This window comes from Ruegeria sp. BHSA163 (assembly GCF_059613365.1).
The window spans coordinates 56310-171652 of record NZ_JBXWSJ010000001.1 but is presented as its reverse complement, the minus strand read 5'-3'; the positions used below and the strand labels follow the sequence as shown (position 1 = coordinate 171652).

Annotated in this window: 108 protein-coding genes and 1 pseudogene (1 of these 109 only partly in view); 63 read left to right on the top strand and 46 right to left on the bottom strand. The window is 53.2% G+C overall.

The annotated features are described in order from the left end of the window. Positions 1 to 234: 234 nt before the first annotated feature. The 6 genes from rpsA (at position 235) to trpB (ending at position 5186) form a co-directional block, all read left to right on the top strand. The gene (rpsA, locus tag AC2FNV_RS00830; RefSeq protein WP_170604601.1) at positions 235 to 1911 is read left to right on the top strand and encodes a 30S ribosomal protein S1; all 1677 of its coding nucleotides are present in this window, start codon (positions 235 to 237) and stop codon (positions 1909 to 1911) included. Between the two features lie 271 nt (positions 1912 to 2182). After that, complete coding sequence (ihfB, locus tag AC2FNV_RS00825) at positions 2183 to 2467, top strand: integration host factor subunit beta (protein ID WP_008758048.1); 285 nt, start codon at positions 2183 to 2185, stop codon at positions 2465 to 2467. Positions 2468 to 2474: 7 nt separating this feature from the next. Continuing rightward, positions 2475 to 2825 (top strand): lipopolysaccharide assembly protein LapA domain-containing protein, encoded by a 351-nt coding sequence (locus tag AC2FNV_RS00820; RefSeq protein ID WP_170604872.1) that lies wholly within the window; start codon positions 2475 to 2477, stop codon positions 2823 to 2825. A 9-nt stretch (positions 2826 to 2834) separates the two neighbouring features. After that, complete coding sequence (locus AC2FNV_RS00815; protein WP_170604603.1) at positions 2835 to 3479, top strand: phosphoribosylanthranilate isomerase; 645 nt, start codon at positions 2835 to 2837, stop codon at positions 3477 to 3479. A gap of 56 nt (positions 3480 to 3535) precedes the next feature. Then, positions 3536 to 3871, top strand: a complete 336-nt coding sequence (locus AC2FNV_RS00810; RefSeq protein WP_170604605.1) for a hypothetical protein — start codon at positions 3536 to 3538, stop codon at positions 3869 to 3871. A gap of 67 nt (positions 3872 to 3938) precedes the next feature. Then, entirely contained in the window at positions 3939 to 5186 is a 1248-nt protein-coding gene (gene trpB / locus AC2FNV_RS00805; RefSeq protein WP_170473832.1) for a tryptophan synthase subunit beta, read from the top strand. Between the two features lie 107 nt (positions 5187 to 5293). On the opposite strand, the gene AC2FNV_RS00800 is transcribed toward trpB, so the two are convergent. From AC2FNV_RS00800 to trpA, 7 genes are all read right to left on the bottom strand, one after another. Continuing rightward, positions 5294 to 5668 (bottom strand): DUF2237 family protein, encoded by a 375-nt coding sequence (locus AC2FNV_RS00800; protein ID WP_170604606.1) that lies wholly within the window; start codon positions 5666 to 5668, stop codon positions 5294 to 5296. A 9-nt stretch (positions 5669 to 5677) separates the two neighbouring features. Next, a complete protein-coding gene (locus AC2FNV_RS00795; protein WP_496772140.1) occupies positions 5678 to 6841 on the bottom strand; it encodes a serine hydrolase domain-containing protein in 1164 nt (387 codons plus the stop codon). A gap of 77 nt (positions 6842 to 6918) precedes the next feature. After that, on the bottom strand, positions 6919 to 7602 hold the full coding sequence (pth, locus tag AC2FNV_RS00790) for an aminoacyl-tRNA hydrolase (RefSeq protein ID WP_170604874.1): 684 nt from the start codon (positions 7600 to 7602) through the stop codon (positions 6919 to 6921). 138 nt (positions 7603 to 7740) lie between these two features. Continuing rightward, positions 7741 to 8400 carry a 50S ribosomal protein L25/general stress protein Ctc gene (locus AC2FNV_RS00785; RefSeq protein WP_170473820.1) on the bottom strand — a complete coding sequence of 220 codons (660 nt, stop codon included), beginning with the start codon at positions 8398 to 8400 and terminating at the stop codon, positions 7741 to 7743. 145 nt (positions 8401 to 8545) lie between these two features. Then, positions 8546 to 8950: a GFA family protein gene (locus tag AC2FNV_RS00780; protein WP_170604610.1), complete on the bottom strand. Its 405-nt coding sequence runs from the start codon at positions 8948 to 8950 to the stop codon at positions 8546 to 8548. A gap of 59 nt (positions 8951 to 9009) precedes the next feature. After that, positions 9010 to 10176, bottom strand: coding sequence for an alpha-hydroxy acid oxidase (locus tag AC2FNV_RS00775; RefSeq protein WP_170604613.1), 1167 nt, complete (start codon positions 10174 to 10176; stop codon positions 9010 to 9012). Positions 10177 to 10335: 159 nt separating this feature from the next. After that, on the bottom strand, positions 10336 to 11127 hold the full coding sequence (gene trpA / locus AC2FNV_RS00770; protein ID WP_170604615.1) for a tryptophan synthase subunit alpha: 792 nt from the start codon (positions 11125 to 11127) through the stop codon (positions 10336 to 10338). Positions 11128 to 11478: 351 nt separating this feature from the next. Here trpA and ychF point away from each other — a divergent pair, with 351 nt between their 5' ends. The 5 genes from ychF (at position 11479) to AC2FNV_RS00745 (ending at position 19630) form a co-directional block, all read left to right on the top strand. Then, a complete protein-coding gene (gene ychF, locus AC2FNV_RS00765) occupies positions 11479 to 12576 on the top strand; it encodes a redox-regulated ATPase YchF (RefSeq protein WP_170604617.1) in 1098 nt (365 codons plus the stop codon). A 67-nt stretch (positions 12577 to 12643) separates the two neighbouring features. Next, a complete protein-coding gene (locus tag AC2FNV_RS00760; protein ID WP_170610405.1) occupies positions 12644 to 13525 on the top strand; it encodes a LysR family transcriptional regulator in 882 nt (293 codons plus the stop codon). 85 nt (positions 13526 to 13610) lie between these two features. Further along, positions 13611 to 15314 (top strand): NAD(P)H-dependent oxidoreductase subunit E, encoded by a 1704-nt coding sequence (locus AC2FNV_RS00755; RefSeq protein ID WP_170604621.1) that lies wholly within the window; start codon positions 13611 to 13613, stop codon positions 15312 to 15314. A gap of 11 nt (positions 15315 to 15325) precedes the next feature. Next, the gene (gene fdhF, locus AC2FNV_RS00750; protein ID WP_170604623.1) at positions 15326 to 18109 is read left to right on the top strand and encodes a formate dehydrogenase subunit alpha; all 2784 of its coding nucleotides are present in this window, start codon (positions 15326 to 15328) and stop codon (positions 18107 to 18109) included. Positions 18110 to 18676: 567 nt separating this feature from the next. Then, on the top strand, positions 18677 to 19630 hold the full coding sequence (locus tag AC2FNV_RS00745) for a porin (RefSeq protein ID WP_170604625.1): 954 nt from the start codon (positions 18677 to 18679) through the stop codon (positions 19628 to 19630). A gap of 69 nt (positions 19631 to 19699) precedes the next feature. Here the strand turns inward: AC2FNV_RS00745 and AC2FNV_RS00740 are convergent, their stop codons facing one another. From AC2FNV_RS00740 to AC2FNV_RS00730, 3 genes are all read right to left on the bottom strand, one after another. Further along, positions 19700 to 24115 carry a translocation/assembly module TamB domain-containing protein gene (locus tag AC2FNV_RS00740; protein ID WP_254442477.1) on the bottom strand — a complete coding sequence of 1472 codons (4416 nt, stop codon included), beginning with the start codon at positions 24113 to 24115 and terminating at the stop codon, positions 19700 to 19702. After that, complete coding sequence (locus tag AC2FNV_RS00735) at positions 24115 to 25923, bottom strand: autotransporter assembly complex protein TamA (RefSeq protein WP_496772133.1); 1809 nt, start codon at positions 25921 to 25923, stop codon at positions 24115 to 24117. The genes AC2FNV_RS00740 and AC2FNV_RS00735 overlap by 1 nt, the downstream gene beginning before the upstream one ends. 159 nt (positions 25924 to 26082) lie before the next feature. Next, on the bottom strand, positions 26083 to 27306 hold the full coding sequence (locus AC2FNV_RS00730) for a urate hydroxylase PuuD (protein WP_170604627.1): 1224 nt from the start codon (positions 27304 to 27306) through the stop codon (positions 26083 to 26085). A 97-nt stretch (positions 27307 to 27403) separates the two neighbouring features. On the opposite strand from AC2FNV_RS00730, the gene AC2FNV_RS00725 reads away from it, so the two are divergent. Next, a complete protein-coding gene (locus tag AC2FNV_RS00725) occupies positions 27404 to 28318 on the top strand; it encodes a LysR family transcriptional regulator (RefSeq protein ID WP_170604629.1) in 915 nt (304 codons plus the stop codon). 4 nt (positions 28319 to 28322) lie between these two features. On the opposite strand, the gene uraH is transcribed toward AC2FNV_RS00725, so the two are convergent. After that, positions 28323 to 28679, bottom strand: coding sequence for a hydroxyisourate hydrolase (uraH, locus tag AC2FNV_RS00720; protein WP_170473788.1), 357 nt, complete (start codon positions 28677 to 28679; stop codon positions 28323 to 28325). 169 nt (positions 28680 to 28848) lie between these two features. On the opposite strand from uraH, the gene puuE reads away from it, so the two are divergent. Together puuE and AC2FNV_RS00710 are read left to right on the top strand one after the other, a co-directional pair. Then, on the top strand, positions 28849 to 30270 hold the full coding sequence (gene puuE, locus AC2FNV_RS00715) for an allantoinase PuuE (RefSeq protein WP_170604879.1): 1422 nt from the start codon (positions 28849 to 28851) through the stop codon (positions 30268 to 30270). Then, positions 30267 to 30755 carry an ureidoglycolate lyase gene (locus tag AC2FNV_RS00710; RefSeq protein ID WP_170604631.1) on the top strand — a complete coding sequence of 163 codons (489 nt, stop codon included), beginning with the start codon at positions 30267 to 30269 and terminating at the stop codon, positions 30753 to 30755. The genes puuE and AC2FNV_RS00710 overlap by 4 nt, the downstream gene beginning before the upstream one ends. A gap of 64 nt (positions 30756 to 30819) precedes the next feature. Here AC2FNV_RS00710 and AC2FNV_RS00705 read toward each other — a convergent pair whose 3' ends face one another. The 3 genes from AC2FNV_RS00705 to AC2FNV_RS00695 all read right to left on the bottom strand — a co-directional run bounded on the left by AC2FNV_RS00705 (position 30820) and on the right by AC2FNV_RS00695 (position 33106). After that, positions 30820 to 31806, bottom strand: coding sequence for a type I glyceraldehyde-3-phosphate dehydrogenase (locus AC2FNV_RS00705; RefSeq protein WP_170604633.1), 987 nt, complete (start codon positions 31804 to 31806; stop codon positions 30820 to 30822). A 53-nt stretch (positions 31807 to 31859) separates the two neighbouring features. After that, positions 31860 to 32183: a hypothetical protein gene (locus AC2FNV_RS00700; RefSeq protein ID WP_170604635.1), complete on the bottom strand. Its 324-nt coding sequence runs from the start codon at positions 32181 to 32183 to the stop codon at positions 31860 to 31862. Between the two features lie 89 nt (positions 32184 to 32272). Continuing rightward, positions 32273 to 33106, bottom strand: a complete 834-nt coding sequence (locus AC2FNV_RS00695; RefSeq protein WP_170604637.1) for a bifunctional allantoicase/(S)-ureidoglycine aminohydrolase — start codon at positions 33104 to 33106, stop codon at positions 32273 to 32275. Between the two features lie 174 nt (positions 33107 to 33280). Between AC2FNV_RS00695 and AC2FNV_RS00690 the strand changes: the two genes are divergently transcribed. Beyond that, a complete protein-coding gene (locus tag AC2FNV_RS00690; protein WP_170604639.1) occupies positions 33281 to 33637 on the top strand; it encodes a hypothetical protein in 357 nt (118 codons plus the stop codon). Between the two features lie 12 nt (positions 33638 to 33649). On the opposite strand, the gene AC2FNV_RS00685 is transcribed toward AC2FNV_RS00690, so the two are convergent. Continuing rightward, on the bottom strand, positions 33650 to 34585 hold the full coding sequence (locus AC2FNV_RS00685; RefSeq protein ID WP_170604641.1) for a 2-hydroxyacid dehydrogenase: 936 nt from the start codon (positions 34583 to 34585) through the stop codon (positions 33650 to 33652). Between the two features lie 125 nt (positions 34586 to 34710). Here AC2FNV_RS00685 and AC2FNV_RS00680 point away from each other — a divergent pair, with 125 nt between their 5' ends. The 4 genes from AC2FNV_RS00680 (at position 34711) to AC2FNV_RS00665 (ending at position 38397) form a co-directional block, all read left to right on the top strand. Further along, positions 34711 to 35946: an acyl-CoA dehydrogenase family protein gene (locus tag AC2FNV_RS00680; protein WP_170604643.1), complete on the top strand. Its 1236-nt coding sequence runs from the start codon at positions 34711 to 34713 to the stop codon at positions 35944 to 35946. Positions 35947 to 35956: 10 nt separating this feature from the next. Next, the gene (locus AC2FNV_RS00675; RefSeq protein WP_170604645.1) at positions 35957 to 36754 is read left to right on the top strand and encodes a thioesterase family protein; all 798 of its coding nucleotides are present in this window, start codon (positions 35957 to 35959) and stop codon (positions 36752 to 36754) included. Between the two features lie 123 nt (positions 36755 to 36877). Continuing rightward, positions 36878 to 37477 (top strand): DUF1007 family protein, encoded by a 600-nt coding sequence (locus AC2FNV_RS00670; RefSeq protein WP_254442478.1) that lies wholly within the window; start codon positions 36878 to 36880, stop codon positions 37475 to 37477. Beyond that, on the top strand, positions 37462 to 38397 hold the full coding sequence (locus tag AC2FNV_RS00665; RefSeq protein ID WP_170473758.1) for a nickel/cobalt transporter: 936 nt from the start codon (positions 37462 to 37464) through the stop codon (positions 38395 to 38397). The genes AC2FNV_RS00670 and AC2FNV_RS00665 overlap by 16 nt, the downstream gene beginning before the upstream one ends. Position 38398: 1 nt before the next feature. Here the strand turns inward: AC2FNV_RS00665 and truA are convergent, their stop codons facing one another. Then, on the bottom strand, positions 38399 to 39166 hold the full coding sequence (truA, locus tag AC2FNV_RS00660; protein ID WP_170604649.1) for a tRNA pseudouridine(38-40) synthase TruA: 768 nt from the start codon (positions 39164 to 39166) through the stop codon (positions 38399 to 38401). Between the two features lie 109 nt (positions 39167 to 39275). Between truA and AC2FNV_RS00655 the strand changes: the two genes are divergently transcribed. The 8 genes from AC2FNV_RS00655 to AC2FNV_RS00620 all read left to right on the top strand — a co-directional run bounded on the left by AC2FNV_RS00655 (position 39276) and on the right by AC2FNV_RS00620 (position 49879). Beyond that, the gene (locus tag AC2FNV_RS00655) at positions 39276 to 40691 is read left to right on the top strand and encodes a YcjX family GTP-binding protein (RefSeq protein ID WP_170604881.1); all 1416 of its coding nucleotides are present in this window, start codon (positions 39276 to 39278) and stop codon (positions 40689 to 40691) included. Then, on the top strand, positions 40688 to 41143 hold the full coding sequence (locus tag AC2FNV_RS00650; RefSeq protein WP_170604651.1) for a GNAT family N-acetyltransferase: 456 nt from the start codon (positions 40688 to 40690) through the stop codon (positions 41141 to 41143). Before AC2FNV_RS00655 ends, AC2FNV_RS00650 begins: the two co-directional genes overlap by 4 nt. After that, positions 41136 to 42125, top strand: coding sequence for a YcjF family protein (locus AC2FNV_RS00645; protein WP_170604653.1), 990 nt, complete (start codon positions 41136 to 41138; stop codon positions 42123 to 42125). Before AC2FNV_RS00650 ends, AC2FNV_RS00645 begins: the two co-directional genes overlap by 8 nt. A 54-nt stretch (positions 42126 to 42179) precedes the next feature. Further along, a complete protein-coding gene (locus AC2FNV_RS00640) occupies positions 42180 to 42890 on the top strand; it encodes a VIT1/CCC1 transporter family protein (protein WP_170473747.1) in 711 nt (236 codons plus the stop codon). A gap of 126 nt (positions 42891 to 43016) precedes the next feature. Next, positions 43017 to 45713 (top strand): DUF2339 domain-containing protein, encoded by a 2697-nt coding sequence (locus AC2FNV_RS00635; protein ID WP_496772125.1) that lies wholly within the window; start codon positions 43017 to 43019, stop codon positions 45711 to 45713. 163 nt (positions 45714 to 45876) lie between these two features. Further along, positions 45877 to 48795: an isoleucine--tRNA ligase gene (gene ileS / locus AC2FNV_RS00630; RefSeq protein ID WP_170604657.1), complete on the top strand. Its 2919-nt coding sequence runs from the start codon at positions 45877 to 45879 to the stop codon at positions 48793 to 48795. Positions 48796 to 48879: 84 nt separating this feature from the next. Then, the gene (locus AC2FNV_RS00625; RefSeq protein WP_170604659.1) at positions 48880 to 49335 is read left to right on the top strand and encodes a methylated-DNA--[protein]-cysteine S-methyltransferase; all 456 of its coding nucleotides are present in this window, start codon (positions 48880 to 48882) and stop codon (positions 49333 to 49335) included. A 76-nt stretch (positions 49336 to 49411) separates the two neighbouring features. Then, positions 49412 to 49879 (top strand): hypothetical protein, encoded by a 468-nt coding sequence (locus AC2FNV_RS00620; RefSeq protein ID WP_170473736.1) that lies wholly within the window; start codon positions 49412 to 49414, stop codon positions 49877 to 49879. 7 nt (positions 49880 to 49886) lie between these two features. On the opposite strand, the gene AC2FNV_RS00615 is transcribed toward AC2FNV_RS00620, so the two are convergent. The 4 genes from AC2FNV_RS00615 to fsa all read right to left on the bottom strand — a co-directional run bounded on the left by AC2FNV_RS00615 (position 49887) and on the right by fsa (position 53150). Then, entirely contained in the window at positions 49887 to 50591 is a 705-nt protein-coding gene (locus AC2FNV_RS00615; RefSeq protein WP_170604661.1) for a CDP-alcohol phosphatidyltransferase family protein, read from the bottom strand. Positions 50592 to 50676: 85 nt separating this feature from the next. Next, complete coding sequence (locus AC2FNV_RS00610; RefSeq protein WP_170604663.1) at positions 50677 to 51597, bottom strand: tyrosine recombinase XerC; 921 nt, start codon at positions 51595 to 51597, stop codon at positions 50677 to 50679. Further along, entirely contained in the window at positions 51594 to 52301 is a 708-nt protein-coding gene (locus AC2FNV_RS00605; protein ID WP_170610407.1) for a DUF484 family protein, read from the bottom strand. The genes AC2FNV_RS00610 and AC2FNV_RS00605 overlap by 4 nt, the downstream gene beginning before the upstream one ends. Before the next feature lie 195 nt (positions 52302 to 52496). Beyond that, positions 52497 to 53150, bottom strand: a complete 654-nt coding sequence (gene fsa, locus AC2FNV_RS00600) for a fructose-6-phosphate aldolase (RefSeq protein WP_170473726.1) — start codon at positions 53148 to 53150, stop codon at positions 52497 to 52499. Between the two features lie 90 nt (positions 53151 to 53240). Here fsa and AC2FNV_RS00595 point away from each other — a divergent pair, with 90 nt between their 5' ends. The 4 genes from AC2FNV_RS00595 (at position 53241) to AC2FNV_RS00580 (ending at position 58134) form a co-directional block, all read left to right on the top strand. Beyond that, the gene (locus AC2FNV_RS00595) at positions 53241 to 55436 is read left to right on the top strand and encodes a primosomal protein N' (protein ID WP_170604666.1); all 2196 of its coding nucleotides are present in this window, start codon (positions 53241 to 53243) and stop codon (positions 55434 to 55436) included. A 79-nt stretch (positions 55437 to 55515) separates the two neighbouring features. Next, positions 55516 to 56748, top strand: coding sequence for an MFS transporter (locus AC2FNV_RS00590; protein WP_170473720.1), 1233 nt, complete (start codon positions 55516 to 55518; stop codon positions 56746 to 56748). 64 nt (positions 56749 to 56812) lie between these two features. Next, complete coding sequence (locus AC2FNV_RS00585) at positions 56813 to 57685, top strand: 50S ribosomal protein L11 methyltransferase (RefSeq protein WP_170473717.1); 873 nt, start codon at positions 56813 to 56815, stop codon at positions 57683 to 57685. Positions 57686 to 57789: 104 nt separating this feature from the next. After that, positions 57790 to 58134: a hypothetical protein gene (locus AC2FNV_RS00580; RefSeq protein WP_170473715.1), complete on the top strand. Its 345-nt coding sequence runs from the start codon at positions 57790 to 57792 to the stop codon at positions 58132 to 58134. 108 nt (positions 58135 to 58242) lie between these two features. On the opposite strand, the gene AC2FNV_RS00575 is transcribed toward AC2FNV_RS00580, so the two are convergent. After that, positions 58243 to 58455: a DUF1127 domain-containing protein gene (locus tag AC2FNV_RS00575; RefSeq protein WP_170473714.1), complete on the bottom strand. Its 213-nt coding sequence runs from the start codon at positions 58453 to 58455 to the stop codon at positions 58243 to 58245. Positions 58456 to 58787: 332 nt separating this feature from the next. Here AC2FNV_RS00575 and ruvC point away from each other — a divergent pair, with 332 nt between their 5' ends. The 17 genes and pseudogenes from ruvC to folD all read left to right on the top strand — a co-directional run bounded on the left by ruvC (position 58788) and on the right by folD (position 74234). After that, on the top strand, positions 58788 to 59285 hold the full coding sequence (gene ruvC, locus AC2FNV_RS00570; protein WP_170473713.1) for a crossover junction endodeoxyribonuclease RuvC: 498 nt from the start codon (positions 58788 to 58790) through the stop codon (positions 59283 to 59285). Then, on the top strand, positions 59282 to 59962 hold the full coding sequence (ruvA, locus tag AC2FNV_RS00565; RefSeq protein ID WP_170604668.1) for a Holliday junction branch migration protein RuvA: 681 nt from the start codon (positions 59282 to 59284) through the stop codon (positions 59960 to 59962). Before ruvC ends, ruvA begins: the two co-directional genes overlap by 4 nt. Positions 59963 to 59966: 4 nt before the next feature. Then, positions 59967 to 60986: a Holliday junction branch migration DNA helicase RuvB gene (gene ruvB / locus AC2FNV_RS00560; RefSeq protein WP_170604670.1), complete on the top strand. Its 1020-nt coding sequence runs from the start codon at positions 59967 to 59969 to the stop codon at positions 60984 to 60986. A gap of 60 nt (positions 60987 to 61046) precedes the next feature. Then, complete coding sequence (locus AC2FNV_RS00555) at positions 61047 to 61670, top strand: hypothetical protein (RefSeq protein WP_170604672.1); 624 nt, start codon at positions 61047 to 61049, stop codon at positions 61668 to 61670. Next, positions 61667 to 62050, top strand: a complete 384-nt coding sequence (gene ybgC / locus AC2FNV_RS00550; RefSeq protein ID WP_170473706.1) for a tol-pal system-associated acyl-CoA thioesterase — start codon at positions 61667 to 61669, stop codon at positions 62048 to 62050. Before AC2FNV_RS00555 ends, ybgC begins: the two co-directional genes overlap by 4 nt. 109 nt (positions 62051 to 62159) lie before the next feature. Next, on the top strand, positions 62160 to 62855 hold the full coding sequence (tolQ, locus tag AC2FNV_RS00545; protein WP_170604673.1) for a protein TolQ: 696 nt from the start codon (positions 62160 to 62162) through the stop codon (positions 62853 to 62855). A 1-nt stretch (position 62856) separates the two neighbouring features. After that, positions 62857 to 63327 carry a protein TolR gene (tolR, locus tag AC2FNV_RS00540; RefSeq protein ID WP_170473704.1) on the top strand — a complete coding sequence of 157 codons (471 nt, stop codon included), beginning with the start codon at positions 62857 to 62859 and terminating at the stop codon, positions 63325 to 63327. Between the two features lie 15 nt (positions 63328 to 63342). Continuing rightward, on the top strand, positions 63343 to 64446 hold the full coding sequence (tolA, locus tag AC2FNV_RS00535; protein WP_170604675.1) for a cell envelope integrity protein TolA: 1104 nt from the start codon (positions 63343 to 63345) through the stop codon (positions 64444 to 64446). Continuing rightward, the gene (gene tolB, locus AC2FNV_RS00530) at positions 64443 to 65762 is read left to right on the top strand and encodes a Tol-Pal system beta propeller repeat protein TolB (protein WP_170473698.1); all 1320 of its coding nucleotides are present in this window, start codon (positions 64443 to 64445) and stop codon (positions 65760 to 65762) included. Before tolA ends, tolB begins: the two co-directional genes overlap by 4 nt. An 87-nt stretch (positions 65763 to 65849) precedes the next feature. Beyond that, entirely contained in the window at positions 65850 to 66353 is a 504-nt protein-coding gene (gene pal / locus AC2FNV_RS00525; protein ID WP_170604677.1) for a peptidoglycan-associated lipoprotein Pal, read from the top strand. Between the two features lie 4 nt (positions 66354 to 66357). Beyond that, positions 66358 to 67182: a tol-pal system protein YbgF gene (gene ybgF / locus AC2FNV_RS00520; protein ID WP_170604882.1), complete on the top strand. Its 825-nt coding sequence runs from the start codon at positions 66358 to 66360 to the stop codon at positions 67180 to 67182. Beyond that, positions 67179 to 68432 carry a tRNA lysidine(34) synthetase TilS gene (gene tilS, locus AC2FNV_RS00515; RefSeq protein WP_170604679.1) on the top strand — a complete coding sequence of 418 codons (1254 nt, stop codon included), beginning with the start codon at positions 67179 to 67181 and terminating at the stop codon, positions 68430 to 68432. Before ybgF ends, tilS begins: the two co-directional genes overlap by 4 nt. A gap of 77 nt (positions 68433 to 68509) precedes the next feature. Further along, positions 68510 to 70426, top strand: a complete 1917-nt coding sequence (gene ftsH / locus AC2FNV_RS00510; RefSeq protein WP_170473690.1) for an ATP-dependent zinc metalloprotease FtsH — start codon at positions 68510 to 68512, stop codon at positions 70424 to 70426. 88 nt (positions 70427 to 70514) lie between these two features. After that, positions 70515 to 71090, top strand: coding sequence for an MOSC domain-containing protein (locus AC2FNV_RS00505; protein WP_170473687.1), 576 nt, complete (start codon positions 70515 to 70517; stop codon positions 71088 to 71090). 165 nt (positions 71091 to 71255) lie between these two features. After that, entirely contained in the window at positions 71256 to 72932 is a 1677-nt protein-coding gene (locus AC2FNV_RS00500) for a formate--tetrahydrofolate ligase (protein WP_170604682.1), read from the top strand. Between the two features lie 199 nt (positions 72933 to 73131). Beyond that, positions 73132 to 73350: pseudogene (locus tag AC2FNV_RS00495) on the top strand (hypothetical protein); the annotation flags it as partial. Next, positions 73344 to 74234 (top strand): bifunctional methylenetetrahydrofolate dehydrogenase/methenyltetrahydrofolate cyclohydrolase FolD, encoded by an 891-nt coding sequence (folD, locus tag AC2FNV_RS00490; protein ID WP_170604684.1) that lies wholly within the window; start codon positions 73344 to 73346, stop codon positions 74232 to 74234. The pseudogene AC2FNV_RS00495 and the gene folD, both read left to right, overlap by 7 nt. Positions 74235 to 74461: 227 nt before the next feature. Here the strand turns inward: folD and pdeM are convergent, their stop codons facing one another. The 15 genes from pdeM to AC2FNV_RS00415 form a co-directional block, all read right to left on the bottom strand. Then, positions 74462 to 75124: a ligase-associated DNA damage response endonuclease PdeM gene (gene pdeM, locus AC2FNV_RS00485; RefSeq protein WP_170473678.1), complete on the bottom strand. Its 663-nt coding sequence runs from the start codon at positions 75122 to 75124 to the stop codon at positions 74462 to 74464. Positions 75125 to 75168: 44 nt separating this feature from the next. Further along, entirely contained in the window at positions 75169 to 77580 is a 2412-nt protein-coding gene (locus AC2FNV_RS00480) for a ligase-associated DNA damage response DEXH box helicase (protein WP_170604686.1), read from the bottom strand. 48 nt (positions 77581 to 77628) lie between these two features. After that, positions 77629 to 78936: a DUF8689 domain-containing protein gene (locus AC2FNV_RS00475; RefSeq protein ID WP_170473673.1), complete on the bottom strand. Its 1308-nt coding sequence runs from the start codon at positions 78934 to 78936 to the stop codon at positions 77629 to 77631. 116 nt (positions 78937 to 79052) lie between these two features. After that, positions 79053 to 79598, bottom strand: a complete 546-nt coding sequence (locus AC2FNV_RS00470; protein ID WP_170604688.1) for a prepilin peptidase — start codon at positions 79596 to 79598, stop codon at positions 79053 to 79055. Positions 79599 to 79601: 3 nt separating this feature from the next. Next, entirely contained in the window at positions 79602 to 80453 is an 852-nt protein-coding gene (locus tag AC2FNV_RS00465; protein ID WP_170473667.1) for a tetratricopeptide repeat protein, read from the bottom strand. 30 nt (positions 80454 to 80483) lie between these two features. Next, positions 80484 to 81065 carry a tetratricopeptide repeat protein gene (locus AC2FNV_RS00460; protein WP_170473664.1) on the bottom strand — a complete coding sequence of 194 codons (582 nt, stop codon included), beginning with the start codon at positions 81063 to 81065 and terminating at the stop codon, positions 80484 to 80486. 4 nt (positions 81066 to 81069) lie between these two features. Further along, entirely contained in the window at positions 81070 to 82068 is a 999-nt protein-coding gene (locus tag AC2FNV_RS00455; RefSeq protein ID WP_170604690.1) for a type II secretion system F family protein, read from the bottom strand. Positions 82069 to 82078: 10 nt separating this feature from the next. After that, positions 82079 to 83047 carry a type II secretion system F family protein gene (locus tag AC2FNV_RS00450; RefSeq protein ID WP_170473658.1) on the bottom strand — a complete coding sequence of 323 codons (969 nt, stop codon included), beginning with the start codon at positions 83045 to 83047 and terminating at the stop codon, positions 82079 to 82081. 12 nt (positions 83048 to 83059) lie between these two features. Next, positions 83060 to 84499, bottom strand: a complete 1440-nt coding sequence (locus AC2FNV_RS00445; protein ID WP_170604692.1) for a TadA family conjugal transfer-associated ATPase — start codon at positions 84497 to 84499, stop codon at positions 83060 to 83062. A gap of 17 nt (positions 84500 to 84516) precedes the next feature. Beyond that, positions 84517 to 85749 carry a CpaE/TadZ family protein gene (locus AC2FNV_RS00440; protein ID WP_170604693.1) on the bottom strand — a complete coding sequence of 411 codons (1233 nt, stop codon included), beginning with the start codon at positions 85747 to 85749 and terminating at the stop codon, positions 84517 to 84519. A gap of 225 nt (positions 85750 to 85974) precedes the next feature. Then, positions 85975 to 86607, bottom strand: a complete 633-nt coding sequence (locus AC2FNV_RS00435) for an OmpA family protein (protein ID WP_170473649.1) — start codon at positions 86605 to 86607, stop codon at positions 85975 to 85977. 17 nt (positions 86608 to 86624) lie between these two features. Beyond that, positions 86625 to 88031: a type II and III secretion system protein family protein gene (locus AC2FNV_RS00430; RefSeq protein WP_170473646.1), complete on the bottom strand. Its 1407-nt coding sequence runs from the start codon at positions 88029 to 88031 to the stop codon at positions 86625 to 86627. A 216-nt stretch (positions 88032 to 88247) separates the two neighbouring features. Beyond that, entirely contained in the window at positions 88248 to 89129 is an 882-nt protein-coding gene (cpaB, locus tag AC2FNV_RS00425; RefSeq protein ID WP_170473644.1) for a Flp pilus assembly protein CpaB, read from the bottom strand. Between the two features lie 171 nt (positions 89130 to 89300). Further along, positions 89301 to 89480, bottom strand: coding sequence for a hypothetical protein (locus tag AC2FNV_RS00420; RefSeq protein WP_496772115.1), 180 nt, complete (start codon positions 89478 to 89480; stop codon positions 89301 to 89303). 107 nt (positions 89481 to 89587) lie between these two features. Further along, complete coding sequence (locus AC2FNV_RS00415) at positions 89588 to 89785, bottom strand: hypothetical protein (RefSeq protein ID WP_170473639.1); 198 nt, start codon at positions 89783 to 89785, stop codon at positions 89588 to 89590. Between the two features lie 351 nt (positions 89786 to 90136). On the opposite strand from AC2FNV_RS00415, the gene AC2FNV_RS00410 reads away from it, so the two are divergent. Then, positions 90137 to 91003, top strand: a complete 867-nt coding sequence (locus AC2FNV_RS00410) for a lytic transglycosylase domain-containing protein (protein ID WP_170473636.1) — start codon at positions 90137 to 90139, stop codon at positions 91001 to 91003. A 42-nt stretch (positions 91004 to 91045) separates the two neighbouring features. Here AC2FNV_RS00410 and AC2FNV_RS00405 read toward each other — a convergent pair whose 3' ends face one another. The 5 genes from AC2FNV_RS00405 to tldD all read right to left on the bottom strand — a co-directional run bounded on the left by AC2FNV_RS00405 (position 91046) and on the right by tldD (position 98056). Next, positions 91046 to 91672, bottom strand: a complete 627-nt coding sequence (locus tag AC2FNV_RS00405; RefSeq protein ID WP_170473633.1) for a 3-oxoacid CoA-transferase subunit B — start codon at positions 91670 to 91672, stop codon at positions 91046 to 91048. Continuing rightward, complete coding sequence (locus AC2FNV_RS00400; protein WP_170604697.1) at positions 91672 to 92376, bottom strand: CoA transferase subunit A; 705 nt, start codon at positions 92374 to 92376, stop codon at positions 91672 to 91674. Before AC2FNV_RS00400 ends, AC2FNV_RS00405 begins: the two co-directional genes overlap by 1 nt. Before the next feature lie 92 nt (positions 92377 to 92468). Continuing rightward, positions 92469 to 95096 (bottom strand): type I DNA topoisomerase, encoded by a 2628-nt coding sequence (gene topA, locus AC2FNV_RS00395; RefSeq protein ID WP_170604699.1) that lies wholly within the window; start codon positions 95094 to 95096, stop codon positions 92469 to 92471. 175 nt (positions 95097 to 95271) lie between these two features. Beyond that, a complete protein-coding gene (gene dprA, locus AC2FNV_RS00390; RefSeq protein ID WP_496772114.1) occupies positions 95272 to 96402 on the bottom strand; it encodes a DNA-processing protein DprA in 1131 nt (376 codons plus the stop codon). Positions 96403 to 96634: 232 nt separating this feature from the next. After that, a complete protein-coding gene (gene tldD, locus AC2FNV_RS00385; RefSeq protein WP_170604884.1) occupies positions 96635 to 98056 on the bottom strand; it encodes a metalloprotease TldD in 1422 nt (473 codons plus the stop codon). Positions 98057 to 98232: 176 nt separating this feature from the next. Between tldD and coxB the strand changes: the two genes are divergently transcribed. From coxB to AC2FNV_RS00330, 11 genes are all read left to right on the top strand, one after another. Then, positions 98233 to 99144 (top strand): cytochrome c oxidase subunit II, encoded by a 912-nt coding sequence (gene coxB / locus AC2FNV_RS00380; protein ID WP_170604704.1) that lies wholly within the window; start codon positions 98233 to 98235, stop codon positions 99142 to 99144. Positions 99145 to 99228: 84 nt separating this feature from the next. Then, positions 99229 to 100185 (top strand): heme o synthase, encoded by a 957-nt coding sequence (gene cyoE, locus AC2FNV_RS00375; protein WP_170604705.1) that lies wholly within the window; start codon positions 99229 to 99231, stop codon positions 100183 to 100185. After that, positions 100182 to 100343: a cytochrome c oxidase system small membrane protein gene (locus AC2FNV_RS00370; RefSeq protein WP_170604707.1), complete on the top strand. Its 162-nt coding sequence runs from the start codon at positions 100182 to 100184 to the stop codon at positions 100341 to 100343. Before cyoE ends, AC2FNV_RS00370 begins: the two co-directional genes overlap by 4 nt. Beyond that, positions 100343 to 100918: a cytochrome c oxidase assembly protein gene (locus AC2FNV_RS00365; RefSeq protein WP_170610409.1), complete on the top strand. Its 576-nt coding sequence runs from the start codon at positions 100343 to 100345 to the stop codon at positions 100916 to 100918. The genes AC2FNV_RS00370 and AC2FNV_RS00365 overlap by 1 nt, the downstream gene beginning before the upstream one ends. A 22-nt stretch (positions 100919 to 100940) precedes the next feature. Next, positions 100941 to 101756, top strand: coding sequence for a cytochrome c oxidase subunit 3 (locus AC2FNV_RS00360; protein WP_170473611.1), 816 nt, complete (start codon positions 100941 to 100943; stop codon positions 101754 to 101756). A gap of 170 nt (positions 101757 to 101926) precedes the next feature. Further along, entirely contained in the window at positions 101927 to 102604 is a 678-nt protein-coding gene (locus AC2FNV_RS00355; RefSeq protein WP_170604711.1) for an SURF1 family protein, read from the top strand. Then, a complete protein-coding gene (gene thrC, locus AC2FNV_RS00350; protein ID WP_170604713.1) occupies positions 102601 to 103989 on the top strand; it encodes a threonine synthase in 1389 nt (462 codons plus the stop codon). Before AC2FNV_RS00355 ends, thrC begins: the two co-directional genes overlap by 4 nt. Then, a complete protein-coding gene (locus AC2FNV_RS00345; protein WP_170604715.1) occupies positions 103986 to 105248 on the top strand; it encodes a M16 family metallopeptidase in 1263 nt (420 codons plus the stop codon). Before thrC ends, AC2FNV_RS00345 begins: the two co-directional genes overlap by 4 nt. Continuing rightward, positions 105248 to 105832: a GNAT family N-acetyltransferase gene (locus AC2FNV_RS00340; RefSeq protein WP_170473600.1), complete on the top strand. Its 585-nt coding sequence runs from the start codon at positions 105248 to 105250 to the stop codon at positions 105830 to 105832. Before AC2FNV_RS00345 ends, AC2FNV_RS00340 begins: the two co-directional genes overlap by 1 nt. Positions 105833 to 105914: 82 nt before the next feature. Continuing rightward, positions 105915 to 106733, top strand: a complete 819-nt coding sequence (locus AC2FNV_RS00335; RefSeq protein ID WP_170604717.1) for an MBL fold metallo-hydrolase — start codon at positions 105915 to 105917, stop codon at positions 106731 to 106733. Positions 106734 to 106771: 38 nt separating this feature from the next. Continuing rightward, positions 106772 to 108187, top strand: coding sequence for an FAD-binding oxidoreductase (locus AC2FNV_RS00330; protein WP_170604719.1), 1416 nt, complete (start codon positions 106772 to 106774; stop codon positions 108185 to 108187). 41 nt (positions 108188 to 108228) lie between these two features. Here the strand turns inward: AC2FNV_RS00330 and AC2FNV_RS00325 are convergent, their stop codons facing one another. Together AC2FNV_RS00325 and AC2FNV_RS00320 are read right to left on the bottom strand one after the other, a co-directional pair. Next, a complete protein-coding gene (locus AC2FNV_RS00325; protein ID WP_170604721.1) occupies positions 108229 to 108711 on the bottom strand; it encodes a fasciclin domain-containing protein in 483 nt (160 codons plus the stop codon). Positions 108712 to 108882: 171 nt separating this feature from the next. Beyond that, a complete protein-coding gene (locus tag AC2FNV_RS00320; RefSeq protein ID WP_170473591.1) occupies positions 108883 to 109422 on the bottom strand; it encodes an adenine phosphoribosyltransferase in 540 nt (179 codons plus the stop codon). A 325-nt stretch (positions 109423 to 109747) separates the two neighbouring features. Here AC2FNV_RS00320 and AC2FNV_RS00315 point away from each other — a divergent pair, with 325 nt between their 5' ends. Continuing rightward, the gene (locus tag AC2FNV_RS00315) at positions 109748 to 109921 is read left to right on the top strand and encodes a hypothetical protein (protein ID WP_170604722.1); all 174 of its coding nucleotides are present in this window, start codon (positions 109748 to 109750) and stop codon (positions 109919 to 109921) included. Between the two features lie 5 nt (positions 109922 to 109926). Here AC2FNV_RS00315 and AC2FNV_RS00310 read toward each other — a convergent pair whose 3' ends face one another. Next, a complete protein-coding gene (locus AC2FNV_RS00310; protein ID WP_170473587.1) occupies positions 109927 to 110556 on the bottom strand; it encodes a LysE family translocator in 630 nt (209 codons plus the stop codon). A gap of 35 nt (positions 110557 to 110591) precedes the next feature. Continuing rightward, a complete protein-coding gene (locus AC2FNV_RS00305; RefSeq protein WP_170604724.1) occupies positions 110592 to 111623 on the bottom strand; it encodes a DUF418 domain-containing protein in 1032 nt (343 codons plus the stop codon). Between the two features lie 236 nt (positions 111624 to 111859). On the opposite strand from AC2FNV_RS00305, the gene AC2FNV_RS00300 reads away from it, so the two are divergent. Beyond that, positions 111860 to 112726 (top strand): alpha/beta hydrolase, encoded by an 867-nt coding sequence (locus AC2FNV_RS00300; RefSeq protein WP_170604726.1) that lies wholly within the window; start codon positions 111860 to 111862, stop codon positions 112724 to 112726. An 11-nt stretch (positions 112727 to 112737) separates the two neighbouring features. Here the strand turns inward: AC2FNV_RS00300 and AC2FNV_RS00295 are convergent, their stop codons facing one another. Next, complete coding sequence (locus AC2FNV_RS00295; protein WP_170604728.1) at positions 112738 to 113610, bottom strand: S-methyl-5'-thioadenosine phosphorylase; 873 nt, start codon at positions 113608 to 113610, stop codon at positions 112738 to 112740. Positions 113611 to 113804: 194 nt separating this feature from the next. On the opposite strand from AC2FNV_RS00295, the gene AC2FNV_RS00290 reads away from it, so the two are divergent. Then, a protein-coding gene (locus tag AC2FNV_RS00290) for a SulP family inorganic anion transporter (RefSeq protein WP_170604730.1) crosses the window boundary here: on the top strand, positions 113805 to 115343 show its 5' portion. 96 nt of this gene lie beyond the right edge of the window; 1539 of the gene's 1635 nt are visible here — the first part of the coding sequence; it begins with the start codon at positions 113805 to 113807; its stop codon lies off the right edge, out of view.

Sequence of the window (115343 nt, the reverse complement as noted above, 5' to 3'; positions counted from 1 at the left end):
TGGAAATATGGGCTTGGCCCTTGCGCTAGAAGAAAAATCCGCCTATACGCGCGCTGTCGATACAAGGGCGGTTAACGTCCGGGTGACGTTTCTGAGCAGGGCCGGGTTACCTCGGCCCTTTGTGTTTGTTTGTTCAGAGGCGTTCCGGAACACGCTTTAAGGCATCATGAAACAAGACCGGCGGAGACAACCGCTCGGCCAGATAAAACGTATTGTAAAGGAAAACAACGCCACATGGCTAACGCATCCATGGAGGAATTCGAAGCCCTCCTGAATGAAAGCTTCGAAATGGACACGCCCGAAGAGGGTTCTGTTGTCAAAGGCAAGGTTCTGGCAATCGAAGCCGGCCAAGCCATCATCGACGTAGGCTATAAAATGGAAGGCCGCGTTGATCTTAAAGAATTCGCAAATCCCGGCGAAGCCCCTGAAATCGCAGTCGGTGACGAGGTCGAAGTTTACCTGCGCGCTGCTGAAAATGCCAAAGGCGAAGCTGTCATCTCGCGTGAGATGGCCCGCCGCGAAGAGGCATGGGACCGCCTTGAAAAAGCATATGCCGATGACCAGCGCGTCGAAGGTGCAATCTTTGGTCGGGTCAAGGGCGGCTTCACTGTCGATCTGGGCGGTGCCGTTGCATTCCTGCCGGGTTCGCAGGTTGACGTGCGCCCTGTTCGTGACGCGGGACCTTTGATGGGACTGAAACAGCCGTTCCAGATTCTTAAAATGGATCGCCGCCGCGGCAATATCGTTGTATCGCGCCGCGCAATCCTTGAAGAATCCCGTGCCGAACAGCGTGCCGAAGTTATTGGTAACCTGACAGAGGGTCAGACTGTAGAAGGTGTCGTCAAGAACATCACCGAATACGGCGCATTTGTTGACTTGGGCGGCGTTGATGGGTTGTTGCACGTAACCGACATGGCGTGGCGCCGTGTGAACCATCCTTCCGAAATCCTGACGATCGGCGAAACCATCAAGGTTCAGGTCATCAAGATTAACAAAGACACCCATCGCATCAGCCTTGGAATGAAGCAGCTTCAGGAAGATCCATGGGATTTGGTTGCTGCTAAATATCCGCTGGGATCGGTACATCAGGGTCGCGTGACCAACATCACAGACTACGGGGCGTTTGTTGAGCTGGAAGCTGGAGTTGAAGGTCTGGTTCACGTGTCTGAGATGTCTTGGACCAAGAAAAACGTGCACCCCGGCAAGATCGTTTCTACGAGCCAGGAAGTAGATGTCATGGTTCTGGAAATCGACGGTACAAAGCGTCGTGTTTCTCTGGGCCTCAAACAGACCCAGCGCAACCCGTGGGAAGTGTTTGCAGAAACACATCCCGAGGGAACTCAGGTCGAAGGCGAAGTCAAGAACATCACCGAATTCGGGCTGTTCATCGGCCTGGAAGGCGACATCGACGGTATGGTTCACCTTTCGGACTTGTCTTGGGACGAGCGTGGCGAGGATGCAATCCAGAATTACCGCAAAGGCGACGTAGTTCAGGCGGTTGTGTCTGAGGTGGACGTTGAGAAAGAACGCATCTCTCTGTCGATCAAAGCCCTTGGTGGTGACAAGTTTGCCGAAGCCGTGGGCGGCGTTAAGCGTGGCTCCATCGTGACCGTAGAAGTGACCGCAATCGAAGATGGCGGTATCGAGGTCGAATACGAAGGCATGAAGTCGTTCATCCGTCGTTCCGACCTGTCGCGTGACCGTGCCGAGCAGCGCCCCGAGCGTTTCTCGGTCGGTGACAAGGTCGACGTCCGCGTCACCAATGTTGACAGCAAAACCCGCCGACTGGGTCTTTCGATCAAAGCGCGCGAGATCGCAGAAGAGAAAGAGGCTGTGGAACAGTACGGTTCTTCCGACTCGGGCGCGTCTTTGGGCGACATTCTGGGAGCAGCTCTGAAGTCAGGCGACTGATCTCAGACCTCAGCTTGATAAAAATTTTCGGCCCCGTGCTACCGCGCGGGGTCGTTTTTGTTGCGAATCAATACTTTCTAATTTTCGTGCTTATCTTGCTTCTGGTTCACCCATTAAGTGTGCAAATCGACCTTGTGAGCCAAAAATAGCGTTAGAATAGCGGAATTTTCTAAAACTATGCCAAGAGTCTAAGTTCCCCCGAACAGGGTTTTTTCCTATACTGCCCAGAGCTATAGGCTTGGTAAACCAGTCGCCTGGGAGGGTAACACGCATGATCCGTTCAGAATTGATTCAAAAAATCGCCGACGAAAATCCGCATCTCTACCAACGCGACGTCGAACGGATTGTGAATACTGTGTTCGAAGAAGTGACGGATGCAATGTCACGTGGCGACCGTGTCGAACTGCGCGGTTTTGGCGCCTTTTCTGTCAAAAAGCGTGATGCTCGTGTGGGTCGAAATCCAAGAACTGGCGAGACTGTGCAGGTCGAAGAGAAATGTGTTCCGTTTTTTAAAACTGGCAAGTTGCTACGGGATCGATTGAACGGTAAAGCCTGACTTTATGATGCGCTACATTCGCTATGCTTTTCTCGCGATCCTTGGGATCGTGCTGGTTTCGATCTCGCTGGCCAATCGTCAGAATGTCGAACTGAAACTGCTGCCAGATGCAATGTCAGAGCTTCTGGGCTTTAACTTGTCCACATCCTTGCCGCTGTTTCTTGTGGTCCTTGGTGGTGTTGTTGCCGGATTGATTATTGGGTTTCTTTGGGAATGGCTGCGCGAGCACAAGCACCGCCGCGATGCAACTGTGAAGAAAAGCGAAGTGCGCAAGTTGGAGCGTGAGGTCAAGAAGCTCAAGAAAAAGCAAAATGAAGGTCAGGATGATGTTCTGGCATTGCTTGATGAAGCAAGCTGAGCGCGTCTCATGGCAAGCGATATCCGCGTAAAAATCTGCGGTTTGACTGCACCTGAACACGTGAATGCAGCGGTGTTGGCAGGCGCGCGCTATGTTGGGTTCGTACTTTTCCCCAAATCCCCCCGGCATCTAGAACTTTCTACTGCTGCGGAACTTGCCCATCTGGTGCCAGCGGGCATCGCCAAAGTCGCCCTTACCGTTAATGCGACAGATGAAGAACTAGACCGTATCGCCGCTTCGGTGCCTCTGGACATGTGGCAACTGCACGGAACGGAAACGCCCCAGCGGGTTTCTGAGGTTCGAGACAGTTTTGGCCTGCCCGTAATGAAAGCTATTGGGATAGCCGAAGCTGAAGATCTGGCTGCCATTGACCGGTATTCCGAGGTGGCAGATCAACTGTTAATCGACGCAAAACCACCGCGAAGTTCTGAGCTTCCTGGTGGCAACGGATTGTCATTTGACTGGCGTCTGTTGGCTGGGCGGAAATACTGGCAGCTTCCGTGGATGCTGGCCGGGGGATTGACGCCTGACAATGTTGCCGAAGCAATCCGAATGACCGGGGCGCAGCAAGTCGATGTCTCTTCCGGAGTGGAACGTGCGCCAGGCGTCAAGGATTCCGGGAAAATTAAAGATTTTATTGCAGCAACAAGGTGATCTGACAGACACATGGTTGCGTATCCTAAGGACATTCGTTTGAATTGGAATGCAACATGCTGGCAGCGATTGGCGGGCTTACCTTAAGAAAATGGTATAACGCGCCTGAATTTTTTTGGAGAGCGAGGCAGGCCTTAGATCAAGCGAAAGGCGATCCGCTGTGCCTGCACGCATCTGTCTTTTCACATGGCGGTCTCTATTTTTCGTTTAGTGTCTGGCATGATATTGAGGCGATGTTGACTTTCGCACAATCCGGTCCGCACCGTCGCGTTCTTGCTGTGTCGGAACGGTTGGCAATCTCACACGGGTTTCACAACTTTCCCTGCATCGCAGTGCCCACCCAGCAGCAGGCGTTGCTGATGTGGAAAGAGCATAGCGGGGCGTCAAATTGATGCGTTTTGCGATGGCAAATCTTGCCGCCACCACCTATTAACGACGGGTACGACGAGGGAGACATCCATGGCCAATGATTTATTCAATTCCTTCATGTCCGGACCGGATGAGCGGGGACGCTTTGGCATTTTCGGTGGTCGTTTCGTCAGTGAAACGCTGATGCCGCTTATCCTGTCGCTGGAAGAGGAATACGAAAAGGCGAAGGATGATCCTTCCTTCTGGGCCGAGATGGATGATCTGTGGGCCAACTACGTTGGTCGCCCGTCTCCGCTGTATTTCGCGGAACGTTTGACCGAGCATTTAGGTGGCGCCAAGATTTATCTGAAACGTGACGAGCTGAACCACACTGGTGCGCATAAGATCAACAATGTGCTCGGCCAAATTATTCTAGCCCGTCGCATGGGCAAGACACGGATCATTGCCGAAACGGGGGCAGGGCAGCACGGCGTAGCAACGGCAACTGTATGTGCCAAATTCGGCCTGAAATGCGTGGTTTATATGGGTGCGCATGATGTCCAACGACAGGCTCCAAACGTATTCCGTATGCGCCTGCTTGGTGCCGAGGTGATTCCAGTAACCAGTGGTCGAGGGACGCTTAAGGACGCTATGAACGACGCGCTCCGCGATTGGGTGACCAATGTACGTGACACCTTTTATTGCATTGGAACAGTTGCAGGCCCACATCCTTATCCGGCGATGGTGCGAGATTTCCAGTCAATAATTGGCAAGGAAGCCAAAGAACAGATGCAAAAGGCCGAGGGTCGTCTGCCGGATACAATCATCGCCGCCATCGGCGGTGGGTCGAACGCAATGGGGCTTTTTTATCCGTTCTTGGATGACAAGTCGGTGGAAATCATCGGCGTGGAAGCGGGTGGTAAAGGCGTAAACGAAAAGATGGAGCATTGCGCCTCGCTGACAGGCGGGCGCCCCGGCGTGCTGCACGGTAACCGGACATACCTATTGCAGGACGAGGATGGACAAATTCTTGAGGGTTACTCGATTTCCGCCGGCTTGGATTACCCGGGAATTGGCCCTGAGCACTCCTGGCTACATGACGTTGGGCGCGCGCAATACGTTTCAATTACGGACAAAGAGGCGCTGGACGCATTCCAGCTTTGCTGCTCGACGGAAGGTATCATTCCCGCGCTTGAACCCTGCCATGCACTGGCCCACGTGATGAAAATTGCGCCCGATCTACCCAAAGATCACCTGATTTGTATGAACATGTGCGGGCGGGGCGACAAGGATGTTCAAACCGTTGCGAAATATCTGAACTTTGACATGTCAGATACCGAGGGACGCACGGCGGATTAAATCTGAAAGAAAAGGCAGAGGTAATAATTCGAAGTCTGGCTAACAGGCTTCGACGACTCAGCCTTACTTGTTGGGCCCCGTCAGTTACCACCGCGTACCGATGGAATTTAATTCTCGGCCCGATGCAAGGTCAGGATATCCAACGAGACAACTTCTAGCGCACGTTGATGCGTGGCCTCCAAGTTTACTTTGGGCGCACAGCCTTCGTCATGGGCCTGCAGAAAGCGGCCAGCGCACAGACACCAATTATCACCAGGTTTCAGGCCGGGAAAATCAAACTCTGGCCTCGGTGTGCTCAAGTCATTGCCGACGTATTTTGAAAAGGCCAAAAACTCGGCCGTCATCACTGCGCAGACTGTGTGGCTTCCCTGATCCTCGGGGCAAGTGTTGCAGGCACCGTCGCGAAAGAAACCGGTTAATGGATCGCGTGAACATGGAGCCAGAACATTGCCCAAAACATTAATGCTATCCTGTTTCTGCATAAGGGTATCTTACAGTGTTTGCGCAATCTTGCGGAACATTTCTATGTTCTGGTCGTTGATACCCGGATCGCGGAACTTGCGATCCGCCCCTGTCGTGACGATCAGCACTCCGCGAGGTTGGTCGAAATAGATGTACTGACCGTAGATACCCCGCGCTAAAAATTCACCTTCATGGGCGTTTTTGGGGATCCACCACTGATATCCATATCCTATTTTCCCGGGCTCAGTCGGTGCGCTGGGCCAAGTTGACTCGGCAATCCAATTTTCCGGAACCAGTTGTTTCCCATTCCAAAATCCGTTTTGCAGGATCATCTGGCCAAAGCGGGCAAAATCGCGCGTGGTAAAGTTGAGGCCACCCAGAACAAAGGCAACGCCCGCTCCGTCTGTAATGTAGTACCCGTCATATTCCAGGCCTAGTGGCTCGATTATTCGTTCCGTAAGCAACTCCGTCACGCTGCGTCCGGATGCCCCTCGAACGACCATGCCGATCACGTGTGTATCAATTGACACGTACTGCCAGGTCTCTCCCGGTGCGATAAAACTGTCCTGCAAAGATGCTGCAAAGTCGTCCAACTCTTGGCCCAACGCCACCACGCGTCCCATCCGGTTGATGTCTGAGTTATAGTTCAAATAATCTTCGTCGAATGTGACGCCGCTGGCCATGTTCAGGACATTGCGGATCGTGGCGCCATCGTAGGCCGTTCCCTTAAGTTTGGGCGAATACTTAACGACCAAATCATCCAGAGAGTCGATCGAGCCTTCGGCCAAGAGGATACCGAGCAAAGCGGATAAATAACTTTTGGCGACCGACCAAGATATCCGGCGGTCATCCGGGCCGGTTTCAAGGTAATATTCTTCAAAACGGATCTGCCCGTTCTGCATCACGACTAAAGAGGTAACCGCACGATCCTCGACCCAATTATCAGTTCCTTCTGGTAATTCGAAACTGGGTCCGTAAGGCAGCTCATGCGTCGGGCCGGTCCCTCTTGGCAGGTTCACAGTAAGAAATGCTTCGTTCATGTGCGAAAAATTATGAACAATTTTCTCTTCGGAAAACAGAGAGTTCACGGCCAAAAGTCGTTGGATTTCTTCGCGTTTCCAAAGGCCTACAATCAGTGCGGCCAAGGCCACCGTCAACACGATACGCAACAACCATCTAAGCGCAATTCTCATGTGTTTCCTTTCTGTCGCTCAAAATAGGAACAAGAGTTGATGTGTTTCGTATTCCGGAATCGATCAATTCTGTTCATTTACCGGAATTTATCCAATAATTTTTGCATGAGTGAACGATCGTCGGTCGCAGGTTCAGGGCTTTTGGCAGGGGCCCTTTCGGAAGCGGCGGGCTCCGTTTTTTTGGATGAACGTGGCGGAGCGGAGCGCAGGGCAACTGCATTCATGAATTTGCCACCTTCATCCTTGGCTAAATAAGCAGCCCCATCTGAGACGCCACGCAACACCTCCTCCAACCATTCGCTATCCGCTTTGGCGAAATCGCTAAGGACGTAGGGTGAGACTAGTTCTTTCCGACCAGGATGGCCGATGCCCAAGCGCACCCGATCATAGGCTGGACTTATATGTTCGTGGATCGATCGCAATCCGTTGTGGCCCGCGTGCCCGCCACCTGCCTTCACCCGAACCTTACCCGGTGCGAGGTCCAGTTCGTCGTGAAAAACTGTCACATCGGTCGAGTCAAGTTTGTAAAACCGCATCGTTTCACCCACGGCTTTACCAGAGCGATTCATGAAGGTCTGCGGTTTAATCAGCAGCACTCTCTCATCACTCAAACGTCCTTCGGCAATCTCAGCCTGAAACTTGGATTTCCATGGGCTGAATCCGTGATCCGCAGCGATCCGGTCCACGGCCATAAAGCCGATGTTGTGTCGGTTTCGGGCGTATTTTGATCCGGGGTTTCCCAACCCGACAAACAGTTTCATGGCCTCGTCCTCGTGCTGTGCGACATGCGCAATCGGTTGATGGCACGGATCGGCATCCGTTTTCCAGCCCAAGTGCACCAAAAGAAAACGGGGCCCCGTTGGAGCCCCGTCAAAAAGTCCGAAAAACGTTAGTTCGGTTTATTCTTCAGCTTCTTCCTGGCCAACGACTTCAACTTCGTCCGCGGCCACTTCTTCTTCTTCGCCTTCCTCGTCTTCGCTGGTCGACAAGCCTGTTGGCGCCGACACGTTCGCGATCACAAAATCACGGTCGATTGTGGGTTTTGTACCACCGGGCAGGTCGACTGAGGAAATGGTCGCAACATCGTTGATCTCCATGCCGGTCAGATCAACTGTAATCTTCTCGGGAATTTCACCTGCGGTGCACAACAGTTCAACTTCCGGGCGGACAACGGTCAAAACGCCACCCTTCTTGATGCCGGGAGCCGCGTCCTCATTGATGAATTCAACGGGAATGAACAACGCGATTTTGGTTGTCCGGCGCAGACGCATCAGATCCAAATGGGTAGGAAGGTCTTTGACCACGTCGCGCTGCACGTCGCGGCAGATGACACGTACGTCTTCGTGGCCTTCCACCTTCAGGTTCCACAGTGTCGACTTGAACCGGCCAGCTTTCAGACGCTTGAGCAGTTCATTGAACGGAATTTGGATCGGCAGCGGATCTTTGTCGCCACCAAAAACAATGCCCGGAACCATGCCGTCGCGGCGTGCCTGACGAGCGGCGCCCTTGCCTGTCCCCGTCCGTTCCAGAGCTTCGAGATCAGGAATCTCACCAGCCATGATAAATCTCCAATGTTAGGGCGGGCATCCTCCAAGGCTGTATACCCGCGTGAAGCCGCGTCCATAGACCGAATCTGTCGAATTGAAAAGCACCTTTTTGGGTCTTCAATCGTTTCTGCTATTTGTTGATTGAATTGGGCGCAAACTATTCCCGCTTGGGCAATTCGTCGTCCACGTCTACTACACGGTTAGCATAGTGAAAGTGGCTGATAGAACTGAGTTCCTCTGGAAGAACTCCGCCGTTGCGCTTGGCGATCAGGTGCTGGGACACCACTTTCCAACCTAGACCATTTGTATTGTACAGAACTTCACCGCAATCCCGGCAAAAGATCTTTTTCATAGACAGGGTTGGATGTTGGAATTCCGAGATTGAATCTTCGCCTTGATCGACTGAGATCTGCTCGGGGTTCCATGCTGTGACGGAGTGGTAAGGGGTGTTGAGAAGTATCCGACAGGCGTTGCAATGACAGTGTCCTCGCACCCTTGGTTCACCCGACAAAGTCAATTGTGTCTTACCGCAGTCGCAACCGATGGAATATTTGGATGGCATTCTACTCTCCCGCGCTGAACTGCAGTTCTGGTACCAGGATCAATCCTCTTGTGACATGATCAGCCCTGCCAGCGGCCTCCAAAATCTTCGGGAACCAGCAGATTGTGCGGTCCTAAGTTTTTAACATTCCGCTCACCGCACAGGGCCATTGTTGTGTCCAGCTCTTTATGAATGACCTCTAACGCGGTTGACACGCCCTGCTGACCCATCGCACCTAACCCATAGATAAAGGCCCGACCAATAAAGGTGCCCGTGGCGCCCAGCGCCAATGCTTTCAACACGTCCTGACCCGAGCGGATACCGCTATCCAAATGCACCTCTATTTCTCCGCCGACTGCTTCCATTATTTCGGGCAACACCCGGATCGAGCTAAGTGCGCCATCCAACTGACGCCCTCCGTGGTTGGAAACCACGATAGCATCGGCCCCTAACTTTGCGGCCATTCTGGCATCGTCGGCATCCAGAATTCCTTTGAGTATTACCTTGCCACCCCATTGCTCCATCAACTTTTCAACTTTGTTCCAGTCGAGACTGGGGTCGAATTGCTCGGCTGTCCAAGTTCCCAGCGAAGACGTGTCGGTGATGGTGTCGACGTGACCAACGATATTGCCGAACTCGCGCCTTTTGGCTCCTAACATTTCGATGCCCCAGGCCCATTTCGTCATGAGATTGGCAATTGTCCTGGGCGTTAGCTTTGGCGGCGCGGACAAACCGTTCTTTATGTCTTTGTGACGCTGCCCAAGAATCTGCAAGTCCAACGTTATGACCAGCGCCGAGCATTTGGCATCCTTCGCGCGTTGGATCAGGCGGCTGACATAATCTTCGTCCTTCATCGTATATAGTTGGAACCAAAAAGGTTTGGTGGTCGCTTCGGCTACGTCTTCGATCGAGTTAATCGACATTGTAGACAACGTAAAAGGTATGCCGAACGCCTCGGCAGCTTTGGCCGCCTTGATTTCCCCGTCGGCGTGTTGCATCCCGGTCAATCCTACGGGGGCCAGTGCCACAGGCATTGAAACATCTTGTCCAATCATCTGGGATGCGGTCGAGCGTCCTGACATATCCACTGCAACCCGTTGACGAAGGCGGATTTTCTCGAAATCCGACGTATTTTCGCGAAATGTCTGCTCGGTCCAGCTGCCGCTTTCTGTATAGTCGAAAAACATACGCGGCACGCGGCGTTCATAAATCCGCTTAAGGTCTTCAATATTTGTAATGGTAGGCATGGCGCAGCCCTTCGCATGATTGGTTAGGATTTCTTACCAATTTTCCGAACTTGGGGCAACGATACAAAATGCGGTCCGTTGCCACGTTCGATATGAAAACGCCGCAACGGACGTTTGTCTATTGCGGCGTTCAAGGCTGTTAATTGGTATTTTAAAGGATCAGGTGGAATGAGCCCCGTCCGCAAGTGTTTTCACAAAGTCTAAGACATCGTGCACTGGTTTGCCTGCGCCTATCTGGCTGACTATCGCCGATCCCACAACTGCGCCATCAGCAACCGATGCAATGGCCCGAGATTTTTCAGGGGTATTAATGCCAAAACCAACAATAACCGGTAGGTCGGTGGCGGATTTGATACGAGATACTTCCGGGCCAACGTCAGTGGCCTGAGCCTCTGCAGCGCCTGTAATTCCAGTGATCGAAACATAGTAAACAAAGCCTGACGTGTTCTGAAGAACTCTCGGCAATCTGGCGTCGTCCGTAGTTGGCGTCGCAAGGCGGATAAAATTCAGACCAGCTGTTTGCGCAGGCAAACACAGTTCCTCGTCTTCTTCTGGTGGAAGGTCGACAACGATCAGCCCGTCGATCCCAGCCGCCTTGGCATCAATTAGAAATTTATCGACGCCCCTGTTGTAGATCGGGTTGTAGTATCCCATCAAAACAATCGGAGTGGTATCGTCGGTTTCACGAAACGCCCCCGCCAGGTCCAACGTACGTTGCAGGGTCATGCCACCATCCAAAGCCCGCTGCCCAGCGGCCTGAATAGTAGGGCCGTCTGCCATTGGATCGGTAAAGGGTAGTCCCAATTCGATTACATCAACACCCGCACCGGGTAGACCTTTTATCACCTCGAGTGAGGTGTCATAGTCCGGGTCTCCGGCCATGACATAGGCGACGAAAGCCTTTTTCCCCTGATCTTTCAGAGCTGCAAATTTAGCGTCGATACGGGTCATTTTCGGTCCTTGTGTAAAGGTTTCGATCTGATGTGCAAAAACTTTGCCTGAAAATCAATCCCGGTTATGTCGCCAACACTAGAACGCGCATAAGCATAAAAGCAGTTACGAGTAAAATCTTTACTAAGATTGTTGGACGCTAACGAGGGATTTGAACCTTCAATCGTCGCGGGCAGGAATTCCGACGGGATTGCCTAGTCCTTCATTTAGTTTACTAGCAACGCAGCAAATAAACACATCGTAGAATTAAAGGATTGCGAGGTCGTTCTCTGATAACTCGTGCGACCATTAACTTGCGCATTCCCCTCGACCTGCATAGAAGCTTCGCTCGAATGGCATCAGGAGACCGTCATGGGTTTTAAAATGGGAATAGTAGGCTTGCCTAATGTCGGCAAATCGACCCTGTTCAATGCGCTGACAAAAACCGCTGCTGCGCAAGCGGCGAATTTCCCGTTCTGTACTATCGAACCCAATGTCGGTGATGTGGCGGTGCCAGATGACAGGCTGGACAAACTGGCGGCGATTGCCAGCTCGAAGCAGATTATTCCCACCCGAATGACATTCGTCGACATTGCGGGGCTGGTTAAAGGTGCATCCAAAGGTGAGGGGTTGGGAAACCAGTTTCTTGCCAACATTCGAGAAACAGACGCCATTGCACACGTTCTACGATGTTTCGAAGACGGGGATGTGACCCACGTGGATGGACGCGTGGACCCCGTGGCCGATGCCGATACGATCGAAACAGAATTGATGCTGGCTGATCTTGAAAGTATTGAGAAACGTCGGGCCAATCTGGTGCGTAAGCTTAAAGGCAACGACAAAGAAGCTAAGCAACAAGATCGCCTTCTTGCTGCTGCGCAAGAGATATTGGAAAGCGGTAAACCGGCTCGATTAGTCGAAGTGTCTGAGGAGGATGCCAAAGCTTGGAAAACACTACAGCTTTTGACGACAAAACCGGTTCTATACGTTTGTAACGTATCCGAGGAAGAAGCTGCCGAAGGCAACGAATACTCGGCTCGCGTGGCCGAAATGGCCGCGGCACAGGGCAACGCCCACGTCATCATCAGCGCCAAGATCGAAGAAGAAATCAGTCTTCTGGAACCTGACGAAGCTCAGATGTTCCTAGAGGAAATGGGGCTTGAGGAGCCAGGCCTCGACCGATTGATCCGCGCTGGATATGATCTGCTGAAACTGGAAACCTATTTCACTGTGGGTCCCAAGGAGGCCCGGGCCTGGACAATCCGAACCGGTACCGCTGCACCGCAGGCGGCAGGAGTTATCCACGGCGACTTTGAAAAGGGTTTTATTCGCGCTGAAACCATTTCTTATAGCGATTACATTGCGGCAAATGGCGAGCAAGGCGCCAAGGAAGCGGGCAAGATGCGGGCCGAAGGCAAAGGATACATCGTCAAAGATGGCGATGTGATGCACTTTCTGTTCAATACGTGACGACTTTGGGTCTTTTCCTGCGGGATGAGCGAGTTATCCTGTCGCATCTGCAGCACCGAGGCTTAAAGTGATCGAAATCCGTGACCTTCAGTTGCTCAGCGCCTTGGCGCGGCATCGCCATTTTGCCAAAGCCGCCGAAGAATGCGGGATTTCTCAACCTGCGTTTTCCATGCGTATTCGTAACCTAGAAGACCGGCTTGGCGTTTCGATTGTAAGGCGCGCAAACCGGTTTCAGGGTCTGACCGAAGAAGGTGAGATGATCGTGCAGCGCGCGCGGCGCATCCTTGACGACACCAAGGCATTGGAACAACAGGTTTTGGCGACAAGGGGGGAAATCACCGGAACCCTGATTTTGGGTGTGATTCCCACTGCGATAGCCTTTACCGGTCGCCTTACAAAGCGTCTCAGGCAGGCGCATCCACGAATTATCACACGTATCGAAACGATGTCGGCCACCGCTATTCAGCATCGCCTGGACGAGGGTAGCCTGGACGCAGGGGTAACTTACGGTGACAGTATCGGTACCGATCTTCGCCGGGTCGAACCCCTGTATGAAGAGACGTATGTACTGTTGGTCCCAGAACATATGACTGACGAAACCGGACCTATATCTTGGGCGCGTGTGTCGGAGTTCCCCATAAGTCTGCTCGAACCTCAAATGCAAAATCGTCGTATTCTGGACCGTATTTTTACTGAGCAGGGGTTGCATCCGGATATTGTCGCCGAGACTAGCGGCTTCACTGCGTCTATGGTCATGGCACGCGAAGGTTTGGCCGCCACAGTTGTTCCTCGGATTTTGGTACGTGCGCTGGGCGAGCTCGAGGGTACCCGTGTGCTGCCACTTGTAGATCCCGTTGTTAGTAAGCCGATTTGTCTGGCGACCCTGACGCGGGATCCAGAGCTTCCGACTGTCGAGGCATTGCGGGCGGTCGTGACGTCTTTTCGGTGATAATCTGTCGTTATCGTGCGATTGCAATTAGCGATTTGACGATATGTTATTCTGATGAGACACGACACCTCAATCGGAGGGTACCATGGCACCATTAGACACCAAGCCATCAGGCGCACCAAAGGGCGTCTGGAAGTCAGGTAAAGGCAAAGGGCGGCATACGCCCAAAGGCCGCCAATTCACAGATGAGGCCCAGGCCGATATTGCTGGCTTGCTGGGCGATCGCCCGCGTCGGCGCGACTTGCTGATCGAGTTTCTGCATCTAATTCAAGATAAACACGGTCACATTAGTGCCGACCACATCGCAGCTTTGGCAGTTGAGATGCGGATTGGTCAGGCCGAGATATATGAGACGGCCACCTTTTACGCCCACTTCGACGTAATCAGAGAGGATGAAACACCTCCACCAGCCCTCACGATTCGAGTTTGTGATTCCTTATCCTGTGAATTGGCTGGAGCACAACAGTTGCAGCAAGCATTGGAAGACGGGCTGGATCCGGCTCAGGCTCGTGTGGTGCGTGCGCCCTGCATGGGTCGTTGTGACACCGCCCCGGTACTGGAAATAGGTCACAATCACATCGATCACGCGACCCCTGAAAAAGTTCTGGCGGCGATCGCAGCCGATGATACTCATGCTCATCTTCCCGAATACGAAACTTACGCCTCATATGCCGATAATGGCGGCTACACCAAGCTAGAAGAGCTGCGCGAGGGTGGTGACTGGGAGAAAGTTCAAGAAGACATCCTTTCCTCGGGGCTGCGCGGATTGGGCGGTGCAGGCTTCCCGTCGGGTAAAAAGTGGGGCTTTGTTCGAATGAACGAAGGCCCGCGCTATCTGGCCGTGAATGGTGATGAGGGCGAACCCGGTACGTTTAAGGACCGCTACTATTTGGAGCGTACACCGCACGTCTTCCTCGAAGGCATGTTGATCGCTGCTTGGGCGGTGGAAGCCGAGACCTGCTTTATTTATATGCGCGACGAATATCCGGCGGTGCTCGAAATCCTACGCCGGGAAATTGCTGCACTGGAAGAGGCCGGGGTCGTAGCCAAGGGTTACATTGACCTTCGCCGAGGCGCAGGTGCCTATATCTGCGGTGAAGAATCCGCAATGATCGAATCAATCGAGGGAAAGCGCGGAATGCCTCGACACCGCCCTCCGTTTGTTGCTCAGGTCGGAGTCTTTAACCGCCCGACCTTGGTGCACAATGTCGAGACACTCTATTGGGTGTCAAAGATCTGCCGCGAGGGGCCGCAGATTCTAAACTCAGTTGAAAAGAATGGTCGTAAGGGCCTGCGCAGCTATTCGGTTTCAGGCCGCGTGGCAAAATCGGGCGTGTACCTGTTGCCCGCAGGATCGACCATTCTTGATGTGATTGATGCCGCCGGCGGCATGGCCGAGGGTCATGTTTTCAAGGCGTATCAACCGGGCGGGCCGTCGTCAGGTCTTCTCCCCTCAAGCATAGACGACGTCCCGCTCGACTTTGACACCCTGCAGCCACTCGGTACCTTTATCGGGTCCGCTGCTGTTGTAGTTCTTTCTAATCAAGATGCCGCCCGCGATGCAGCTTTGAACATGCTTCGCTTTTTCGAGGATGAAAGCTGTGGCCAGTGCACTCCGTGCCGCGCGGGATGTGAAAAGGCTGTGAAACTGATGCAGGCAGAAACTTGGGACACTGATCTGCTTGAGGACCTTTGTCAGGTCATGGGCGATGCGTCAATCTGCGGTCTGGGGCAGGCGGCGCCGAACCCGATCCGTTTGGTCATAAAACATTTCGCTGACGAAATCTGAGGGAGACTGAGATGCTTGACGCAAGCCCAACCAAAACTGTCACCTTCAACCTGAATGGAGACGACGTCACTGTGCCCGAGGGCACGACAATCTGGGAAGCGGCCAACGGTCGCGGCCTTGTCATTCCACATCTGTGCCACAAACCACAACCGGGCTATCGCCCAGACGGAAATTGCCGCGCCTGCATGGTGGAAGTGGAGGGAGAGCGCACACTGGTCGCCTCATGTGTTCGTCCTGCGGCAGAAGGTATGGTGGTCAAAACCGACACTGATCGCGCCGAAAAATCCCGTGCGATGGTGATGGAACTTTTGGTCTCTGACCAGCCAGAGGTCACCCACGACAAATCCAGCCACTTTTGGGACATGGCCGAATTGACGGATGTCAGCGAAAGCCGGTTCCCGGCGAAAGAACCAGAGATAATCCCGCTGTTGGATGACAGTCATGTGGCAATGCGCGTAAATCTTGACGCCTGCATCAACTGTAACCTTTGTGTTCGTGCGTGCCGGGAAGTGCAAGTGAACGATGTGATCGGCATGGCTGGCCGCGGTCATACTTCGCAGGTGGTGTTCGACCAGAATGACCCAATGGGCGACTCGACCTGCGTGGCGTGCGGTGAATGTGTGCAAGCCTGTCCGACTGGCGCGCTGATGCCTGCAACTGTGCTGGATGAGAAACAAGAGGGCGATAGCAAAGACTATGACAGTGAAACAGAAAGCGTCTGCCCGTTTTGCGGCGTGGGATGCAAGGTCTCATTGAAGGTCAAAGACGGCAAGGTAAAATATGTTGAGGGCATTAATGGGCCTGCTAACGAAGGCCGCCTGTGCGTCAAAGGTCGCTTTGGTTTTGATTATATCCATCACCCACATCGTCTGACCAAGCCACTAATCCGGCGCGAAGACGCGCCGGCCAAGGGGCTAAACGTTGATCCGGGTGATCTGTCGACCCATTTCCGCGAAGCGACCTGGGAAGAAGCGATGGATTTGGCTGCTAGCAAGCTGATGGCCCTGCGTGACGAAGATCCGCGCAGCGTTGCGGGCTTTGGCTCCGCCAAATGCACCAACGAAGAAGCCTATTTGTTTCAAAAGTTGATCCGCCAGGGTTTCGGCCACAACAACGTGGACCATTGTACCCGCTTGTGTCACGCCTCTTCGGTCGCGGCATTAATTGAAAACGTGGGTTCGGGCGCAGTAACAGCGACCTTTAACGAAATCGAAAACGCAGATGTGGCGATAATCATCGGGGCCAATCCCATCGAGAACCACCCGGTCGCCGCCACCTATTTCAAACAGTTTGCCAAACGCGGCGGCAAACTGATCGTGATGGACCCACGCGGAGTTGGTATGCGTAAATTCGCGACAGAAATGCTGCAATTCCGTCCGGGTGCAGACGTTTCGATGCTCAACGCTATCATGAACGTGATCGTTGAGGAGGAGTTGTACGACAGCCAATACATCCATCGTTGGACCGAGAACTGGGAGGCAGAAAAAGAACATCTGCGCCAGTTTACGCCAGAGGCCATGTCGCAGATCTGTGGTATCGAACCCGATCAACTGCGCCGTGTTGCCCGCACTTTTGCTCAGGCCAAGGCGGGGCTAATTTTCTGGGGGATGGGAGTCAGCCAGCACATACATGGCACAGACAACTCGCGCTGCCTGATCAGCCTTGCACTTATGACCGGTAATGTGGGCAAGCCTGGCGCTGGGTTGCACCCGCTACGCGGTCAGAACAACGTTCAGGGGGCGTCGGATGCGGGGCTTATCCCGATGTTTCTGCCAGATTACAAAACCGTAACAGACGACAATATCCGGGCTCAGTTTACCAAAGTCTGGGGCTCCGATGACTTCTCGAACGAAAAGGGTTTGACTGTCACGGAAATCATCGACCAGATTTACGCGCGGAATATCAAAGGCATGTATATTCTGGGTGAAAATCCGGCAATGTCCGATCCGGATGTGAATCATGCCCGCGAAGCGTTGGCCAAGCTGGACTTGATGATTGTGCAGGACATCTTCCTGACCGAAACGGCGAACTATGCCGATATCATTCTACCTGCCTCGGCGCTTTATGAGAAAAACGGCACCGTTTCGAACACAAACCGCCAGGTGCAGCGGGTGCGCCCCGCTGTCACTCCTCCGGGTGAGGCGCGCGAGGATTGGAAGATCACAGTCGAACTGGCCAAACGGATTGGGTTGAAGTGGGATTACTCAGACGTGTCTCAGGTCTTTGCCGAGATGAAGCTGACGATGGGGTCACTCGACAACATAACTTGGGAACGTTTGGAGACCGAGACGATTACGTACCCGTCACTGAGTGAAACCGATCCGGGGCAGTCAATTGTTTTCGGCGATGGTTTCCCGCGCGCTGACGGCAGGGCGAAATTCACCCCAGCCAGTGTTATCCCACCCGATGAAGCACCGGATGACGAATATCCGATGATCGCAACCACCGGTCGTCAATTGGAGCATTGGCATACTGGGTCGATGACCCGTCGCGCCAAGGTTTTGGACGCTGTAGAGCCCGAAGCCAACTGCTCAATGAACCCGCGTACGCTCAAGCTGATGGAGATCGAGCCCGGTGAAATGATCCGCCTTACCACACGTCGCGGTTCCATCGAAATCATGGTGCGAGCAGACCGAGCGATTGCCGAAAATATGGTGTTTATCCCGTTTGCATATGTAGAAGCGGCAGCGAACATCCTGACAAATTCGGCAACCGATCCATATGCGAAAATACCCGAGTTCAAGTTCTCTGCGATTCGGGTAGAGAAAGCCGGGGAAGCTATCGCAGCTGAGTGACGCGAATCCACTTTAGAATCAATCTGAAGGCGATTCAATTTGAATCGCCTTTTTTCGATTCTTTCCCAGGAATAATTCAAATTTTTCGAAAAATGAGGAGAGACTGAAGATGACTTAATGCCATGAAAATAAATGATAAAAATACAAATTTCGTATGCTGTGGGTACGAAAAAAATTCTTTCAATAGGCAGAGGAAATTAAATTGAATTACGGTCGAAAAGTGTGACTTTTGGACAGCAATTTCGAATTTCAATACATGCATAAGTAGTTAAAGAATCTACTTGAGAAAATCATCATGAATTCACAATTTGGATTACATTGATTCCAAAAATAGCCTTAATTATAAGAGTCAATAAGAACTTTCAAAAACACATTCAATTAAACTATCGGTCGTAGAATTGAAAAACGAAGCGCTTGAAACACGTTGCCAGCGCCTATTCTTCGTGACGTCCAAATTTTCAATTACAAACGATTGAGGCGGTTGCCTTGTAGGTAAAACAAAATTGGTCGAAGAGAGCGTGAGCCGAATTAGTGGCTCACTCATTCACACACTTACGGACTAAAGACATGAAAAATGTTCTCCTCGCAACAACAGCACTGATTGCGACAGCAAGCGTTGCGGCAGCAGAAGTTAAACTCAGCGGTTATGCCCGCTTTGGTATCGGTTACGCGGAAGACCGCTCGACTACCAATGATAATATTGACGATACCATTCTGGTTTCGCGGTTTCGCCTGAACATTGACGCCAACGCCGAAACCGACGCTGGTGTAAAATTCTCGGCGCGCGTTCGACTGGAGGCTAATGAAAACCAAACAAACGGTGAGGCCGAAAAGGCTAAGCTTAGCGGCGCGCGTTTCTCGGTAATCTACGGTGGTCTGCGTGTTGACGCTGGCAACGTATCAGGCGCAATTGACAACCTGGCAGATTATGCCGGTAACGAACCTGGTCTTGAAGCATTCATTTCGCAGAATGCAGGCGTTGATTATGAGATCCTCGCTTTTGACTCGACTGAAGCAGGCTCAAACGCTGCATTCTTTCAGTACGCAGTAGGAGATTTGGCCTTTGGTGCGTCTTACGACACCGATCCGGACAACGGTGCAGACCGCTGGGATGTCAGCGCGACCTACACCTTCAACAACGTCACCGCTGCTCTGGCCTATGGTGAAACCGAGGCAGGGGACACAGCTGGTGCTGAGGACGAAAGCTTGGCAGTTCTGACTTTGGGAGCCGAATTTGGCGACCTGTCAGGCACTCTGTTCCTGGCTGACGATGATGTTGCAGATGACGACCGGGATGGCACCGCTTACGGTTTCTCGCTGGCTTACAACATCGGCGCTGCAACCACTATCACCGCAGCGTACGGTGACGGCTCGGCTGACGATGACGAACAGCAGTACGGTGTTGGCTTCATCTATGATCTGGGAAGCGGCGCCTCGCTGCGGGGCGGTGTCGCGCATTCAGAGCGTGGTGATGAAGACGGCCGAATCCTTGCTGACTTTGGTGCACGTTTCAACTTCTAAGTTGGTCTGAGCGCTAACGATAGGGCCGGTCACAGAACCGGCCCTTTTCAGTTCTAGCTAGCGCGCAGTTCAGTAGTCGCGTTCAAAAAAGACGCCAAGCCCGGTCTCGCCGCGACCATCTACGGTACCGCGCACTGTGAAACTATCAGTGACGTCCAAGTTGAGATTCACCTCGGTATCCCCTTCGGTGTTTACCGTGAAATCGGTGTACAGGTTATCGCTTAGGTAAGCGCCTGCACCCAGTCGCCCTGCGCCTTCTTCTGTTGTCCCAACATCAACCGTATCCACGCCGGTGGCATCGCGCACACCCTTGGTCGCATCACCGCCAGCACCGCTAAGTTGTGCGAGTGAAGCAGCCATCTGGGCAATGACAAACGGTGAAAGCTCGGAAAACCGGTTTCCGAACAGAAGCATTGCCAGCGCCTCTTCCGTCGGGCGCTCTGGGTCGGAAAACACGTCAACCTGTGGAGAATCCAGCGGCCCGGCGATTTCGATTGTGGCTGTTCCGTCAGATGTGCTGGTTGAGGATTCAAACTCGATATATGGAGTCAGGTCGCCTTGCAGCGTGACCAATCCTTTGGTCAAAGCTAAACGACGGCCAAGAATGTCAATATTTCCGCGGATCAACTCGATCTGACCAGATGGTACCACCGAAGCGGTCGTGCCGCCGATTTGAATGCGCCCACCCAGTTCCGCGTTCACGCCACGGCCCCGTACGAACACTGCCTTGGGCGCTAGTAACCCGATGTCCAGTGAAATGCGCGACGTGCTTTTGCTGGCTTTTTCGGTGACCACCAACTGCGCTCTTTCTCGGGTAACAAAGCTGGCATTGCTTTCGTTTACGTGTTCAATGTCTGGTATTGGAGCTGCTCCAACGGCTCCTGCTGCGGCTGCAAGGTTAATGTTCGTCTCACCGAAATTGATTTGGCCGGCTATCGAGCTGTTACCCGCCAACGCGCCGTTCATAACAATCTGACCGTTGAGGGTGGTTTCGTAAAGAAGCTTGTCAGTCAAAACCAGTTCGTTGATTGCGGTTGTGATCTGTGCATTGAACGGAGGTGTCAGGTTGACTGGGCCATTGACTGTAAACCCTCCTCCGGCACGAACGCCACCTTGCATCGCGATAGTAGCGCGGCTTTGATCAAGAGTGATTGAACCTCCTATCCCAGTAATTGTTTGTCCGACACCGGGTAATGCCATCGCTGTTCCCGAGGTGGTTACGGTTCCACTCAGCGCATCCAAAGCGGGGGGACCTTTGAGCGTGAGATCAAAGCTGGCGGTCCCTTCGATGGTGTTGGGTTCGATAAAACGGTTTGCGATCCCGATATTAACGCCACCTTGCATGGTCAGGTCCGCTTCGCCGCTGGCTTCATCAAAGGTTCCAGCAACGGTGCTGTTGATCTGGGCGGGGCCGTCGGCCTTGGCGTCAATAGTCCAAACGCCCGAGTCGCGACGCGCATTGCCCGTGGCGGAAATAGTACCCGGAAACTCGGGCGCAAATCGTTCGATTCTGTTCAGTTGCGCCTCAAAATCTAAATCCGCAGCACCGTCTGTTGTTACAGTCCCTTGCAGATCGGCATATGAGCTTTCTGGGCCTTGCAGACGCAGGCTGCCCTCTAATCCTGAACTGGTCGGGGCGACGTTGCCGTCCAGTTTTAGCTGCCCAGAAACAATTGGCGAAACGCGCCCGATGTCATCCAAAGCTGCCGAAAAATCCAATCCCCCTGCGGTTCGATCAAGCTTGCCTGAGGCAGTTGCGGTCAGTGCAGTACCGTTCAATTTAAATGTACGGATATCTAGACCTTGATCGTCGTTCACGGCATCTACATTCAAGGTTGTTCGCCCTTGAATAAGCGCGTCCACATTGTCGATACCTGTCTTGATGTCATCGGCCGTCACCGTGCCTTGAACGTCGAATGTTCTGTCAGATTGGGCTGCTCGCCCCTGAACGTCCGCACGGACCGAACCGCTCAAATCGCGTTTGGCTAGGCCCGAGAACACAGATAGATCAGGGATGTCCACTTGGGCCTTGCCGTCAGCCGAGATATCGTTCGTTGGGTCGTCAATCGTTGCTGCGACCTGCGCCGTCAGCGCGCTTCCATTGACCGTCGCGTTGCGGATAACGACTTGGTCTTTGGTGCGCGCGCCGTCTAGTTCGATTGTAGTCCTGCCGGTCAGCAAAGGATCGATTTCGGCCAAGCCGGTTCGGATGTCATTCGAAACAGCATTCGCAGTGCCGTCAAATTCAAGTGTCTTAACCGTTCCTTTGCCGTCCACCTGAAGCTGCACAGATCCGCCTAAGTCTCGTTTGGCAAGTCCTGAAAACAAAGACAGGTTGGGGATGTCTAACTGGGCCTGGCCATCGGCAGATATATTATTGGTTAAGTCATCGATCGTGGCTGCGACTTGTGCGTTCAACGCATTCCCTTTGACCGTTGCATTACGGATAACGACTTGGTCTTGGGTGCGCGCGCCGTCCAGTTCGATTGTTGTTCTGCCGGTCAGTAAAGGATCGATTTCGGTCATCCCGGTTCGGATGTCATTCGAAACGATATTTGCGGTACCGTCGAACTCAAGCGTCTGTACCGTTCCTTTACCCTCCATCTTAACCTGCATGGATCCGCTTAGATTGCGTTTGGCAAGACCCGAGAATATTGACAAGTCGTCCGCATTGACGTCGGCACTGCCATCAATTGTAAGGTTTCCAGCGGTTGTCGTAACAACGCCGTCAGCCTTCGCATCCAAAGTCTCGGAAGAGATTGTGAAACTGCGAATTGTTATTCCGTCCGAAGCTCTCTTGGCATCCAGAAAAATGTCAGTTTCGCCAGTAATTACCGGATCGATATCGTCCCGACCTGTGGAAAGGTTTCGACCTCCCACAGTGACTTTGCCATCAAAACTGCGCTCCAGAGGCGAACCAGATCCTTCAACACTGATAGAGGCCATTCCGCCGAGGTCCAGTTTGGCTATCTGCGAAAACCGCGAAAGGTCATCAGCAAGTACAGTGGCAGCTCCTTCAACTTTCAAACCCGTCGACAATCCGCTGACAATTGCATCAGTTTCCAAAGAATAATCGCGGCCCAAAAGTTCAAAGCCGGATAATTTGACGGTCTGGTCGCTGCCGTAATCGAATTGCCCGTCAAGCGTAATTCGATTTCCAACCGCCGCGTTAAGTGCGGGATCAGACATATCGATCCCGTCTAGCGCAACCTGAATATCCCCGTCGGCAGTCAGGCCGCCGTCTTGGGTCAGGGTTCCCTGACCAGCAATTTGCGCTCGTTGCAAATCCAATTGGGCCGCCAGCACGTCATCCGCCGTTAGGCTCAAATCCCAGAGATTACCGTTTTTAACATCGTACAACGCCGACAAGTGTGCCGCACCGACTGAAGTTTCGCCGCCACTGATTGGGAGCACTACGCGATCCCCGTCTGGTGGGGTAATTCGCCCTTGTACAGCAACCATCTGCAAGGCACCGCCTGACGCAAGACTGAACTGCCCTTCGAGCTTTAGCGCCTGTGAGGTAATTTCGATGTCGGAAATGTCCAACGCGCCGTCAGAATGGGTTCTCCCATCTACATACAGTTTTGTGTCTGTTCCGAAGAACGTATCCATCTCCTCGGCGAGAAACGGTGTGAGATCTCCTCCCAGATCGGCAGTAAACGCAATGCCGTCAGCATCGTCGTCGCTCTCCGAAGTGGCCGATCGCAACCGCACTTGACCTCCCAGGCGTTCAACACTGTCGCTGCTCAATCCGATGTCTGCGGTGAAATCGGTTAGGGGGCCGGAACCTTTGGCGGTAAGCCCCAACGGTGGGCTCCCCGGAATTCCCAACGCAGTCGAAATCAAACCGCCAGAAGCTTCTGCAACTGTCAGGTCTAGATCGATCTGGCGGGTGGAGTTCTCAAATCCAGCGACCAAGTCCACAGTGTCTCCGGCCCGGTCAAGTCGATCAATATCCAAAGTGGTGTCCAGTGCCCCGTCCGAAAGGGACAGATCGCCGTTGACTGCCAGATCTGCCGCAACTCCAATGAGCGGTTGACCTAACGAAAGCTGGTCGATGCGCAGCTCGCCGATTTCAATGGAGACGGGCAACTCCGGCAGTTGAAACGGTTCAGTCTCAGCGGATGGAGGCGGTTTTTCTTTCGTTGTGGTTCCAGGCGCTCGGGCAATATCGATTTCCTGCGCCGTAAGTGCGTTGACAGAAAAGCGGCCTCGGATCAATGCCAGCCGGTTCCAGTCCAATACCGCATTCTTGATGGTCAGCCAAACACCTTCATCGTCGGCAACGGTGATTTCCTGAATTCTAGCGCGCGAACTCAGCGCGCCTTCAAGCCCGATAACCCGAACGTTCTGATCTTCGCCGGACAAAGTATCCTGCAAAAAGCGTTCGATCATGCTGCCGCCGTCTTCATCCTGTGCCATCGACGGGATCGGTGCCGTAACAGCGACCATGCAAAGCAGCAGGGGATATCCAACGCGGCGCATCAAAACGCTTGTCCGATCCCAATGTAGAATTGCAGGCCGTCGCCGGTGTCGCCCTGAACTGGAACGGCTAGATCCACACGAAGTGGGCCAAAACCACCCAGATCATAACGGACCCCGAGACCCGCTCCAGAGTGAAACTCGGCGTCTGTACCCACGAACGAAGATGTATCAACCGCACCGTAGTCGTAAAAACCGACCAATGAAATCGCGTCGGTGATTTTTCCGCGAACCTCACCGGAAAAGCCAAGGAATGACTTTCCACCAGCCACCTCGTCCCCGATGGGGATGCCCAGGCTTTCATAAGGTTGGCCGCGAACAGTTCCGGCGCCACCTGAAAAGAACAGGAAATCTGGGGTGACACCATCGGCTGAAGGCCCAATCACCGATCCTATTTGCACGCGGCCTGCCAGTACCAAATTGCCACCTGTTCCAAAACTAGTGTAAGCGCGCCCATCAAAAGTCATCTGAAGCCCTGACTCGGTGCCTGACAATCCGGCAAAAGGCATAACCCGCGAATCCAGATAGAACCCGCGTGTCGCGCTGACTTTGCTGTCGCGTTCGTCCCACTCCGACCGGAATGGAATGATGAAATATCTGAATTTGCGCCCGTCACCGTAGGCGTCGTCAGCATCCGACCATTGAAACCCAGCCGAAGCCTCAGCATACAGGCGATCTGAAAATGTGCGTCTCGCACCGTAGGCAAGCGCCGCGATAGTAACATTGTAATTTTCTGTATTACGTCGTTCCAGAAGGGCGTTCCAAAAAGTGTTGTCGTCCGGTCCTAACCGGTCGGGTTGATCCAGGCGTAGCCCGATGCGGCCGTCCAAATCTTCAGCCCCGCCGATATTGCGAATAGCGAATTCAAACCTCAACCGTTCGGCCCTTCGAAAAACATTCCGATGGGTCCATGTGGCCGTCAGATCCAAGCCGTCGCGCGAAGCGAGCTCGGCCCCAAAAGTTATCCGGCGAGGCGGGAGGTCCTCGAACTCGGCGTCAAAATCCAAAGTGCCATCCGGATTTGGCTCCTCGCGCTCTTTGATCGAAACAACACTGAACGTACCAGTGCGCCGCAGCCTTGTGCCCACTTTCTGAATTTCTGCTGGGGAATACACTTCACCGGTCGGAAAGCCGGCAATCTTTTCAATTGATCTGCGCCGGACTTTGGTGTCGCCCTTTATGTACATTTTCCCAAATGTCAGTCTTGGCCCCGGCGAGAGACCAATATCAGAATCCAAACGGGCCTGAGCGTGCCGGGCAATGACTCTTTCGCTTGCAACTTCGGCTTTTGCGTGGCCAACGTCCCGCCATGCCTGCACTCCAGCGGATGCAGCCTGCTGAATTGCGCCAGTGGTTGCTGTCTTGCCGGTTGCGTATTCTGCGGGTAACTCGGTTCCGGGCGTAACCGGCTCAACAATAGCTGTACCAAAGGTATAAAGAGGGCCGGGCGTAACAGTAATCGTGGCCCGATTGAACTGCGCTGGTGCCTCTAACGAGTTTATCTCGGCGGCTTCCTGACCGTCTAACTTGATGCTGACAACAGGGGCGAAATAACCCTCGTCATACATGATTTGAACAATCGTGCGATAATCGGACAAGGCGGCCGAGAGAATCTCGAGCGAGGTGTCCAGCCCGCGTGATTCAGCAGTGAAAACTGAAGACGTTTCTTCCAGCCTTGTTACCAGCGTTTCGGGGGCACCAGTTGCCGTCAGGCTGATTTCCAGCGCTGACACAACATTAGGTGCAACAGCCACCAATGTGGCAACAAGCCAGCTTTTCAGAACGCGCCGCGGACTGCTCCCTGTAATCATCTGGCCCTGACTGCCCCAACTCGAAATCGTTATCGCCGCAGGAACTCAGGTTTTGCGGCTCGTTAAATTCAACTTAGAGCATCTGAATGCCAATAGGGAAAGGATTTATGTTCTTTAGGCAGCCGTTTTGGTCTACCCTGTGATCAGATTGTTTCGGGATTACAACCCAGCATTGCGAACCCAGCGAACAATGGCTTCGCGGTCTTCTTCTTCCATGTAGGTTACGTTGGCCGGCGGCATCGCGTGAGTAACACCCGCTTGCAGGTAAATTTGCTGTGCATTGCGGGCGATGTCAGCCTTCGTTTCAAGCAAAACACCCTTCGGAGCCCAAAGAATGCCTTCCCAAACCGGTTCTCGCGCGTGACACATCGAACATCGACCCAAAACAACGTCGTGTACCTCATCAAATCCGTCCGCAGCAGCGAAGCGCTGTTCAAAAGGTGTGAGCGGAGTGGCCTCGGCCTCTTCCAATGGTTCATACATCGGGGCGGTCGACAGCCACATAATAGCAATGAACAGCAGTGCGGTTACAAGCCAGGTCCATGTTGGATTGCCGGATCGGGCATGACGCGTATTGAAGTAATGCCGGATTGTAACACCCATCAAGAACACCAATGCGGCAATAATCCAATTGTATTCAGTCGCGAATGCCAACGGATAATGGTTCGAAAGCATCAGGAATACGACCGGCAGGGTCAGGTAGTTGTTGTGAGTTGAGCGCAGTTTTGCGATCTTGCCGTATTTCGGATCGGGTGTGCGACCGTTTTTTAGATCGTCTACTACAATCCGTTGGTTCGGCATGATGATAAAGAATACATTTGCGGTCATGATCGTCGCCGTAAATGCACCCAGATGCAGCATCATCGCCCGACCGGTAAAAATCTGGTTATAACCCCAACCCATAGCCACCAGCAGCGCGAAAAGCAGCAGCATCAGCAGGGTCGGCCGTTCGCCCAAGCCGGATTTGCACAAGTTGTCATAGACCAGCCAACCCACTGTTAGAGAGGCTGCGGAAATAAAAATGCCTTGCCACAGGGCCAGATCAGCTTTTTGCGCGTCTATCAAATAAAGCTCTCCACCTAACCAATAGACGATCATCAAAAGGGCCGCGCCGCTTAGCCATGTTGCGTAGCTTTCCCATTTGAACCAGGTGAGGTGCTCTGGCATCTTGTCAGGAGCGACTAGGTATTTCTGGATATGGTAGAAACCGCCCCCGTGTACTTGCCACTCCTCACCATCCGCCGGGCCGTTGATGTCGCGGTTAAGACCGAGGTCCAGCGCAATAAAGTAGAATGATGATCCGATCCAGGCGATGGCGGTGATGACGTGCAGCCAGCGCACACCGAACGCCATCCAGTCCCAGAAAACGGCGAAGTCGTACATGAATGAGGTCTCCGATTGCTTGCAGCCACACTAGGCAAGCGGGCTTTTCTTCGGTATTCCCGCATATTGTCAAACTGTATCAAAAAAAAACGAAAAGATGTCCTATCTCGATAATATCCGCACATTTGTCAGGGTCTACGATTTGGGCAGCATGTCTGCGGCCGGGCGCGACATGCGAATTTCCCCAGCCGTTACCTCGGCGCGGATTTCTCAACTGGAAGAGCATTTGGGCGTTCGATTGTTTCAGCGCACCACACGAAACCTCACCCCTACGGAACAGGGGCGTGCCTTTTACCCCGGTGCTGTTGCAGTATTGGACGCTGTGGATGAAGCCGAAGCGCAGGTCATCCACCTGACCGAGTCACCACGTGGATCATTGTTTGTCGCAGCACCTTTGGGGGTGGGCCGTCGGCTGATAGCGCCCCATGTGCCTGACTTTCTGTCAGAATATCCGGAAATCGATGTTCGGTTACGATTGACAGATCGATCAGTCGATCTCACAACCGAAGGTCTGGATCTGGCATTTTTCATCGGCCAACCCGAAGATAGCACGCTACGTATTCGCAAAATTGCCGATTGCCAGCGACTTTTGTGCGCGGCACCCGAGTACGTAAAGAAGCACGGAATGCCTAATTCGGGTGATGATTTGATTTTAGACAAACACGAATGTCTGAATCTGAGATTCCCCGGCGCTACAGAATTCCAATGGCTGCTGGAAACGCCAGAGGGCCCAAAAAAATTTGCTGTGACGGGACGTTTCGAGTGTGATGATGGCGACGTTCTAACAGACTGGGCTTTATCCGGGCAAGGCATTGCAATGAAACCGGCATTTGAGGTGGCCGAGCACCTCAAGGCAGGGCGGTTGGTTCCAGTGGCTTCAAAGACGCCGCCAGTGCCGGTGCAAATGGCATGCCTTTACACGCATCGCCGTCATCAGGATCCCAAGGCGCGTCTGTTCATGGACTTCATGATAGAACGGATCGGAAAAGTTGTGCGCCAGTACGAGGATTGATGTATTAGCTACCGCGATAGGTAGAATATCCATGGGCGGACAATAGCAGAGGGACGTGGTAATGCGACTCTGGATCGGACATGCCGAAACGGATGGGTATTTGATCGAGAAACAGCAGATCCTCGCTAACTTGGTGCGTATCGCGTAAATAGTCGCCGGCAAAAAAGATCAGTTCGTACGTTCCTGTTTTAAAGTGATCCATAGGCAGTATTGGACTGTCCGTACGCCCATCCGTGTTGGTTTGCATTTCCACCAGCTTGCTATGTGAGTTTCCGGACACTTTATACAGAGCGATTTTTAACCCTTCTGCCGGACAGCCGCGTGCCGTATCCAGTACATGGGTCGTCAGATAACCTGCCACAGGCCTCTCCCTTTAAATTACCTTTTTGTTGGGTCCAGTTTGGAACAAACTTCAAATCATAGGAAATGCCAAAATGGACGGAAGCTGCGTTCGGTTTGATTTGATAATCGTTGTAGCTTTAATGCGGTATGGCAGTACTAAATAGATGAAAGACGGGATGGAAAACACAATGCAGGTACCGCGCTACCCTCGCGATATGATCGGATATGGAGCTAACCCGCCGGATGCGCAATGGCCAGGGGGCGCAAAATTGGCTGTTCAAATCGTGTTGAACTACGAGGAAGGCGGAGAAAACTGTATTCTTCACGGTGATGCCGCGTCTGAGGCTTTTTTGTCCGAGATTGTGGGTTCCGCGCAATGGCCGGGACAGCGTCATTGGAACATGGAGTCGATATACGAATACGGATCGAGGGCAGGTTTTTGGCGGCTGCACCGATTGATGAAGGACCTGCCAATCACAGTCTACGGTGTCGCCACGGCGCTCGCCCGATCACCGGATCAAGTGGCTGCGATGAAATCTGCTGGTTGGGAAATTGCCAGCCATGGGCTGAAATGGGTCGAACACAAGGATATGTCGGAGGAGGAAGAGCGTACACAGATCGCAGAGGCGATACAGTTGCATACCGAAGTTGTCGGGGAACGTCCGCGCGGATGGTATACCGGTCGCTGCTCTGAAAATACCGTGCGTTTGGTGGCGGAAGAAGGTGGATTTGACTATGTCGCCGACGCATACGCCGACGACTTGCCTTATTGGCTGCAAATAGAAGGGGGGCAGGATCAGCTGATTGTGCCTTACACGCTTGATTGCAACGACATGCGTTTTGCTACGCCGCAAGGATTCAATTCCGGTGACCAGTTTCTTTCTTACCTTAAAGATAGCTTTGATGCGCTTTACGAAGAAGGTGAAGCAGGGTCTCCCAAAATGCTTTCAATAGGATTGCACTGCCGCCTCATTGGACGTCCCGGTCGGGTGATGGCGCTAAAACGGTTTCTCGATTACGCGCGCGGGTATTCAGACGTTTGGTTTGCAACGCGGCAACAGATTGCGCAGCACTGGGCCAGATTACACTCACCGCACAAAGCATCGAGACCGTCACAAATGGAAAAAGCAGCATTCATGACGGCGTTCGGAGGTATTTTCGAGCACTCGGACTGGATCGCCGAGCGTGCATTCGAACTGGAGCTGGGCCCGGCACATGACACCGCGGGTGGTTTGCACAATGCGCTGTCGCGGATATTCCGCTCTGCGACCCAAGAAGAACGGCTGGGTGTTTTATTGGCGCATCCAGACCTGGCGGGCAAGCTGGCGCAAGCAAAACGGTTGACCTTGGAAAGTACTTCCGAACAGGCCTCTGCCGGATTGGACGCATTGACTGATGAGGAAAGAGCAAACTTTACCGATCTTAACCAAAAATATTCCAAGAAATTTGGGTTTCCATTCATCATTGCAGTGCGGGACCACGATAAAGCCTCGATAATGCAAGCATTCTTGCGCCGAATTGAACATGACCGTGGGACGGAATTTGCCGAAGCATGTCGCCAGGTGGAGCGGATTGCCGAGTTTCGGTTAAGGGATGTCTTGCCATCATGAGTTGTCAGATCGAAATTGAACCAATTTCGGTTCAAGCTTTTGCGCCATTTGGCGACCTGATTGATCACGCAGGTCAACCAGATAAGATTATCAATCAAGGGCTATGCGGCCGTTATCATGACCGCGCGATATTGGATTTCGCTGATGGGCGCCCGGGGATTAGCTTGTTTAACGCCATTCCCCGTGAATTGCCTTACAAGCTCGAAATGGTTGAGCGTCATCCTGATGGCAGCCAAGCGTTTATCCCAATGACCGAAAACCCTTTTCTAGTAATTGTTGCCCCGGACGAAGATGGTAAGCCCGGGCGTCCCCACGCTTTTTTGACGAACCCGGGGCAGGTCGTGAATTATCATCGGGGTACATGGCACGGTGTGCTTACCCCGCTGCATGAACCGGGCTTGTTCGCAGTGGTGGATCGCATCGGCAAGGGTGACAATCTGGAAGAACACTGGTTCGCCTCGCCGTACGAGGTGGTGCAGGCTTGAACTATACCGCTTTTGTCGGGTCCAATCTGTCCACGTGGTCGCGCGATGTTGGTTCAATCCAAAGTCAAGTTGATGCCATCAGTCGGGCGACGTCCAGCATACGCGCGGAAAATCCCCATTCGTTGTCGTACCAACCGAATAACCTTATTTGATGCTCATCAACCATCCGCGTTTCAGGTCCAGCCAAAACAAGCGATTCCGGTCTTGTTCGCAAATCCGACGAAACCAATGGCATATCTGTCCAGCCGAGAACTGAAGAGTCTTGAACTCTTTGTTGTAAGGCGGCGATGAACTCGTTGAAACTCATAGCGCGTTCCAAAGACACGACCAGATCCACTGCGGAAACGCTGGCTGTTGGAACGCGGACTGCCGCTCCTGAAATGCGGCCTTTCAGATGCGGCAGGACGACATTGATAAGATCTGTCGCGCTGGAGGTTGTGGGAACCATGGAAAGCGCTCCGGCACGGGAGCGTGCGAGATCACCCCGCGGCGCGTCGACCATTGGCTGACTATTCGTATAACAGTGAATCGTCGTCATATGCGCCGTTGAAACGCCTCCGATCGTATCCAGCAATTTGACCAGAGGTGCCAGCCCATTGGTGGTGCAGGAAGCGTTGGACACTATGCGCGCTGTCCCCAGCTGATCTTCATTGGCACCCAAAACGATCGTCACTTCTGCAGCGGGAGAGGGGCCAGAAATCAATACCTTACCCGCCCCAGCACTCAACCCGCGTCGAGCCACATCCGAAGTGCGAGCGATACCGGTACAGTCCAGTAGAACGTCGACGCCACTTAGGTCCACATTCGCCAAATCGGCGCTGTGAGTCATGGGGACTGACTGCCCGTCCACGTGCAGATTGCTATCTTTGTGCACTACGTTTCCGGGGTAGGGGCCAAATGTACTGTCGTATTTGAATAGATAGGAGCAGGTTTCAATTGGGGCGATATCGTTTATTAAAACCAGTTCGATATCGGTGTTCTGCGGCTTGGTAAGTACCTGCCGCAAAATCGTGCGGCCGATACGGCCGAATCCATTGATCGCGAGTTTCATTCGCAAGCTATGGCAGGCGGATCAAGGGACCTCAATGCCTGAAGATTGTGATTTTAGCTGCAGCTTACCTGTGAGAAGAATTGACCAGACATATTCTGATACATGCTGGAGTAAATCACCTTGCAGCCGGTTGCTTGTTGGATTGCGGCTATAGCCTGAACAGTACGAAGACGCGGAGGAGGCCCGAACGGGTTAAGGTTATTATTATCGCGGGTAGCGCGATAAATTACCGGCTCTTCCGACACCTGAGTAACCGCCCAAGTGCGGCTCATAACAAACACCGATTTGGTTTCTTCCTTTGCTGCAACCGGAGTTGCGTCGAGGGCAGTAAGGCCAACAAAACCCGCAATGGCCAAAATCGTTCCGCGCAGTAACATGGAAATTCTCCAGTGCTGAAATTCTGGTCGTATTTCAACAGATTCAGCAGCTTCTGTGAAGCCCTAAGCTGGAGCAAGGCAGTGCGCTTTCAGCGATTGGATAACTTCAGTGGCATATGTCGGTTCACATCCTTGTAAAGCAGATAACGAAACCGACCGGGTCCTCCGACATAGCAAGCTTGCGGGCAGAACGCGCGCAACCACATATAATCACCCGCTTCGACCTCGACCCAATCCTGATTAAGGCGGTAAACTGCTTTTCCTTCAAGCACATACAGGCCGTGTTCCATCACATGGGTTTCGGCAAATGGGATAACACCACCGGGTTCGAAATTTACGATATTTACATGCATGTCATGTCGCAAATCCAGTGGGTCAGCGAAACGGGTTGTGGACCAGCGCCCATCAGTATCAGGCATTTCATTGGGAGTTATGTCATTCTCGTTCGTAATGATTGCCTCGGGGGAGGGTAGGCCAGGAACGGCTTCGTACGCCTTGCGCACCCAATGAAAACGAGTAACCGTGTCGCTTGAATTGCGCAGGGTCCATTCGGATTCTGGAGGGATATAAGCGTAGCCTCCGGTTTCCAGTACGTGCATTTGCCCAGATAGCGTCAGTGTTACCGAACCTTCGACCACAAACAATACAGCTTGTGCGCTCGGGTCGGTCTCAGGGTGATTGCTCCCACCACCCGGCTGGACTTCCATGATGTATTGGGAAAAGCTCTCGGCGAACCCGCTGAGAGGGCGGGAGAGAACCCAAAGTCGCGTTTGATCCCAAAAAGGTAGATAGCTGGTGACGATGTCCCGCATGGTCCCTTTTGGGATCACTGCATAAGCCTCTGTAAACATGGCGCGATCAGTCAAAAGTTGATCTTGGCCCGGATGCCCGCCAGTTGGCGCGAAGTAGTTTGATTTTGCCATCAGATGCCTCTGGTTGGTGGTTTGGGCACTATGCGAAGAAAGACCTCATAGTCCTAGCGTTGGCCTTTCGATAGGAATGTTCTGAAAATTTTGAAGATATGGAGGCGGGTATTGGCCCAGTGCGAGACGAGGTATAGTGTTGATCCCAATGATTTTCAGCTTTGCGAGGCTATCATGAAGGCTTTTAGTTCTATTGCTTTGGCTGCTGCCGTCACTTTGGGGCTAGGAGGAGTTGTTTTGGCAAAACCGCTTTCCCGCATAATTTCAGAGACGGGTTTGAGTCCAGAAGACTTCGAAGTGCTAAGCGCAACATCTGATTCGATGTTAGCCAGTGGTACGCCCAGAGCAGGAAAGGAACGTGAATGGATCAACGAAAGCACTGGTTCAAAGGGCACAATTCGCGTCCTCGAAGTGCGCGACAATTGTGCGAGCCTTCAGCACTTCATTCGCCCCGCAGGAGTGAGCCAAACTAGGCAGATCAGAACCCGCAGATGCCGTGATGCAAACGGCAACTGGATTCTCACCCCGTAAAGCTCGTTTTCTTTAATATCCTCTCTCTCGATCGACTTCGTGCAATATTGGTTTGCCGGAACTCAACCGTTGAAAGTTTTCTGCCACATCAGCCAGTGCCTCGCCGAGATGCCAGCCTGATACATGCGGTGTTATTGTAACGTTGGGATGTCGCCAAAGCGGGCTTGAAGCAGGCAGTGGCTCTTCGCTTGTGACATCCAGAACGGCGTGGCTCAAATTTCCGTTGTTTAATGCGGTCACAAGGGCGATCTCATCAATCAGGTCGCCTCGGCCTGCATTCAGCAATTGGCTGCCGGGTTTTATCTTCGACAGCATTTCTTCATCGAACAAACCGCTGGTCAGAGGGGTAGACGGCAGGATCGCGCAGATGTGGTCGCATTGGCCCAATAACGCAGTCAGCGCATTTTCACCGTGAAGACATACGACACCTTCGATGGATTTTGGTGAACGGCTCCAGCCGATGACCTGAAAGCCAACGGCGCGAAGCATTTCCGCCGTACGCGCGCCTATGTGACCTAATCCCAGCACTCCGACCTTTGTTTCGGGTGAAAAAAGCGGCGCTTTGGGGATCCATTCTGACCGACGCTGCGCGGACTCGTGAAAAGCCATGTGTCGTTGTCTGCGTAGGATATAGGCCAGAAACCATTCTGCGATACCTTGGGCAGGAGCGTCAGGCTTTAGTCGTGCAATACGAACATTCGAAGGAAGGATTGGGTTGCTTACAATCGTTTCGACCCCAGCGCCAAGTTTTTGTACCAGCTGCAAGTTCGGTAATCGGCTAGGGTGATCATCCTTTAAAGCGACCAGAGCTATCATAGTGATTTCCGACGCATCGCCAATCGTGTCAGGTGTTCTGACATCTGCGTTAGGCGCCAGCCTTCGAATTTCCTCGGCGATTTCGTCATCGCTCATCCAGTCGGACAGTCCGGTTTCAATCAATAGCGCCACTATTTTGTTCCCACGCAATTAGTTTGCAATTTACGTCCCGTCATGCGGCTGGACATAGTGACGGCAGCTAAGTCATTCTCGAACCCAAGGTAAAGACCGGTTCCCTGAGCTGAGGAGAGAAATTCATGAATATGTCGTTCGGGTTACGCGATGAAAACCGTGATCTGCTGAACCGTGTGGCGGAAATGGTCCGAGACGAAATCATGCCTTTGGAGGAAGAATATCAAGCTGAAATTAACAAAGGTGACCGTTGGCGGTACACGGAACGTCAATCAGAGATTTTGGAAAGTTTGAAAGCCAAGGCCAAAGCTGCCGGTTTGTGGAACTTTTGGCTGACTGACAGCGATAAGGGATTGGGCCTGACGACAGTAGAATACGCCTACTTTGCCGAGGAAATGGGGAAAACCCCATTGGGTGCTGAAGTGTTCAATTGCTCTGCCCCCGATACGGGAAACATGGAGGTGTTTGAGCGTTATGGAACCGAAGCCATGAAGGAAAAGTGGCTGAGACCACTTCTCAATGGTGAGATACGCTCGGCCTATCTCATGACAGAGCCGGATGTTGCTTCATCTGATGCCACCAATATCTCGATGTCCTGTGTGCGGGACGGCGAAGCTTACGTGCTGAATGGTGAGAAATGGTGGTCGTCTGGCGCGGGCGATCCACGCTGCAAAGTCTATATCGTCATGGTGAAAACCGCTGGTGAAGACCAACCCAAACACAAGCGTCAATCGATGATTGTGGTACCTGCCGACGCCCCCGGGATCGAAATTTTGCGTCCAATGGAAGTGTACGGCCACGACGATGCTCCGCACGGCCATATGCATATCAGGTTCACAGATGTAAGGGTGCCCGCTGAAAACATTCTTCTGGGTGAGGGGCGCGGGTTCGAGATAGCCCAAGGTCGCCTTGGGCCCGGACGCATTCATCATTGCATGCGGGCCATTGGGCAAGCTGAGGCGGCACTAGAACTGATGTGCAAACGTTCCCTTCAACGCGAGGCGTTTGGCAAAAAACTGGCACAACTCGGAGCGAATTTTGACATTATCGCTGAATGCCGGATGGAAATCGAAATGGCCCGATTACTTTGCCTTAAAGCCGCATGGTACATGGATCAAGGCGATGCGCGCGCAGCTGCCCCATGGATTAGCCAGATCAAGGTCGTCGCGCCACGCGTTGCGTTAAAAGTAATTGACGAGTCAGTGCAAATGTTCGGGGCGCAAGGCATCAGTCAGGACACTTCTTTGGCTGCTGCCTGGACGCATGTGCGGACACTTAGATTGGCAGACGGCCCAGATGCCGTTCACCGCCGGCAGGTGGCCAGGTCAGAGTTAAAGAAACACACTCAGGAAAAGGTCTGAGAACGCTTCCATGAAAATCGATTCCAAACCGGCTTTTTTTCATGTCGGAGCCGATGGCGCTTTTGTGGGAAACGATCCAGCCCGCGGACCTTGGTCAGCAGAGCATTGTCATGCGGGACCCGTTTCCAGCCTGATTGCGCGGGCAGCCGAGACGGAAGTCGGGCCAGGTAAAATTTTGACCCGGTTAACAGTTGACCTGCTGCGCCCGTTACCACTGACAGGTCTTCGAGTTGTTGCAGAAACAACGCGCCACACAAAGACTTTGGCGACGACACGAGTGACAGTACATGATCTGAACGACACATTGTGCGCGACTGCGTCTACAATGCATCTTCAGAGCAGAGACTTGGGCCCGGTGCCGGACGCTCCTAACGATCCGATTCTGTTCGAAGATCTGGTCGACGGCCCGTTTCCGATTGGTGAGATGCGCCATAGTCTGCCTGGTTTTGCGCACTACGCGGATGTGCAGTATCCGAAAGGAGGCAATCAGGGGGCGGGTCCAAAAACAATCTGGATGCATACCCCGGCCATTCTTGATGGCGAAACCCCTTCGCCCGTTCAGGCGCTATGCCCCCTGGCGGATTGCGGGAATGGTATTTCGTGGAACGCGCCGACAAGCGAAATGGGCTTTATGAACACGGATCTGACGGTTCAAATCCACCGTGAGCCTGTTCCGGGCTGGTTTGCATCGCAGTCTGTTTCGCATTGGCAACCGACAGGTATAGGTATGTCACAATCTGTTTTGTACGATATTAAAGGACCTGTCGGCACCGCTTTGCAAACCTTAGTGTTATTTCCGCCCGGCTAGCGTCAGTTTGCTTGTTTCTGTGTTTGCTAACGAAACGGCATTGCCGTTGGTGTGCTGGCAACCTATCTTTGCCAAATGCGTTGGTTGGCTATTACACTAACTTTTTGTTTGCCTGTTCCGGCAATGGCTCACCCTCATGTCTTTATCGACACGGGTTTGGAATTTATCGTCGATGAAACTGGTGCTCTCACTCATGTCAGGGTCACTTGGGCCTACGATGAGTTTTATTCGTTGTTGGTATTGGAAGATCTGAAGTTGGATCAGGACGCTGACGGAGTACTGAGCAAAGACGAAGAGAAGTTTTTGGCTGGCTTTGATGCGCAATGGGTCGAGGGATACAATGGTGATCTGGTGGTTCGCTCAGCCGGACAGCCGGTGCTGCTGTCTGGCCCGCAGCAGGCCACAGCCACTACTGAGGATGGGCGGATTGTAACCACCCACCTGCGAACTGTGGAAAGCGGAAGGATTCCAGCGAATTCCCTGTCTGCTAAGGCATTTGACGAAACCTATTATACCGCTTACGAGGTTACCCGGCCTGTTGTAATATCGGGTCCTGTTTCTTGTGCTATTGAGCGCATCGAACCTGATATCGACGGGCAGCTGGCTCAGATGCAGGCATTTTTGAAAACGCTGGATGCCGATTATGATCTGGAGGAGAACGAGATCCCTCTGATCGGTGAAAACTTTGCGACAGAGATTTTCGTTTCATGTCCAGATACCTGATTTTTCCGGTTGCGTTGGCCTGCGGCCTGCTGATTTGGTTCTGGGGAAGCGGTGGTTTTGATCACCTGGCAGCTTGGGCAGCGGGCGAGCAACGAGAGTTTCAGAACCAGATTGCACGATCCTTGCGGGCCGCGCGGGCCGAGCAACCACAAGCAGTCGCGACTCTGCTTACCGTGTGTTTCGCGTACGGATTTTTTCACGCGATCGGTCCTGGTCACGGCAAGGTTTTGATTGGCGGTTATGGTCTTGGCCGCCAAGTTGCTTTTTGGCGGCTGTCGGCGATCAGTGTATTGTCCAGTTTGGGGCAAGCGGTAACGGCCGTTGTGTTGGTTTATGCGGGGGTTCTAGTTTTTCAGATGTCCCGAGAAAGCCTTGTCGGCACCACGGAACAGATTATGGCGCCGATAAGTTACGGTGCCATAGCGATAATTGGCCTCTGGTTGGTAGTCCGCGCGTTGCGCAGTTTTGCCAAACGGCATCGAAGCGTGTCTGCGCACGAGGATCACCACGACCACGACCACCACCATAACCACGACCACCATGATCACGATGCTTGCTCAGAATGCGGCCATCGGCACGGCCCAAGCGTTGAAGAGGTGGCCAATGTCGGCAGCATACGCGAGGCTTTGATCCTGATCGCGGGTATCGCCGCGCGCCCCTGCACCGGTGCATTGTTCGTTCTGATCCTTACATGGCAGATGGGTATTGCGTTGGTCGGAATAGCTGGCGCGTTCGCGATGGCACTGGGGACAGCAACCGTAACAACTTTGGTTGGTTGGACTTCTTTCGGACTGCGCGGAGGGCTTTTAACGTCGGCTTCAGCCACGAGGTTTGCAGCGGTTCTTGCGCCTACTATCGAGTTGGTAGCAGGGCTTTTGATTGCGGTTATAGCTGGCGGCTTATTGCTGCGGACGTTTTGAATTACTCGAAAATTGGATCAGGATATCTGACAGCTGCAAGGTACAACCCTTGGGGCGGACAAACAGGCCCGCAAGCGGCGCGATTTTCTGCCTCAAGCGCGTCCTTTACATCCTGTGGTGTCCAAGCGCCTGCTCCGACCCTTTCCAAAGTACCGACAAAGCTACGAACTTGATTGTGCAGGAAGGATCTAGCGCGAACATGGAAATGAACTTCGGGGCCAGAAAACCCCTGAACCTCTTCCACCCTTAACTCATCCAAAGTTTTTGTAGGACTGGCAGCCTGACAAATGGATGAACGGAAGGTTGTAAAGTCGTGCCGCCCAATCAGCATATCCGCTCCGGCCTGCATTGCAGCGACGTCCAGCTGGTGGTTGATCTGCCAGACCTGACCTTTGTAATGCGTCGCTGGCGCGCGCCGCATCAGGATTCGAAATAGATACTGCCGCTCGACCGCGGTAAATCTTGCGTGCCAGTCGTCAGCGACATGAACGGCTTTCAAGATGGCCACCGGATGAGGCTTTAGATGATGGTTCAATGCTTCGGATAGGCGAAACGGGTCCCAATCTTTGTTTAGATCGCAATGCGCCACCTGCCCCAATGCGTGAACACCTGCGTCGGTACGTCCAGCCGCCGCAATTGTATGTTGGCCCGGTTGAATTCGGGACAAAGCCTGTTCGATCGCGCCTTGAACAGATGGAAGCTCTTTTTGCCGCTGCCATCCGGCAAACGGTTCTCCGTTGTATTCGATTTTCAAAGCGTACCTAGGCATAAGCCGCTCGTATCGCGCGACGCGCGGGCGGGCAAGAGGCTGTAAAATCTCTGGCAAGTGCGCGATCTGCTACCTATCTTGGATGAAACGATAAATGCGGGGCGACAGCTTGGTCATTTCATCACTGGCAGACGGTCTTGTCCGAGGCGTGGAATCCATCGGCGATACCGTGTCCGAGACTTTTTTTGAGCCGGTCATCCGCCTGGGGGTCACAGGTTTGGCGCGCTCGGGCAAAACAGTGTTTATCACATCCCTTGTGGCAAACCTGTTAGACCGGGGCCGAATGACGGCGCTTGCGGCCCAGCAAGAAGGCCGGATCACAGCCTCATATTTGCAGCCCCAACCAGATGACACGGTGCCACGGTTTGATTACGAGTCTCATTTGTCGGCGCTGACAGGGGCAAAACCATACTGGCCGGAAAGCACCCGCTCAGTGTCAGAGCTGCGTCTTTCGCTTAAGGTGCGGCCAGCCGGTCTTTTGTCAGGGTTGCAGGGGCCACGCAAGATTCACTTGGATATTGTCGATTACCCTGGCGAGTGGCTGCTGGACCTTGCGCTGTTGGAAAAATCCTATGCGGATTGGTCAAATGAAACCTGGCTACGTATCGAAAGGCGTCCGGAAGCGTCGGAATATGTTGCTGCCGCGCGCGCGTCGGATTCTGCAGCGGTCCATGACGAACCAACCGCACTAAATCTGGCCCGAAGCTTTACTGACTATCTAAACGCAGCGCGGGATTTAGGGTTTTACGACTGCACGCCAGGGCGTTTTCTTTTACCCGGTGACCTGGCCGGGTCGCCGGTTCTAACGTTCGCACCGCTACCGATTTCGGGTGTGCTGCGCCGGGGTTCTTTGGGCCGCGAGATGGAACGTAGATACGAAGCCTATAAATCGCAGGTGGTTAAACCGTTTTTTCGCGATCATTTTGCGCGGATAGATCGTCAGGTGGTATTAGTTGACGCATTGGGTGCCATACATAAGGGGCCACAGGCGGTCGAAGATATGCGTCGCGCGATGGTTGACACACTGTCTGCGTTCCGCCCCGGCCGAAATGCATGGCTCAGCAAATTACTGCTGGGTAAGCGTGTGGAACGTATTCTATTCGCGGCTACGAAAGCTGATCATTTGCATCACCTGCAACATCCTCGTTTGACTGCGATCATTGAGGCTCTCACACGGGACGCGCGCGACAAGGCCAATTTCGCAGGGGCCGAAACGGCGGCCCTGTCCCTGGCCGCATTGCGCGCAACAACTGAGGAGATGCGCAGTCATGACGGGGTTGAGTTGCCCTGCATACGCGGGACCTTACTGGATAGCGGCAAGCAGGCGGCTTTCTATCCCGGCGAATTGCCACAAGACCCATCCCATTTGCTAGGCCCGGCGCGGGATGGTGCGGAAAACTGGTTGGGCGCAGAATATGAATTTATGAACTTTGCGCCGTCCTGTCTGTCCCTGCGTCCCGGAGATGGACCGCCCCATATCCGGCTCGACCGCGCCATGCAGTTTCTGATCGGAGACCGATTGTGACCGTTTTTCTTCGTTCTGCCCGCAGTACAGACGCAGGTGCCACCGGGGAAATATTGTACGATTTTTCCGACGAGCATGATTGGATGCCCAAATTGCATTCAGGCGCTGAAACCATCGCGTTTTGCGGAAGCATGATCGATAGGGATTGGGTGACCGTGGCTGAAAATGATAACAGGGTTGTGGGATTCTTGGCCCGTAGTGGGGCTGAAATCCACTCTCTTTATATTGAGCAAGCATTTCGCGGACAGGGGATTGGTCGCTACCTTCTTGATCACGCGAAATTGGAGCAAACGGAACTGTCGCTATTTGCGTTTCAAGCCAATGCAGGCGCGTGCCGGTTTTACGAGCGCAATGGGTTTTCAGAAGCTGCCCGAAGCGACGGGGCAGAAAATGACGAAAACCTTCCGGATGTAAAGTACGTTTGGCATAGCGGTGAGGCTAAGGATGTCTAAAGGCCCTGTACTGATCAACTTGGAGCAAGACGAACAGATTGCGGATGTCGCACAGGCTCCGCCCGTTCCCGATCTTGTGCAGCCGCAGGGACAGGCGATGCAGAGAGCAGCTCGATTAGCCGCAAGTGGCCCCTCAGTTCTGTCACGCTGGTTCTGGGGCTTGGCGCTTGCAGTAATTGGCGCGGTGGTTTCGGTTTCAGCTTGGGACTTCGCGACTTCTTTGTTGACGCGTGCCCCTGTTCTGGGCGGGATCATTTCCGTTTTGATGGGCGCACTTGTTTTGGTAGCAATTATCATTGCTTTGCGCGAACTGGCTGCGATCGCTCGGTTGTCGAAAGTAGATGAATTGCGCCGTGCCGCAGATGCGGCCATCGCCGAAGATGACTTGGCAAAGGCGCGCGAGGTCACGAACAGGTTGATCTACTTTTATAAGGGGCGTGAAGAAACTCGCTGGGGTCGCGATCGCACACAGGAACGCGTTGGCGATCAGTTCGAAGCATCTACTCTGCTGGGATTAGCCGAAGACGAAATACTTGCCCCCTTAGATGCCGCCGCCAGCAAAGAAGTTGAAGCCGCTGCGCGCCAAGTCGCTACGGTTACCGCGCTTGTACCATTGGCCCTAGCAGATGTTTTTACAGCTCTGGCCGCGTCGCTTCGAATGATCAGACGAATTGCCGAAGTCTATGGTGGAAGAGCAGGTTTTCTGGGTAGCTGGCGCCTGACACGCGCTGTTTTTGTTCATCTGGTAGCCACTGGCGCTGTTGCGGTTGGCGACGATTTGCTCGAACCTATACTTGGCGGCTCGGTTCTAAGCAAATTGTCCCGCCGCTTTGGTGAAGGGCTTGTCAACGGTGCCCTTAGTGCGAGGGTCGGCGTCGCGGCGATGGAGGTCTGCCGCCCTTTGCCATTCTCGGCGCGCCATAGACCTTCGACTAGCGGCATGGTCAAGCAGGCGCTAAGCGGGTTGTTCTCAAAATCTTGATCCAACGCGCAATGATGGTCTAGCGTTTCCTATGTAAACAGGGCGGAGCCAGCCATGACCGATCACGGCCACAGCGAGCAGGAAATCACCGCCCGCATTAACGCGCCGCCGGGGCGCGGAGTGTTGCGCGACGTGGTTTACGGTGGAATAGACGGTTCAGTCACCACCTTCGCCATAGTTGCAGGCGTGGCGGGTGCGGGTCTGTCACCATTCGTGATTGTCGCATTGGGTTTGGCCAATGTCCTGGCGGACGGGTTTTCAATGGCGGCAGGTAATTATTCAGGAACGAAGGCCGAATTGGATAACATTCGCCGCCTTCGCGCCGTTGAAGCAAGGCACATCCAGCTTTATCCCGAAGGTGAACGGCGCGAAGTTCGCGAAATTCTTTCGCAAAAGGGCCTGACCGGAAGCGTTCTGGAAGACGCGACAGATGCTATTACAGCCAACCACGAAAACTGGATCGATCTGATGATCGAGGGAGAATACGGGCTTAGTGGCGTCGATCCACATCCGATGAAGGCTGCGATGGCGACGTTCTTTGCCTTTCTTGTCGCAGGAATGATCCCCTTGTTGCCTTTTTTGGCTTCGGTCGAAAACGCATTTACCGTCTCTGTCTGGATGACCATGGGAGTGTTCTTTTTTATAGGCGCCTTAAAAAGCCGCTGGTCATTAGCTCCTTGGTGGCGTTCAGGGCTCGAAACCACCCTGATCGGAGGTGCTGCAGCGTCGATCGCCTATCTGGTGGGGTCACTTTTTCATCCCTGACCCCTTTTCGCTTGATGTCCGTCGCAATAAATGACTTGCACAAAACATTGAAATAATAAGACAATCTGAAACAATCCCGCACATGTGCTGGGGTAACCTAGAGCAACTTAAACTTGGAGGTTTTACTTGGAAACGCTGGTTGCTCTTGTTGTTTTTGCTATTCTGGTCGCCATACCTGTGTCGATTGTCGTCCTGCTGGTCAAGCAAATACGCATGCGTCGCAGGCTGGATGATCTGGAACGCACTGTTGCGCAACTTCGTGGCGCAGATACCGAATTGCCACCGGCATCTTTACAAAAACCCGCGGAACCTCTCAAAGGACCTTGGAAACAGTCTAAAGCCAAGGAAAAACCTGCTAAAATCGAGCCAACCAAGATTCAGCGGCCCGTCAAACCGCCTAAGGAAAAATCCGAACAGAGCAATTGGTTCAGCAGATTTGGTGCTTGGCTTCGTGAAAACTGGTTTTATGCAGTTTCAGCGTTGTCGCTGGCATTGGCGGGCATATTCCTGGTCCAGTATGGGGTGGAAACCGGCTTGTTACCTCCGGCGGCGCGGGTGGTCGCAGCGCTGACCTTTGGCGCTGCGCTAATTTTGTTTGGCGAGGTCGTCCGCCGCCGATTTGGCGACGATGAAAAGTTTGCTTCCGCGTATATCCCGTCGGTGTTTTCCGGGGCTGGCTTGGTTACGCTTTTCGGAGGCGTGTTGGCCGCGCGCCAGCTTTACGATCTCATCGGTGCCGAATCCGCCTTGTTTGCGATGATAGTTGTCGCTCTGATTGGTCTGCTGCTTGGCTGGTTTCATGGTCCATTGCTGGCAGCCGTAAGCCTGATCGGTGCCTATGCAGCGCCCTTTGTTGTGGGTGGAACTTCGGAAGATCCGACATGGCTATTGGGTTACTTTCTCGCTGTTGCTGTTCTGGGTCTCGGGATCGACACGGTAAGGCGATGGGCCTGGATTTCGATCTTATCGCTAGTTGGCGCATATGGATCTGGCGCGATGTTGGTGTTTTCCGCGCCAACGACTGAATCTGGATATCTGACATTTGTCACGGTGATTGCCTTGGTTTCTATTGCGATACCTGTGCGGCGCATTTGGCCTGATCACTCTGGTCCGATGACGTTTGAAATCTTCGAACGAAAGGATGGAGATGCTTGGCCAGCGTTTCCAACGCTTCTGGGTTTCGGCACGGTGGCAGTAACATCTGGGATTTTGTCCTTTAACGGGGCGGATTCAATCGCCGAGTTTTGGCTCACCGTGTTTCTATTATCTGGCCTCACCCTGTCTCTGACCCTTTGGGCACGAAACGCAAGGGCGCTGCAGGATGCAACCTTGCTGCCTGCTTTAGGGCTGGTTTGGTTTGTCTTAGCGCACGGCCTAGATGGTGGCTTGGCTGCGCGAGACTTTGCGATAACGTATGCTCAGACAGCTGAGGCGGATTTTCCATGGGTTGCGACTGTTCTTGTCGCTTTAGGAGCCATTATTTCGGTTTGCGCTGCGCTACGATCGTTCGCTTCCAGGCGCTATTCCGTGGTCTGGGCCGGTGCAGCGGCGGTATTTGCTCCGCTCTTAGGAATAGCGCTTGAAATCGGCTGGCTTCCAGCTCTGGTAATCGGAGCCTATACGTGGGCACTGCATGCAGTCGCACTTGCAGTTTTGATGGTTGTCCTTGCCGAAAGATTCGCCCGTGTTGACGGAGAAGAGCGGATTAGAACCGCCCTGTTCACGCTGTCTGCCTTATCTTGCATGACCTTTGCCTGTGTCATTGTTCTTAGCTCAGCCGCGCTTACTATCGCAATTGTGGTTGCTACCATAGTCGCAGCCGCGCTGGACAGAGCGTTCAAGCTGCCACCGATGAGTTGGTTCATTTGGGCCGGTGTATTTTCTGTCACTGCACGCCTTGTGCTGGACCCTGGTCTTGACTGGGCGAATTCTGCTCCGTTGCTCGAAATGACGCTGGTTTACGGAGGCGCGGCGGTCGGGTTTGTAGTTGCCTGGATTGTGCTTAAACCGCTTGATCGCCCGGTTGCAAAGTTGCTTTTGGAAAGCGCGGCGTGGGCGACTGCAGGTATCCTGCTATCGTTGTTGCTGCTGCGCTGGTTGGAAGGCTTTGGGGAAGGCGGGGCGCAGGACAGTCATTGGGGGCTTGGTCTTCTTTCGCTGATTTGGCTGTTGCTGGCGTATGCGCAGGTGCAAAGGTTCGAAATTGGTGGAAATCTGACCGAATTTCGCTATTTGCTCGCTGTATTCTTTGCAGGTCACGCGGCTTATCGGCTTGGGCAGGCGCTGACCGACGCCAATCCACTTTTGGTCCCGGATGCTGACCCGGTTTTGGGTCTGCCTGTTTTCAATACGTTGGCCGTTGCATATCTGCTGCCGGGACTTGCTATACTATTTTCTGCATGGCGCATCAAGCCGATGCCCAAACTGTTACGTCAAGTCAGTTATGGTCTTGCGGTCCTATTGGGCTCTGTATGGCTCGGGTTGATGATTCGACATTTTTGGCAGGGTGCGGCTGGAATGTATGCGGACAACGGAGTGTCTCAGCCGGAACTTTATACATATACGGTGGTGCTTTTGATTATTGGGGCAGTGTTGTTTTATCAGTCACTTGCCCGTCAATCTGGCCTGATGCGAAAGGCAGGTTTGGCAGTGATCGGTTTGGCTGTCGGCAAAGTTTTCCTAATCGATATCGCGGGATTGGGAGGCTTAATCAGGGTGTTTTCGCTTTTGGTATTGGGCTTGTCTTTAGCAGGTCTTGCGTGGCTAAACCGCTGGGCCAAACTTCGTCAGTCGCCCCAATCACCGGAACCACTGGACCATTAGCCGCTGGCGTCTTATAAGCCCCGCATGTTTGACCGGATGGCCATCATTATTCGAATTATATCCCCGGCGCTCTGATATCGCGAGACGCCGGGCAAAGGTGCTTGAGAATTCGCACTGACCGCTTCGACCCATATACGACAAGATCATCCAAGGGACGCCTCCAATGTGCGCCGACATGACCCAGACACCTGACTACAAAGATACGCTGAACCTGCCCAAAACCGATTTTCCGATGCGAGCTGGATTACCCAAGCGCGAGCCTAACTGGTTGGAGCATTGGGAGAAAATCGGGGTATATGATCGATTACGTGAAAAAGAAGGGCGCAAACCTTTTACCCTACATGACGGTCCCCCCTATGCGAACGGTCACTTGCACATTGGTCATGCGCTGAACAAGACAATCAAGGATATGATAGTGCGCAGCCATCAAATGATGGGTTTTGACGCGCGGTATGTTCCAGGCTGGGATTGTCACGGCTTGCCGATCGAATGGAAGATCGAAGAGCAGTACCGAAAGAAGGGCAAGAATAAGGATGAGGTGAACGTTGTGGATTTCCGTCAGGAATGCCGCAAATTCGCTGACGGCTGGATTGATATCCAGCGTGAAGAGTTCAAGCGCTTGGGCATCACCGGCAACTGGGCCGATCCCTACATCACTATGGATTATCACGCCGAGGCCGTGATTGCCGATGAGTTCATGAAGTTTCTGATGAACGGCACGCTTTATCAGGGTTCAAAGCCTGTGATGTGGTCGCCCATCGAAAAAACCGCGCTGGCCGAGGCTGAAGTCGAGTATCACGACAAGGAGAGCTTTACCATCTGGGTGAAGTTCAAAGTCGTTAATACGGGCGACGTGACGCTGGATAACAGCTATGTGGTCATTTGGACCACCACTCCGTGGACCATGCCGTCGAACAAGGCTGTGGTCTATGGCGAAGACATTTCTTATGGCCTTTACGAAGTCATCGGTCGCCCAGAGGAATGCTGGGCGAGGATTGGCGAGCGTTATCTGCTGGCTGATGATCGTGCTGCGGATGTTTTTGCGCGCGCGCGTCTGGATGACTCAATGTACCGCCGCGTTTGCGATGTTTCGCAGGAGGATTTAGCCAAGATCCAATTGACCCACCCGCTGGCCGGGGCCGAGGGCGGAAACGGCGAATGGGATGACATCCGTGATTTCCGCGCCGCGGACTTTGTGACCGATACTGAAGGTACCGGCTTTGTCCACTGCGCCCCTTCGCATGGTATGGAAGAATTCGAACTCTACCGCGACTTGGGGATGCTTGAGCAGGTCATCACTTATAATGTGATGGACGACGGCTCGTTCCGCGCCGACCTGCCGTTCTTTGGAGGCAAGTACATCCTGTCTCGCAAGGGTGGCGAAGGCGACGCAAACAAGGCGGTCATCGACAAACTTGCAGAAGTTGGCGGACTGCTGGCAAGAGGCAAGATCAAGCACAGCTATCCGCATTCGTGGCGCTCGAAAGCGCCGATCATATACCGTAATACGCCGCAGTGGTTTGCGTCGGTCGACCGTAAGTTGAATGATGGCATGGGTGAGATGGGTGACACCATCCGCGAACGTGCTTTGCGGTCAATCGACGAGCTGGTGAAGTGGACGCCGCAGACTGGCCGCAACCGCTTGTATTCGATGATCGAAGCGCGACCGGATTGGGTTCTGTCGCGCCAGCGAGCTTGGGGCGTGCCGCTGACTTGCTTCACTAAGAAAGGCGCGCTGCCGACAGACACGGATTTCCTTCTGCGTAGCGAAGAACTGAACGCACGCATCAAGGCTGAGTTCGAGAAAAGCGGTGCAGACATCTGGTACACAGACGGTTTCAAAGAGCTAATGTTGGATGGCATCGCCAACCCGGATGAGTACGAACAAGTCTTTGATGTGTTGGACGTTTGGTTTGACTCGGGCTCCACCCACGCTTTCGTCTTGCGCGATCGCGAGGACGGAACAGAGGACGGTATCGCAGACGTCTATATGGAGGGCACCGACCAGCACCGCGGTTGGTTTCACTCCTCGATGCTGCAGGCCTGTGGCACCAAAGGCCGTGCGCCTTACCGCAACGTAGTTACCCATGGTTTCACGCTGGACGCCAAGGGTAACAAGATGTCCAAGTCGCTGGGCAATACGATCGTTCCGGAGGAAGTTGTCAAGCAATACGGCGCGGATATCCTGCGCCTGTGGGTCGCGCAGACTGATTACACTGCTGATCAGCGTATCGGCCCGGAAATTCTGAAAGGCACCGCCGACAGTTACCGCCGATTGCGTAACACTATGCGTTTCATGCTCGGTTCTCTGGCTGACTTTACCGAAGCGGACCGGGTTGACCCAAGTGAAATGCCGCGCATGGAACGCTGGGTGCTCAGCCGTCTAGCCGATCTTGATGAACAGGTGCGCAAAGGCTACGCCGCATTTGATTTCCAAGGCGTGTTCAGTGCAGTGTTCACTTTTGCAACGGTAGACCTGTCATCGTTCTATTTCGACGTTCGCAAAGATGCGCTGTATTGCGACGGTGACAGTGCTCGTCGTCGCGCATCCCGCACCGTTTTGGACATCTTGTTCCATCGTCTTACGACGTGGCTTGCCCCGATCCTTGTTTTCACGATGGAAGAGGTTTGGTTGGAACGTTTCTCTGGCGACGAAAGCTCTGTCCATTTGGTCGATTTTCCGGATACGCCTGCGGAGTGGCGTGATAAAGAGCTTGAGGCTAACATGGCCAAGGTTCGCCGCGTTCGCCGTGCGGTCACTGCAGCCCTTGAAGTTCAGCGACAAGACAAAGTAATTGGCTCAAGCCTTGAAGCTGCGCCCATTGTTCATGTCGAAGATGCTGAAACACGCGCGCTTCTGTCCACGTTTGACGTTGACGACATGTGCATCACATCAGGCCTGATCGTGTCGGGTGATCCTTCACCTGCCGAGGCGTTCCGCGTACCCGAAATCGAAGGGATCGGAGTGGTGTTTGAAAAGGCAGATGGTGAAAAATGTCAAAGGTGCTGGAAGATTCTGCCAGATGTCGGACGCCATTCCCACTCGGGAGTTTGTGGCCGCTGTAACGATGCGCTTGGATAAAATTTTGGGTCTCCGCCGAACACTAGGGCGGAGACAATGCTTGCGCGGCTTGCGAGGGTCACGTCGATCTGCGAGCCTGAATATATGGCGATGATAGCAGTCAATACGCAGATCGGGCGATTAGGGGTTGAGGAAAAGGACGGTGTTGTAACCCGCCTGATGTGGGGGGGTGTCGAAGAAGGCGAAGCAACGCCGCTTCTGCAAGAAGCAGCTGCTCAATTGCGCGCATACGACATGGGTCGACTTCATCGGTTTGACCTTCCGATGAAAGTTAGCGGTTCAAAATTTCAACAGCGTGTCTGCGAAGTCATGTCGAACATTCCGTTCGGGGAAACTTTGACTTATGGCGATATAGCACGAGAATTGGACCAGCCGGCGCAACCAGTTGGCCAAGCTTGCGGGGCTAACCCAATTCCTGTGATTATCCCGTGTCACCGCGTTTTGGCCGCGAATGGTCTTGGTGGATTTTCAGGGCAGGGCGGTATTGAAACCAAAGTTGCCTTGTTACGCCACGAGGGGGCTGCCGGTCTGTTGATATGAAATGCGGAATACGGTTGCATTCTAACAGTTTGCGGCCCAACTTATACAGAATGTTGAATTTGAAGGACCGCATTCCATGAACGCCCAGACCGATCCGGCTACGCGAAAGAAGGCTATCATAGATCACCTCATGTCGCTTGAAGCGCAGGAGCTGGCGACCGCGCAGGCCCATTACGATGCTTTTCTAAAAGACTCGCAATTGGATGATCGCGAGGTGCACGACAAAGATGACATTGCGGCTTCGCGTGAAAATGCGGATTTGGCCGCAGCCTTTGACGCGCCGGTACACGCACATCATGCCAAAATCGACGTGATCGAGAACACCGATTTCAGCCTGACTGATACCGTGCAACCCGGCGCAGTCATCAAGTTCAATAACCGCCGTTTCGTTGTCTGCGTTTCGACCACTCGGTTTGAAGTAGACGGCCATACTTATATGGGTATTTCAACCCAAAGCCCGATTTATTTGGCGATGGCAGGGCTGCGTCAGGGTGATGTTTTCACCCATAACGGCACCGAGTTTGAAGTGCAGGAAATCCTGTAGGCAAACTTTATGCTTCAACTTTTTTACGCATTGGGACAATCTGCTGGGCGATCCCGGCGGAAACCAGATAAATACTGGTGACGACCAACCCCCAATGCGCCCAGCTTTCGGGGTGAAAGTCGACCCAAGCAGACCAACCAGCGAAGAATGTCCAGGCAAAGGCCATGGGCAGGGACAAATTTCGCCAACGTTCAGTACGTATGGGGTGAATGAATTTTAGTGGCAGAAACATAGCAATCGAAAACAGCGTGACCAACATCAGGATGACCCAAAAATTCGGCTCCAAGGCAAAGACAACAATAACAAACATGTTCCAACAGCCCGGAAATCCTGAAAAAGAGTTATCTTTCGTTTTCATGCGTGTGTCCGCGAAATACATCGCGCTGGCAAACGTAATAACAATGATCGCGAACCAACCGGTCCACCCGTCCATCAAACCGGATTTGAACAAGGCAAAAGCCGGAATAAAGACATAGGTCAAATAATCGATAATAAGATCCAGCAGGACCCCGTCAAATTCCGGCGCATTTTTCTTTACATGATAGTGACGCGCCAGTGGCCCATCGATTCCGTCCACGATGAATGAAACCACTAGCCACAAATACATAAGGCTCCATTTTTCTTCGACGGCGGCAAGCATTGCCAGCATCGCAAAAACGGCACCTGTTGCGGTAAACAAATGAACGGAAAGAGCTTTGAATCTGATTGTCATGCTGGTGTCATGTACGAACTCATCCAAAGATGCAAAGCAAAAAACCAAAGGCGGACGACCCAGAAATTCAATAATTTATTTGCTGTCAGGCCTTTGGATGCGCTCGATTATAAACCTCCATTAATCGGGCGGTATCGACCGCCGTATAGGTTTGTGTTGTCGACAATGAGGCGTGCCCAAGCAATTCTTGAATTGAACGCAAGTCACCCCCCGCAGACAGCAAATGCGTGGCAAAGCTATGGCGCATTGCGTGCGGGGTGGCTGTCGCTGGCAAGCCAAGTTGCATACGTGCCTTCGCCATGACGCCTTGAATAGCGCGCGGGTTCAAAGCACCGCCTCGAACTCCTCGAAACAACGGGGCGTCGGGCGATTGCGGGTGGGGGCAAAGCCTGAGATATCGATCGACGGCAGCGCGTGCCGCTGGAAGGACCGGTACGATCCGTTCTTTGTCGCCTTTGCCAAGGATACGTATCGTGTCTGGCAAAGGTGCGTCTGCGCCCGTCAGAGAAAGTGCCTCGGATATTCGTAGACCACACCCATAAAGCAAGGTGACAACCGCAACATCACGTGCGGCAACCCAATCTGACGTCGATTGTATCTCGACGGTTTCGATCATCGCGCGCGCTGCGTCCTCGGCCAGCGGGCGGGGTAGTTTCTTTGTGAATTTTGGTGCACGGGTGGACAAAACGGCGGTGGGCTCAAAGCCTTCTCGTTCAGCCAGCCAACGATAGAAGCTTTTTACAGCTGACAGCTTTCGCGCCAGTGATCTGGAGCCGACGCCGGCACTACGCTGTTCGGCCATCCACGCCCGCATATCGGATAATGTAACCCGCTCCAACGCAGACAATCCCTGGCGTTCACTGTGATGCAGTGTAACAAAGGAAAGGAACTCGGTCACATCGCCACGATATGCTGCAAGAGTGTTTTCGGAACGTCCGGCGAGAGCCCCAAGACCATCCAGCCAATGCTGCAAAGCGTCGCGACAGGCTGGAGAGATCAGGCTCACGACAGCCAGTGGCGCATCGAACGCTCGAACACACCGGCAAAGAACGCAAGTAAGTCAGTTCCAAGCTGTGGTGAGAAATGACGAGGGTCAACGGCGCCCATTACAATCATTCCGGGCAGTCGACCTTCGCCTAGTTCCAGTTTTAAGCAAGCTTCCGACCGCAGATGCGAGGCTTTTTCACCGTAAATATTTGGGCAAGGATGCTGAATTTCACGTAAAACAACCTCACGCAGCGGGCCATTTCTGTCTCCGGCCATATACCTGTCGACCGAGCCGGGTTCAGCAACTGTAAGGATGCCGCCGAGTTTGTTAACAGCAGGATCTTCTTTGATCACAGTCGTTTCCAGAAGCAAGGTGATGTGATCGACACGTAATATTTCGGCCACATCGTTACCTAAGGCGTAAAGAAAATCTTCAAATTCAACAGGTTCTAACAGACACAGAATGGCACGATGAATCTGATTGGTACCCGCCAAATTCTCGTAAGCCGCGGCGATAACGGATCGGTGCGTATCTTCTAGCCGATCAAGCCTCGCCTCGAGCCGTTGCATCGCTATGCCACGCAGGTCAATGACGTTGTCGCCGCGTGCTTGTTCGTTGGCTGCCACTAGCGCCTGCATTAGATCCTTGTCATCTAATACAACGTCGGGTTCGGCTAATATCGCCGCACGCAAATTGTCTTTGAGTTTAGGGTTGCTGCTCATGTCCTGTCCGGTCTTTTTTTGTTGAGCGGACTTATAACATGCCTCGTTTGATTTGCCTTGAGAAAAATTCCGGTGAAAAAGGATTTACGGTCTGCCTGTGGCCTAAACTTTGCCAACCGTCAGAACCTGATTGCTGTTCAGGCCCTGACAGCTTCATCTGGCGCCGATTCTTTCTTTCTACAAGCGTTACTAATTTCAGAGAATTTTTTGCCCTGTCTTCGCCCAGTCGGCTAGGAAAGCTTCCAGACCCTTGTCCGTTAGTGGGTGGTCGGCAAGCTTCTTGATCACAGCAGGTGGGGCGGTGATAACGTCTGCACCGATGCGCGCACTGTCTGTCACGTGGTTTACCGTGCGGATTGACGCCGCCAGAATTTCGGTCTCAAAGCCGTAATTATCATAGACCTGCCGAATATCCGCAATCAGATCCATACCATCAAGATTGATGTCATCCAAACGCCCTATGAATGGTGAAATGAATGTCGCACCAGCCTTTGCTGCAAGGATTGCCTGATTGGTCGAAAAGCACAGCGTTACGTTGACCATCTGGCCTTCGTCGCTAAGCGTTTTGCAGGTTTTTAAACCGGCCCATGTCAGTGGGACTTTGACCGCGATATTAGATGCAATTTTGGCAAGCTTGCGACCTTCGGCGATCATCTCATCCGCCTCGGTAGCGACAACTTCGGCCGAAACTGGTCCGTCAACCAAGTCGCAAATCTCCTTGGTTACTTCCAAAATGTCGCGTCCTGATTTCAGGATCAAAGAAGGGTTGGTGGTCACGCCGTCCACCATTCCCAAATCGTTCAGTTCGGCGATGGCATCAATCTCGGCTGAGTCTACGAAGAATTTCATTGGGCAGTCCTTTGAAGGGTTGGCGTTGGTCGCGGATGGCTTTACCTCAAAGAGACCCGTGCTGAAACCCCTGCCGAGGATGCATTAGCCTTGAGCGCCCAAGAATTTTTCGAAGAAGGTGAGTTGGTGGCCGTTTTGACCACTCAGCCTCTTGATCGGACTTTGGATTACAAAGCACCCGAAGGAGGGTGTTTTCTTGGTGCTTTCGTCGAAGTGCCACTAGGGCCACGTAAGGTGTTGGGAGTGGTTTGGGGGCCAGGGAAAGGTGATTTCGATCGCAGCAAGGTTCGTTCAGTGATCCGAAAACTCGAAGTGCCGCCAATGCGCGAAGAAATGCTGGTCTTTCTTGGACGCGTCGCGGATTACACGCTGACACCAATGCCTTCGATGCTGCGTTTGGCCACACGGGCGCCGGGTCTGGGCGACCCGCCATCGATGCGCAAGATATACCGCTTGGGTGACAGGCTGCCAGATCGAATAACCGATGCACGCACTCGGGTGCTGGAAGTATTGCGCGAATACGGTGGTCTGGCTTTTACACTAAAGGAACTGGCCGAACAGGCTGGTGTTACTTCGTCGGTAGTAAAAGGACTAGTGAAACAGCGTGCGGTGCGAGAAGAGGACAGTCCGCGTGATTTGCCATACCCGCATCTCGATCCGGATTTACCGGGCAAGGAATTGACTGAGGATCAGCAAGATGCAGTCAATAAGTTGCAAGAGGGAATACGTACAGAAGATTATGGCACAACGTTACTGAAAGGTGTCACCGGTTCGGGCAAAACTGAGGTTTATCTTGAAGCAGTAGCAGAGGTTTTGCGAAAAGGTCGTCAGGCGCTGGTTATGCTGCCTGAAATTGCCCTTACAGCAGAATTCCTAACCCGAGTCGAGGCGCGGTTTGGAGCCAGACCAGCAGAGTGGCACTCAGGTGCGACGATGACCGAGCGCCGCAGGGTTTGGCGCATGGTCGGGCAGGGTAATGCGCAGCTTGTTGTCGGAGCAAGATCAGCTCTGTATTTGCCCTTTCGCAATCTGGGCTTAGTGGTCGTCGATGAAGAACATGACACGTCTTACAAGCAGGAAGACGGTGTACACTACAGCGCCCGTGACATGGCGGTTTTGCGTGCAGCCATCTGCGGAGCGCGAGTAATTCTGGCAAGCGCGACGCCATCGCTTGAAAGCTGGGCAAACGCTCAGGCGGGCAAGTACGATCGATTGGACCTGACTTCGCGTTTCGGAGACGCAGTTTTGCCAGAAATGAAGCCAATCGACATGCGTGCCGAACAGATGCAGCCAGGGACGTGGATTTCCCCTTCGTTGCGGCAGGCCGTTCACCAGCGGATCGAAAGGGGCGAGCAGTCGCTTTTGTTCATAAACCGACGCGGATATGCGCCTGTGACCTTGTGCCGGGCGTGCGGCGAACAAATTGCATGTGATCACTGCGATGCGCGGATGGTCGAGCACCGTTTCCTTAAGCGCTTAATGTGCCATCAATGCGGTGAGACCAAACCGATGCCAGAGGCCTGCCCATCCTGTGGCGTCGAAGGTAAACTGGCCCCGGTCGGACCAGGAATTGAGCGATTAGCCGAAGAAGCTGAGGCGACATTCCCTGATGCCGAAATAGAGATGCTCAGTTCTGACTTGTTCGGTTCGGCCCGTTCGCTGAAAGCCAAAATCGAGGAAATTGCGGAAGGAAACGCAGATATCGTCATCGGCACCCAACTTGTGGCCAAGGGGCATAATTTTCCAAAGTTGACTTTGGTCGGTGTAATCGATGCGGACCTCAGCTTGCATGGTGCGGACCTTCGGGCAGCTGAGCGGACATTTCAATTGATGCGGCAGGTGGCTGGACGGGCAGGGCGGGCCGACAGGCCGGGTCAGGCTCTTTTGCAGACGTTTCAGCCAGAGCACCCTGTCATTCGCGCAATACTTTCGGGGGATGAAGAGGGATTCTGGCGAACGGAGGCGGCGGAAAGGCAGGCGGCGGGTGTGCCCCCGTATGGTCGAATGGCTGGAATTGTATTATCTGGTCCGGAAGCCGCGCTTGTCTTTGACATTGGCAACGCGATGGCACGCAACGACGCGCCACTACGCGAAATCGGCGCCCAAGTCTTTGGCCCGGCCCCGGCTCCCATCGCCCGCATTCGCGGACGGCACCGGGTAAGGTTACTTGTCAAAGCACCTAAAGCTGCACCGATTCAGGATGCCATCGCCCGTTGGATTGCGCCCCTTCAGTTGAAAGGCGACATTCGTCTGACTGTCGATATCGATCCGCAAAGCTTTTACTAAGGTCTGCATCTATGCAGATCCACTGTGCCCTTGCGCTTTCTCTCTCGCCAAGCCGCTTAAATGGGCGTACAGGGCATTCATGCTGAAACTCATGCCGCTTTCCGAAGCGCGGAGCCTTCCGTTCTGGCGCCGACCCGTCACGTTGCTGTTCGCGATGGCAATTATTATGCCGATCGCCTTCAACGCGTGGAGCGCCCTGCTGAACAACTTTGTGATTGAGGTAGCGAATTTCGACGGTGCAGATATCGGGCTTCTGCACACGGTGCGCGAAATTCCAGGGTTTCTTGCTGTCGGCGTGATCGCGGTAATCTTGTTCATACGAGAGCAGGTTCTGGCGATGATTTCGCTGATGTTGCTGGGCGTGGCGACTGCAGTAACGGCGTGGTTTCCCAGCCTAGGTGGCCTATTGTTTGTTACATTATTCAGCTCCATTGGGTTCCATTACTACGAAACAGTCAACCAGTCTCTGCAATTGCAATGGCTACCTATAGACCGCGCCCCTCAGGTGTTGGGATGGCTTGTGGCGATGGGTTCCGCCGCGACCATGGTCGTCTACGGCGTGATCGTACTGACTTGGGATCGTTTTGATCTGTCCTATAACGCGGTATTTATGGCTGCGGGTGGGCTTGCCGCAGTATTGGCGCTGTTTTGTTTAGTCGCTTACCCGCAATTCGATTCACCTACAGCGCAGACCAAAAAGCTGGTTCTTCGCCGCAGATATTGGTTGTATTATGCATTGCAGTTCATGGCCGGTGCGCGAAGGCAGATTTTCGTGGTTTTTGCAGGCTTCATGATGGTCGAGAAATTCGGTTTTGAGGTTCATGAATTAACCAGCCTCTACCTGATAAACTTGGCGATCAACATGATGGCAGCCCCGTTGCTGGGTAAAGCGGTGTCCAGGTTCGGAGAACGCCGCACATTGATTTTTGAGTATACGGGTCTTGCCATTGTGTTTGCGGCCTACGGCGGAATCTATTGGTTTGGATGGGGTGTGCTGTTGGCCGCGATCCTTTATGTAGCTGACCATGTGCTGTTCGCATTGGCGCTGGCGCTGAAGACATACTTTCAAAAGATAGCCGACCCGGCGGATATTGCACCAACGGCTGCTGTGGCCTTTACCATCAATCATATCGCGGCTGTCTTCCTGCCAGCGCTTTTGGGGTTGTTGTGGGTCGTCTCACCCGGTGCAGTCTTCGCTATGGCGGCAATGATGGCGCTTGTTTCATTGGGCCTGTCTCTGCTGATCCCGCGCCACCCGGAACCGGGAAACGAAACCGTCCTTTCCAAATATGCTCCGGCACCGGCTGAATAAGCGGAAGCTTGACCTTGACTGTCTGTGGCCCTAGGCGCTGGGTTATTTTAGACAGGAGGTCGTTATGCCTACATTCACAGCCTTGACGACTCTTTCCGGCAAAGCCCTTGCCGAAAGTCTTGGCGACGCAATGGAACGCTTATTTCCTGAACCAACGGGGGTTGGAGTATTCGAAGTAGAAGACGGTTCAGGTCTGTGGGAAGTTGGGGGTTACTTTACCGAAACTCCCGACGAAACCGCATTGGCTGTTTTGGCGGCAGCTTTTCAAGCCAGACCTTTTGTCGTTTCCGAACTTCCGGAAACGGATTGGGTCGCACATGTCCGCCGTGAATTGGCCCCGGTCGAGGCAGGCAGGTTTTTTGTTTATGGCAGCCATGATGCCGATAAGTTGCCAGACGGATGCATCCCACTTTTGATCGAGGCTGCGATGGCCTTTGGCACTGGGCACCACGGGACGACCTTGGGTTGCCTTAAAGCGCTGGATCGATTGATCGAAAAGGGTTTCAAAGCCTCCAAGGTGGCCGACATCGGTTGCGGTACCGCCGTGCTTGCAATGGCGGCAGCAAGAGTTTGGGATGGTGAGATCATTGCCAGCGACATAGATCCTGTAGCCGTGGAAGTGGCGGAGGCTAACTTGAAAGCAAATGAAATGCTCAGCGCAGTGAAATGTGTTGAAGCTGCCGGGTTTGACCATCCCGACCTGAAGGCAAACGCGCCATACGACTTGATTTTCGCGAATATTCTAAAGGGGCCATTGATTGCATTGGCGCCTGATATTTTGAGCAATTTGAGGATTGGAGGGTATGCGATTCTATCGGGAATTCTAAATGAGCAGGCAGAAGATGTTCTAAAAGTTTATTCCCAAATCGGCTTCAATCAGTCTCAAAAACAAGAAATTGGTGACTGGACAACTCTAATCTTAACAAATCAGGGCTAAAATTAGACCATTTACAGGAGTTTTTTAGAGTTTCGCCACGGATTCGGCGCATTCTGTTTTTACCGTAAAATGGTGGAAACGGGGGGCGGTTTTCGGAGGCTGCCATGACTGGAAAACAACTTGACTTTGGTCAGCGCGTAACGCGTCTGAACAAAAAACATGAAAAACTAAGTCGGGGGTATCGAGCAACGATGCGGCCTGACGGCTTGGTTGTAATGAAGCCGCAGCGCGTCAAGTCGGCGATCCCGGCCAGGGTTTTGCTGCTGTGTCTGCTTGCTTTTTTCGGGTTCAAGGCGTTGTTGCTGTTCCATCTGGGTGAACCCGCTTACAGCGAACGCGTCGAAATTCTGAGCCAGGGTACGAATGTAGAAGTTGCGGGCGCTTGGATCATGCAGATCGAACCCGTTTCGCAATTCTTTTCGGACCAGATCGCCAAGGTCCTTAACTAAAAGTTTTGATTGAGGCGGCCCTAAAAGAAACACCGCTTGCGTTTTTGCAAGCGGTGTGTGGTTGCCCTTTCATTCAGAAAAGGCTTTTGGGTTGCGAAAATTCACACCTCAGAGGCGGCCCTCGGCGACCACGTCGATATCTCCCCGGCACAACCCGATATCATCCAGTTCGCGGTCAGTTAATTCGTTAAGCGCGTTGCGTGTAACGCGAGCGTCATTCCATTCAACAACGGCGTTAGCGGCCAATGCGAAAAATGCGCCGATACGGCCAACGAGGCCGAATGAGCCAGAGGCGATGCGGGTGTTATCCAGTGCAGCCATATCCTGTTTCCTTCTTGATTGCGTTTTTGCTCGGTCGTGTATTTCAAGCGGCATCTAGTGCTGCAAATTGGATGGTACAAGAACATTTTTTGCATGGGTCGTATGCATTTATTGCAATGCTCAAAATTCCTAAAACGCCTTTAAATCATTGGTTAAATTCAGTTTAGAAACTGGTCGGTTTCAGGATATCTGCTGTCGTAAACTGGTCGCCGTGTCGTGCGCGGAACAGGCTTGTCGTTTTTAGATGTCTGTTCAATTCTCTTGGAAAATGTTCACGCTTCGTGCTAATCAGTAAGAAAGATCACAAAATCCCAAGCAGGCTGGGGCAAATCATGCGAATTCTGGGCATTGATCCAGGGCTTAGAACCCTAGGATGGGGCGTCATCGAATCGCATGGCAGCCGCCTGAGTCACGTTGCCAACGGATTGTGCAAATCAGATGGGGACGATCTTGGAGAACGGCTATTATCGCTGCACAACCAGATTGTCGAAGTGATCGCCGAACATCGGCCGGATCAGGCTGCCATTGAGCAAACGTTTGTAAACAAAGATGGGGCTGGAACGCTCAAACTGGGTCAGGCGCGTGGCGTTGCTTTGCTGACATTGGCGCAAGCTGGTCTACAGATTGGAGAATACGCGCCGAACCGGGTGAAAAAGACCGTCGTCGGTGTTGGGCATGCGGAAAAGGAACAAGTGTTGCACATGGTAAAGTTGCAGCTGCCCGGTTGCAGTCCAAAGGGAGCGGACGCGGCGGACGCGCTGGCGATTGCAATCTGTCACGCCTATTACGGAAAGTCGCAACAGGTGCAAGTCAAAGAGGTGCGGGCATGATCGGCAAGTTGGCGGGTCGGCTGGATTATCGCGCAACGGATCATATCCTGATCGACGTGCGCGGTGTAGGCTATATCGTTTATTGCTCGGATAGAACGATGGCCGCGTTACCTGTGGTGGGCGAGGCGGTCGCACTGTACACTGACATGGTCGTGCGTGAAGACCTGATGCAGCTTTATGGTTTTCCGTCGCTGATGGAGAAAGAATGGCACCGGTTGCTGTGTTCCGTGCAGGGCGTTGGAGCAAAGGTTTCACTAGCCATTTTAGGCGCTTTGGGTCCGGACGGAGTGAGCCGGGCAATTGCGTTGGGTGACTGGGGTGCGGTCAAGGCAGCCAAAGGCGTCGGGCCTAAAACGGCACAGCGAATTGTGCTGGATCTTAAGGACAAAGCGCCGGGTGTCATGGCAATGGGGGCAACGGTAACTGATGCGATGGATGGACCGAAAATTGACGTCGTGGATGTTGTCGAACCTTCGCCGGTATCAACCAGGCCATCAGTGAAGCCATCTTCGGATGCCGCTGCAGCTTCGGCCGGAGCGTTATCTGCGCTTTCCAATCTGGGTTATAGCCCGTCGGATGCGGCGTCGGCTGTAGCTGAAGCGGCGGCCAACGTGCCGGACGCGAGCGAGGCTGAACTGATCAAGGCTGCGTTGAAACTGATGGCTCCGAAAGGCTGAACACATGGTAGATGCCGATCCCGCCCTGCGTCCGGAACCTTTGCCCGAAGACAATGATCGCGCCTTGCGCCCACAGGGTCTGGGCGAATTTATCGGACAGGTGGAAGCGCGGGCTAATTTGGGGATTTTCATTCAATCGGCACGACAACGGGGTGAAGCAATGGACCATACATTGTTTCATGGTCCGCCCGGCTTGGGCAAAACAACGTTGGCGCAGATCATGGCGCGGGAATTGGGTGTGAATTTCCGTATGACTTCGGGACCCGTACTAGCAAAGGCAGGGGACCTTGCTGCGATCCTTACCAATCTTGAGTCGCGGGATGTTCTGTTCATCGACGAAATTCACCGTCTGAATCCGGCGGTGGAAGAGGTTCTTTATCCTGCAATGGAAGACTTCGAGCTGGATCTCGTGATCGGAGAAGGTCCGGCTGCGCGTACAGTTCGTATCGAACTGCAGCCTTTTACTCTGGTCGGAGCAACGACACGCATGGGGTTGTTAACCACGCCACTGCGCGACCGCTTCGGTATCCCAACGCGCCTTCAATTCTACACCGTGGACGAGTTGCACGAGATCGTTACGCGAAACGCACGTAAATTAGGCGCACCCGCAGACGAAGACGGTGCGAGAGAGATTGCCCGCCGCTCGCGTGGAACGCCACGGATTGCGGGGCGTTTGCTACGTCGAGTGGTTGACTTTGCCATTGTTGAAGGTGACGGACGCATTACGCGCGAACTGGCAGATAGTTCACTGACCAGACTTGGCGTCGATAATTTGGGCCTTGATGGTGCCGATAGGCGGTACCTGAACTTGATCGCGGAAAACTATGCAGGTGGCCCTGTGGGGATCGAAACACTGTCAGCAGCGCTTTCAGAAAGTCGGGACTCGTTGGAAGAAGTGATTGAGCCGTATTTGTTACAACAGGGTTTGATTCAACGAACGCCTAGAGGGCGCATGCTGGCTCAGAAGGCATGGACACATCTGGGTTTGTCGGCCCCCAAAAGTCAAAACGATCTGTTCGGATGACCGAAGCAATTTAGAATTTGGTTGGCGCAAGAGTAATTTTGGAAAGATGAAGGGCAACGCGTGACCCCGGACGAAATCGAAGAACTGTTTACACGTGAAAGTGGGGAGTATTTGTTCGCTCGTTGGGGGCGACCAATCGTTCCTATTGTTTTTGGTGTCGAAGAGGAAACTCTGCGGACAATAAAAGGCGCTTTCGAAGCTGTTGTGACGCTGGCAGGGCACAAGATGGCCGAGACCGATCCTGAACTGGGTGCCAACTGCATGGTGTTCTTTTTTCGGGAGTGGCAAGAATTACTGGAGGTTCCCGACCTTGACCGTCTGATCCCAGATCTTTCACCTCTGGTTGAACGGCTTATGGCCGCAGATGCCAATCAGTACCGCATTTTCCGGTTTGATGAGGACGGAGCCATTCGTGCATCGTTTATTTTCCTGAAAATGGATAAGGAATTGTCAAAAGTTCCAGCCGAGACGTTGGCATTGAGCCAGGTTGTACAAACAATTGTTCTTTGGTCGGATAGTGCTTTTCGCAGCCAATCTCCGCTGGCATTAGCGGGCGAAAAAACAATCCTGCGACCTGAGATTGCGGCGATAATCCGTGCTGCATATGATCCTGTCTTGCCAGGGGCTGCGCAGGATCCATCTCATGCGTTGCGCCTTTTTGCCCGTTTGGAGCTGCCGCAATGACCCATACTTTTCCCGTGCGAGTGTATTACGAAGACACAGACATGGGCGGTGTCGTCTATCATGCGAATTATCTGAAGTTCATTGAGCGTGCGCGTTCAGACTATGTTCGCGCGCTTGGAAATGACCAGAACGCTATGCGAGACGCTGGGGTGGTCTGGGTCGTGCGGCGGATTGAGGCGGACTATTTGGCCCCCGCGAAATTTGATGATGTCTTGGAGGTTGAGACGAAAGTCATATCAATGTCCGGAGTTCGTTTGACCATGGCGCAGGTTGTTAAGCGTGATGAAACCGACCTGTTTCGCGCTACGGTTACAGCGGTTTGTATCAACAAAGACGGCAAACCGATCCGGCTGCCGGCAGAGATTCGCGCATTAATGTAATAAAACACACCTTTGTGGTGGTTGTGTTGGCATTTCGAACCCAACTGCGTTAGCGTCTGACAAAACAAGGCCAAGAAAATGGCTATCAGGCAAAACAAAGAGCAGGTTCATGGAAGCTGAAACGCTGGCGCTGGCGCAGGAGATCGACTTCTCCATGTGGGGGCTATTTGCCCGTGCAACATTTATTGTGAAACTTGTGATGCTGATCCTTGTGGTCGCGTCATTCTGGTCGTGGGCAATTATCATACAGAAGCTGATAAACTATCGGTCCGCCCGGAAAGAAGCGCAGGTGTTCGATGAATCCTTTTGGTCGGGGAACCCACTGGACGAACTTTTCGAACAAGTTGGAACCCAGCCCAACGGCAGCTCTGAAAAGATATTCGCTGCGGGAATGATTGAATGGCGAAGGTCGCACCGCACCGATGGGGGCTTGATTGCCGGGGCCACAGCGAGAATCGACCGATCAATGGATGTGGCCATCGCCAAAGAGGCCGAAACACTGCAGAAAGGCCTGTCGATTTTGGCGACGGTCGGTTCCACCGCGCCGTTCATCGGGCTTTTTGGCACTGTCTGGGGAATCATGAACGCCTTTATCGAAATTGCAGAGCAGCAAAACACCAATCTTGCTGTCGTGGCGCCTGGTATTGCTGAGGCATTGCTTGCGACTGGTCTTGGCTTGTTAGCTGCGATTCCGGCGGTGATTTTTTACAACAAGCTGAGCGCAGACAGTGACAGAATCGTTGGCGGCTATGAAGCCTTTGCTGACGAATTCGCGACAATATTATCAAGACAGTTGGACAGCTGACATGGGTGCGGCGGTTCAGCAACCCTCGGGCGGTAACGGTCGCAGGCGCGGGCGGCGCCGCGGACGTGCGCAACCAATGGCTGAAATCAACGTCACACCATTCGTTGACGTAATGTTGGTTTTGCTGATCATCTTCATGGTGGCCGCTCCTTTGTTGACTGTTGGTGTGCCCGTGGATCTTCCCAAGACGGCTGCAAGCGCTTTGCCGGGCGATAACGAAGAACCCTTGACGGTGACTCTGACTGCTGATGGCCGGGTGCAGATTCAAACTACCGATGTATTGCGCGACGAGTTGATTGGCAAATTGCGCGCGATAGCGGCAGAACGGAGCAGTGACCGTGTATTCCTGCGCGCTGATGGTTCCATTCCCTACGCTCAGGTGATGGAAGTAATGGGAGCGTTGAACGCGGGCGGTTTTTCCAATGTGGGTTTGGTAACAGATACCGGTGGGCCAACCCTGGACGACGGTTAAGAGTGAGGTCGCGCGGTGGATACCGGCACCAAGATTTCAGCGATTGCTCATGTCAGCCTTATTAGCTGGGCATTGTTCGGTGGCACGTTTAGGTCCGAACCGTTGCCAATGGCTGTTCAGGAAGTGTCACTTATATCAGCTGAACAATTCGCGGCGATGACTGTGCAAAAGGACGCGCCCGAGGTGCCGACAACGCCCGTTGATCTAGAACAGCCAGATGCGTCCTCACAAGATACAAACACTCCGGAGCCCACGACAGAGGAACAACCGAATCCAGAACCGATCATTCCTTCGGAACCCGAAGCGGAATCGGAACCGGAAACAGTTGAAGTTCCTTCCGAACCTGAAGTGACCGAACAACCGCCGGTGCTGGAAGAGCCGAATACCGAAACCGTCGCGTTGCCGGTGCCGCCTGGACCCGAAGCTCAGCCAAGCCCTGCTGAAAAGATTGCGCCGGAACCGATTGCGCCTCCTCCGCCAGAAGCCAAGCCGGATGACGTCGAAACTCCGCCTGTATCATTAGATGACGGTGCAGAAATTCAACAGGAACAGCAGGATCAGACCGCGCCTGAAGAAGCTGCGCCCGAAATAGTAACCGAGGCGGAAGAGGCTGACGATCCTGCGCCCAAGACGTCTCCGCGTCCGCGGGTCCGACCAAACCGCCCGGCTCCTCCGACAGAGCCCGAAGTGGCGGAAACGCCCGACCCCGAACCGACCGAGCCGTCTGCCAGCGATCAAACAGCCATAAATGATGCACTGGCCGAAGCATTAGACAGCGACGCTGAGCCGTCCGGCCCGCCCCTTACAAGCGGAGAAAAGGATGCAATGCGACTGGCTGTTTCACGGTGCTGGAATGTCGGTTCGTTGTCTACAGATGCGCTGAACGTCGTTGTCGTTGTTGGTTTTTCCTTGACACCCGACGGAAAAGTCGTTGGTGGCAGCTTGCAACTGCTCGATAGCACCGGCGGTTCTTCCGGAGCTGCGAAACAGGCATATGAGGCCGCGCGGCGGGCAATTCTGCGCTGTGGGGCCAAAGGATACGATTTGCCTGCAGACAAATACGCTCAATGGCAGGATATTGAGATCACATTCAATCCCGAGAGGATGCGGATCAAATGATGAAACTTCTGATCAGTCTCTTTGTTGGCCTGACCCTAATGTCGGCGCCGGTTCATGCGCAAAGCGGGCCTCTGCGTCTGGAACTCGACCAAGGTATCATCGAACCTTTACCATTTGCTGTGCCAAGTTTCGTCCCCGACGGACCTGCAGCATCGCAATACGCTGCGGATATCTCGCGCGTCGTCGCCGCGGACCTTACAGGGACGGGATTATTCCGGGAAATCTCTTCTGATGCTTTCATCAGCCGCGTCAGCAGCTTTGATGCCCCAGTTCAATTTGCCGACTGGAAGGCAATTAATGCAGAAGCGCTGGTAACCGGTGCAGTAAATGTTTCGGGCAATCGGTTGACGGTGCGGTTCCGGGTTTGGGACGTGTTCTCGGGACAGGAGCTGGGGAACGGCTTGCAATTTGCGGGAACTACCGAAGGTTGGCGCAGAATGGCCCACAAAGTGTCTGACCAAGTGTATAGCCGGATCACCGGCGAGGGGGCATATTTCGACAGTCGCGTTGCATTTGTATCGGAAAGCGGCCCTAAGGATCAGCGCCGAAAGCGACTGGCGATAATGGATTACGATGGTGCGAACGTACAGTACCTGACGGACAGTGCGGCAATCGTTCTGGCGCCTCGGTTTTCGCCAAATGGTGAACAATTGCTGTACACAAGCTACGAGACCGGCCAACCGAGAATTTACGTTCTGGACGTAGGCCGGGTAAAGCGGCAGGAACTAAACACACAGGAAGGCACCATGAGTTTCTCGCCGCGGTTCTCGCCGGACGGAAGATCCATCGTCTACTCCTTGACCCAAGGTGGAAATACGGATTTGTGGAAAATGGATTTGGCCTCGGGTCAGAGTGTGAGGTTGACAAACACGCCAGCGATCGAAACTGCCCCCAGCTATTCGCCGGACGGATCGAGGATCGTTTTCGAAAGTGATCGTTCAGGCACGCCGCAGCTTTACATAATGCCTGCCAATGGTGGCGAGGCCACTCGGATCAGTTTTGGACAAGGGCGATATGGTACGCCGGTCTGGTCTCCTCGCGGCGATCTGATTGCGTTTACCAAGCAGAACAAGGGACGTTTTCACATTGGCGTAATGCGTACAGACGGCAGTGAAGAGAGACTGCTGACCGCATCATTTTTGGACGAGGGGCCCACGTGGTCTCCTAACGGACGGGTCATCATGTTTACCCGTGAAACACAGGGGGCGAGCGGAAGATCGACGCTGTATTCCGTCGATATCTCTGGGCGGAACCTTCGGCCTGTGCGGACACCGGACGGGGGTAGTGATCCATCTTGGGGACCACTGCAGAATTGATCGCGGGCCTGTCCGAGTGACGTTCACAACAAGCCTGGGCTGTGCTAAACATATGATAATAAACATACGGAACACGAGGCACTTAAAATGAACCTTTTGAGCAAAGCTGCGGCGCTGGGCATGATTGCCCTTATGGCCGCATGTACAAACAATGATCCCTCTGCGTTTGGCGCCGGGCAGGGCGGCAACGGTGCGTTGGTGCCGGGTTCGCCAAGCGATCCGCGTTCACCTGCCTACTTCCAGCAAACGGTTGGTGACCGGGTATTATTCGAAGTGGATCAGTCTACTTTGACACCGGCTGCTCAGACAGTTCTTCAAGGCCAGGCGGATTGGTTATTGGCCAATACCGACTTTGTAGCGACGATCGAAGGCCATGCGGATGAACAGGGAACGCGCGAATACAACTTAGCCCTTGGCGCTCGTCGGGCCAATGCAGCCAGAGAGTTTTTGATCTCGCGTGGTGTCGCAGGCAATCGCTTGGAAACGGTCAGTTATGGCAAAGAGCGTCCGATCGAGATTTGCAGTATTGAGGAATGCTATTCCAAGAACCGCCGCGCAGTTACGGTGCTGACGGGTTCAACCACGGGGTAAAATGATGCGACTTGCGGGTTTGGTTGTGGCGGCGGTTGTGGCCGTCGCAGGTGTGGCACAGGCACAAGATCAGCAAACACTGGCGGATATTCGTCAGGAGCTGACCGTGCTGCATGTCGAGCTTCAACGCCTCAAGCGCGAGTTCTCGACAACAGGCTCGCCATCCCCAAACCTGTCCGGAGACTCGGTGCTTGAGCGGGTGGATGCGATTGAAGCGGAGTTGCAGCGCCTGACCCGGCAAACTGAACAGCTGAACCAACGTGTCCAAAGCATTGTTACCGATGGCACCAACAGGATAGGCGACCTTGAGTTTCGGCTTGTAGAACTGGAAGGCGGAGACCTGAGCACATTAGGTGAAACAACCACTTTAGGTGGTGACAATCACGGCACGGTCGTCGCGGCACAGCCTGTCACAACGAAACCAGAAACAGAGCAAGGCGAGCTGGCTGTAGGCGAGCAGGCAGATTTCGACGCAGCGGCGCAGGCGTTAGCTAACGGAGATTACAATACAGCTGTGGATTTGTTTTCTCAGTTCGATTTGGCATATCCCGGCAGCCCCTTTGCGTCGGAAGCCAACCTGAGACGCGGTCAGGCGCTGGAAAATTTGGGCGATACCCGTGAGGCTGCGCGAGCGTTTCTGGCAAGTTTTACCGGCGATTCCGAAGGACCACTGGCGCCAGAGGCCTTGTTTGAACTAGGAGCAGCACTTGGCCGGCTCGGACAGATTGATCAGGCTTGCATTACATTGGGCGAGGTCGGAGTGCGTTTTCCGGCATCAGCTCCGGCCGCATCGGCAACACGGGAAATGGCATCGCTGGGGTGTTCTTGACCGCGAACGCCCAAAACCTTCTTGAAAAGATTGAGGCTTTGTTGCCTGATCCGCTGCCTCACCGAATAGGGGTGGCGGTGTCGGGCGGAAGTGACTCAACCGCGCTTTTGCGTCTTTTGTCTAAAATTGCGCCAACTAAGGGGATCGAACTCTTTGCTGCCACCGTAGACCACGGTCTCCGAAAGGAATCTGCCGACGAAGCTGCATTGGTGGGGGAATTTGCACAGCGATGGGGCGTTCCACATACTATCTTAAAGTGGCAGCGCTGGGACGGTAGCGGAAATCTGCAAGATCAAGCTCGGCGTGCACGATACGGATTGCTGTTGCAATGGGCGCAAGAAAGAGGGCTTGGGGCGATCGCATTGGGCCATACTGCGGATGATCAGGCCGAAACAGTTCTGATGAGATTGGCTCGTGCTGCTGGCGTGTCGGGATTGTCGGCGATGGCCGCCGTTCGCCGCGAAGGCGATATCGATATATTACGCCCTTTATTGTCGGTTACCCGGACGCAACTTCGAGATTATTTGAACACCGAAGGTATCGATTGGATCGATGACCCCTCGAATCAAGATCCACGTTTTGATCGTATTAAGGTTCGAGAAGCACTTACCCAACTTGATCAGATTGGATTGACTGCGGAAACGTTGACACGTGTGGCAGAGAATTTAGCGCGCGCCCGAGAAGCGCTGCAACAATACACACAAGATTCGGCACGAAAAGTGGTGCACGAGATAGATGGGGTTCTGTGCCTGGACCAAGATGACTTTCAGTCGCTGCCCGGCGAAATTCGCCGGCGGATTATTGTTGCCGCTGTTGGTTGGATTGCAGGTCAGGGGTACCCTCCGCGCCAAACCGCCATCGATCAGACGATTAAAGCAATCTCAGCTGGAAAATCAGCAACTTTGGGCGGATGCTTGCTGACCCCGGAAGGCAAAAAAATGTGGATTAGCAGAGAGCTAAGGGCTGTCAGGGACCAAGTCGCAGACCCCGGTGACCTCTGGGACAACCGCTGGATTGTAACCGGCCCCCAAGATGCCGGATCGGAAATTCGCGCTTTGGGCGAAGAAGGCGTTGCACAGTTGGAAAATTGGCGGGACCTAGGAAGGCCAAAAGCTACTTTGCTGTCGTCTCCGGCGGTATGGTCCGGCGACACTATCTTGTCTGCACCGCTGGCTGGCCATGCAAGCGGATGGCACATTCAAATGGCAGCTAACAGGCCAGAGTTTTATTCATCAATTTTATCTCATTGAACCTGCATGAATCATCTCTATTTTATAGAGCAACCTCGGCAGGTCCCCATCCGCCGAAATCTTTTGGGAGAATTTCCTTGGGCAACGCTCGTAACATCGCCTTCTGGGTCGTCCTGTTCTTGTTGATCCTTGCACTGTTCAATTTGTTCAGTGGGTCAGGTGGCACGCTTCAGAATAATGAAAGAACCTATTCCGAATTCGTCAGTGCTGTAGATTCAGGAGATGTCACCAATGTGACACTGGATGGTGAACAGATCCGTTATCGCACAAGCGATAACCGTGACTATGTAACCATCAAACCCACTGACGCCGAGGTGACGAAACTGCTGATCGACAAGAACATCCCTGTTCGGGCCGAAAAACAGCAGCAATCCGGGTTTCAGTCGTTTCTTATAACTCTGCTGCCGTTCCTGTTGCTGATTGGCGTCTGGGTATATTTCATGAACCGGATGCAAGGCGGTGGCAAAGGCGGCGCGATGGGTTTTGGCAAGTCCAAGGCTAAAATGCTGACGGAAAAGCACGGTCGCGTGACTTTCGATGACGTTGCTGGCATCGACGAAGCCAAGGAAGAACTGGAAGAGATTGTCGAGTTCCTGCGAAATCCGCAGAAGTTCTCGCGCCTTGGTGGCAAGATTCCCAAGGGCGCGCTGCTTGTTGGGCCTCCGGGCACAGGCAAGACTTTGCTGGCCCGCGCTATTGCTGGTGAAGCTGGAGTCCCGTTTTTCACCATCTCGGGGTCGGACTTTGTTGAAATGTTCGTAGGTGTCGGTGCATCCCGCGTACGCGACATGTTCGAACAAGCTAAGAAGAACGCGCCATGCATTGTCTTCATCGACGAGATTGACGCTGTTGGTCGGCATCGTGGTGCTGGATATGGCGGGGGCAACGACGAACGCGAACAAACGCTTAACCAATTGTTGGTTGAGATGGACGGCTTCGAAGCCAACGAGGGCGTGATCATCCTTGCGGCTACCAACCGCAAAGATGTTCTGGACCCTGCCTTGCTGCGTCCAGGTCGATTTGACCGTAACGTGACCGTTGGTAATCCCGACATTAAAGGCCGTGAGAAGATCTTGGGCGTACATGCTCGTAAGACACCTTTGGGACCGGACGTAGATTTACGCATTATCGCAAGAGGCACGCCGGGCTTTTCAGGCGCTGATTTGGCAAACCTTGTTAACGAGGCTGCTCTGATGGCCGCGCGAGTTGGCCGTCGCTTTGTGACGATGGAAGACTTTGAGAACGCCAAAGACAAGGTGATGATGGGGGCCGAGCGCCGATCGATGGTGCTTACCCAGGATCAGAAAGAGAAAACGGCATATCATGAGGCTGGCCACGCGGTCGTGGGTATGACCCTGCCGTTATGCGATCCGGTTTACAAAGCGACGATCATCCCGCGAGGAGGAGCGCTGGGTATGGTCGTCAGCTTGCCAGAGATGGATCAACTAAATTACCACCGCGATGAGTGTGAGCAAAAGCTGGCAATGACGATGGCGGGTAAAGCTGCCGAAGTCATACGCTACGGCGAAGATCACGTTTCCAACGGGCCAGCGGGCGATATTATGCAGGCCAGCCAATTAGCTCGCGCCATGGTTATGCGCTGGGGTATGAGCGACAAGGTCGGCAATATCGATTATGCAGAGGCTCACGAAGGTTACTCAGGCAATACAGCGGGTTTCTCGGTATCAGCCCATACCAAAGAGTTGATCGAGGAAGAGGTTAAGCGTCTTATCCAGCAGGGTTATGAGCGCGCGCACGGTATCCTTACCGAAAGAAACGAGGAATGGGAGCGTTTGGCGCAGGGCTTGTTGGAGTACGAAACTCTGACTGGAGATGAGATCAAGCGTGTGATGAATGGTGAGTCACCCAGTGACAGCGATGACGAGGGTGACAGCCCGGATGAGGGCAACGCACCAAGCGTCACCGCCATTCCAAAGACCAAGTCAAAGAAGACTCCGCCCGAGGGTGGGATGGAGCCTGAACCTTCAACGTGACGCTTTAGACCCGGGAATTTCCCGGGTCTTTTTCTGTCGCCGCTAGTGACCTAAATTCAATCGACTTCCTGAACAAAATGGTGCGTCTATGCCAGTATTGCGTGAAACGGAATTCTTGGCCGAAATCGTTTGGCTTGGGCATGTTCCGGCCGGAGAGTCTTTGCGAGCCGAAGCCGTAGACAGCTTGGATCTGGATTTTTCAGGTGATCGCGGGGCACGACACGAAGGAAATAACCGTCCTTCCTGCGTAAGGGTCAAAAACCTGTATCCGCGAGGAACGGAAATCCGAAATGTTCGACAGCTTTCGGTGTTGTCGGCCGAGGAAATAGATGCGATTGCCACGGAAATCGGCTTGGACAGGCTGGACCCGACCTTCTTAGGCGCAAGTATCGTATTGCGCGGAATACCTGATTTTACGCACGTTCCGCCATCGTCCCGCCTACAGATCGAGGGAGGATTGACGATAACGATAGATATGGAAAATCGGCCTTGCGTCCTTCCCGGCCGGGAAATCGAAGCTGACTTGCCCGGTTACGGTGCTGCTTTCAAACCGGCGGCCAAGGGGCGACGCGGTGTTACAGCTTGGGTCGAAAGGCCTGGAATTGCGAAGATGGGCGATAAGATGCGGCTGTTTGTGCCAGACCAACGAAATTGGGCGCCTTAGAGGGCGAGAGTTTCCGATTGTAGCCAGGCTAAGCCGTGCCACGCCGCTTCGTGGCCTGATTATGTCGGAATCCATATCTATTGCCAGTGTACACAATTGTATGGATTGAGCAGCGCCGACGCTTTGCGTTGGTATTGCACGGAATTCAATCAGGGACTCTGGCCGATGAGCTATAAATCCGACATCGAAATCGCTCGCGAGGCGAACAAGAAGCCGATTCAGGAAATCGGTGCCAAGCTGGGCATTTCCAGCGACGATCTGCTGCCCTATGGCCATGACAAAGCAAAAGTCAGCCAGGACTTCATCAACTCGGTGCAGGACCGACAGGACGGCAAGTTGATCCTTGTGACGGCGATCAACCCGACCCCAGCTGGTGAAGGCAAAACCACCACAACCGTGGGGCTTGGCGACGGTCTGAACCGTATCGGCAAGAATGCGATGATCTGCATCCGCGAGGCGTCGCTTGGCCCGAACTTCGGTATGAAGGGCGGCGCTGCTGGCGGCGGTTATGCGCAGGTTGTTCCAATGGAGGAAATGAACCTGCACTTTACCGGGGATTTTCACGCAATCACTTCGGCCCACTCTCTGTTGTCGGCGATGATCGACAATCACATCTACTGGGGCAACGAATGCGAAATCGACACTCGTCGGGTTGCTTGGCGTCGAGTTGTAGACATGAACGATCGTGCGCTGCGTCAAATTACTGCTTCATTGGGCGGCGTCTCGAACGGTTTCCCGCGCGAAGCCGGTTTCGACATCACTGTGGCGTCCGAGGTCATGGCAATTCTATGCCTGGCGACTGACTTGAAAGATCTGGAAAAGCGACTGGGTGACATCATTGTTGCCTATCGTCGCGACAGAACGCCAGTCTACTGCCGCGACATCAAAGCCGAAGGCGCGATGACTGTTCTTTTGAAAGACGCGATGCAGCCCAACCTTGTCCAGACACTGGAAAACAACCCTGCGTTTGTCCACGGCGGCCCGTTCGCCAACATAGCGCACGGTTGTAACTCGGTCATCGCTACTAAGACCGCACTGAAAGTGGCGGACTATGTGGTAACCGAAGCGGGCTTCGGCGCCGATCTAGGTGCCGAGAAATTCATGAACATCAAGTGTCGCAAGGCTGGCATTGCACCATCCGCTGTGGTGCTTGTCGCGACCGTGCGCGCGATGAAGATGAATGGAGGCGTGGCCAAGGCCGATCTGGGTGCCGAGAACGTCGATGCGGTAAAATCGGGTTGTGCCAACCTTGGCCGCCACATCGAGAACGTAAAATCCTTTGGCGTGCCTGTTGTGGTTGCCATCAACCACTTCGTAACCGACACCGATGCCGAGGTGCAGGCTGTCAGCGAGTATTGTGGTGAACATGGGGTCGAGGCGGTTCTGTCGCGCCACTGGGAGCTGGGCTCTGAAGGCTCCGCGCCGCTGGCTGAAAAGGTTGTCGAGATTGTCGAAGGCGGTAGCGCCAACTTTTCGCCGATCTATCCCGATGACATGCCGCTGTTCGAAAAAGTCGAAACCATCGCCAAGCGCATATACCGAGCCGACGAGGTGCTGGCCGATAACAAGATCCGCAACCAACTGCGTGAATGGGAAGAGGCCGGATATGGCAACTTGCCGGTGTGCATGGCTAAGACCCAGTACAGCTTCTCGACTGATCCCACGTTACGTGGCGCGCCAACCGGCCATTCGGTTCCGGTGCGCGAGGTTCGCCTGAGCGCGGGTGCCGGATTTATCGTTGTAGTCTGCGGCGAGATCATGACTATGCCCGGGTTGCCACGCAAACCGGCAGCCGAAACCATCTGCCTCAATGAAGCAGGTGAGATCGAAGGCCTGTTCTAGGCCGCCGAAAAGTAAATCTCGTGGTCCAAAAAACTTGGGCCACGAGGAGATTTTGACGCACTCTCGGAAACCGCTGCGCGATTATTATTTCCTGCGTGATCTGCAGAGGCAGTTCCGCAAACTTGACCGCCAATTGATCGAGATGTTGACGAAGCGCATAAGTTACATCGACAGCACGTTCGAGTAAAAACCGGCATTAGGTTTACCGGAACGAGTTCCGGACCGGGTAGAGGAAGTGGAGCAGTGTGTGCGTGCGGGTTCCGAAGATTTGGGGAAGGATCCAGATTTGGCCGAGAAGCTTTGGCGCATTTTGATTGACCGGTCGATCGCACGTGAGGAACTTGCGTTAGGCAATAACAGAGCAGGCGGGAGCGACTGCGCCCTATCGTTTTTGAAGAAAGGAAACTTAGGATGGTAGCACAGGTTATCGATGGCAAGGCCTTTGCGGCTAGAGTGCGCGCACAGGTTGCCGACCAGGTTGCCAGGCTGAAAGAGGAAAACGGTATTATCCCAGGATTAGCCGTCGTTCTGGTAGGCGAAGACCCGGCAAGCCAAGTTTATGTACGGTCAAAGGGCAAGCAAACCGTCGAAGTGGGGATGCACTCGTACGAGCATAAGTTGGATGCCGATACCTCCGAAGAGGATTTGCTGACACTGATCGACAAATTGAACAAGGATCCCGCGGTACACGGAATTCTGGTTCAGCTTCCCCTTCCAAAGCATTTAAACGAAGATCTTGTGATCAACTCAATTGATCCGGCCAAGGATGTTGACGGGTTCCATATTTCCAATGTGGGGCTTTTGGGCACCGGACAGAAATCGATGGTACCTTGTACGCCATTGGGATGTTTGATGATGCTGCGTGATTATCATGGGTCACTGTCCGGCATGGATGCGGTTGTAATCGGTCGATCGAATATTGTCGGTAAACCGATGGCTCAATTGCTTCTTGGGGATAGTTGCACCGTCACAATCGCGCATAGCCGCACTAAGGACCTGCCTGACGTGGTGCGTCGCGCCGATATTGTCGTCGCCGCTGTGGGCCGCCCCGAGATGGTTCCTGGCGATTGGATCAAAGAGGGAGCAACGGTAATTGACGTTGGGATCAACCGGATTGAACGCGATGGTAAGAACAAGTTGGTTGGTGATGTAGATTACGCAAGCGCAGTTGAACGGGCAGGGGCGATCACTCCTGTGCCGGGCGGTGTTGGACCAATGACGATTGCATGCCTTCTGGCCAACAATCTGACCGCTTGTTGCCGCGCTAATGGCTTGCCCGAACCCGAAGGGCTTACGGCATAATTCGTTCGGAATATTCGGCGCTAAGCGTCACACAACAGTTCAAAAAGGGTCGAAGAGCGCGTTCGTTTTTCGACCCTTTTGCCGTGTATTGACTTCTTCTTTGTGGAGCCATTTTAGCTGTAAGGGGCTTCTCGGTTGGCCGCTGCGAAGACTGTTTGAATTTTAAGGCAAAGAATCTGTCAGGATTTGCTCCCCAGCTGAAAAGGCTGGATTAATCTGAGACCTGATTATCTCGGCATTGGCAAAATATATGGTTGCGCGCCGGTCAGAATAGCGCGCGCATCCGCCGCCATGACATCTGCCAAAGCTGTATCTGAACAGTGCAAACCGCCTGTGTAAGTACCGTAGGCTGGCAGGATCAATCGGGCGTAATCGACCAGAAACGCCGGACGAGTGACTGTGCGCCCTTTAGCCCTCAAACGAGCCTTTGGATGGTAATGTCCGGACACTTCACCCACCTCCCCCGGCTGAGCAATATGACGGAATTTCAGTGGCCCACATGACCATTCCACCAAGTGGGTACCGCCCAGTTCGACAGGACCGGGGTCGTGATTTCCTTCGATCCAAATCCAGTGACGCCCGGCTTGTAATGAAATAAGTTGAAGGCGATCAGTTGAGACAAATGCATCGGATGCTTCCAAGTCATCGAAACTGTCGCCCAGGCAGACTACTGTAGTCGCCCTGCTAAGTTCCAAATCTGTTGCCAGTCGGGACAGGGTATCGCGGCCCTCGTAGGGCGGCAGAATTTGACCGCTGCGCCGCGCAACTCTTTCAGATTTACCTAGGTGCATGTCAGACACGCACAGCAATTTCTGATCGGGCCACCACAAGGCGCCACTGCCCAAGGCTGCCAACCTTTGTCCTGAAAATTCAAATTCCAGCGCGTTCATGATACGTTCTTTTCGCGGCTTTTCGATGTTGTTGCAAGAGGAGATCACAAGGTATTCAAACCTGCCTCCTGAAGCAGGCGTGCGCTTTCCTCCGCCAACAGGCGTTCTTCGGCCTCTCCCTTAACTGGAATTTTCCCAACCTCCAGGAAAAGCGGCGCGGCAAGCGGTGAAACACGGTCCAGCCGCAACATATCGATCCGTCCGTCTATACGGGAAAGCATTTCCTCAATACGTCCAAAATCGACCAACCCGCGCATTGCTTCTTCACGTGTGATTTGCATTAATAAATGGTCAGGGTCGTATCGCATGAGCGTGTCGTAAAGTATGTCAGAGGAAAATGTTGCTTGACGACCGCTTTTTCGCTGGCCGCCTGTGTTCCGTTCTATGAGGCCAGCAATCGTGGCAGACGCGCCAAAGGTGCGCTTCATCACGGCGTTGCCAGCCAGCCAATTCTCCAAGCCATCTCTCAAAGCACTCGGATCGAAAAGAGGGCGGGGGTCGGTCACTGCATCTAAACCCCAAATCAACGTTGCGTAGTCCGTCGCCACAAAACCCAAAGGCGCTAGGCCTGTCTCCTCCATCCGTTTGGTCATTAACAAGCCAAGCGTCTGCTGCGCATTCCGACCCGCAAATCCGTAGACACAAAGATGTTCCCGCCCGTCGCATGGAAAGCTTTCAATCAGTAGTCGGTCTCTCTGCGGTAAACGTGAAATATCGCGCTGCAGCGCTAACCATTCGGCGGTGTGTTGTGGCAATTGAGGCCATTCCTGTTGCGCAAACATTCGCAAGATCCGGTCGCTCAATTGGGTCGAGGTGGCAAATTTCGTGCCAGAAAATGTTGCGATCTTGGGTTTTCGATCAGCTCGACGGCTGACTTCGACGACCATTTCCCGCAGCCCCTCGTAACGGACAATCTGTCCGCCGATCAAAAATGTATCCCCGGGAGTTAACGAAGCGGCGAACGCTTCTTCCACCTCACCTAATGGCTTTCCGCCCCGATTTCGCTTCAATCGAACTTTGAGCGTGTCAGTATCTTGAATTGTACCCAGGTTCATTCGGATCCGTTGCGCCGCGCGCGGGTCGCGCAATTGCCAAAAACCATCGGGCCGTTGCTGCAGCCGTTGCCAGCGGTCATAAGCACGTAGGGCATACCCCCCTGTTGCGCAGAAATTCAGACAAGCGTCAAATGCGTTGCGGGTTAATTCAGCGAAAGGTCCGGCTGTCGTCATTTCGTCATACAGCGCGTCGGGATCAAAAGGCCCAGCAGCTGCGGCTATTAGAATATGCTGGCACAAGACATCTCGTGGGCCGGAACCGCGCGGTTCCCCATCCAAGTCATGTGCCTTCACTGCTTCGAGTGCGGCAACGCATTCGACCACTTCGAACCGGTTGGCTGGTACAAGCAGGGCCTTAGAAGGTGCATTGTAGCGGTGATTGGCGCGACCAATTCGTTGCACCAGCCGTTTGACATTTTTCGGAGCTCCTATCTGGATCACCAGATCAACATCGCCCCAGTCAATGCCGAGATCTAAACTACCTGTACAGACGATTGCTCGAAGGTCGCCCCGTACCATTGCTGCTTCGACCCGTTCGCGCTGTTGTCGGTCCAGACTTCCGTGATGGACTCCGATCGGCAAGGCATCATCATTGGCAAGCCACAGATTATGGAAAAAAATTTCAGCTTGGGCGCGTGTGTTGTGGAATATCAAAGTCGTCTTGTGTCTTTTGATCTGATCCAGAACAGCCGGAATCGCATAGGCAGCACCACCGCCAGACCACGGTGGCTTCTCGTGAGTTTGCAGCATTGAAATGTCGGGATCTGGGCCGGGGTCGGCCTGAATGATGCGACACGGATCTGGGTGTCGTGCCAAAAAACGAGCGATGGCGTCGGGGTCCTCGACCGTTGCCGATAGTCCGACACGACGCAAACCTGGGCAGAGGCTTTGAAGGCGTGCCAATGCCAACATTAACTGGTCGCCGCGTTTGCTTTCTTCCAACGCGTGGATTTCGTCCACGATCACCCTTTGCACACCGTCAAACATGCGGGGCGCATCCTCGTAAGATGTCAGAAGTGCCAGGCTTTCAGGAGTCGTCAGAAGGATATGCGGCGGGTCAGCGCGTTGCCTTTTCTTTTGTGTGGCCGAGGTGTCGCCTGTCCTGTCTTCGATCCTGATGGGTAATCCGATTTCACCAACGGGGACACGTAGATTGCGACGGATGTCTGATGCCAAGGCCTTGAGAGGCGAGACATAGATCGTGTGCAAGCCGCCATGGAAACCATCGGCTAATTCCGCCAGCGAAGGCAAAAAACCGGCCATGGTCTTTCCACCGCCCGTCGGTGCTATCAGCAGAGTTGCAGGGTCGCGTGCCCGGTCGAACATCTCTTGCTGATGCGGATGGATGGACCAGTTTTTCGATGTAAACCAATTTGTTATCAGGGCGGGAATCTGCGTCATGTTCGCAGATTACCCACCCTAATACAAATTGGTATGGGAAAGACGTCTTTAGTGAACGATTTGTTCTTCTTTAACAAACATATTCGCCCAAGCTCGATCGATCAGATCGGGGCTCATCTGATAAGGTATGCCTTCGAATTCGCAGATTGAAATCATCTGATCGATTAAAAAGATCGGTTGGTAGTTGGCGTAGATGTTGTTGATCGTCGGATATTTTACTTTTAACAGATGCACCAGCGCCGCCTCGTCCAATGGCATGCCGCGTTTTCGGGCGACCATTGCAAAGATTTTCAGGAAGTTTTCCTGATTTGGGCCGTCGATTTTGATTTTGAAGAAGATCCGGCGCAGAGCAGCTTGGTCGAAAATCTCGTTCGGGTGAAAGTTGGTCGAAAAGATCACCAACGTGTCAAAGGGAACTTCAAACTTTTCACCAGATTGTAGACCAAGGATGTCTTTGCTTTCTTCCAATGGAACAATCCATCGGTTGATAAGTGCCTGAGGTGGTTCCGCCTGACGACCAAGGTCGTCAACAATAAATATACCGCCTGTAGATTTGAGCTGAAGCGGAGCCTGATAGGTTCGCGCCGTAGGATTATAGACCAAGTCCAGCATATTGAGTGACAATTCACCACCAGTCACAACAGTCGGGCGCTCACATTGCACGTAGCGGGTATCAAATCGCTTTCGGCGGCGCAGGCTGTTTGGATCATCAGCCTCTTGTTCGATCGCCGTGTGCACAATCGGGTCATAGACAGTAATCACCTGACCAGCATATTCGATAGCGCGCGGGACGTAGACGTTATCCCCCAGCGCATCTCTGATGCCGTTAGAAATCGAGGACTTACCGTTACCCGGGGGACCATACATCAGTATCGAACGGCCGGCACTGACTGCTGGACCCAGATGGTCCAAAAGGCTGTCAGGCAACACCAGATGGCCCATCGCCCCAGTCAATTGGTCGCGAGTAACCTGAATGTTGCGAATGGACTGGCGTTTAACCTGCTCGCTGTAGACCTCCAGCGGCACAGGCATGGCACCAAAATATTCCGACTGACTTAGAGCATCCAGAGCGCGCGCTTTCCCGGCATCCGTTAGTTGGTACCCCATTTCATTGCCGCTGTTGGCATTAAGAGTTCCTGTCGCCTCAAGCAGTTTTTGTTCGCGCGCAATATCAATTAACTCCTGCGTAACAGAACTTGGTAAACAGATCGCCTGGGCGACTTCCGTTACCGTGTCAACGTTCTTGCGGAAAATTGTTTTAAGAAGAATATCTCGCATCATCACCAGCGGAAGGCGCATTTCACCTAAGCCCTTAGGGGCAGGCGGGGCAATAACGGAATTGGTCTGCATATTCATCAGCGTTGCTCGTTTATCTACTTGTCACGACAAATGCCCGATACCGGGCCGCTTGCAAAAATTTGACCAAGATTTGTGGCAGTACCAAGGCACAGGCGTGGCGTACAGAAGATTGTTTACGAGCCGTAAATAATGCCCAATATCAAATACATGATAAGAGAACCAGCAAGCGCTAACCCCATCGGGAATTGTTTCCCTCGATCCCAGCTTTCCCAATGGGGCGCAATCTGGCGCAACGGGGTATATTTTGCCAACCGATGTGATGCAACCGCACCAAGCGTGGTTGACATAAGAATGACCATTACAATCATAAAATCCGCAGTCCATATAAAGGCGGAAGCGGCCGCGCAGAACTTGGCATCACCTGCACCCATGGCACCTGCAGCGTTGAGCACGATGCCCACAAGCAGAACAAAAGGTATGTGAAGAAGCTGCCAGGCATAAACGGGCAAGGACAAGGACAGTGGCCCGACGCTGCCGGTGGACCACCCTGCTGACCATGGCCGCAACGCAAGTAAACCAATAATGACAAAAACGATTGCTAAGGCTGCAACCGCATGGTTCTTGATGCGCATCTCACGCATGTCGGTGAACGCAACGTAAACGCATATCGGCAGCACAAAAGGTAAAAACCAAGCGGCCGCCGACGCAGGAATCGTCATGTACTAGGCGTCCTCTAACGCGCGCAATGATCTGACGGCTTCGTCGAAATGCTGTGGATGCGTTGCGATCGCTTCACGGAACAGATTTTTGGCCGTATTGATATCACCCTGTTTCACCGCCGAAATACCCATCGTGTTCAGCAGCCGGGCCCGCTCGATCTGGGTCATCGGCACGACCGGCATCCCATAGTTTCCTTGCGCGCTACGCGCTAGAACCAGGTTGTTTTTCGCCGTGAACAGAGTTTTGTCCTGTTGAATGGCTTCGGCAAACAATCGCTCTGCTTCGGCATATTGTCCGCGGGTCATTTTGGAGTAGCCCCAATTGTTCATAACACTCGCGGGGCGGGTGGTCAGGCCAACGGCAGTTTCATAATAATGGTCCGCGCTTTTCCAGTCATTTCTGGAATCTGCGACCAAGGCCTCAAGACGGTAACGCTGAAACGTCTCGTAAGTCGGGGGAATTTTATCCAGTGTGGCTTTGGCTTTGTCCCAATTTCCGCTGCGGACCAAGGCGTCAGCGTATTCAACCCGGTCAGCGTTATTGGCACCGCTCATTTCAGTGACACGTTTCCACGCTGCTGCAGCCTCTGTGCTGCGCTTGGCCCTCGTCAGGCTGATTGCGAGTCCGCGTTGCAAGTCAATCCGGTCGGGATTTTTTAGTGCTGCACCTTGGAAATAGGTGACCGCTTCGTTGGGATCGGCAGCGGTAAGCAATACGTCGTTCAGGTTTGTTTCGTCGATGACGTTGACTTCCTGAAAGGTGCGTTCCACTTTTTCTTCTTCGGATTCTTTGGCGCAGGCGGATAGAACCAGTCCAAACATTATGACAGTCGGAATCAAAAAGGGTTGGCGCATTTTTGCGTCCTTTACTGCTCTTAACCTCGTTTACTGGATTTTGCGCAAAACGAATTCTCCGTCGCCGCGCCTTTCCAGTTCAAATTCTTGTTCTTGAGTGTCATTATTAGCAGGATTTTCCATTTTTGCGAGTGCTAACCGCAGATTGTCGCGGATTGCGTCACTTTCGCCATCGTCCAATGCGTAAGCGCGCCGGAATACCTGAGCTGCCTCTGCATATTCTCCAGATTCCATGAGATAAACACCCAGGTTGTTCCATGCTACAGGCCATTCCGGGTCTTCTTTGACAGCTCGACGCAGCAAAGGCCCTGCCTGACCAACGCGCCGCAGTCCGAGATTCGCCGTTCCCAACGATGTTAGAATCTCTGAAGTCATGCCTTCTTGCAAAGCTGCGCGCGTAAAAGCCTCAAGAGCCAATTCGTATTCGCCTGCAGCCATCAGTCGATTTCCAACCGTGACTTCATTAACCGACGCTCCGTCAGGATCCACGCCCGGTGCAAACGGATCGTCAGACAGACCCGTTTCTGTGCAAGAAGCCACCATGGCTAGAACCGCGGTGGCTTTAAAAATTTTGCAAAGCCCTTTGCGGGCTCTGCGAAACACTGAATCCATCAGGTTATCCGCCGACACCCGGCCCGTTACCTCTTCCGAATTCCATAATGCCTTTGGCCGATGGGCCGACTAGGATGAGCAGAAGCGGAGGAACCGTCAGCATCATAGTGGCAAGTGTCATTTTAGTTGGCAACTTGTTAGCGGCCTCTTCAGCACGCATCACCCGTTTATCGCGCATTTCATCAGCGTAAACCCGCAAAGCTTCGGCTATAGATGTACCGAATGTTGCCGATTGGATCATCACAGTCACAAACGCACTAACGTCTTGGACACCGCAGCGAGTTGCGAAATCGCGAAGCACAACGTCCTTTTCTTTACCGGCCTTCATTTCGTACGCCACAACTTCGAATTCTGTGGCGATTTCGGGGTAAGATGCCTTCATTTCCCCCGCCACTCGGACAATAGCCTGATCCAGCGATTGGCCAGCTTCAACGCAGACCAGCATCAGGTCTAATGTATCTGGGAAACCTGCAGTAATCGCTTCCTGACGCTCGGCAACACGGCGAGTGATCCAGTACTTTGGGATAAAGTACCCGATTGCTCCGGGCACCAACAAGCGAATGCCAATTTGGGTGGAATCAAATTCCTGATCACCAGCAAAAACAGTAACCAACAACACACCAACCATGATGCCAACCATCCCAAGTGCAAACTGCGCAAAATGGAAAAACCGAACTGCATCCTTGGATTGGTAACCAGCCTGGCGCAACTTCAGCTGGACAGCAGAGTATTCCTCTTGGTTTTTAGGTTCCAGAAAAGTCGCAAACTTTTCAAGCTGTTCGTTCTGGCCCGAATTTCTGAGCCGATCTTTTTTGTCTTTTTTGTTCTTTTTCGGCGGAGCCGTCGAACGTTGCAATTTCTTCAGCGGATCTTCCGGTTGATTCAGCATCAGTGGTATCGTTATCAGGACCATGAACAGTCCCAATACACCGACCAGAATCAATGGGCCGAATTCACCCAGGTTTTCTTTCAAAAATTCGTTGACGAAGGTCAGGAATTCCATGGCAGTGTCCTCAGACCTTAATGTTGGTTAGAATTTTCATAACGATGATGTTCAGCGTCAGCATTATGCCAACAAAGAAACAGGCCGGAATGAAGTACGGTTCGTCTAAAACGGTGTCGTAATAGTTGGGGTCTTTAACTAAAATGAACACCAAACAAGCCACAGGAAAACCGGATAGGAATTTTCCTGACCACTGAGCTTCGGCCGTGATTGCCTTTACGCGCCGGAATAGGCGGAAGCGTGCTCGGATCACCTTGGCCAAACCCGCCAGAATCTCGGCGAGGTTACCGCCGGACTGCTGTTGGATCGAAACCGCAACTGCAAGGAATCGCAAGTCCTGCATGCCTAGGCGTTCGGCCATGTCTTTCAATGCTTCGCCAACGTCTCTACCGTAAGCTACTTCATCTGAAATCACACCGAATTCGGTGGCTAATGGGTCCTCGACCTCTGTCGCAACGATTTGGATCGAAGACACAAAAGGGTTGCCGACACGCAGTGAACGCACCATCAGCTCGACTGCATCGGGCAATTGTTCTTCGATCAAACTCGTGCGTTTCTTAGCTTTGTGGTTGACCCAGGCATAAACCGCGCCGATCCCGATCGCTCCGGATAGTGCAGCGCGCAAAACTGTTTCAGAGGCCGTAGCTATGCTAAGAGCCATAAAGGCAAGGCCGGACACCAATGCCATGACCATGATCAGTTGTTTTGGGCTGAACGCGATTGCGGCCTTTTGCGCTTTGTCTGCCAGTAGGGAATAGAGCGGAATACTCTGTGTTTTCATATGCTGCTGCATTTCCTTGCGCAGCTGTTCCAACACTTCTTCGCGGCCTGCGCCCTTGTCTATCATGTCCAAACGCCGATTCACGCGGCTGTTCAGACTGATCGATTTTCCAAAGGCGACCAGATAAATACCCTCGACCAGGAGGAGGACTCCCACGAAAATCACGACATATATAAGGGCCTCGAAAGGCAAGGTCATAACTTATGTCTCCTACATTGTCGTTGGATCGTAAATCGACGATGGCAAGTCAAAGCCCCACAGACGGAAGCGTTCCGAGAAGTGGCTGCGCACGCCCGTTGCAGTGAAGTGACCAATGATTTTGTTGTCAGGCGTCAGTCCAACACGTTGAAACCTAAAGATTTCCTGCATTGATATCACGTCGCCTTCCATGCCGGTGATCTCAGTGATTGATGTCATCCGACGCGAACCATCCTGTAGACGGCTGGCCTGAACAATTAGGTTCACAGCAGATGCAATCTGACTGCGGACGGCCTTGATCGGCATCTCAATTCCCGCCATTGCAATCATGTTTTCCAGACGACTGATTCCGTCACGGGCCGAGTTGGCGTGGATTGTAGTCATCGATCCGTCGTGGCCTGTGTTCATTGCCTGTAGCATGTCGATGACTTCTGCGCCGCGTGTCTCGCCAACGATAATGCGGTCGGGACGCATACGCAGGGCGTTTTTCAGGCAATCGCGTGGGCTGACTTCACCCTTGCCTTCGACGTTCGGTGGGCGGCTTTCCATTCTGCCCACATGGGTCTGCTGCAGTTGAAGTTCTGCAGTATCCTCGATGGTCAGAATGCGTTCGGCATCATCAATAAAACTGGACAGAGCGTTCAAGGTCGTCGTCTTACCGGAACCAGTACCACCCGATACAATGATATTCAGGCGAGTGGACACCGCAGCTTGCAGATATGCGGCCATTTCTTCGGTAAACGCTCCGAAGTTAACCAAATCGTCAATACCAAGCTTGTCCTTTTTAAACTTACGAATGGATACTAACGATCCATCAACGGCAATAGGCGGCACCATTGCATTGAAACGCGATCCGTCCGCCAATCGGGCGTCAACGTAAGGGTTGGATTCATCCACGCGACGACCCACGGCGGATACGATCTTATCGATGATCCGCATCAAGTGCTTTTCGTCTTTGAATGTGATGTCGCTGAGTTCCAGCTTGCCAGCGCGTTCTACAAAGATTTGTTGGGGGCCATTAACCAGAATATCGTTTACTGTGTCGTCTTGCAGAAGAGTTTCCAGCGGACCGAGGCCTGTTACCTCGTCGTACAACTCTTTGTTTAGTTGCGATCGATCTTCGCGGTTCAGAACTATGTTGCGAGATTCCAGAATTTCGCTGGCAATTGCGCTGATTTCGCTGCGAAGTTCTGCTTCGGCCGCCTTTTCCAAAGCTGCCAGGTTCAAGTTTTCGAGCAGCTCCCGGTGTAGTTCTTGCTTGATCTCGCCCAGGCGTTCCTTGCGTTTGCGATCACGATCGTTGCCGACAACTTCTGCCGCTTTTTTCTGCACTGGTTTGCGCGCTACCGCTGTGGATGCCGAAGGTTCAGCCGCAGATGCGACCGGAGCGGCCTTTGGCGCCTGTTTCTCAACCGGTTGCGCGTCAGACTGCTTTTTGTATCTTGAAAACACGGCGGTTCTCCCTCGGATTACGCGGCTTCGGCGTTGCTGGAGCCAAGGCTATGAAGCGACTGCGCAAGTTTGGCGATTTCTTTGCGTAGCGGGTTCTTGGCGGCAGAGCTTGCCAACGGCAAACCGTGATCCCCGCTTTGCATGACGGGCTTGCCGCCATCCGGCAGGTGCAAGTCAATGGATATACCCAGGCTTTCGCCCATGCGTTTTACCCTGCTCTTGCCGCTAAGATCCGTGAATTTCGGGGCACGGTTCATTGCAAAGCGTAGCTTGTTGAATGGAAGTTCTTCGGCCTGCAACGCACGCTTAAGCCGCAATGCGTTCTGGGCCGACCGCATGTCCAGTTCGATCAATGCAAAATAGACGTGTGCGGCTTGGAGTACAGTTTCGGACCAATGAACTAGCGTCGAGGGCATGTCTACAACCACATAGTCAAAGTGATTGCGGGCCGTGTCTATTACCCTTTGGATATCCTCAGGCGTGATGATGTCTAATGGCACCATGTCAGATGGCGCGGTCAAAACCTGCAGCTTGTCTTCAAATGTCTGCAGCGCCTGACCGAAGGATTCTTCATCCATCGATGCCGTATCTGAAAGCATTTCGAAAACAGCTTCGTGACGAGGAAGATCCAGATAGGTCGAAACCGTGCCGAACTGCATGTCCAGATCGATAAGGCAAACTTTGGGTCCATCTTTGTTGGACACTGTTGCAAGTTCCCAGGCAAGATTTACAGCCAACGTTGTGGAACCGACACCGCCCGCAAGACCGTGAACGACAAATAGAGCGCCCTCTTTTGCCTCTCCATGCGTTATCGCCACGCCAGGCTGCGGGGCAACAACCGGATCAGGCTTGTTCATGCGATTGATGGCTTCCTGAAGTTCGTTTTCCGGAAGCGGGTAGGGGACAAATTCGTCCGCGCCTTTACGCAACAGCTGATGCAAGGAAGCGGGCGTGACATCTTCGGCGATCAGAACAACTTTAATGCCTTTTTCCTTGGCATGAGTGATGATTTCGCCCATCAGTGTCAGGTTGTCTTCGTCTTCGCCGTCCAGTGCAAGCGCGACAAACTGCAACGACTCAGCTTCTGGTTGGCTAAAGAAGGCCAGCGCCTCAGCAAAGCCTAAATCACCCCAACGCTCGCCCAGGACGGCTTCCATATCTTCTATCAAAAGATCAAAGTTTTGGACATCCCGACTAATGGTGCAGGCCTGTATCGCTGTATTTTCGTTTTGCGGCGTTGCGCTCGTCATAAACTCAATCCTCGTCGAGAGGGCTGAGCAAACCGTACGAACTTTAGGGGTCTGTTCTGATTTGCTGTCGCCCTGTGCGGTCAGTTGTGGCCGCAAGTCACCCTATTTTTTGCAAGGTCGCTTGGAAGTTGGGCAAGAATTGGGCGCAAAAGAACCAATTGTAGGGAATTGGGCGACGATGCCGCCCAATTTGTCGCTATTGTTCGAAACCCTAACGAACAAAGCTCATTCAGTGGGGTTCGTTGAACCGACGGCCGTTTCGCTACGCAAAGTCGACTCTACGCGCGCACTTTGAACGTATTCGCGGTAAATGACCTCGGCGTATTTGCCGTCCAAAATATTTGGATGTCTGTCAACAAATCCAGACACTTCCGTCACGGTGCGACGGTTACGGCGGTCTCTGTTCTGCGTCGCGATCAGAGGCCGCGTTTTGCCAAACGAAACTACTGCCTCGAGCCGCGAACGGGAAATGCCCTGACGTGTAAGGAACGAAACTGCTGCGTTTGCCCGGCGAAGACCCAGCTGCTGGTTGTAAGCGGCTGAGCCTACAGCATCAGTGTGTCCGTAGACCCGGAACCGGGCCTCGGGGAATTGCTTGATCCAAGCAGCCTGCTGCAACAAAATCCGTTGGGCCGAAGCGTCAAGCTGTGCGCTGTCGAACGCAAAGTTGATTTGGCTTGGAACCTCGGCTGCAAAACGCTGCGCGAGTATCTGACCGTAAGTCAGTTCGCCGTTCATGATCTGAACATTGTTCAGAGTAGCGTTACCGAATGTGCCCTGGTCCAGTTCAAAGCCAGCTTCACGAGTACAGCCTGCAACAGCAACCGAAAGGCCTAGTGTTATAAACCACTTATGCATTGGTTCTATCCTTTCCATCAATCCAGGACGTAGCCGTAGGAATTGCCAAAGTCTTGTCTGGCCACTTCCGAAGCTGCACCATTTCCAGCACGTTCAGTGTGAGCAATCTTGCCGTTAATGAACAGGTCGAATTCGCTGGGTGGTTTGACCCGATCTGTTGGCAGGGCCAAGGCCTCGCCGCGTGTCGGAGACACCAGATGGGCGGTGATGATAATGACAAGCTCGCTTTGATCGCGCTGGTATTCTGCGCTGCGGAACAAGGCACCAAGAACCGGGACGTCTCCAAGCCAAGGTATCTGGTTGTTCAGGTCGGTGAAGTCGTCCTGAATCAGGCCCGCAATCGCAAAGCTTTCGCCGTCGCGCAGCTCAACAGTTGTGCTGGTCTGACGCACGACAAAACTGGGAACGGTGTCACCATTGATTGTGAAGTTCGTATTTGGATCGATGCTAGAAACAGAAGTTGCCATTTCCAGATTGATCAGGTCGCCGTCGACTACGCGTGGGACAAAGTCGATCTCGACACCGAAAGACTTGTATTCGATGGCAACCACACCGTCATCCTGTGGGACAGGGATAGGAACCTCACCGCCAGCGAGGAAAGTCGCTTCCTGACCAGACAGTGCAGACAAGTTCGGCTCGGCCAATGTACGAGCTAACCCTTTACTTTCGAGGGCTTCAAGCAACAAACGGACCTGGGTAGATCCGGCGCCAAACCCGAATAGGATCGCGCCTGTATTGGTCTGTGCAAACGGGATGTTGTTCGCCAAGGCGTTGTTCAATCGACCTTGGCTGTTCAACGAATTGAAACCGCCTGTCACGTCGCTGCCGCCAAAACCTAACGACGTCGAGAGGCTCTTGGCCACCTGCCGTCTCATCTCGGCAAAGCGCACTTTAAGCATAACTTGCTGTACGCCACCAACGTTCATCAGGTTCGACACCCGTTCAGGCGCGTAGCGTTCTGCCAGCTCAAGTGCTCGCGCCAAGCGGGCGCTGCTTGAGACAGTGCCCGACAGAACGATGCCATCGTTGGCGGTACGTACTTCGATCGGCTCGTTCGGCAGGATCTGCCGCAGCCTCTCTTTAAATTCGGACACGTCCGGCGAAACACGAACGCGTACATTTGTGATAAGATTACCTGCGCCGTCAAACATCGTCAGGGTCGTGGTCCCTGGCGCGCGGCCCAATATATATATTGTACGGTCCGAGAGCGTTGAGATATCCGCGATGCCAGCATTGGCAATGCTGATATCCGCGAAAGGTTGTTCGCTTTCGACCACAATAGCGCGGTTAATCGGGACATTTAGCGTTTCAGCCGTACCCTTCTTAACCACGCGAAGATTTTCAGCCCAAGCGGCACCGCCGATTGGACCCATAACGAGCGTCAACCCCATAAGGGTTGCGCCTATCCAGGAACGTATTGTCATGTGACCTGCCTCTCCGATCACCACTCTATTTTTATGGGTCTAATGCCCTATGCCTTTGAACCCTGCTCTAAATCCGGATTTATTGCAATAATCAATGGTTTCCGGAATTTTCCTTATGTGGATAATACGCAACAATAGATTCGAATTGAATGGACAAGAACGACCAAGGCCGCGCCATCGGCGCGACCTTGTTTTGATTAACAGGCTGAAATTCGGTCAGTTTGTGCAGGGAATCTGCGTGACTACCATTTCGCCGCCTCGGCGCGTTTTTATGGTGCAAACCTCTTCTTCTTCAATCATTTGCACCGGCGCGGCTTCTTGGATGCCCAGCAGCTTGCGTTGGTCAACTTCTATTGCACTAGCTACAGTTTCGTCCTGAACGCCGACAAGAGCCAATGACAGTCGACCAGTGTTTTGCGCCTGTGCCAAAGCGGCAATCTGTTCGGGTGTCGCCGCTACTGTGACGGTTCGCGCAATCGTCGCGCCAGTTATGTCGGAACCGGCGGTTTGGTCGACGGCAATAAGTTCAATATTGGTTTGGATCAGCCGCGTTATTTCACCGGCTGCGCCATCAACGGCGCCTCTTAGGGATCCAGTCCAGTAAACGTCGACACTGTCGCCGGGGCGCAAGAATCCAGAGACCCCCGAAGCGACATCAACGCTGATTGCGAATGCGCGCATACCCTTTTTCAACTGTGACGTAAGACCGGCAGACTGGCCTGGCGCTGTAACCTTAACAGCCATCAAAGCTTCGTCTTTTTCCATAGCGCGCAAAACGAATCGTTCATTGTCCCCGGTTTCCGGGAAAAGAACGGTCATATCGAGGAACGAGCCTTCTGGTATGGCATTTTCGGGCCATTGTACCGTGCGCACGTCTTCAGGAATTAGCTTTTCCCCATATCTCAGAGCGCGATTCGAAACGATTACGTCTACAGTGGGAACAACTTCGACTTTCGCATTGGCCAGAGCTTCCTCACGTAGTTGTCGCTCGAGCGCTAATTTAGCCTGATTCTCGGTGATGTATTCACGCGCCATGTAGACGGCTCCGCCTGCCAGTGCGACCCCGATGATCAGGACAAGTCCAAAAACAGCCCGCATTTGTCCCTCGTTTAATTTTGGTTCCAAAGATTATGAGACGCGTCGCGTCACATTGGTTCAGTGTCAACGTTAATTTGGAATTGTGTCGAAAAGTGGGACAATCGCGGATGATATTCTGAAATTCAAATTTTTTTCAGAGGACGTTGAGCAGCGAGCGGAGATTTATCTTTTTTATTCAAACGAAATAGGTTCGACCATGACGCTCGCAAGGACTTGTCCGCTTTGCTCATCCACATGTCGTAGTGGCTCGTGCATGTAATAATACATCAGAGCACCCAGACCAACGACCCCTGCCGTTATCACAACCCAGTCAGCGGTAATTGCACCGCCCTCGTCATTCGCGAAATTCATGAATTTTTTCAACATTACACTAAACCAGGTTTCTTGGAGCTAAAAGAAAAGGGCCATGCCTTTAAGCAAAGGCAAGGCCCCATCATGTTTTGAAACTCACGACCGAATTAGTTGCCAAAGGTCGGAGTTGTGACGGTCGCGCTGGTCAGAGCGGACTGAACGTCGCCTGCCAGATCGCTGGCGCCGGTGCGAACTTGGTTATAAGCAATTGCGGCCAGAGCAACTACGGCTGCGGTCAGAACGACCCAGTCAACTGTTACGGCGCCGTCTTCGTCTTTACGGAAGTTCTTGATGAACTTGATCATGTTACGTCCCTCCTAAAGGATCAAACTGTTAATTAACCTCGGCGTCTTACAGAGCTTTCTCTCTCAGTCCGCTCCCGATCGTCTCGGCATGGGGATAGTTTTGCCTGTTGTGCGTGGCAGGAATTGGGCCAAACACATTTTTTTTTGTGAAAAGCTTAATTTTTTGATGGCAAAATTTTTAACACTTTGAAATTAAACAAAAAATGCTGCAATCTTTTTTAACCATACCAGTTTAGGCGATGCAATTTTACGGCAAATGAGGCGAAATCGCCCTATTTCGCTTTGTTTTTCTGGCTTTGAGGGCCGTTTCAATGTTCAAAATGATCCAAAAGAATAGATGAGGCAGGCAAAATGAATTTTCGGGACGCATTTTCATGTGTCAGCGTTGCGGTGTTTCTTCTGGTTAGTGTGACACCATTGTCCGCAACCGAGCAAGAACCGCGCGGTGTTTACAAACGTATCAAGGCGCCAGCGCCCGGTACGCGCGCGCGGGTTATGATTCAAATTACACCCGAGCAGCACGCGAATTCTCCATCGGCCCCTAGCACGGGAAACGACCTGGACGTTCCCGCAATCATCGCCCGAGCTGAGCCGCCCGCTTCGGCGGCTCCGCCAGTGGGTGACGTAGCCAAGCCTGTTGGATCTTACAAAGCGTTTTGGAACCGCGTGTCGCCTGAGATGGCTCATGCAAGCTCTGGACGGCTCCGGGATGCTTTCAAGGCCTTGTCGTCGATAGGAGTCGCGGCGCCGAGATTGCAGACATTGCAAAACATAGCCGAACAGAGGGGTGTCGACATTTTGCGCTCGACAGTTGGTACAGACGTGTCTCCGGCACTTGTTCTTGCAGTTATTTCAGTGGAATCTGCTGGGCGTGTGGATGCCGTCAGCTCGGCCGGTGCGCAGGGACTGATGCAGTTGATGCCTGCGACTGCTGCCCGGTTCGGTGTTAAGGATAGCCTAAAACCCGAACAAAACATCTCGGGTGGTGTAAAGTACCTTGATTGGTTGATGGACGAGTTCGGTGACGACCCAATCTTGGTTTTGGCAGGATATAACGCAGGTGAGGGCGCTGTTCGCAAGCACGGTGGCGTTCCGCCTTACGCAGAAACTCGTGACTATGTTCCAAAAGTGTTAGCGGCGTTTCAAGTGGCCCGTGCCCTGTGCACGTCGCCGCCCGAGTTCTTTTCGGACGGCTGCGTGTTTCAAACCATGAATTAAAAGAGGCCAGTTAATCAGCCGGCCTCTTCAGTTGCCGTTGGATCAGTTGACGATTTTTGCCTCGGTAGCGCCGCGGATTTCGTCTTCTGTGACACCATCGGCAATTTCGACGATCTTGAGACCACCGTCCACCACATCGAGAACCCCAAGGTTGGTAATAATGCGATCCACCACCTTTTTGCCGGTCAACGGCAGGGTACATTTCTGCAGCAGCTTGGATTTGCCGTGCTTGTTTGTGTGATCCATCACAACGATCACCCGACCGACGCCCGCGACCAGATCCATGGCTCCGCCCATGCCCTTGACCAAAACGCCCGGAATCATCCAGTTCGCCAGATCACCTTCCTCGTCTACTTCCATTGCACCCAGAACCGCAGCAGCGATCTTGCCGCCCCGAATCATTGCAAATGACGTGGCACTGTCGAAATAAGCCGTGCGGGAAAGTTCTGTGATCGTCTGTTTACCTGCGTTGATCAGGTCAGGGTCCTCGTCACCTTCGAAGGGGAAGGGGCCCATCCCCAGCATGCCGTTTTCAGACTGCAGAGTAATATCTTTGTCGCCCACATAGTTAGCCACCAGCGTCGGGATTCCGATGCCCAGGTTTACGTACATTCCGTCTTCTAGTTCTTGCGCCGCCCGCGCGGCCATCTGATTGCGGTCCCAGGGCATTATGCCTCCTCCTTCTTGCGGGTGGTGCGTTGTTCGATGCGCTTTTCATGCTCGCCCTGAATCAAACGATGAACATAGATTCCGGGAAGATGAATCGAGTCGGGGTCTAATGAACCGCGCGGAACAATTTCTTCCACTTCGGCGATACAAATCTTACCGCAAGTTGCTGCGGGCACGTTGAAATTTCGCGCCGTCTTGCGAAACACCAGGTTCCCCGTGTCATCAGCTTTCCAAGCCTTTACGATAGCGAGATCGGCAAATATGCCTTCTTCGAGAATATAAGTCTCACCATTGAAGTCTTTATGCTCTTTGCCTTCGGCAATAACTGTTCCGACACCAGTTTTTGTGTAGAAACCGGGAATTCCTGCACCTCCTGCCCGCATTCTTTCGGCCAGCGTGCCCTGTGGGTTGAATTCCAATTCCAGCTCGCCACTCAGGTACTGACGCATGAATTCTGCGTTTTCACCGACGTAAGAGCTGATCATCTTTTTGACCTGCTTAGTTTGCAACAGGATGCCGATCCCGAAATCGTCGACGCCGGCGTTGTTCGACGCGAAAGTCAGGTTCTGCGCTCCTGAGTTTTTGATCGCCTCAAGCAGCAGCTCAGGAATCCCGCACAGGCCAAATCCGCCTGCAGCGATCATCATGCCGTCAGAGATCACTCCTTCGAGCGCCTCATTGGCATTGGCATAGACTTTGTTCATGGAAAACTCCCCCAATGACATGGTGACGAAGCAGGTTGTGCCGTCGCGTCATTGGGAAGTCAATGAAACCAAAGGAACAGTGGTATTTCTACCTAACTCACCGCTTTCTTTGTAGAAGCCTTTTTCTTTGGTGCGGCCTTCTTTCTGCCACCCTTTTTTGCCGCTTTTTCGTTGGCCAGCTCCACCGCCATCTCTAGCGTGACATCTTCGGGATTGATATTCTTGGGTAGCGTGGCGTTGATCTTCTGCCACTTGACATAAGGACCATAGCGACCGTCCAGCACCTGAATGGCACCGCCGTCGGGGTGTTCGCCTAACTCTCTCAAAGGCTTAGCTGCTGCCTGTCCACGGCGCCCAGGATTGGCCCGTTTTTCCGCCAGCAACTCAACAGCTCGGTTCATGCCGATCTCGAACACGTCATTGGGGTCCTTGAGGTTGGCATAGACCGGTTTGGCCTCTTCCGGCAGCTGATGCATCAAATACGGCCCAAACCGCCCGAAATTTGAAGTAATCATGCCGCCTTCCGGATGCTCCCCGATTTGGCGGGGAAGGCTAAGCAAGGTAAGGGCCTTGCTCAGGTCCATATCATCCTTATTCCATCCACGGGGCAGTGAAGCGCGCGGTGGCTTTTTGTTTTCAGGTGTCGGTTCACCGCGCTGGACATACGGGCCAAATCGACCGGATTTCAACCAGATTTCATCGCCGCCGTCCTCGCCCAACAGTCGTTCGTCGCCCTCTGCGCCATCGCCGGCTATCGGGCGGGTATAGGTGCATTCCGGATAGTTGCCGCAACCCACGAAACCACCAGTTCGCGAAGTTTTGAGGTGCAGCTGTCCAACCCCGCATTTCGGGCAGATACGTGGGTCAGACCCGTCTTCACGCGGAGGATAGAGTTGGGGTGCCAGAACCTCGTCCAGCTTGTCCAGAACTTCGGAAATCCGCAGTTCTGAAGTCTCACCAATAGCGGCCGAGAAATCGCGCCAGAATTTGCCAAGCAGGTCCTTGTAATCGCGATCACCTGCGCTGACGTCGTCCAGTTGCTCTTCCAGATTGGCCGTAAATTCATAACCAACATATTGACGAAAGAAATTCAGCAGGAAAATTGTGACGATCCGGCCTTTTTCCTCGGGAATCAAGCGGTTCTTGTCCTTGCGTACGTATTCCCGGTCTTGAATTGTTGTGACAATCGAAGCATAGGTGGACGGTCGACCTATCCCCAGCTCCTCCATTCGTTTGACCAGCGTGGCTTCGGTGTAGCGGGGTGGGGGCTGCGTATGGTGTTGCAACGCCAGCACCGCTTCGTTTTCGGACAAAATTGCCTCTTTCCCCGGCCTTTCGGCACTGTCCGTTGTCGCCTTGGCGAATTGATCCCGCAAGGAGGATTTAGCAAAATGCGCCGGATCGCCTTGCATTATTTGAGGCAGGCGTTTTTCGTCGTCGTCCGCCACATCGTCCCGACCCTCTTCGTAGACACGCATGAACCCGTCGAAAAGTACGACCTGACCCGTGGCGCGAAGGCCAACTTGCCCATCATCGCTGCCGATCTCGACTGTTGTGCGCTCCAGCCTTGCAGCAGCCATTTGGCAGGCAATTGTGCGTTTCCAGATGAGGTCATACAGCTTGCGCTGATCATCATCCGTGACCTTCAAGGCCTTTGCGTCGCGCGACATGTCCGTCGGGCGAATGCACTCGTGGGCTTCCTGAGCGTTCTTAGCTTTATTTTTGTACATGCGCGGGCTGGTTGGCACGTATTCAGCACCGTAGCGGTCAGAAATTGCGTTCCTTGCGTCAGCGACAGCCTCGGGTGCCATGTCGATGCCATCTGTCCGCATGTAAGTAATGTAGCCGGCTTCATACAGGCGTTGGGCAACCTGCATGGCGTGTCGCGCTCCCATACCGAATTTTCGACTGGCCTCTTGCTGCAAAGTCGATGTCATAAATGGCGCGCTTGGATTGCGGGCCGCTGGCTTGGCCTCAACCGAAGTTACGCTCAACGCGCGGCTTGTCATCGCCTGAACCGCCAATTCGGCCTGCGTGGCGTTGGCAAGATCGTGTTTTTCCAGCTTTTTGCCGGCCAAAGTAACAAGGCGAGCTTCAAAAGTTTGACTGCGTGGCGTTTCGAACAACGCTTTTACCGACCAGTATTCGACCGGTTTGAATGCCTCGATCTCCATTTCACGCTCGACGATCAGGCGCAAACAAACAGATTGCACTCGGCCTGCGGATTTCGCGCCCGGGAGCTTTCGCCAAAGCACAGGCGACAAGTTGAACCCCACGAGATAGTCCAGCGCTCGTCGGGCCAAATAAGCCTCGACAAGAGGCATATCGACCTCGCGCGGGTGCTGCATCGCTTCGGTCACTGCATCTTTGGTAATCGCATTAAAGGTTACGCGGCTGACTGCAGTGTCCTTTTTGATCGAGCGACGTTTGGTCAAAGCTTCCTGCAGGTGCCAACTGATCGCTTCGCCTTCGCGATCGGGGTCAGTGGCCAGAATCAGGGCGTTGTCGTCTTTCAATGCATCTGCGATGGCTTTTACGTGTTTGCGGCTGTCATTCCCGACTTCCCATTTCATGGCAAATTCATGCTCGGGGTCGACGGAACCATCCTTGGGCGGCAAGTCGCGTACATGACCGTAAGAAGCCAAAACCGTGTAGTCAGGGCCAAGATATTTGTTAATTGTTTTAGCTTTGGCCGGGGATTCTACAACAACTACAGGCATTTAAGGGAAAACCTCGCTCGACGAATTTGACGCCTTATATGGTCGTGCAAAATGTGTGGGGCAAGACGGAATTGTCAATGCGTTCCTTGAATTGCCTTAAAAACACTGCCTTTTCAAACGACTAGGAAAATAGTTAGGGGTTTGGGTTCGGCACTTTGGTGCTTAAACCCAGTAGTCAGGCGCCCAAAGATACCAATCCACCTGGTTGCCTTTGGATTCGCCCCTCAAGCTCCAAATCCACCAGGGCGGGGCCGATTTCCTTTGCCGGAGCGCAAATGTCGCGAATTAGTTGATCTTCTGCGATTGGAGAGGGGCCAAGGCATGCCAGGATCGCTTGGTGCAGGTTTTGAACAGGCGCAGTGCTGTTTTCGTTCAGCGCAGGTTCGTTGTTTGACAAAACCGCGGATGTTTGCCTTGGGGGTAAAGCTTCGATCACATCTTGGGCAGATCGTACGAGCGCGGCACCTTCACGGATCAAAGTATTGCATCCGGCAGCGCGTGCGTCGAATGGGTGTCCGGGTACAGCTAGAACTTCGCGTCCTTGGTCCAATGCGTCGCGTGCGGTAATTAGGCTGCCAGACTTAGCGGCCGCTTCGACCACGACGACTGCTTGTGCAAGGCCCGAGATAATGCGGTAGCGGCGTGGAAAATGCCTGGCTTGCGGCGAAATGCCCATAGGTTGTTCCGACAATCGCAGTCCGTGTTCGGCGATCTTTTCCGCAAGTTCAGTGTTTTCGGCAGGGTAAATCACATCCACCCCACCAGCCATTACTGCGATAGTCCCAGTTTTAACCGCTGCCTGATGAGCCGAAGTATCGATTCCACGGGCCAGGCCAGATGCTATGACAAACCCCAACTCGCCCAATTCCTTAGCCAAACCCCGGGCCATCCGAGATCCCAGGGAAGAGCAATTTCTCGCGCCAACAAGCGCCACTGTCGGCTTGTCCAATAGTGAGACATCGCCGATTGCCCAGAGCATCGGAGGGGCATCGGAAAGATTGATCAGAGCAGTTGGAAAGGTGGCGGCCCCAAGGCACAGAAGCCGCGCTTCGCGGGCCCTTGCAGCCTTGAGTTCCGCCTCAATTACGCCGGGAGGGCAAATTTCATACCCGTCTATTCCGGCGGCGCGTGCCACTTCGGGCAGCGCGGCAAGCGCGTTCTGCGCTGAGCCATGTTCCCGCAACAGCCGCCGGAACGTAGCCGGACCAACCTTGCGGGATCGCATCAGACGGAGCCAGGAAAACTGATCCTCTTCCGTGGTGGGTGGGAGTGGGGGGTGATTGGAAGAAAACTGCTCTTCAGTCATCCGATGCTCCGCCTGATTGCAGAACTGGTTTACGAGAGTTTAGGTTAACAGCTTGTAAATCTTGGAAAATTTTTTACTACCTTACAAAAAGCTGTATTTGGCTTGGGTTAAGTACATGTAAAGTAACAAAAAATCTTTTTGACTTGGTTTTTAAAAGTTGCGGTCCACACAAATTTTCTAAAATGGATGGCGCTTTTTTAACCTTGTGGTGCAAAATCTGGCTTGGGTCGACTCAGGTTGCTGACCCACCCACCGTCAATCCATCCATCAATACAGTTGGTTGGCCAACGCCCACAGGTACCCACTGGCCATCTTTACCGCAAGTGCCCATACCCGGGTCCAACTCCATATCGTTGCCCAAACCACGGATACGTTTCAGAGCTGATGGTCCGTCACCGATCAGTGTGGCACCTTTCACCGGAGCGCCAATTTCACCGTTCTCGACACGGTAAGCCTCGGTACATGAGAAAACGAATTTGCCGTTAGTTATGTCAACCTGACCACCGCCAAATCCTACCGCCCAAATACCGTCCTTGATGTCAGCGACCAGCGAAGCCGGGTCGGCGTCGCCACCCAACATAATCGTATTCGTCATGCGTGGCATTGGTTTGTGCGCATAGCTTTGTCGCCGGCCATTACCGGTAGGGGCAACATCCATAAGGCGCGCATTTTGGCGATCTTGCATATACCCCGTTAAAACTCCGTCTTCTATCAGAACGGTACGAGAACTGGGTGTGCCCTCGTCATCGACGGTTATTGAGCCGCGCCGGTCTGCAATGGTACCATCATCGACCACAGTAACACCTTTTGAGGCGATTTGTTGTCCCATCAATCCAGCAAATGCAGAGCTGCCCTTTCGGTTGAAATCGCCTTCCAGCCCATGACCTATGGCCTCATGCAGCAGGATACCGGGCCAACCAGGACCCAAAGCTACTTCCATGACCCCAGCAGGGGCCGGTATCGCGTCCAAGTTGACCAATGCGATACGCAACGCCTCACGCGCCTTGTCTTGCCAGTCGGCAGGATCGATTAACCCATTAAGTCCTACGCGGCCGCCGCCTCCTGCCGAACCGCTTTCCCTTCGTCCGTTTTGCTCGACGATCACTGAAACGTTCACACGGGTCATTGGGCGTACGTCACGGATTAGCACGCCATCCGGGCGCAAAATCTCAACCTCTTGTACGGCGGCGGCGATCGTCGCACTTACTTGAACAACACGAGGATCCAGATCGCGAGAAAAGGCATCAATTTCACGCAAGGTTTCTATCTTCACTGGAAAACTGGCCGTTTCGATCGGGTCTTCGTCGGTGTAAAGGCGGGCATTGGTGGCCCGTGGGGCCTCGGCCAAAGTGCCGCCGCCGTCGCCGACCGCAAGACGTGCCGTTTCGGCTGCCCGCTTCAACGCTGGGATTGAAACATCTGTTGAATGGGCATAGCCCGCCACCTCGCCCTGAACAGCCCGCAGCCCAAATCCTTCGGAAGCGTCGTAAGATGCAGTTCGCAGGCGACCGTCATCAAACACCAGGGATTCGGATTTTCGCCTTTCAACGAACAGTTCCCCATCCTCGGCGCCTGCGGTTGCAGACTGCAGAACTGCAAGGGCTTCGTCCTGCGGAAGGGGGCCTTCAAACGGGCGAAATGGGTCGTTGGACATCAGGTGGAACCTTTCCAGATTGATCCAGATCAAGAATAGCGTCTGTTTGACGCAAGCATTTTGCTTTATCTACCCGACGGAATATGGTTTTTAACGCGGCCAAAGACAACGGGTGAGGTGCGACCGATTCACACCTTTTCGCCTGGGACGCAAAGATCAAACGATCAGGACAGAACATGAAGAATGCTTTGATGCTTTCGGGGTTTGTAACAGCCCTCTCCAGCCTTCCCGCCATGGCTCAGGAGCTTGAGATTATTGGTAAGCCGGTTGATGGCGGTGTCGGGTTCCAGCCCTCAGCCACTAGCCTGGCCGATGGAATCCAGCGTCTGGACAATATGATTCTGGTGATCATCACTGTAATATGCTTGCTCGTTGCAGGCCTTCTGTTGTACTGCATTGTGCGTTACAACCAGCGCGCCAATCCAACGCCCGCGCGGTTTTCGCATTATACCCCCGTTGAGGTCGCTTGGACGTTGGGTCCGATCCTGATTCTGGTTTTCATTGGGGCTTTCTCACTGCCGGTGCTTTTCAAACAGCAGGAAATTCCCGAGGGTGACGTGGTTATCAAGGTTGTCGGCAACCAATGGTACTGGACTTACGAGTACGTGGATCATGATTTTGCCTTCGACAGCTACTTGCTGGGGCACCCTGCAACGCTGGACGAAGGGGCGCGTCCGGCCGATGCGGACGTGACGCCGTTCGTGCTTGACGATGCAATGCGGGCCAAGCTGTCTGATGCGGGATACAGCGAAGATGAATGGCTGTTGGCCACCGACACCGCCGTTGTCGTACCGGTGAACAAAGTTATTGTGATGCAAGTCACTGCGTCCGATGTTATCCATTCGTGGACTATTCCATCTTTCGGCGTAAAGCAGGACGGCGTGCCCGGACGATTGGCCGAACTGTGGTTCGAGGCAACCAAGGAAGGTGTCTATTTTGGGCAGTGTTCCGAGCTTTGCGGCAAGGACCATGCGTATATGCCGATTACGGTGAAAGTGGTTAGTCAAGAGGCCTACGATCAGTGGCTGACCAAGGCGCTTGAGGAATATGCAGGGAAACCCGCGACCTATCAGGTGGCCGCAAACTAAGCTCGTCTGGGGCTGAGGCCCTTGGCATCGAACGTGGCGTGAGCGGCGCGGTAAACGTACCGCTTTGGCCTTAAGGGAACGGATATGAGCGACGCAAGCTTTAACGCCAGCACCGTGAACGCGCAGGGGCGCGTGGACGAGGCCAGCTTTGGCGACTATTTCGCCTTGCTGAAGCCGCGCGTGATGTCCCTGGTCGTGTTTACTGCATTGGTCGGTATGCTCGCCGCGCCTGTACCTGTGCATCCGTTTGTTGGATTCTGCGCTATCCTTTTCATAGCCATTGGCGGTGGGGCATCAGGTGCCCTGAACATGTGGTGGGACGCTGATATCGACAAGGTTATGAAGCGGACAAAAGGCCGTCCGATCCCTTCTGGCAAAGTTGAAGAAGGTGAGGCGCTGGCTATCGGTCTGGCGCTATCCGGTCTGTCTGTGATCATGCTGGGGCTGGCGACCAATTGGTTTGCAGGAGCGTTTCTGGCCTTCACGATATTTTTCTACGTTGTGATCTACACGATGTGGCTGAAACGATCGACACCGCAGAACATTGTGATCGGCGGAGCCGCCGGAGCGTTCCCGCCTGTCATAGGTTGGGTTGCGGCGACGGGTTCCATGACACTAGAGCCATGGTTGATGTTCGCTTTGACTTTCATGTGGACACCGCCGCATTTCTGGGCTTTGGCCCTGTTCATGAGATCCGACTATGACGACGCAGGCGTGCCGATGCTGACCGTTACGCACGGACGCCGCGCGACCCGAGTGCACATTCTGATTTACACCGGGTTTTTGGCTGTACTGGCCGTTGGAACCGCATTTTCGGGTATAGGGGGGCCAATCTACCTAACGGTCGCTTTGGTTTTGAACGCGCTCTTCCTGCATGGAGCGTGGTGCATCTCGCGTAGGACCGAAGACGACTCTGAGGCCGATAATTTCAAAGTTGAACGCCGCTTCTTCAAACTTTCGCTGCTCTACCTGTTTTTGCATTTTGGTGCGATATTGATCGAGGCGTTGGTCAAACCGTTTGGATGGGGTGGCTGGTCATGAGTCTGCGCAAGCCCCACGAATTGCATCAGCGCCGCTTTGGCCGCAACCTAGGGGTGGGGCTGACATTAGCGGCGTTTATCATGATCATTTTCGGCTTAACGATCGTGAAGGTGTCCGGGACGGATTTCGGCATGGCAACGCAAGAGGTGCAGGACTGATGGCGTTGAAAGGTCCGCAGAAAACAGTGGTGCAAACCGTCGGTTTGGTTGTCCTGATGGGTAGCTTGGCTTGGGCGGCCGTTCCATTTTATGATTGGTTCTGCCGGGTCACTGGTTTTGGCGGAACCACGGGTGTATCCGAGCAGGCGCCAGAAGATATCCTTGATAGGGTTGTCACGGTACGATTCGATGCCTCTAAGGCTAAAGGCATGGCTTGGGAGTTCAAACCGGTTGAGCGTGAGATGGATGTGCGCATTGGTGAAACTGGGTTAGCATTTTATGAGGCTTATAACCCGACCGACCGACCCATTGCCGGGCAGGCCTCGTACAACGTCGCGCCATATTCTGCCGGGGGCTATTTCCAGAAAATCGCCTGCTTCTGCTTTGAGGAACAGGTCTTGCAACCCGGCGAACGGGTGCAGATGCCGGTTACGTTCTTTGTTGATCCCGAAATGGTTGAGGATCTCGAAGCGAAATATGTTCATACGATCACGTTGTCGTATACATTCTATGAAATTGACCTGCCCGAAGGCTATGCAGCCTTCGACCAGCAGGCAGAAACTAACACGAACTAACGCCTGTAGGTGAGGGACGCTGATGGCACACGCTAAAAACCATGACTACCACATTTTGGCCCCATCGATCTGGCCGCTGATCGGCGCGGTCAGTGGTTTTGTTATGCTTTTCGGAGCAGTTCTTTGGATGCACGGTATAACACCGTGGATCTTTTGGATGGGACTAGTAGGCGTCCTGTACACAATGTTTGCCTGGTGGACAGACGTCGTCGTGGAAAGCCGGCAGGGTGATCACACTCCGGTGGTTCGTATTGGTTTGCGCTACGGGTTCATCTTGTTTGTGATGTCCGAGGTGATGTTCTTTTTTGCTTGGTTCTGGTCGTTCTTCAAACATCGGATGTACCCGATGTACGACTATGCCGGGACCGAGTACATCCAACCTGATATTCACGCGGTTGACCCTTTCCACCTGCCACTGATCAACACCTTGGTTCTTCTGTTGTCTGGCTGCGCGATTACGTGGGCGCACCATGCTCTTGCTCATGACAACGATCGCAAGGCGCTGATCAATGGTTTGGCAATCGGTATTGCGCTGGGGATCGCTTTTACTGCGTTGCAGGGATTTGAGTATTACGAACTACTTGCGCACGAAGGTTGGCAATTTGGTGGCGATCAGTTCTACTCGAACTTCTTCATGGCCACGGGTTTTCATGGCGCGCATGTGATAATCGGCACTATATTCCTTTCGGTTTGCTTGATCCGGGCTCTTAAGGGTGACTTCACACCAGAGAAGCATGTCGGCTTTGAAGCGGCGGCCTGGTATTGGCACTTTGTCGACGTTGTTTGGCTGTTTCTGTTTTTCGCAGTTTACATTTGGGGACAGGCACCGCTGATGTAAAAACAGCCAGATTTGCAGACGAAAAAGCCGCCCTCAAAGGGCGGCTTTTTACCATCCGAGATGCTATATTGCGCCCCATACAATTGAGTGGTTGCAATCGTACGGGCGCAACCCTTAACAAGGCGCGGGTTCCTAAAAGGAGCCATTGAGCAACGAAACATGGTTCTGAAATGCGTCGCATCCTTTTCCCACTGATATTTGGTGTTGCCGGTTTGGCGATCCTAGTATCGCTGGGTATTTGGCAGTTGCAGCGTCTGGCCTGGAAAGAGAGCATTCTGGCCGATATCGAAAGCCGAATTGCGGCCCAGCCAGTTGCTTTACCGGAAGCGGTTTCCCAAGACGAAGACAAGTATTTGCCCGTTACTATTTCGGGCGAAATGGAAACCGGTGAAATCCACGTATTGGTCTCGGTCAAACAAGTTGGCGCAGGCTACCGGATCATTCAGCCCTTCAGCGTCGACGACAGACGGATATTGGTAGATCGCGGTTTTGTTCCCACGACGGCCAAGTCGGACGCAAGGCAAACAGGCGCTATGCAGGTGACAGGTAATCTGCATTGGCCGGATGAAATCGACGGTTTCACGCCCGAACCAGACGTTGATGGCAACATTTGGTTTGCTCGGGACGTTCCCAATTTATCGGCAGTTCTCAAAACTGAGCCGGTTCTGCTGGTTGCGCGTTCAAATACTGATCCCGATGTTACTCCACTGCCAGTGGATACGGCGGGCATACCCAACGATCACTTGCAGTACGCAATAACTTGGTTTGGTCTGGCTTTGGTTTGGGCTGCGATGACCGGATACTTCCTATGGCGCAGCCGCGCCTCCTCTGAGAGTGACCAGCAATGAAATACATCTCGACCCGTGGGCAGGCGCCCGAACTGACATTTGAAGAAGCGATGCTGACCGGATTAGCTCGCGACGGTGGTTTGTATCTGCCTGCCGAGATTCCGGTCATGCCGCAAGACCAGATTGCCGGGTTGGCTGGACTTACCTATGAAGAGATCGCGTTCAAGGTGATGTGGCCCTTTGTCGAAGGCTCATTTGCCGAAGACGAATTCAGAGAGATCATTGAGCACGCTTATGCGGGCTTTGGTCATGCTGCGCGGGCTCCGTTAAAGCAATTGAACGAGAACCACTTTTTGCTTGAGCTGTTCCACGGACCAACGCTGGCATTCAAGGATTTTGCCATGCAACTGATTGGTCAGCTGTTTCAGGTAGCCCTGAAAAGACGAGGAGATCGCGTGACCATCGTGGGTGCAACCAGCGGTGACACCGGTTCGGCTGCAATCGAGGCTTTCCGCGGCCTTGACGCGGTTGACGTATTCATACTTTTCCCTGATGGCCGCGTTTCTGAGGTGCAGCGCCGCCAGATGACGACGCCTGCGGATAGCAACGTGCACGCATTGGCGGTGGCTGGCGATTTCGATGATTGCCAGTCAGCACTTAAGGACATGTTCAACGATTTTGACTTCCGTGACAGTGTCAAACTTGCCGGGGTGAATTCAATCAATTTTGGCCGCGTGCTGGCTCAGATTGTTTATTACTTCTCAGCCGCAGTTAGCCTTGGCGCCCCGCATCGCAAAGTTAGTTTCACCGTGCCGACCGGAAATTTCGGAGATATTTTCGCAGGCTACCTTGCGAAACGCATGGGTTTACCCATTGATCGTTTAGTGGTGGCAACCAATCAAAACGATATCCTGCACCGTTGCCTGACAGGTGAGGGGTACTTCAAAGGTGACACCATCCCATCGATCAGCCCGTCTATGGACATCCAGGTCAGCTCAAACTTTGAACGCGCGCTTTTCTATGCGTATGGCGAGGACGCTGGTGCAGTGTCTCAGCTGATGGAAGAACTAAAAAATGGTGGCTTCAAAGTCAGCCAAGGAGCAATGGAGTCCCTCCGCGAGAATTTTGACTCGGGCCGCGTTTCCGAAGACGAAACGCTGCAGACGATCCAGTCCACACTTGCGCACAGTGCTGAACTTGTCTGCCCGCATACAGCCGTAGGTATCAAAGTGGCCGAAGATCACCGCGCGGAGAACGTACCAATGATTACTCTGGCCACAGCACACCCAGCGAAGTTTCCGGCCGCGGTTGAGAAGGCGAGTGATGTGCATCCGCCTCTTCCCTCTCGCATGTCTGATCTGTATGAACGTCCGGAACGGGTGACCCGTATTGCCAATAATTTGGGCGCTATCGAGAAATTTATCAAAGGGCAAATTGCCGAGTGACTGTCAGACAAGATCAACTGAAGAACGGCTTTCGTATCGTCAGTGAACATATGCCGGGGCTGCAATCGGCGGCCATCGGCATTTGGGTGACCGCCGGAGGGCGGCATGAACGAATTGAGCAGAACGGTATCGCGCATTTTCTTGAGCATATGGCATTCAAGGGAACCGAGCGTCGAACAGCACTGCAGATTGCAGAAGCGATCGAGGATGTGGGCGGTTACATCAACGCCTACACATCACGCGAGGTAACTGCATATTACGCGCGCGTTTTAAAGGACGACGTTGCGCTGGCGATGGATGTGATCGGAGATATTGTCCTTAACCCGGTTTTCGATCCGCGCGAGATTGAAGTCGAGAGGGGCGTAATTCTTCAAGAAATCGGTCAAGCATTCGATACGCCAGATGATGTCATTTTTGATTGGCTGCAAGAGCAGAGTTATCACAATCAACCGTTGGGGCGCACTATTCTGGGCCCTTCGGAAAGGGTAAGCACGTTTTCACGCGACGATTTGTCTGGCTTTGTGGCTGAGCATTATGGACCTGACCAAATGATCCTTTCCGCAGCCGGGGCAGTTGATCATGATGCGTTAATGGAAATGGCCGAACAGATGTTTGGTCACCTGAAACCCCGTAAAGGCTTGGTCGCCGACCCGGCCCGTTTCACCGGAGGTGAAGCGCGGCAGGAGAAAGAACTGGAACAGGCCCATTTTGCCCTTGCGCTGGAAAGCCCGGGCTATCGCGATGATGAGATTTATACCGCACAAATCTATTCGACGGCCTTGGGCGGCGGCATGTCTTCACGCTTGTTTCAAGAAGTGCGGGAAACGCGGGGGTTGTGCTACACAATTTTCGCGCAAACGGGTGCATATGCCGACACAGGTACAACCACGATCTACGCTGGAACTTCTTCTGATCAGGTCAGCGAACTGGCAAGCATAACAATCGACGAAATGAAGCGCGCGGCAGAGGAGATGACGCCTGAAGAAGTGGCCCGCGCCCGCGCTCAAATGAAGGCCGGAATGTTGATGGGGTTGGAAAGCCCTTCTAATCGGGCGGAACGTTTGGCCCGGTTGGTGCAGATTTGGGGCAGGGTGCCTTCGCTTGCGGACACTGTCGCAAAGATCGACGCTGTCAGCACCAAGGACGTGCGCAAATTTGCTGAGCAGATGGCCGTCCATGCGCCTGCAGCATTGGCACTGTATGGGCCTGTTTCTAGTGCACCGACATTGGCTGAATTGCAGGAGAGGCGTGCGGCGTGATGCTGTTGGGCAGACGCAAGCTGAAACTCGAAACCGAGCGGTTGAGCTTGCGCCCTCCCGTTCATTCGGATTTTAACGATTGGGCAGCATTAAGGCGAGCATCCAAAGACTATCTTACACCTTGGGAACCGATTTGGGCTGACGATCACCTTAGCCGCAAGTCGTTTACAAACAGGGTTTATTGGGCGCAACGATCCGTCGCCAGCGGAACTGCGATTCCATTATTTCTGTTCCGGCGCGAGGACGACTTTTTGCTGGGGGCAATAACGCTGGACAACATACGACGCGGACCCGCCCAAGCCGGAACACTTGGATATTGGACTGGTCAGGTTTTCGCGCGTCAAGGATACATGCGCGAGGCAATCGGTGCGGTTGTGCATTACGCTTTCACCCGCCTTGATCTGAGCCGAATCGAAGCGGCCTGTTTGCCCGAGAACAAAGCTTCTCGCGGATTGTTGGAAAGTTCAGGCTTCAAATACGAAGGCGTCGCCCAATCCTATCTGCAGATCAGTGGACGCTGGAGAACCCACGTTTTGTACGCAAGTTTACGCTCGGACCGGCGCGGCAAGACAGATGCAGGTTAAACACGCCTGATAAAACACCCATCGCGACGTGATCCAACGATCAAATGGGTGACTTGTCGCCCAGTTGCGCTACACTTGATGGATGTGGCGCTTTTTACTGGCATTGCTGGTTGTTTCGGGCGGAGCTGCGGCGCAAGAGCGGCGGCCAAGCCATTGTATCGCGATTGCCGACGCAGCCCCTGGGATCGAATATCTACACAAGGCCGCATGGCAAGATCCTTTGCCAGAGTTTTCAGTCCGAATAAGCTATGTCGCGCACGCTTCGTTTCTGATCCAGACCAAAGGTGGCTTAAACGCAGTGACTGACTTCACCGGCTTCATCGGTGGTGCTGATCTGATACCGGATGTTGTAACGATGAACCACGCCCACAGCACCCACTGGACGGCACATCCCGACCCGGCAATTCCGCATGTTCTGCCGGGATGGGGCGAGTTTGGTAAAGGCATCGACCACTACCTTGATCTTGGTGAGATGCTTGTGCGGAACGTGTCTACGGATATCCGGTCGGTCTATGGCGGTGTTGAAGAGCGCGGGAATTCGATCTTTGTGTTCGAAGTCGAAGGCCTGTGCATTGGTCACCTGGGTCACTTGCACCATGTTCCATCCGACGAACAGTTTGCCGCCCTGGGACGGTTGGACGTGGTCATGGCCGCTGTCGACGGTGGGACAACGATGCCTCTGCCCGAGATGATCACTGTGCTTAAACGGCTCAAGAGTTCGATTATTATACCTATGCATTGGTTTTCAGGTTTTTCGCTGGAGCGTTTCTTAGTTGATATCCGGGACGAGTTCCCAGTGGAACGCGATGGTGTGTCCGAAATCGTGGTATCATTACGAACGCTTCCCGACCGACCCACCGTTGTTGTGCTTGAACCGCAATACCTCATTGATTTGGAATAGCACTTGCCGCTGTGAGCCACCTGGGGCAAGGAATGGGCATGACACTTGTCCCCGCCGATAACAGTTTTGCCGAGTTAATATGCGCACAGTTGGGCGGCGATGTTTTGCGCCCGGTGACCCCACAATATCTGGAAGAGCCGCGTCGCCGATTTACCGGGCAAGTTGGCCTGCTAGCCCTGCCGCGATCGGTTCAAGAGGTCGCGATATTGGTGCGATTAGCTTTCGATTTAGGCGTCGCAGTTATCCCCTACGGTGGTGGCACAGGACTAGTGTGTGGGCAGGTTTCGCCCGACGGTCCAGCGCCGTTGCTGGTTTCTCTCGAACGGATGAACGAAATCCGAGAGATCTATCCATCTGAAAATGTCATGGTAGCCGAGGCGGGTGCGGTCTTGTCCGACGTCCAGGCCGCCGCCGACTCGGTGGATCGTATGTTTCCTTTATCTCTTGCCGCGCAGGGATCTTGTCGGATTGGAGGAAATTTGGCGACGAATGCCGGAGGGGTAAACGTTCTGCGCTACGGCAATGCGCGAGATTTGTGCCTGGGGCTAGAGGCTGTCTTACCAAACGGCGATGTCTGGAATGGTCTCAGCCGGTTACGTAAGGACAATACCGGGTATGATCTGCGCAATCTGCTGATCGGGTCAGAAGGAACATTGGGGATTATCACAGCTGCTACACTGAAGTTGTTTCCCAAGCCGGCACGGGTTGGAACAGCCATTTTTCAGGTCCCGTCTCCCCAAGCGGCGATAAGTATGCTTTCACTAGCCAGAGATTTGGTCGGCGACGGTGTCAGCACCTTTGAACTGATCCATCGGCAAGGTTTGCAATTCCTGTCCGAGGTTCTTCCGAACGTCCGGCAACCATTCGAAGCCACCCCTGAATGGAGTGTACTTATCGAATTAGGTCTTTCCGATGGTCAAAGTCCATCTGAGATGTTGGAAACTCTATACTCCAAAGCTGACGAACACGAGTTGGTGACAGATGGTGTAATTGCCCAAAACGGAACACAGCGGGAGCAATTGTGGTCTGTGCGTGAAAATATCCCCGAGGCAAACCGTCTGATCGGCTCGGTTTCAAGCCATGATATTTCCGTGCCGATTTCAGATATTCCCGAGTTTATCCGACAGGGAAACAAAACGATAATGGACTTGGGGGACTTTCGGATCAATTGTTTCGGCCACCTGGGTGATGGCAACCTGCACTACAACGTTTTTCCGGCTAAGGGTCGCGACCGAAGTGAATATGATGGCGTCCGCGAAGCAGTAAAGTTTGCAGTTCACGAGCTTGTTCACACGTTTTCCGGATCAGTCAGCGCGGAACACGGAGTAGGCCGTCTGAAAGTGCATGACCTTGAACGCTATGGCGATCCAATAAAGCTTGGGGTTATGAGAAAAATAAAAGAAGCTTTGGATCCAAAGGGAATATTGAACCCTGGGGCGGTTATCCGGGCCTGAACACGGCCCGGCAGCGCCGGGCCGTATTGCTTCAGGCTGATTTACGAAGCTGGCAGGATAACTTTGTCAATCACGTGGATTACGCCGTTTTCCGTTTCAATGTCGGCCTGAACGACTTTGGCATCGTTGACCATTACGCCGTTGTCTAGATCAATCGTGACATCGCCGCCTTGTACAGTCGCGGCGGTCATGTCGTCTGACAAGTCGCCTGACATTACTTTGCCGGGTACGACGTGGTAGGTAAGAATTGCAACAAGTTGATCCTTGTTTTCAGGCTTTAACAGGTTTTCCACTGTACCTTCGGGAAGGGCTGCGAAAGCTTCATCCGTTGGAGCGAAAACAGTAAATGGGCCTTCGCCTTTGAGAGTGTCGACAAGCTCAGCGGCTTGAACTGCGGCTACCAGTGTACCAAAGCTGCCGGCCTCAACCGCAGTGTCTACAATGTCTTTTCCATGACCGTCGGCCATGGCGGAAGTAGAAAGAACGATGGTTGCAACACTGGCTACAGCGATTTTACGAAACATGGTTTAATTTCCCTTGTTGAAAATGCCTCAGGTGGCATCGACAACAAGTACGTGGACGCGTCCAAAAGGGATCACCGACGACAATCTCAAACTGCTGTTGAAATGACGAATTCGCGCCCTAAGCTGCTGAAGGCACAATTGTCCATTCACACTAATGTGATCAGTTTCGCGCTATAGACCCTCGAATTCGCATAGCACGTGAACATCCATTCCCATGTCTTCAAGCGCTTTGCGGCCTCCGAGCTCTGGCAAATCGATAATAAATGCGCATGAAACGATTTCACCGCCCAATCGTTCGATCAGCTTGATGCCTGCGGCTGCTGTGCCACCGGTAGCCAGCAAGTCGTCCACGACAAGGATTTTCTCACCCGGCAGGATAGCGTCATCATGTATTTCGACAATCGCTTCACCGTATTCCAGCTTGTAATCTTGGCTGATCGTGGTTCCCGGCAGTTTGCCCTTTTTTCTGATAGGAACAAAACCCACGCTTAATTGATGCGCGATGGCGCCACCAAGAATGAAACCTCGTGCCTCAAGCCCGACAACTTTGTCGATGCGCTCGCCTGCATATGGGTGAAGCATTTGGTCGATGGCAATGCGGAACCCACGGGGATCGGCAAAAAGGGTAGTTACATCGCGGAACATTATTCCTTCGTGTGGGAAATCAACGATGGTCCGGATGTAATCCTTAACGGTTTTATTTCTGGACATAGGGCAACCCTTTCGCGTCAAAACACGCGGGGGTGTTTGGCCCATTCAAGTCAGTCTTGCAAGGAGAGTTTCCTGAAAATTGCCTATTTATGACGTGGCTTGATTGTGTCAGGCAGCCCATAGTACCGATACAGCGCAGCCGGTAGCCAAGATAGGTGAGGTTTGCGCCAATTGCGTTGATCTCGCAATAGAAATGCTTGTGCAGTATGAAGGTTCATTGCCAATTTCCGTTTTTTATTGTTAGGTGCCCGATAAAGACAAGTTCTATGCTATGTATATACAATGCATCGCGATATGAATCAAGATTTACGTAGGAACGAGACGCGTGGCGAAGAAAGACAGTAAACGGACGAATAAGAAGAATAGTCAGTTGGTTCTTCGTCTGGACAAAGATGAACGCGATGCGTTTGTTGAGCTATGCAAAGAATTGGATACCTCGGCCGCCCGAGAAATTCGGCGTTTTATTCGGGGTTTCATGAAAGAAAATGCCGAAGACTGATCGTTTCAGGTGGGCCGCCGTAGGATTGCTGTGGCTACACCCATACCGATCAACGTCAGTCCACCGAACCTTGTCATCCCGGTAAGTATCGCGGGACGGCGGATCACTTTTCGCAGCCGATCAGCCAATAAAGCGTAGGCCAGCGCATTCAACCCCGCCAAGCCGACAAAAGTCGCAATAAGAATTATAAACTGGGGACCAAGCGGTTCAGTGGGACGCAGGAATTGCGGAACAAAGGCTATGAAGAATGCAATTGATTTTGGGTTGAGCGCCGTGACCGCCGCCGCGTGACCGAATACGCTGCGGGCGGTTATGTCTTGACGTGTTTCGATAGGGTGTAAACCTCCGGACGGCGCGCTGCGCAGCAGCTTTAAACCCAACCACACCAGATAGGCCGCCCCGACCCACTTCAGAACCGAGAATAGGGTTGCCGATGCCAAAACCAATGCGCCTAGGCCCAGTAATGACGCTGTCATTGCAATCAAATCCCCTAGGGCCACCCCTGTCGCAGACGCAACTGCGACGCTGCGACCCTTGGACAATGCATAACTTAGCACCAAAAGCACTGTAGGACCGGGGATGAGTAAAAGGGCCGTTGAAGCGGCAACAAAGGCCAGCCAAAGATCTAATGACATGGGTCACCTGCAAATTTTGCTGTACAGAACGCCTTTTAAGTGTTCCTCGTCAAGTTCTTTGATGGCTCGGTCAAAAGACGCATCAAAGCTTCTAATGGTCCTTGTTTGAATTTTCGGCTCCACAGAAGGGCAAAAACCGAGGAAACAGTGCAGAAAGTTACGGCGTAAAAAAATACCTGCGGTGCGCTTAGGCTTCCATTCAAACGGCCAGTGGCCTCAAGAAGTCCCATTCCGAGTAAAATATGTGACATGTATAGCGTAAGGCTCTGCCGTCCTGGCGCACTTAACACTGCTCCTATACGAAGCCTATCTATTGTGGGCCAAAGCTTCAGAAGAATTCCGATCACGATGCAAGCCGTCCCCGTTCCAGCCAGAACATAAAAGGGACCGGGCGGAAGCGACTGCGCGCCTAAAACGGCAACCAAGTCCGGATCAGTGACAAGCCTTGCGGGAAAAGTGGCGAAAATTGCAGCGCCAAAGCCCCAAATGATCAACCTGTTTTGAACACCTGGCCGATGCAACTCAGTGCGGGCGATTGCCATTCCAATTAGCAGAAACGCCGCCCAAGGAAAAACAGGATGCCAGCCGTTAAAGAGCAGGTTGCGAATAAAGCCGGGAAAGCTCCACAAATCATAATAATTCAGCGTGTCCCAGTTCCAACCGCGATCATAGTCAACAACCAAATGTGCAGCGGTTGAAATGAAGATGACTCCAATCGCACCCATACACAGCGCGCGACGCTCTGCAGTCAGAAACATTGTTCCGACCATAAAATACAAAGCATAGAAATGTAATATGTCCGCTTCGAACTCGATCATGTTCAACAAACCGAGTGCGAACAAAAATGCGGCCCGTCGCATTAAAACGTGAGCAGAAATTTTTGAAAGTCCGATACCAATTCCAGCCAAAACTACGAACAATGCGGCAGCGCGCCCTTCCAGCGCGTTTATCAAAACCGAAGCCCAGTCTGTGCCCTCAGCAACTTGCGCAGCAATTCGGAAGTTCACCAGAACCATACCGCAATATGCAAGGAACCGGGCGGCGTCCAACGCTTCAAGGCGTTTCATTGATTGCCTGCCAGTGACTTTTGAACGCATTCAAAGTTAAATAACTATCTGTTTGAAATAACTATTTGAAACTTAGATGGTTAGTACTCCACACATTTCAACCAAGGTTTGACCGGATTTTCGCATCTTAGCCTGAGAACGACGTTCTAAAGATTGGATTAAGTTTTGTTCTGCGGCCTTGAATATGTGCTTGGTTGCCAAGACTTAATCCAACAAACTTATGCTCGGAGCGATCCATGTCACAGGCACAAAGCGAAAATAAGGATGTGACCCTCAGGACTTTGCGATCAATCGCAGAAAAACAGAAAGGCCTCTTAGTCCTTTTGGCTTTGTTTGTTGCGGCAATTTACGCGGCCATTGTTGGATACATGTATTTCAACCAAAGGTCTCTGCTTTTCAAACCTGACGGATTATTACCGGAACCCAGGGCTGTGGGCTTGGCTGATGTTGAAGTGATTACTTTGCCCATGTCTGACAAAACGGTTTTGACGGCTTGGGCTGCACCTCCTGCAATCGAAGGCGCGCCCACGGTTTTGTTCTTCCATGGTCAAACCGGCAATTTGGGCGATAGGGCAGACCGCATGCGCGAGATACTAAACAGCGGCTTTGGGTTGCTGGCCCCCAGTTATCGTGGCTATCCGGGTAGCGAAGGACAGCCGTCTGAATTGGCTTTGATTTCTGACGGCTTACAGTTGTTCGATGGGGTTGCCAGTGAAGGTTCAGCCATTCTGTTGCATGGTCAAAGCCTTGGTACAGCGATCGCGGCGGCAGTTGCTGAACAACGTCCGCAGGCTCAATTGCTGGTGCTTGAGGCTCCGTTCACTGCAACTGTCGACGTTGCATCGGAAAGATACCCTTGGATCCCAGTCTCTGCACTGATGAAAGATCAATTCGCGACCCGTGACTTGATCGCAAATATCACGGTCCCGACCCTGATCTTTCACGGCACTCATGACGAAACAGTTCCTATGCACCATAGCCAGACCTTGGCGGATTTGGCCGGAGAGAATGCGCAGTTTCACGTAATAACCGACGGCGCGCATAATGACCTTTGGTCCCATGGGTTGTGGAACGATGTGCAAAATGCCCTTCAAAAAAACTAGATATTTTTGGGTCAAAGAACGCGACCAGCCACCGCATCCAACTTTGCCATCAAACACGGATCACGTTTTTCAGGTGCGGTCAAAATGGCGTACTCAAGGGCGCGATCACAACCGTTGGGGCAGGGCTCCCGTTCCGGACCCAACAAAGCAGGCAGGGCTTTCACCAATGAGCGACCCTTATCAGCGTTGCTTGTTAACGTCGCGATGATGGCGCTTACATCCACTTCACCGTGATCTGGGTGCCAGCTATCGTAATCTGTCACCATAGCGATCGAAGCATAACAAAGCTCGGCTTCGCGGGCGAGTTTCGCTTCGGGCATGTTGGTCATTCCGATTACGTCACAGCCCCATTGCTCACGATACATTTTCGATTCCGCCAATGTGGAAAACTGGGGTCCTTCCATCGCAAGATAAGTGCCGCCACGGTGAATTGTGATGCCGACCGATCGCCCCGCGGTCTCGCACGCATCTGAAAGGCGTGGGCAAGTTGGATTTGCGACGCTTACATGAGCAACGCAACCCTTTCCGAAAAAGCTTTTGTCGCGGGCAAACGTGCGGTCAACAAATTGATCAACGATCACAAAATCCCCAGGCGCCAGTTCCTCACGAAACGAGCCGCATGCAGAAACCGAGATCACATCTGTTATGCCAAGTCTTTTAAGCGCATCAATATTGGCACGGTAAGGCACGCTTGTCGGCGAATGCACATGGCCACGGCCGTGACGAGGCAAGAACGCCATTTCAACGCCGTCAAGGTTGCCTGTCAAAATCTGATCCGAAGGCGTTCCCCAGGGTGATTCAACTGTGACCCACTTTGCGTTCTCCAAGCCGCCAACGTCGTAAATTCCGGATCCACCGATGACGGCAATTTTCGTTTGGGTCACTTTAACTCTCCGAATGGAACTCCTGTGGCAAGCTTTCTGCGGGCCCATAGGGGTTTTGGCAAGGGGCTTCGGCTTTGCCTTTGCAGCCATGCACCAAACGCATAGCCGAGTCCCGCGGGGCGCGGTACCTCATTCCCAGATTGACAGCTACAAGGCCACCTTCGCGCGAACAATTGAACCCACAGGATCGCCCAATGCCCCGAGCCTTGCTGCCGAGCTTTGCCAATCGCCTAGCCATTCCCGACTTGCGTTGGATGCCTGACGAAAGGCTTTCCGTCTCTCGTTTGAGGATCGAACTTCTCTCCGGCCTGACCGTGGCATTGGCTTTGGTGCCCGAAGCAGTCGCTTTTGCATTGGTCGCAGATGTTCATCCGCTTATTGCGTTGTATGCTGCGTTTATTGTTGGTTTGGTCACAGCTCTGATCGGTGGCCGCCCGGGAATGATATCAGGAGCCACAGGCGCGCTGGCCGTAGTGATGATATCGCTGGTAGCGGAATATGGCGTTCAATATCTGTTCGCGACAGTCGTCCTGATGGGAATCCTTCAGTTAATTGCGGGTGTGATGCGATTAGGTCGATTCATTCGGCTTGTACCGCACCCGGTAATGCTGGGATTTGTTAATGGCCTGGCTGTTGTCATTTTCCTCGCGCAATTGAAGCAGTTCAAAGTTCCCGGATCTATGGAAAATAATGGCCACGGTTTGAGTGGGGGGGAATGGCTGCCAGGAATTCAGATGTACACGATGCTTGGTTTGGTGGCGCTTACAATGGCGGTAATCTGGGTCATGCCTCGAATTACTCGCGTTGTACCAGCGCCTTTGGCTGGTATAGTTGTGGTCGCCGCGTTGGTCATCGGGTTTGGTTTGGATGTGCCGCGTGTTGGCGATTTGGCCTCGATCGAGGGTAGCTTGCCATCCTTTGACTATCCGAAAGTGCCCCTGACGTTGGAGACTTTGGGGATCATTCTGCCTTACGCAGTGATTCTGGCAACTATCGGTTTGATCGAGTCCTTGCTGACTTTGAACCTTGTTGGCGAAATCACTGGTAAACGCGGCGGCGCATCTCAGGAATGTGTCGCGCAGGGTTCAGCAAATGTGTTGACTGGTTTCTTAGGCGGTATGGGTGGCTGTGCGATGATCGGTCAGTCCATGATAAATGTAAAATCAGGCGGTCGGACTAGAGTGGCAGGTATCGCTGCAGCGTTGTTCTTGCTGGCTTTCATCCTTTATGCTGCGCCCTTGATAGAACAGATCCCATTGGCCGCTTTGATAGGCGTGATGTTTATGGTGGTGATCGGAACTTTCGCGTGGAATTCGTTCAAAATCATGCGACGAGTGCCGCGTATGGATGCTTTTGTCATTGTTCTGGTGACCATAGTGACCGTTATGGAGGACCTTGCAGTCGCTGTCGTTGTCGGTGTGATTGTTTCCGCCCTGGCCTACGCATGGAACAACGCAAAACGAATCCACGCACAAACGCGGGAGTCTGTTACTGAAGAAGGTGCCAAGGTTTACGAAATCAAAGGCCCGCTGTTTTTTGGTTCTTCCGAAGGATTTATCGAATTGTTCGATGTTTCCAATGACCCAAGCACCGTTATCATCGACTTCGCCGAAAGCCGGGTTGTGGATCAGTCGGCCTTGCAAGCCATTGAAAACGTTGCGGCGAAATACGAAACCGCGGGTAAACGCGTGATGCTTAGACATCTAAGCCGTGACTGCCACAAGCTTTTGAAC

What these genes read in the sequence shown, in the direction of transcription:
- rpsA (WP_170604601.1), top strand. Translation starts at nt 235, where the DNA reads ATGGCTAACGCATCCATGGAGGAATTCGAAGCCCTCCTGAATGAAAGC.
- ihfB (WP_008758048.1), top strand. Translation starts at nt 2,183, where the DNA reads ATGATCCGTTCAGAATTGATTCAAAAAATCGCCGACGAAAATCCGCAT.
- AC2FNV_RS00820 (WP_170604872.1), top strand. Translation starts at nt 2,475, where the DNA reads ATGCGCTACATTCGCTATGCTTTTCTCGCGATCCTTGGGATCGTGCTG.
- AC2FNV_RS00815 (WP_170604603.1), top strand. Translation starts at nt 2,835, where the DNA reads ATGGCAAGCGATATCCGCGTAAAAATCTGCGGTTTGACTGCACCTGAA.
- AC2FNV_RS00810 (WP_170604605.1), top strand. Translation starts at nt 3,536, where the DNA reads ATGCTGGCAGCGATTGGCGGGCTTACCTTAAGAAAATGGTATAACGCG.
- trpB (WP_170473832.1), top strand. Translation starts at nt 3,939, where the DNA reads ATGGCCAATGATTTATTCAATTCCTTCATGTCCGGACCGGATGAGCGG.
- AC2FNV_RS00800 (WP_170604606.1), bottom strand. Translation starts at nt 5,668, where the DNA reads ATGCAGAAACAGGATAGCATTAATGTTTTGGGCAATGTTCTGGCTCCA.
- AC2FNV_RS00795 (WP_496772140.1), bottom strand. Translation starts at nt 6,841, where the DNA reads ATGAGAATTGCGCTTAGATGGTTGTTGCGTATCGTGTTGACGGTGGCC.
- pth (WP_170604874.1), bottom strand. Translation starts at nt 7,602, where the DNA reads ATGAAACTGTTTGTCGGGTTGGGAAACCCCGGATCAAAATACGCCCGA.
- AC2FNV_RS00785 (WP_170473820.1), bottom strand. Translation starts at nt 8,400, where the DNA reads ATGGCTGGTGAGATTCCTGATCTCGAAGCTCTGGAACGGACGGGGACA.
- AC2FNV_RS00780 (WP_170604610.1), bottom strand. Translation starts at nt 8,950, where the DNA reads ATGCCATCCAAATATTCCATCGGTTGCGACTGCGGTAAGACACAATTG.
- AC2FNV_RS00775 (WP_170604613.1), bottom strand. Translation starts at nt 10,176, where the DNA reads ATGCCTACCATTACAAATATTGAAGACCTTAAGCGGATTTATGAACGC.
- trpA (WP_170604615.1), bottom strand. Translation starts at nt 11,127, where the DNA reads ATGACCCGTATCGACGCTAAATTTGCAGCTCTGAAAGATCAGGGGAAA.
- ychF (WP_170604617.1), top strand. Translation starts at nt 11,479, where the DNA reads ATGGGTTTTAAAATGGGAATAGTAGGCTTGCCTAATGTCGGCAAATCG.
- AC2FNV_RS00755 (WP_170604621.1), top strand. Translation starts at nt 13,611, where the DNA reads ATGGCACCATTAGACACCAAGCCATCAGGCGCACCAAAGGGCGTCTGG.
- fdhF (WP_170604623.1), top strand. Translation starts at nt 15,326, where the DNA reads ATGCTTGACGCAAGCCCAACCAAAACTGTCACCTTCAACCTGAATGGA.
- AC2FNV_RS00745 (WP_170604625.1), top strand. Translation starts at nt 18,677, where the DNA reads ATGAAAAATGTTCTCCTCGCAACAACAGCACTGATTGCGACAGCAAGC.
- AC2FNV_RS00740 (WP_254442477.1), bottom strand. Translation starts at nt 24,115, where the DNA reads ATGCGCCGCGTTGGATATCCCCTGCTGCTTTGCATGGTCGCTGTTACG.
- AC2FNV_RS00735 (WP_496772133.1), bottom strand. Translation starts at nt 25,923, where the DNA reads ATGATTACAGGGAGCAGTCCGCGGCGCGTTCTGAAAAGCTGGCTTGTT.
- AC2FNV_RS00730 (WP_170604627.1), bottom strand. Translation starts at nt 27,306, where the DNA reads ATGTACGACTTCGCCGTTTTCTGGGACTGGATGGCGTTCGGTGTGCGC.
- AC2FNV_RS00725 (WP_170604629.1), top strand. Translation starts at nt 27,404, where the DNA reads ATGTCCTATCTCGATAATATCCGCACATTTGTCAGGGTCTACGATTTG.
- puuE (WP_170604879.1), top strand. Translation starts at nt 28,849, where the DNA reads ATGCAGGTACCGCGCTACCCTCGCGATATGATCGGATATGGAGCTAAC.
- AC2FNV_RS00710 (WP_170604631.1), top strand. Translation starts at nt 30,267, where the DNA reads ATGAGTTGTCAGATCGAAATTGAACCAATTTCGGTTCAAGCTTTTGCG.
- AC2FNV_RS00705 (WP_170604633.1), bottom strand. Translation starts at nt 31,806, where the DNA reads ATGAAACTCGCGATCAATGGATTCGGCCGTATCGGCCGCACGATTTTG.
- AC2FNV_RS00700 (WP_170604635.1), bottom strand. Translation starts at nt 32,183, where the DNA reads ATGTTACTGCGCGGAACGATTTTGGCCATTGCGGGTTTTGTTGGCCTT.
- AC2FNV_RS00695 (WP_170604637.1), bottom strand. Translation starts at nt 33,106, where the DNA reads ATGGCAAAATCAAACTACTTCGCGCCAACTGGCGGGCATCCGGGCCAA.
- AC2FNV_RS00690 (WP_170604639.1), top strand. Translation starts at nt 33,281, where the DNA reads ATGAAGGCTTTTAGTTCTATTGCTTTGGCTGCTGCCGTCACTTTGGGG.
- AC2FNV_RS00680 (WP_170604643.1), top strand. Translation starts at nt 34,711, where the DNA reads ATGAATATGTCGTTCGGGTTACGCGATGAAAACCGTGATCTGCTGAAC.
- AC2FNV_RS00675 (WP_170604645.1), top strand. Translation starts at nt 35,957, where the DNA reads ATGAAAATCGATTCCAAACCGGCTTTTTTTCATGTCGGAGCCGATGGC.
- AC2FNV_RS00670 (WP_254442478.1), top strand. Translation starts at nt 36,878, where the DNA reads ATGGCTCACCCTCATGTCTTTATCGACACGGGTTTGGAATTTATCGTC.
- AC2FNV_RS00665 (WP_170473758.1), top strand. Translation starts at nt 37,462, where the DNA reads ATGTCCAGATACCTGATTTTTCCGGTTGCGTTGGCCTGCGGCCTGCTG.
- truA (WP_170604649.1), bottom strand. Translation starts at nt 39,166, where the DNA reads ATGCCTAGGTACGCTTTGAAAATCGAATACAACGGAGAACCGTTTGCC.
- AC2FNV_RS00645 (WP_170604653.1), top strand. Translation starts at nt 41,136, where the DNA reads ATGTCTAAAGGCCCTGTACTGATCAACTTGGAGCAAGACGAACAGATT.
- AC2FNV_RS00640 (WP_170473747.1), top strand. Translation starts at nt 42,180, where the DNA reads ATGACCGATCACGGCCACAGCGAGCAGGAAATCACCGCCCGCATTAAC.
- ileS (WP_170604657.1), top strand. Translation starts at nt 45,877, where the DNA reads ATGTGCGCCGACATGACCCAGACACCTGACTACAAAGATACGCTGAAC.
- AC2FNV_RS00625 (WP_170604659.1), top strand. Translation starts at nt 48,880, where the DNA reads ATGGCGATGATAGCAGTCAATACGCAGATCGGGCGATTAGGGGTTGAG.
- AC2FNV_RS00620 (WP_170473736.1), top strand. Translation starts at nt 49,412, where the DNA reads ATGAACGCCCAGACCGATCCGGCTACGCGAAAGAAGGCTATCATAGAT.
- AC2FNV_RS00615 (WP_170604661.1), bottom strand. Translation starts at nt 50,591, where the DNA reads ATGACAATCAGATTCAAAGCTCTTTCCGTTCATTTGTTTACCGCAACA.
- AC2FNV_RS00605 (WP_170610407.1), bottom strand. Translation starts at nt 52,301, where the DNA reads ATGAGCAGCAACCCTAAACTCAAAGACAATTTGCGTGCGGCGATATTA.
- fsa (WP_170473726.1), bottom strand. Translation starts at nt 53,150, where the DNA reads ATGAAATTCTTCGTAGACTCAGCCGAGATTGATGCCATCGCCGAACTG.
- AC2FNV_RS00590 (WP_170473720.1), top strand. Translation starts at nt 55,516, where the DNA reads ATGCTGAAACTCATGCCGCTTTCCGAAGCGCGGAGCCTTCCGTTCTGG.
- AC2FNV_RS00585 (WP_170473717.1), top strand. Translation starts at nt 56,813, where the DNA reads ATGCCTACATTCACAGCCTTGACGACTCTTTCCGGCAAAGCCCTTGCC.
- AC2FNV_RS00580 (WP_170473715.1), top strand. Translation starts at nt 57,790, where the DNA reads ATGACTGGAAAACAACTTGACTTTGGTCAGCGCGTAACGCGTCTGAAC.
- AC2FNV_RS00575 (WP_170473714.1), bottom strand. Translation starts at nt 58,455, where the DNA reads ATGGCTGCACTGGATAACACCCGCATCGCCTCTGGCTCATTCGGCCTC.
- ruvC (WP_170473713.1), top strand. Translation starts at nt 58,788, where the DNA reads ATGCGAATTCTGGGCATTGATCCAGGGCTTAGAACCCTAGGATGGGGC.
- ruvA (WP_170604668.1), top strand. Translation starts at nt 59,282, where the DNA reads ATGATCGGCAAGTTGGCGGGTCGGCTGGATTATCGCGCAACGGATCAT.
- ruvB (WP_170604670.1), top strand. Translation starts at nt 59,967, where the DNA reads ATGGTAGATGCCGATCCCGCCCTGCGTCCGGAACCTTTGCCCGAAGAC.
- ybgC (WP_170473706.1), top strand. Translation starts at nt 61,667, where the DNA reads ATGACCCATACTTTTCCCGTGCGAGTGTATTACGAAGACACAGACATG.
- tolQ (WP_170604673.1), top strand. Translation starts at nt 62,160, where the DNA reads ATGGAAGCTGAAACGCTGGCGCTGGCGCAGGAGATCGACTTCTCCATG.
- tolR (WP_170473704.1), top strand. Translation starts at nt 62,857, where the DNA reads ATGGGTGCGGCGGTTCAGCAACCCTCGGGCGGTAACGGTCGCAGGCGC.
- tolB (WP_170473698.1), top strand. Translation starts at nt 64,443, where the DNA reads ATGATGAAACTTCTGATCAGTCTCTTTGTTGGCCTGACCCTAATGTCG.
- pal (WP_170604677.1), top strand. Translation starts at nt 65,850, where the DNA reads ATGAACCTTTTGAGCAAAGCTGCGGCGCTGGGCATGATTGCCCTTATG.
- ybgF (WP_170604882.1), top strand. Translation starts at nt 66,358, where the DNA reads ATGCGACTTGCGGGTTTGGTTGTGGCGGCGGTTGTGGCCGTCGCAGGT.
- AC2FNV_RS00505 (WP_170473687.1), top strand. Translation starts at nt 70,515, where the DNA reads ATGCCAGTATTGCGTGAAACGGAATTCTTGGCCGAAATCGTTTGGCTT.
- AC2FNV_RS00500 (WP_170604682.1), top strand. Translation starts at nt 71,256, where the DNA reads ATGAGCTATAAATCCGACATCGAAATCGCTCGCGAGGCGAACAAGAAG.
- folD (WP_170604684.1), top strand. Translation starts at nt 73,344, where the DNA reads ATGGTAGCACAGGTTATCGATGGCAAGGCCTTTGCGGCTAGAGTGCGC.
- pdeM (WP_170473678.1), bottom strand. Translation starts at nt 75,124, where the DNA reads ATGAACGCGCTGGAATTTGAATTTTCAGGACAAAGGTTGGCAGCCTTG.
- AC2FNV_RS00480 (WP_170604686.1), bottom strand. Translation starts at nt 77,580, where the DNA reads ATGACGCAGATTCCCGCCCTGATAACAAATTGGTTTACATCGAAAAAC.
- AC2FNV_RS00475 (WP_170473673.1), bottom strand. Translation starts at nt 78,936, where the DNA reads ATGAATATGCAGACCAATTCCGTTATTGCCCCGCCTGCCCCTAAGGGC.
- AC2FNV_RS00470 (WP_170604688.1), bottom strand. Translation starts at nt 79,598, where the DNA reads ATGACGATTCCTGCGTCGGCGGCCGCTTGGTTTTTACCTTTTGTGCTG.
- AC2FNV_RS00465 (WP_170473667.1), bottom strand. Translation starts at nt 80,453, where the DNA reads ATGCGCCAACCCTTTTTGATTCCGACTGTCATAATGTTTGGACTGGTT.
- AC2FNV_RS00460 (WP_170473664.1), bottom strand. Translation starts at nt 81,065, where the DNA reads ATGGATTCAGTGTTTCGCAGAGCCCGCAAAGGGCTTTGCAAAATTTTT.
- AC2FNV_RS00455 (WP_170604690.1), bottom strand. Translation starts at nt 82,068, where the DNA reads ATGGAATTCCTGACCTTCGTCAACGAATTTTTGAAAGAAAACCTGGGT.
- AC2FNV_RS00450 (WP_170473658.1), bottom strand. Translation starts at nt 83,047, where the DNA reads ATGACCTTGCCTTTCGAGGCCCTTATATATGTCGTGATTTTCGTGGGA.
- AC2FNV_RS00440 (WP_170604693.1), bottom strand. Translation starts at nt 85,749, where the DNA reads ATGACGAGCGCAACGCCGCAAAACGAAAATACAGCGATACAGGCCTGC.
- AC2FNV_RS00435 (WP_170473649.1), bottom strand. Translation starts at nt 86,607, where the DNA reads ATGCATAAGTGGTTTATAACACTAGGCCTTTCGGTTGCTGTTGCAGGC.
- AC2FNV_RS00430 (WP_170473646.1), bottom strand. Translation starts at nt 88,031, where the DNA reads ATGACAATACGTTCCTGGATAGGCGCAACCCTTATGGGGTTGACGCTC.
- cpaB (WP_170473644.1), bottom strand. Translation starts at nt 89,129, where the DNA reads ATGCGGGCTGTTTTTGGACTTGTCCTGATCATCGGGGTCGCACTGGCA.
- AC2FNV_RS00420 (WP_496772115.1), bottom strand. Translation starts at nt 89,480, where the DNA reads ATGAATTTCGCGAATGACGAGGGCGGTGCAATTACCGCTGACTGGGTT.
- AC2FNV_RS00415 (WP_170473639.1), bottom strand. Translation starts at nt 89,785, where the DNA reads ATGATCAAGTTCATCAAGAACTTCCGTAAAGACGAAGACGGCGCCGTA.
- AC2FNV_RS00410 (WP_170473636.1), top strand. Translation starts at nt 90,137, where the DNA reads ATGAATTTTCGGGACGCATTTTCATGTGTCAGCGTTGCGGTGTTTCTT.
- AC2FNV_RS00405 (WP_170473633.1), bottom strand. Translation starts at nt 91,672, where the DNA reads ATGCCCTGGGACCGCAATCAGATGGCCGCGCGGGCGGCGCAAGAACTA.
- AC2FNV_RS00400 (WP_170604697.1), bottom strand. Translation starts at nt 92,376, where the DNA reads ATGAACAAAGTCTATGCCAATGCCAATGAGGCGCTCGAAGGAGTGATC.
- topA (WP_170604699.1), bottom strand. Translation starts at nt 95,096, where the DNA reads ATGCCTGTAGTTGTTGTAGAATCCCCGGCCAAAGCTAAAACAATTAAC.
- dprA (WP_496772114.1), bottom strand. Translation starts at nt 96,402, where the DNA reads ATGACTGAAGAGCAGTTTTCTTCCAATCACCCCCCACTCCCACCCACC.
- tldD (WP_170604884.1), bottom strand. Translation starts at nt 98,056, where the DNA reads ATGTCCAACGACCCATTTCGCCCGTTTGAAGGCCCCCTTCCGCAGGAC.
- coxB (WP_170604704.1), top strand. Translation starts at nt 98,233, where the DNA reads ATGAAGAATGCTTTGATGCTTTCGGGGTTTGTAACAGCCCTCTCCAGC.
- cyoE (WP_170604705.1), top strand. Translation starts at nt 99,229, where the DNA reads ATGAGCGACGCAAGCTTTAACGCCAGCACCGTGAACGCGCAGGGGCGC.
- AC2FNV_RS00370 (WP_170604707.1), top strand. Translation starts at nt 100,182, where the DNA reads ATGAGTCTGCGCAAGCCCCACGAATTGCATCAGCGCCGCTTTGGCCGC.
- AC2FNV_RS00365 (WP_170610409.1), top strand. Translation starts at nt 100,343, where the DNA reads ATGGCGTTGAAAGGTCCGCAGAAAACAGTGGTGCAAACCGTCGGTTTG.
- AC2FNV_RS00360 (WP_170473611.1), top strand. Translation starts at nt 100,941, where the DNA reads ATGGCACACGCTAAAAACCATGACTACCACATTTTGGCCCCATCGATC.
- AC2FNV_RS00355 (WP_170604711.1), top strand. Translation starts at nt 101,927, where the DNA reads ATGCGTCGCATCCTTTTCCCACTGATATTTGGTGTTGCCGGTTTGGCG.
- thrC (WP_170604713.1), top strand. Translation starts at nt 102,601, where the DNA reads ATGAAATACATCTCGACCCGTGGGCAGGCGCCCGAACTGACATTTGAA.
- AC2FNV_RS00340 (WP_170473600.1), top strand. Translation starts at nt 105,248, where the DNA reads ATGCTGTTGGGCAGACGCAAGCTGAAACTCGAAACCGAGCGGTTGAGC.
- AC2FNV_RS00335 (WP_170604717.1), top strand. Translation starts at nt 105,915, where the DNA reads ATGTGGCGCTTTTTACTGGCATTGCTGGTTGTTTCGGGCGGAGCTGCG.
- AC2FNV_RS00330 (WP_170604719.1), top strand. Translation starts at nt 106,772, where the DNA reads ATGACACTTGTCCCCGCCGATAACAGTTTTGCCGAGTTAATATGCGCA.
- AC2FNV_RS00325 (WP_170604721.1), bottom strand. Translation starts at nt 108,711, where the DNA reads ATGTTTCGTAAAATCGCTGTAGCCAGTGTTGCAACCATCGTTCTTTCT.
- AC2FNV_RS00320 (WP_170473591.1), bottom strand. Translation starts at nt 109,422, where the DNA reads ATGTCCAGAAATAAAACCGTTAAGGATTACATCCGGACCATCGTTGAT.
- AC2FNV_RS00310 (WP_170473587.1), bottom strand. Translation starts at nt 110,556, where the DNA reads ATGTCATTAGATCTTTGGCTGGCCTTTGTTGCCGCTTCAACGGCCCTT.
- AC2FNV_RS00305 (WP_170604724.1), bottom strand. Translation starts at nt 111,623, where the DNA reads ATGAAACGCCTTGAAGCGTTGGACGCCGCCCGGTTCCTTGCATATTGC.
- AC2FNV_RS00300 (WP_170604726.1), top strand. Translation starts at nt 111,860, where the DNA reads ATGTCACAGGCACAAAGCGAAAATAAGGATGTGACCCTCAGGACTTTG.